The 110,691-nt window shown below is 70.7% G+C and carries 111 protein-coding genes, 1 tRNA gene and 1 pseudogene (1 of these 113 only partly in view); 70 read left to right on the top strand and 43 right to left on the bottom strand.

Annotated elements, in window-relative coordinates; all coding sequences use genetic code 11:
* Together BO64_RS12180 and glmM are read right to left on the bottom strand one after the other, a co-directional pair.
* A protein-coding gene (locus tag BO64_RS12180) for a c-type cytochrome (RefSeq protein ID WP_496403575.1) crosses the window boundary here: on the bottom strand, position 1 shows a 1-nt sliver of it. Its footprint begins 857 nt before the window's first position; just 1 of its 858 coding nucleotides falls inside the window; the start codon is cut by the window's left edge — 1 of its three bases falls inside, at position 1; the stop codon falls past the left edge of the window.
* Positions 2-132: 131 nt separating this feature from the next.
* Entirely contained in the window at positions 133-1,485 is a 1,353-nt protein-coding gene (gene glmM / locus BO64_RS12175; RefSeq protein WP_496403574.1) for a phosphoglucosamine mutase, read from the bottom strand.
* Between the two features lie 118 nt (positions 1,486-1,603).
* Between glmM and glmS the strand changes: the two genes are divergently transcribed.
* On the top strand, positions 1,604-3,424 hold the full coding sequence (gene glmS / locus BO64_RS12170; RefSeq protein ID WP_496403573.1) for a glutamine--fructose-6-phosphate transaminase (isomerizing): 1,821 nt from the start codon (positions 1,604-1,606) through the stop codon (positions 3,422-3,424).
* Positions 3,425-3,487: 63 nt separating this feature from the next.
* Here the strand turns inward: glmS and BO64_RS12165 are convergent, their stop codons facing one another.
* The gene (locus tag BO64_RS12165) at positions 3,488-3,730 is read right to left on the bottom strand and encodes a hypothetical protein (protein ID WP_496403572.1); all 243 of its coding nucleotides are present in this window, start codon (positions 3,728-3,730) and stop codon (positions 3,488-3,490) included.
* 205 nt (positions 3,731-3,935) lie between these two features.
* On the opposite strand from BO64_RS12165, the gene BO64_RS12160 reads away from it, so the two are divergent.
* The 3 genes from BO64_RS12160 (at position 3,936) to BO64_RS12150 (ending at position 6,940) form a co-directional block, all read left to right on the top strand.
* Entirely contained in the window at positions 3,936-4,805 is an 870-nt protein-coding gene (locus BO64_RS12160; RefSeq protein WP_496403571.1) for a UTP--glucose-1-phosphate uridylyltransferase, read from the top strand.
* Between the two features lie 68 nt (positions 4,806-4,873).
* Positions 4,874-6,082: an NAD-dependent epimerase/dehydratase family protein gene (locus BO64_RS12155; protein WP_496403570.1), complete on the top strand. Its 1,209-nt coding sequence runs from the start codon at positions 4,874-4,876 to the stop codon at positions 6,080-6,082.
* 3 nt (positions 6,083-6,085) lie between these two features.
* On the top strand, positions 6,086-6,940 hold the full coding sequence (locus BO64_RS12150) for an SDR family oxidoreductase (RefSeq protein ID WP_496403569.1): 855 nt from the start codon (positions 6,086-6,088) through the stop codon (positions 6,938-6,940).
* Here BO64_RS12150 and BO64_RS12145 read toward each other — a convergent pair.
* The gene (locus tag BO64_RS12145; protein WP_496403568.1) at positions 6,937-7,686 is read right to left on the bottom strand and encodes an alpha/beta fold hydrolase; all 750 of its coding nucleotides are present in this window, start codon (positions 7,684-7,686) and stop codon (positions 6,937-6,939) included. The genes BO64_RS12150 and BO64_RS12145 overlap by 4 nt on opposite strands.
* Positions 7,687-7,731: 45 nt before the next feature.
* Between BO64_RS12145 and BO64_RS12140 the strand changes: the two genes are divergently transcribed.
* From BO64_RS12140 to bla, 4 genes are all read left to right on the top strand, one after another.
* Positions 7,732-8,910 (top strand): glycosyltransferase family 4 protein, encoded by a 1,179-nt coding sequence (locus BO64_RS12140; protein ID WP_496403567.1) that lies wholly within the window; start codon positions 7,732-7,734, stop codon positions 8,908-8,910.
* Between the two features lies 1 nt (position 8,911).
* Entirely contained in the window at positions 8,912-9,898 is a 987-nt protein-coding gene (locus tag BO64_RS12135; RefSeq protein ID WP_496403566.1) for a glycosyltransferase family 9 protein, read from the top strand.
* Between the two features lie 108 nt (positions 9,899-10,006).
* Positions 10,007-10,528 carry a translation initiation factor IF-3 gene (gene infC, locus BO64_RS12130; RefSeq protein WP_496403565.1) on the top strand — a complete coding sequence of 174 codons (522 nt, stop codon included), beginning with the start codon at positions 10,007-10,009 and terminating at the stop codon, positions 10,526-10,528.
* 11 nt (positions 10,529-10,539) lie between these two features.
* A complete protein-coding gene (bla, locus tag BO64_RS12125; protein ID WP_496403564.1) occupies positions 10,540-11,454 on the top strand; it encodes a subclass B3 metallo-beta-lactamase in 915 nt (304 codons plus the stop codon).
* Between the two features lie 21 nt (positions 11,455-11,475).
* Here bla and BO64_RS12120 read toward each other — a convergent pair whose 3' ends face one another.
* Positions 11,476-11,670 carry a hypothetical protein gene (locus tag BO64_RS12120; RefSeq protein WP_496403563.1) on the bottom strand — a complete coding sequence of 65 codons (195 nt, stop codon included), beginning with the start codon at positions 11,668-11,670 and terminating at the stop codon, positions 11,476-11,478.
* A 236-nt stretch (positions 11,671-11,906) separates the two neighbouring features.
* Here BO64_RS12120 and rpmI point away from each other — a divergent pair, with 236 nt between their 5' ends.
* The 5 genes from rpmI to BO64_RS12095 all read left to right on the top strand — a co-directional run bounded on the left by rpmI (position 11,907) and on the right by BO64_RS12095 (position 16,742).
* Complete coding sequence (rpmI, locus tag BO64_RS12115; protein WP_496403562.1) at positions 11,907-12,107, top strand: 50S ribosomal protein L35; 201 nt, start codon at positions 11,907-11,909, stop codon at positions 12,105-12,107.
* Between the two features lie 13 nt (positions 12,108-12,120).
* On the top strand, positions 12,121-12,477 hold the full coding sequence (rplT, locus tag BO64_RS12110) for a 50S ribosomal protein L20 (protein ID WP_496403561.1): 357 nt from the start codon (positions 12,121-12,123) through the stop codon (positions 12,475-12,477).
* A 112-nt stretch (positions 12,478-12,589) separates the two neighbouring features.
* Positions 12,590-13,699 (top strand): phenylalanine--tRNA ligase subunit alpha, encoded by a 1,110-nt coding sequence (gene pheS, locus BO64_RS12105; RefSeq protein ID WP_496403560.1) that lies wholly within the window; start codon positions 12,590-12,592, stop codon positions 13,697-13,699.
* A 13-nt stretch (positions 13,700-13,712) separates the two neighbouring features.
* Complete coding sequence (pheT, locus tag BO64_RS12100; RefSeq protein WP_496403559.1) at positions 13,713-16,139, top strand: phenylalanine--tRNA ligase subunit beta; 2,427 nt, start codon at positions 13,713-13,715, stop codon at positions 16,137-16,139.
* Between the two features lie 57 nt (positions 16,140-16,196).
* Positions 16,197-16,742, top strand: coding sequence for a TIGR00645 family protein (locus BO64_RS12095; RefSeq protein ID WP_496403558.1), 546 nt, complete (start codon positions 16,197-16,199; stop codon positions 16,740-16,742).
* 45 nt (positions 16,743-16,787) lie between these two features.
* Here BO64_RS12095 and BO64_RS12090 read toward each other — a convergent pair whose 3' ends face one another.
* Positions 16,788-17,471 carry a DUF1134 domain-containing protein gene (locus BO64_RS12090; RefSeq protein ID WP_496403557.1) on the bottom strand — a complete coding sequence of 228 codons (684 nt, stop codon included), beginning with the start codon at positions 17,469-17,471 and terminating at the stop codon, positions 16,788-16,790.
* A gap of 146 nt (positions 17,472-17,617) precedes the next feature.
* Here BO64_RS12090 and lepA point away from each other — a divergent pair, with 146 nt between their 5' ends.
* Both lepA and BO64_RS12080 read left to right on the top strand, forming a co-directional pair.
* Positions 17,618-19,423, top strand: coding sequence for a translation elongation factor 4 (gene lepA / locus BO64_RS12085; RefSeq protein WP_496403556.1), 1,806 nt, complete (start codon positions 17,618-17,620; stop codon positions 19,421-19,423).
* A 100-nt stretch (positions 19,424-19,523) separates the two neighbouring features.
* Positions 19,524-19,736 carry an alkylphosphonate utilization protein gene (locus BO64_RS12080; RefSeq protein ID WP_496403678.1) on the top strand — a complete coding sequence of 71 codons (213 nt, stop codon included), beginning with the start codon at positions 19,524-19,526 and terminating at the stop codon, positions 19,734-19,736.
* Between the two features lies 1 nt (position 19,737).
* Here the strand turns inward: BO64_RS12080 and BO64_RS12075 are convergent, their stop codons facing one another.
* A complete protein-coding gene (locus BO64_RS12075; RefSeq protein WP_496403555.1) occupies positions 19,738-19,926 on the bottom strand; it encodes a hypothetical protein in 189 nt (62 codons plus the stop codon).
* 221 nt (positions 19,927-20,147) lie between these two features.
* Here BO64_RS12075 and BO64_RS12070 point away from each other — a divergent pair, with 221 nt between their 5' ends.
* From BO64_RS12070 to BO64_RS12050, 5 genes are all read left to right on the top strand, one after another.
* Complete coding sequence (locus BO64_RS12070; protein ID WP_496403554.1) at positions 20,148-20,285, top strand: entericidin A/B family lipoprotein; 138 nt, start codon at positions 20,148-20,150, stop codon at positions 20,283-20,285.
* Between the two features lie 117 nt (positions 20,286-20,402).
* On the top strand, positions 20,403-20,798 hold the full coding sequence (locus tag BO64_RS12065) for a DUF983 domain-containing protein (RefSeq protein WP_496403553.1): 396 nt from the start codon (positions 20,403-20,405) through the stop codon (positions 20,796-20,798).
* 78 nt (positions 20,799-20,876) lie between these two features.
* Positions 20,877-21,035 carry a DUF3309 family protein gene (locus BO64_RS12060; RefSeq protein WP_496403552.1) on the top strand — a complete coding sequence of 53 codons (159 nt, stop codon included), beginning with the start codon at positions 20,877-20,879 and terminating at the stop codon, positions 21,033-21,035.
* A gap of 72 nt (positions 21,036-21,107) precedes the next feature.
* On the top strand, positions 21,108-22,442 hold the full coding sequence (locus tag BO64_RS12055) for an MFS transporter (protein WP_496403551.1): 1,335 nt from the start codon (positions 21,108-21,110) through the stop codon (positions 22,440-22,442).
* Positions 22,443-22,447: 5 nt separating this feature from the next.
* The gene (locus tag BO64_RS12050; RefSeq protein WP_496403550.1) at positions 22,448-23,161 is read left to right on the top strand and encodes a DUF599 domain-containing protein; all 714 of its coding nucleotides are present in this window, start codon (positions 22,448-22,450) and stop codon (positions 23,159-23,161) included.
* On the opposite strand, the gene BO64_RS12045 is transcribed toward BO64_RS12050, so the two are convergent.
* Positions 23,158-23,493 carry an MmcQ/YjbR family DNA-binding protein gene (locus BO64_RS12045; protein WP_496403549.1) on the bottom strand — a complete coding sequence of 112 codons (336 nt, stop codon included), beginning with the start codon at positions 23,491-23,493 and terminating at the stop codon, positions 23,158-23,160. The genes BO64_RS12050 and BO64_RS12045 overlap by 4 nt on opposite strands.
* A gap of 19 nt (positions 23,494-23,512) precedes the next feature.
* Positions 23,513-24,166 (bottom strand): peptide-methionine (S)-S-oxide reductase MsrA, encoded by a 654-nt coding sequence (gene msrA, locus BO64_RS12040; RefSeq protein WP_496403548.1) that lies wholly within the window; start codon positions 24,164-24,166, stop codon positions 23,513-23,515.
* Between the two features lie 132 nt (positions 24,167-24,298).
* On the opposite strand from msrA, the gene BO64_RS12035 reads away from it, so the two are divergent.
* A tRNA-Ser gene (locus BO64_RS12035) sits at positions 24,299-24,388 on the top strand.
* Between the two features lie 286 nt (positions 24,389-24,674).
* Here BO64_RS12035 and BO64_RS12030 read toward each other — a convergent pair.
* Positions 24,675-24,830: a hypothetical protein gene (locus tag BO64_RS12030; RefSeq protein WP_496403547.1), complete on the bottom strand. Its 156-nt coding sequence runs from the start codon at positions 24,828-24,830 to the stop codon at positions 24,675-24,677.
* 221 nt (positions 24,831-25,051) lie between these two features.
* On the opposite strand from BO64_RS12030, the gene BO64_RS12025 reads away from it, so the two are divergent.
* Positions 25,052-25,198 carry a hypothetical protein gene (locus BO64_RS12025; protein ID WP_496403546.1) on the top strand — a complete coding sequence of 49 codons (147 nt, stop codon included), beginning with the start codon at positions 25,052-25,054 and terminating at the stop codon, positions 25,196-25,198.
* 58 nt (positions 25,199-25,256) lie between these two features.
* Here BO64_RS12025 and BO64_RS12020 read toward each other — a convergent pair whose 3' ends face one another.
* Positions 25,257-25,895 carry a hypothetical protein gene (locus BO64_RS12020; RefSeq protein WP_496403545.1) on the bottom strand — a complete coding sequence of 213 codons (639 nt, stop codon included), beginning with the start codon at positions 25,893-25,895 and terminating at the stop codon, positions 25,257-25,259.
* Between the two features lie 82 nt (positions 25,896-25,977).
* On the opposite strand from BO64_RS12020, the gene BO64_RS12015 reads away from it, so the two are divergent.
* Entirely contained in the window at positions 25,978-26,208 is a 231-nt protein-coding gene (locus BO64_RS12015) for a hypothetical protein (protein ID WP_496403544.1), read from the top strand.
* On the opposite strand, the gene BO64_RS12010 is transcribed toward BO64_RS12015, so the two are convergent.
* From BO64_RS12010 to BO64_RS11990, 5 genes are read right to left on the bottom strand one after another with little or no spacing between them, the layout of a single operon-like run.
* The gene (locus BO64_RS12010; protein WP_496403543.1) at positions 26,205-27,095 is read right to left on the bottom strand and encodes an IS1 family transposase; all 891 of its coding nucleotides are present in this window, start codon (positions 27,093-27,095) and stop codon (positions 26,205-26,207) included. The genes BO64_RS12015 and BO64_RS12010 overlap by 4 nt on opposite strands.
* Before the next feature lie 31 nt (positions 27,096-27,126).
* A complete protein-coding gene (locus BO64_RS12005) occupies positions 27,127-28,287 on the bottom strand; it encodes a helix-turn-helix domain-containing protein (protein WP_496403542.1) in 1,161 nt (386 codons plus the stop codon).
* 15 nt (positions 28,288-28,302) lie between these two features.
* Positions 28,303-28,983 (bottom strand): hypothetical protein, encoded by a 681-nt coding sequence (locus BO64_RS12000; protein ID WP_496403541.1) that lies wholly within the window; start codon positions 28,981-28,983, stop codon positions 28,303-28,305.
* Positions 28,984-29,040: 57 nt separating this feature from the next.
* On the bottom strand, positions 29,041-29,217 hold the full coding sequence (locus tag BO64_RS11995) for a hypothetical protein (protein WP_496403540.1): 177 nt from the start codon (positions 29,215-29,217) through the stop codon (positions 29,041-29,043).
* Positions 29,218-29,266: 49 nt separating this feature from the next.
* Positions 29,267-29,458 carry a hypothetical protein gene (locus BO64_RS11990; protein WP_496403539.1) on the bottom strand — a complete coding sequence of 64 codons (192 nt, stop codon included), beginning with the start codon at positions 29,456-29,458 and terminating at the stop codon, positions 29,267-29,269.
* A 1,525-nt stretch (positions 29,459-30,983) separates the two neighbouring features.
* On the opposite strand from BO64_RS11990, the pseudogene BO64_RS11985 reads away from it, so the two are divergent.
* From BO64_RS11985 to BO64_RS11970, 4 genes and pseudogenes are all read left to right on the top strand, one after another.
* Positions 30,984-32,135 (top strand): annotated as a pseudogene (locus tag BO64_RS11985) (autotransporter outer membrane beta-barrel domain-containing protein); the annotation flags it as partial.
* The gene (locus tag BO64_RS11980; RefSeq protein WP_496403677.1) at positions 32,134-33,012 is read left to right on the top strand and encodes an autotransporter family protein; all 879 of its coding nucleotides are present in this window, start codon (positions 32,134-32,136) and stop codon (positions 33,010-33,012) included. The pseudogene BO64_RS11985 and the gene BO64_RS11980, both read left to right, overlap by 2 nt.
* A 247-nt stretch (positions 33,013-33,259) precedes the next feature.
* Positions 33,260-34,537, top strand: coding sequence for a hypothetical protein (locus BO64_RS11975; protein ID WP_496403538.1), 1,278 nt, complete (start codon positions 33,260-33,262; stop codon positions 34,535-34,537).
* Between the two features lie 234 nt (positions 34,538-34,771).
* Entirely contained in the window at positions 34,772-35,902 is a 1,131-nt protein-coding gene (locus BO64_RS11970; protein WP_496403537.1) for an alpha/beta fold hydrolase, read from the top strand.
* Here the strand turns inward: BO64_RS11970 and BO64_RS11965 are convergent.
* Complete coding sequence (locus tag BO64_RS11965) at positions 35,899-36,270, bottom strand: helix-turn-helix domain-containing protein (protein WP_496403536.1); 372 nt, start codon at positions 36,268-36,270, stop codon at positions 35,899-35,901. The genes BO64_RS11970 and BO64_RS11965 overlap by 4 nt on opposite strands.
* Positions 36,271-36,406: 136 nt before the next feature.
* Here BO64_RS11965 and BO64_RS11960 point away from each other — a divergent pair, with 136 nt between their 5' ends.
* Positions 36,407-37,816: a helix-turn-helix domain-containing protein gene (locus BO64_RS11960; RefSeq protein ID WP_496403535.1), complete on the top strand. Its 1,410-nt coding sequence runs from the start codon at positions 36,407-36,409 to the stop codon at positions 37,814-37,816.
* 76 nt (positions 37,817-37,892) lie between these two features.
* On the top strand, positions 37,893-38,753 hold the full coding sequence (locus tag BO64_RS11955) for an enoyl-CoA hydratase-related protein (protein ID WP_496403534.1): 861 nt from the start codon (positions 37,893-37,895) through the stop codon (positions 38,751-38,753).
* Positions 38,754-38,764: 11 nt separating this feature from the next.
* On the opposite strand, the gene BO64_RS11950 is transcribed toward BO64_RS11955, so the two are convergent.
* Both BO64_RS11950 and dgcA read right to left on the bottom strand, forming a co-directional pair.
* Positions 38,765-40,513, bottom strand: a complete 1,749-nt coding sequence (locus tag BO64_RS11950) for a tetratricopeptide repeat-containing sulfotransferase family protein (RefSeq protein ID WP_496403533.1) — start codon at positions 40,511-40,513, stop codon at positions 38,765-38,767.
* A gap of 73 nt (positions 40,514-40,586) precedes the next feature.
* The gene (gene dgcA, locus BO64_RS11945) at positions 40,587-41,561 is read right to left on the bottom strand and encodes an N-acetyl-D-Glu racemase DgcA (RefSeq protein ID WP_496403532.1); all 975 of its coding nucleotides are present in this window, start codon (positions 41,559-41,561) and stop codon (positions 40,587-40,589) included.
* A 226-nt stretch (positions 41,562-41,787) separates the two neighbouring features.
* Between dgcA and BO64_RS11940 the strand changes: the two genes are divergently transcribed.
* From BO64_RS11940 to BO64_RS11925, 4 genes are all read left to right on the top strand, one after another.
* Complete coding sequence (locus BO64_RS11940; protein WP_496403531.1) at positions 41,788-42,522, top strand: hypothetical protein; 735 nt, start codon at positions 41,788-41,790, stop codon at positions 42,520-42,522.
* A gap of 40 nt (positions 42,523-42,562) precedes the next feature.
* On the top strand, positions 42,563-43,588 hold the full coding sequence (locus BO64_RS11935; protein WP_496403530.1) for an adenosine deaminase: 1,026 nt from the start codon (positions 42,563-42,565) through the stop codon (positions 43,586-43,588).
* A 79-nt stretch (positions 43,589-43,667) separates the two neighbouring features.
* Complete coding sequence (locus BO64_RS11930) at positions 43,668-44,879, top strand: parallel beta-helix domain-containing protein (RefSeq protein WP_496403529.1); 1,212 nt, start codon at positions 43,668-43,670, stop codon at positions 44,877-44,879.
* Positions 44,876-45,934, top strand: coding sequence for an SO2930 family diheme c-type cytochrome (locus BO64_RS11925; protein WP_496403528.1), 1,059 nt, complete (start codon positions 44,876-44,878; stop codon positions 45,932-45,934). The genes BO64_RS11930 and BO64_RS11925 overlap by 4 nt, the downstream gene beginning before the upstream one ends.
* Before the next feature lie 8 nt (positions 45,935-45,942).
* On the opposite strand, the gene BO64_RS11920 is transcribed toward BO64_RS11925, so the two are convergent.
* A complete protein-coding gene (locus BO64_RS11920) occupies positions 45,943-46,299 on the bottom strand; it encodes a DUF6152 family protein (protein WP_496403527.1) in 357 nt (118 codons plus the stop codon).
* 144 nt (positions 46,300-46,443) lie between these two features.
* Between BO64_RS11920 and BO64_RS11915 the strand changes: the two genes are divergently transcribed.
* The gene (locus BO64_RS11915) at positions 46,444-47,517 is read left to right on the top strand and encodes an NADH:flavin oxidoreductase (RefSeq protein ID WP_496403526.1); all 1,074 of its coding nucleotides are present in this window, start codon (positions 46,444-46,446) and stop codon (positions 47,515-47,517) included.
* Between the two features lie 32 nt (positions 47,518-47,549).
* Here BO64_RS11915 and glcF read toward each other — a convergent pair whose 3' ends face one another.
* Genes glcF through BO64_RS11900 form a run of 3 tightly spaced genes read right to left on the bottom strand, consistent with a single transcriptional unit; the run spans position 47,550 to position 51,468 of the window.
* Positions 47,550-48,833, bottom strand: a complete 1,284-nt coding sequence (gene glcF / locus BO64_RS11910) for a glycolate oxidase subunit GlcF (RefSeq protein WP_496403525.1) — start codon at positions 48,831-48,833, stop codon at positions 47,550-47,552.
* The gene (gene glcE / locus BO64_RS11905; RefSeq protein WP_496403524.1) at positions 48,830-49,981 is read right to left on the bottom strand and encodes a glycolate oxidase subunit GlcE; all 1,152 of its coding nucleotides are present in this window, start codon (positions 49,979-49,981) and stop codon (positions 48,830-48,832) included. The genes glcF and glcE overlap by 4 nt, the downstream gene beginning before the upstream one ends.
* Positions 49,981-51,468, bottom strand: coding sequence for an FAD-linked oxidase C-terminal domain-containing protein (locus tag BO64_RS11900; RefSeq protein ID WP_496403523.1), 1,488 nt, complete (start codon positions 51,466-51,468; stop codon positions 49,981-49,983). Before BO64_RS11900 ends, glcE begins: the two co-directional genes overlap by 1 nt.
* A 56-nt stretch (positions 51,469-51,524) precedes the next feature.
* On the opposite strand from BO64_RS11900, the gene BO64_RS11895 reads away from it, so the two are divergent.
* The gene (locus tag BO64_RS11895; RefSeq protein ID WP_496403522.1) at positions 51,525-51,917 is read left to right on the top strand and encodes a hypothetical protein; all 393 of its coding nucleotides are present in this window, start codon (positions 51,525-51,527) and stop codon (positions 51,915-51,917) included.
* On the opposite strand, the gene BO64_RS11890 is transcribed toward BO64_RS11895, so the two are convergent.
* Positions 51,914-52,696 (bottom strand): enoyl-CoA hydratase/isomerase family protein, encoded by a 783-nt coding sequence (locus BO64_RS11890; RefSeq protein WP_496403521.1) that lies wholly within the window; start codon positions 52,694-52,696, stop codon positions 51,914-51,916. The two genes, BO64_RS11895 and BO64_RS11890, sit on opposite strands and share 4 nt — an antisense overlap.
* The gene (locus BO64_RS11885) at positions 52,696-53,862 is read right to left on the bottom strand and encodes an acyl-CoA dehydrogenase family protein (RefSeq protein WP_496403520.1); all 1,167 of its coding nucleotides are present in this window, start codon (positions 53,860-53,862) and stop codon (positions 52,696-52,698) included. The genes BO64_RS11890 and BO64_RS11885 overlap by 1 nt, the downstream gene beginning before the upstream one ends.
* Before the next feature lie 222 nt (positions 53,863-54,084).
* Between BO64_RS11885 and BO64_RS11880 the strand changes: the two genes are divergently transcribed.
* Together BO64_RS11880 and BO64_RS11875 are read left to right on the top strand one after the other, a co-directional pair.
* A complete protein-coding gene (locus BO64_RS11880; RefSeq protein ID WP_496403519.1) occupies positions 54,085-55,677 on the top strand; it encodes a carboxyl transferase domain-containing protein in 1,593 nt (530 codons plus the stop codon).
* Positions 55,678-55,679: 2 nt separating this feature from the next.
* On the top strand, positions 55,680-57,572 hold the full coding sequence (locus BO64_RS11875; protein ID WP_496403518.1) for an acetyl/propionyl/methylcrotonyl-CoA carboxylase subunit alpha: 1,893 nt from the start codon (positions 55,680-55,682) through the stop codon (positions 57,570-57,572).
* A gap of 9 nt (positions 57,573-57,581) precedes the next feature.
* Here the strand turns inward: BO64_RS11875 and BO64_RS11870 are convergent, their stop codons facing one another.
* The 4 genes from BO64_RS11870 to BO64_RS11855 form a co-directional block, all read right to left on the bottom strand.
* Positions 57,582-58,841: an acetyl-CoA C-acyltransferase gene (locus BO64_RS11870; RefSeq protein ID WP_496403517.1), complete on the bottom strand. Its 1,260-nt coding sequence runs from the start codon at positions 58,839-58,841 to the stop codon at positions 57,582-57,584.
* Between the two features lie 96 nt (positions 58,842-58,937).
* The gene (locus BO64_RS11865) at positions 58,938-60,158 is read right to left on the bottom strand and encodes a CoA transferase (protein WP_496403516.1); all 1,221 of its coding nucleotides are present in this window, start codon (positions 60,156-60,158) and stop codon (positions 58,938-58,940) included.
* Between the two features lie 3 nt (positions 60,159-60,161).
* Positions 60,162-61,097, bottom strand: coding sequence for an aldo/keto reductase (locus tag BO64_RS11860; protein WP_496403515.1), 936 nt, complete (start codon positions 61,095-61,097; stop codon positions 60,162-60,164).
* Positions 61,098-61,205: 108 nt separating this feature from the next.
* Complete coding sequence (locus tag BO64_RS11855; RefSeq protein ID WP_496403514.1) at positions 61,206-61,487, bottom strand: hypothetical protein; 282 nt, start codon at positions 61,485-61,487, stop codon at positions 61,206-61,208.
* Between the two features lie 140 nt (positions 61,488-61,627).
* Here BO64_RS11855 and BO64_RS11850 point away from each other — a divergent pair, with 140 nt between their 5' ends.
* Positions 61,628-62,380 (top strand): DUF5343 domain-containing protein, encoded by a 753-nt coding sequence (locus tag BO64_RS11850; protein ID WP_496403513.1) that lies wholly within the window; start codon positions 61,628-61,630, stop codon positions 62,378-62,380.
* A gap of 395 nt (positions 62,381-62,775) precedes the next feature.
* Here BO64_RS11850 and BO64_RS11845 read toward each other — a convergent pair whose 3' ends face one another.
* Entirely contained in the window at positions 62,776-63,654 is an 879-nt protein-coding gene (locus BO64_RS11845; protein WP_496403512.1) for an IS1595 family transposase, read from the bottom strand.
* A 175-nt stretch (positions 63,655-63,829) separates the two neighbouring features.
* Here BO64_RS11845 and cpaB point away from each other — a divergent pair, with 175 nt between their 5' ends.
* Genes cpaB through BO64_RS11820 form a run of 5 tightly spaced genes read left to right on the top strand, consistent with a single transcriptional unit; the run spans position 63,830 to position 70,582 of the window.
* Positions 63,830-64,732 carry a Flp pilus assembly protein CpaB gene (gene cpaB, locus BO64_RS11840; RefSeq protein WP_496403511.1) on the top strand — a complete coding sequence of 301 codons (903 nt, stop codon included), beginning with the start codon at positions 63,830-63,832 and terminating at the stop codon, positions 64,730-64,732.
* 11 nt (positions 64,733-64,743) lie between these two features.
* Positions 64,744-66,063 (top strand): type II and III secretion system protein family protein, encoded by a 1,320-nt coding sequence (locus BO64_RS11835; RefSeq protein WP_496403510.1) that lies wholly within the window; start codon positions 64,744-64,746, stop codon positions 66,061-66,063.
* Positions 66,063-67,229 (top strand): CpaE/TadZ family protein, encoded by a 1,167-nt coding sequence (locus tag BO64_RS11830; RefSeq protein ID WP_496403509.1) that lies wholly within the window; start codon positions 66,063-66,065, stop codon positions 67,227-67,229. The genes BO64_RS11835 and BO64_RS11830 overlap by 1 nt, the downstream gene beginning before the upstream one ends.
* Positions 67,229-69,631, top strand: coding sequence for a TadA family conjugal transfer-associated ATPase (locus BO64_RS11825; protein ID WP_496403508.1), 2,403 nt, complete (start codon positions 67,229-67,231; stop codon positions 69,629-69,631). Before BO64_RS11830 ends, BO64_RS11825 begins: the two co-directional genes overlap by 1 nt.
* Positions 69,632-69,637: 6 nt before the next feature.
* Positions 69,638-70,582: a type II secretion system F family protein gene (locus BO64_RS11820; protein ID WP_496403507.1), complete on the top strand. Its 945-nt coding sequence runs from the start codon at positions 69,638-69,640 to the stop codon at positions 70,580-70,582.
* On the opposite strand, the gene BO64_RS11815 is transcribed toward BO64_RS11820, so the two are convergent.
* Entirely contained in the window at positions 70,579-71,655 is a 1,077-nt protein-coding gene (locus BO64_RS11815; protein ID WP_496403506.1) for an Rv3169 family protein, read from the bottom strand. The two genes, BO64_RS11820 and BO64_RS11815, sit on opposite strands and share 4 nt — an antisense overlap.
* 143 nt (positions 71,656-71,798) lie before the next feature.
* On the opposite strand from BO64_RS11815, the gene BO64_RS11810 reads away from it, so the two are divergent.
* The 3 genes from BO64_RS11810 to BO64_RS11800 are packed head-to-tail and all read left to right on the top strand — an operon-like array spanning position 71,799 to position 74,496.
* Complete coding sequence (locus BO64_RS11810) at positions 71,799-73,088, top strand: cytochrome P450 (RefSeq protein ID WP_496403505.1); 1,290 nt, start codon at positions 71,799-71,801, stop codon at positions 73,086-73,088.
* An 11-nt stretch (positions 73,089-73,099) separates the two neighbouring features.
* Positions 73,100-74,116: a phosphotransferase family protein gene (locus BO64_RS11805; RefSeq protein WP_496403504.1), complete on the top strand. Its 1,017-nt coding sequence runs from the start codon at positions 73,100-73,102 to the stop codon at positions 74,114-74,116.
* Entirely contained in the window at positions 74,113-74,496 is a 384-nt protein-coding gene (locus tag BO64_RS11800; RefSeq protein ID WP_496403503.1) for a hypothetical protein, read from the top strand. The genes BO64_RS11805 and BO64_RS11800 overlap by 4 nt, the downstream gene beginning before the upstream one ends.
* Here BO64_RS11800 and BO64_RS11795 read toward each other — a convergent pair.
* Complete coding sequence (locus tag BO64_RS11795; RefSeq protein ID WP_496403502.1) at positions 74,493-74,909, bottom strand: DUF1810 domain-containing protein; 417 nt, start codon at positions 74,907-74,909, stop codon at positions 74,493-74,495. The two genes, BO64_RS11800 and BO64_RS11795, sit on opposite strands and share 4 nt — an antisense overlap.
* Before the next feature lie 65 nt (positions 74,910-74,974).
* Here BO64_RS11795 and BO64_RS11790 point away from each other — a divergent pair, with 65 nt between their 5' ends.
* Complete coding sequence (locus tag BO64_RS11790; protein WP_496403501.1) at positions 74,975-75,883, top strand: NAD(P)/FAD-dependent oxidoreductase; 909 nt, start codon at positions 74,975-74,977, stop codon at positions 75,881-75,883.
* Here the strand turns inward: BO64_RS11790 and BO64_RS11785 are convergent.
* Complete coding sequence (locus BO64_RS11785) at positions 75,880-76,305, bottom strand: Lrp/AsnC family transcriptional regulator (RefSeq protein WP_496403500.1); 426 nt, start codon at positions 76,303-76,305, stop codon at positions 75,880-75,882. The genes BO64_RS11790 and BO64_RS11785 overlap by 4 nt on opposite strands.
* A gap of 116 nt (positions 76,306-76,421) precedes the next feature.
* Here BO64_RS11785 and BO64_RS11780 point away from each other — a divergent pair, with 116 nt between their 5' ends.
* The 4 genes from BO64_RS11780 to BO64_RS11765 all read left to right on the top strand — a co-directional run bounded on the left by BO64_RS11780 (position 76,422) and on the right by BO64_RS11765 (position 81,673).
* Entirely contained in the window at positions 76,422-77,537 is a 1,116-nt protein-coding gene (locus BO64_RS11780; protein WP_496403676.1) for a saccharopine dehydrogenase family protein, read from the top strand.
* Between the two features lie 28 nt (positions 77,538-77,565).
* A complete protein-coding gene (gene amaB, locus BO64_RS11775; protein ID WP_496403499.1) occupies positions 77,566-79,101 on the top strand; it encodes an L-piperidine-6-carboxylate dehydrogenase in 1,536 nt (511 codons plus the stop codon).
* A 141-nt stretch (positions 79,102-79,242) separates the two neighbouring features.
* Entirely contained in the window at positions 79,243-80,193 is a 951-nt protein-coding gene (locus BO64_RS11770; protein WP_496403498.1) for an AAA family ATPase, read from the top strand.
* A gap of 70 nt (positions 80,194-80,263) precedes the next feature.
* Entirely contained in the window at positions 80,264-81,673 is a 1,410-nt protein-coding gene (locus tag BO64_RS11765; protein WP_496403497.1) for a vWA domain-containing protein, read from the top strand.
* 32 nt (positions 81,674-81,705) lie between these two features.
* Here BO64_RS11765 and BO64_RS11760 read toward each other — a convergent pair whose 3' ends face one another.
* The 7 genes from BO64_RS11760 to BO64_RS11730 form a co-directional block, all read right to left on the bottom strand.
* The gene (locus tag BO64_RS11760) at positions 81,706-84,978 is read right to left on the bottom strand and encodes a carboxyl transferase domain-containing protein (RefSeq protein ID WP_496403496.1); all 3,273 of its coding nucleotides are present in this window, start codon (positions 84,976-84,978) and stop codon (positions 81,706-81,708) included.
* Positions 84,979-85,079: 101 nt separating this feature from the next.
* Entirely contained in the window at positions 85,080-87,293 is a 2,214-nt protein-coding gene (locus BO64_RS11755) for a xanthine dehydrogenase family protein molybdopterin-binding subunit (protein WP_496403495.1), read from the bottom strand.
* Positions 87,294-87,297: 4 nt separating this feature from the next.
* The gene (locus BO64_RS11750; RefSeq protein WP_496403494.1) at positions 87,298-87,777 is read right to left on the bottom strand and encodes a (2Fe-2S)-binding protein; all 480 of its coding nucleotides are present in this window, start codon (positions 87,775-87,777) and stop codon (positions 87,298-87,300) included.
* Positions 87,778-87,897: 120 nt separating this feature from the next.
* On the bottom strand, positions 87,898-89,265 hold the full coding sequence (locus tag BO64_RS11745; RefSeq protein ID WP_496403493.1) for a sensor histidine kinase: 1,368 nt from the start codon (positions 89,263-89,265) through the stop codon (positions 87,898-87,900).
* 154 nt (positions 89,266-89,419) lie between these two features.
* Positions 89,420-90,127, bottom strand: coding sequence for a TPM domain-containing protein (locus BO64_RS11740; protein ID WP_496403492.1), 708 nt, complete (start codon positions 90,125-90,127; stop codon positions 89,420-89,422).
* 1 nt (position 90,128) lies between these two features.
* On the bottom strand, positions 90,129-90,932 hold the full coding sequence (locus BO64_RS11735; protein WP_496403491.1) for a TPM domain-containing protein: 804 nt from the start codon (positions 90,930-90,932) through the stop codon (positions 90,129-90,131).
* Positions 90,929-91,576, bottom strand: a complete 648-nt coding sequence (locus BO64_RS11730) for a LemA family protein (RefSeq protein ID WP_496403490.1) — start codon at positions 91,574-91,576, stop codon at positions 90,929-90,931. The genes BO64_RS11735 and BO64_RS11730 overlap by 4 nt, the downstream gene beginning before the upstream one ends.
* Before the next feature lie 125 nt (positions 91,577-91,701).
* Between BO64_RS11730 and BO64_RS11725 the strand changes: the two genes are divergently transcribed.
* From BO64_RS11725 to BO64_RS11700, 6 genes are all read left to right on the top strand, one after another.
* Entirely contained in the window at positions 91,702-92,469 is a 768-nt protein-coding gene (locus BO64_RS11725; protein WP_496403489.1) for an SAM-dependent methyltransferase, read from the top strand.
* Between the two features lie 93 nt (positions 92,470-92,562).
* Entirely contained in the window at positions 92,563-93,837 is a 1,275-nt protein-coding gene (locus BO64_RS11720) for a metal-dependent hydrolase family protein (protein WP_496403675.1), read from the top strand.
* A 140-nt stretch (positions 93,838-93,977) separates the two neighbouring features.
* The gene (locus tag BO64_RS11715; protein ID WP_496403488.1) at positions 93,978-95,138 is read left to right on the top strand and encodes a DegT/DnrJ/EryC1/StrS family aminotransferase; all 1,161 of its coding nucleotides are present in this window, start codon (positions 93,978-93,980) and stop codon (positions 95,136-95,138) included.
* A 78-nt stretch (positions 95,139-95,216) separates the two neighbouring features.
* On the top strand, positions 95,217-96,284 hold the full coding sequence (locus BO64_RS11710; RefSeq protein WP_496403487.1) for a lipid A deacylase LpxR family protein: 1,068 nt from the start codon (positions 95,217-95,219) through the stop codon (positions 96,282-96,284).
* Between the two features lie 92 nt (positions 96,285-96,376).
* Complete coding sequence (locus BO64_RS11705; protein ID WP_496403486.1) at positions 96,377-97,162, top strand: SDR family NAD(P)-dependent oxidoreductase; 786 nt, start codon at positions 96,377-96,379, stop codon at positions 97,160-97,162.
* Between the two features lie 84 nt (positions 97,163-97,246).
* Positions 97,247-98,191 (top strand): hypothetical protein, encoded by a 945-nt coding sequence (locus BO64_RS11700; RefSeq protein WP_496403485.1) that lies wholly within the window; start codon positions 97,247-97,249, stop codon positions 98,189-98,191.
* Positions 98,192-98,217: 26 nt separating this feature from the next.
* On the opposite strand, the gene BO64_RS11695 is transcribed toward BO64_RS11700, so the two are convergent.
* Entirely contained in the window at positions 98,218-98,448 is a 231-nt protein-coding gene (locus BO64_RS11695; RefSeq protein ID WP_496403484.1) for a hypothetical protein, read from the bottom strand.
* Between the two features lie 117 nt (positions 98,449-98,565).
* Between BO64_RS11695 and BO64_RS11690 the strand changes: the two genes are divergently transcribed.
* The 10 genes from BO64_RS11690 to BO64_RS11645 all read left to right on the top strand — a co-directional run bounded on the left by BO64_RS11690 (position 98,566) and on the right by BO64_RS11645 (position 106,595).
* A complete protein-coding gene (locus tag BO64_RS11690) occupies positions 98,566-99,312 on the top strand; it encodes a YebC/PmpR family DNA-binding transcriptional regulator (RefSeq protein ID WP_496403483.1) in 747 nt (248 codons plus the stop codon).
* Positions 99,312-99,530 (top strand): hypothetical protein, encoded by a 219-nt coding sequence (locus tag BO64_RS11685; RefSeq protein WP_496403482.1) that lies wholly within the window; start codon positions 99,312-99,314, stop codon positions 99,528-99,530. Before BO64_RS11690 ends, BO64_RS11685 begins: the two co-directional genes overlap by 1 nt.
* A gap of 54 nt (positions 99,531-99,584) precedes the next feature.
* Positions 99,585-100,286, top strand: a complete 702-nt coding sequence (locus tag BO64_RS11680; RefSeq protein ID WP_496403481.1) for an MgtC/SapB family protein — start codon at positions 99,585-99,587, stop codon at positions 100,284-100,286.
* Between the two features lie 151 nt (positions 100,287-100,437).
* Positions 100,438-100,920 (top strand): SRPBCC family protein, encoded by a 483-nt coding sequence (locus tag BO64_RS11675; RefSeq protein WP_496403480.1) that lies wholly within the window; start codon positions 100,438-100,440, stop codon positions 100,918-100,920.
* Positions 100,921-101,433: 513 nt separating this feature from the next.
* Entirely contained in the window at positions 101,434-102,111 is a 678-nt protein-coding gene (locus tag BO64_RS11670; protein ID WP_496403479.1) for a peptidylprolyl isomerase, read from the top strand.
* 65 nt (positions 102,112-102,176) lie between these two features.
* Positions 102,177-103,703 (top strand): UbiD family decarboxylase, encoded by a 1,527-nt coding sequence (locus tag BO64_RS11665; RefSeq protein ID WP_496403478.1) that lies wholly within the window; start codon positions 102,177-102,179, stop codon positions 103,701-103,703.
* Between the two features lie 64 nt (positions 103,704-103,767).
* The gene (locus BO64_RS11660) at positions 103,768-104,169 is read left to right on the top strand and encodes an MAPEG family protein (RefSeq protein ID WP_496403477.1); all 402 of its coding nucleotides are present in this window, start codon (positions 103,768-103,770) and stop codon (positions 104,167-104,169) included.
* Positions 104,170-104,206: 37 nt separating this feature from the next.
* Complete coding sequence (locus tag BO64_RS11655; protein WP_496403476.1) at positions 104,207-105,538, top strand: TldD/PmbA family protein; 1,332 nt, start codon at positions 104,207-104,209, stop codon at positions 105,536-105,538.
* Between the two features lie 2 nt (positions 105,539-105,540).
* Positions 105,541-106,323, top strand: a complete 783-nt coding sequence (locus tag BO64_RS11650) for a 3'(2'),5'-bisphosphate nucleotidase CysQ (protein ID WP_496403674.1) — start codon at positions 105,541-105,543, stop codon at positions 106,321-106,323.
* A gap of 35 nt (positions 106,324-106,358) precedes the next feature.
* On the top strand, positions 106,359-106,595 hold the full coding sequence (locus tag BO64_RS11645) for a DUF4170 domain-containing protein (RefSeq protein ID WP_496403475.1): 237 nt from the start codon (positions 106,359-106,361) through the stop codon (positions 106,593-106,595).
* A 5-nt stretch (positions 106,596-106,600) separates the two neighbouring features.
* Here the strand turns inward: BO64_RS11645 and BO64_RS11640 are convergent, their stop codons facing one another.
* Positions 106,601-106,816 carry a hypothetical protein gene (locus tag BO64_RS11640; RefSeq protein ID WP_496403474.1) on the bottom strand — a complete coding sequence of 72 codons (216 nt, stop codon included), beginning with the start codon at positions 106,814-106,816 and terminating at the stop codon, positions 106,601-106,603.
* A gap of 62 nt (positions 106,817-106,878) precedes the next feature.
* Positions 106,879-107,562 carry a fused DSP-PTPase phosphatase/NAD kinase-like protein gene (locus BO64_RS11635; protein WP_496403473.1) on the bottom strand — a complete coding sequence of 228 codons (684 nt, stop codon included), beginning with the start codon at positions 107,560-107,562 and terminating at the stop codon, positions 106,879-106,881.
* Positions 107,563-107,649: 87 nt separating this feature from the next.
* On the opposite strand from BO64_RS11635, the gene BO64_RS11630 reads away from it, so the two are divergent.
* The 3 genes from BO64_RS11630 to BO64_RS11620 all read left to right on the top strand — a co-directional run.
* The gene (locus tag BO64_RS11630; RefSeq protein WP_496403472.1) at positions 107,650-109,422 is read left to right on the top strand and encodes an ABC transporter ATP-binding protein; all 1,773 of its coding nucleotides are present in this window, start codon (positions 107,650-107,652) and stop codon (positions 109,420-109,422) included.
* The gene (locus BO64_RS11625) at positions 109,419-110,120 is read left to right on the top strand and encodes a lysophospholipid acyltransferase family protein (RefSeq protein ID WP_496403471.1); all 702 of its coding nucleotides are present in this window, start codon (positions 109,419-109,421) and stop codon (positions 110,118-110,120) included. The genes BO64_RS11630 and BO64_RS11625 overlap by 4 nt, the downstream gene beginning before the upstream one ends.
* A 161-nt stretch (positions 110,121-110,281) precedes the next feature.
* A partial coding sequence (locus BO64_RS11620; protein ID WP_496403470.1) for a hypothetical protein occupies positions 110,282-110,691 on the top strand: 410 nt, incomplete at its 3' end.

Raw genomic sequence — 110,691 nt, 5'->3', positions numbered from 1 at the left:
TCAAGGCTCCCCAGGATCTGCCCGCCGCCGGTCTCGACGACCGCCGTTCGCGGAGCGGGGGCCTTTAAAGGGACTTGATGGCCGGTGCTATCCGAGCAGACGCAGACCAGTTCTGCAGGAGCGCAGAGCCCCTCAGGCGGCCGCCTTGCGCACGGCGCCGGCGATCTCCTTGACCACCTGGCTCACCAGCTTCTCGTCGTCGCCCTCGGCCATAATGCGGATCAGGGGCTCGGTGCCCGAGGGGCGGATGACCAGGCGGCCCGAGCCGCTCAGGCGCGCCTCGGCGTCGGCGATCGCCTGCTTCACCAGGGCGTCCTCCAGCGGCTTGCCGCCCGAAAAGCGGACGTTCTCCAGCTTCTGCGGCGCCGGCTCGAACTGCCGGGCGAGCGCGCTCATGGGCTTGTCGCTCTCCTTCAGCACCGCCAGCACCTGCAGCGCCGCCATCAGGCCGTCGCCCGTGGTCGACAGGTCGGAGAGGATCACGTGGCCCGACTGCTCGCCGCCCACGTTGAAACCGCCCTCGCGCATCCGGGCCATGACATAGCGGTCGCCGACCTTGGTCCGCTCCAGCTTCAGGTTCCGGGCGTTCAGGAACCGCTCGAGGCCCAGATTGGACATCACCGTGGCCACCACGCCGCCGCCCTGCAGGCGCCCCGCCCGGGCCCAGCTGTCGGCGATGATCGCCATGATCTGGTCGCCGTCGACCACCTGGCCCTTCTCGTCGCAGATCACCAGCCGGTCGGCGTCGCCGTCGAGGGCGATGCCGATGTCGGCCCGGTATTCCTTGACCATCTTGGCCATGGTCTGCGGATGGGTCGAGCCGCAGTCCTCGTTCACGTTGAAGCCGTTGGGCTCGACGCCCACGCGGATCACCTCGGCGCCCAGTTCGTACAGGGTCACCGGCGCGACCTTGTAGGCGGCGCCGTTGGCGCAATCGATCACGATGCGCATGCCGGACAGGCTCAGGCCCTTGGGGAAGGTGGCCTTGGCGATCTCCACGTAGCGCGCCTGGCAGTCGTCGATGCGCTGCACCCGGCCGAGCTTCTCGGGCGGCGCCAGGCCCTCCTGGAGGCCCTGGTCCATCAGCGCCTCGATCTCCAGTTCCTGCTCGTCGGAAAGCTTGTAGCCGTCCGGGCCGAACAGCTTGATGCCATTGTCGGCGAAGTGGTTGTGCGAGGCCGAGATCATCACCCCGAGGTCGGCCCGCAGGCTGCGCGTCATCATGGCCACGCCCGGCGTCGGCAGCGGGCCGAACAGGCGAACGTCCATGCCCACGCTGGTGAAGCCGGCCACGAGGGCGGGCTCGATCATGTAGCCCGAGAGGCGGGTGTCCTTGCCGATCACCACGAGGTGGCGGCGCTCGTCCTTGGAGCGGAACAGCTTGCCCGCCGCCATGCCCACGCGCAGCGCCACCTCGGCGGTCATGGGATGACGGTTGGCCTGACCGCGGATCCCGTCCGTCCCGAAATAGGCGCGCTTGCTCATTCGTCAGCCTCGAAACGTTTGGAAACTGAGATTTAGTGGCCCCGACCTTAGCCGATGCTAAAGCCGCGACATCACAGGTTGAATCGTCCGCCTCTAGCACAAGGATCGTTCTGGCCACATGTGCGGCATCATCGGCATCGTGGGGACGAAGCCCGTCCAGGATCGACTGATCGACAGTCTCAAGCGCCTGGAGTACCGCGGCTATGACTCCGCCGGCGTGGCGGGGATCGTGGACGGCAGGGTCGAACGCCGCCGGGCGGCCGGCAAGATCAAGGCCCTTGAGGAGGTGCTGGCGGACGATCCGCTCCTCGCCACCGTCGGCATCGGCCACACCCGCTGGGCCACGCACGGCGCCCCCACCACCAGCAACGCGCACCCGCACAAGGCCGGGCGGGTCACCCTGGTCCACAACGGCATCATCGAGAACTTCGCCGAACTGCGCGAGGCGCTGAAGGCCAAGGGCCGCACCTTCGAAAGCGAGACCGACACCGAGGTCATCGCCCAGCTCCTCGACAGCGAACTGGAGAGCGGCAAGGCTCCCATCGAGGCCTTCAAGGCCGCCCTCGACCAGCTGCACGGCGCCTACGCCCTGGGCGTGCTGATCGAGGGCGAGGACGCCCTGGTGATGGGCGCCCGGCGGGGCAGCCCGCTGGTGGTCGGCTACGGCGACGGCGAGATGTTCATCGGCTCCGACGCCTTGGCGGTCGGTCCCTTCACCAACCGGATCAGCTATCTGGACGAGGGCGATTTCGTCGCCATCGACCACACCAGCGCCCGCATCTTCGATGAGCGCGGCGATCCGGTCGAGCGGCCCATGCGCACCGTGCCGGCCTCCGCCGCCCTGGTGGAGAAGGGCAACTACCGGCACTTCATGGAGAAGGAGATCCACGACCAGCCCGAGGGGTGCCAGCGCACCATCTCGGCCTATGTGGACACCATCGCCGCCCGCGCCGCCGTGCCCGGCGGCATCGACTGGGCCAATCTCGAACGCGTCCAGATCGTCGCCTGCGGCACCTCCTACATCGCCGGCCTGCTCGGCAAATATCTGATCGAGCAGATGGCCGACCTGCCGGTGGACGTGGAGATCGCCTCCGAGTTCCGCTACCGCCAGCCGGCGCTGCGTTCCGGGGCCCTGGCCGTGGCCATGTCGCAGTCGGGCGAGACCGCCGACACCCTGGCCGCCCTGCGCTACTGCCAGGCCCGGGGCATGACCACCGCCGCCGTGGTCAACGCCACCGAGAGCACCATGGCTCGGGAAGTGGACGTGGTCTGGCCGATCCACTGCGGCCCGGAGATCGGGGTCGCCTCCACCAAGGCCTTCACCGCTCAGGTGAGCGTGCTGACCGCCGTGGCCATCGCCGCCGCCCGGGCCCGCGGCCGCATCGACGACGCCGAGGAGCAGCGCCTGGTGAAGGTGCTCCTGGAGGCGCCGCGGCTGATCTCCGAGTCCATCAAGCTGGAGGACGCGGTCCGCGCCATCGCCCAGGAGGTCGCCAAGGCCCGGGACGTGCTCTACCTCGGCCGCGGCCCAATGTACCCGCTGGCCCTGGAAGGGGCGCTGAAGCTGAAGGAGATCAGCTACATCCACGCCGAGGGCTACGCCGCCGGCGAGCTTAAGCACGGCCCCATCGCCCTGGTGGACGAGCAGACGCCGATCGTCATTCTCGCCCCCTTCGACAGCTATTTCGAGAAGTCCGCCTCGAACATGCAGGAGGTCATGGCCCGGGGCGGCCAGGTGATCTTCGTCACCGATCCCGAGGGCGAGAAGCACGCCCCCAAGGGCGCCCGAGTGGTGGTGACGGCGCCGAAGTGCGATCCGCTAATCGCCCCCCTGGTGCTGTCGGCGCCGGTGCAGCTGCTGGCCTATCACGTGGCCGTCCAGAAGGGCGCCGACGTGGATCAGCCGCGCAACCTCGCCAAGTCGGTCACCGTCGAATAGGCCCAAAGCAAGACGGCCGCCCCGAGGGGCGGCCGTCCGCAGATCCTGTCTTGCTATACGCCCTTACTGCGGAGGCGGCGTGGTCGTCGTGGTGGCGTCCGCCGGCGGCGGAGCCGCGGGATCGGTCGTGGTCGCCGACGCATCCGCGGCCGGCGGCGTGGCGGCCATCATGGAGTCGGTGGCCGGGGCGGTGAGGTCGGCCTCGGCGGCGGGCGCGGCCGGAGCTTCTTCGGTCTTCTGCTGGCAAGCGGCCAGGCCCAGGGCCATGACGCCGGCGGCGGCGAGGGTCAGAGTGCGAAGCTTCATTGTTGTGGCTCCCTAGGGGTCAATCCCCCCGTTCGGAGCCTTGCACAACTTCCCGTGATCGCAAAATCGTGATCACACCAGGGCAGTGTGATTTGATCGCGGCCACATCACGGCGCTCGCCAGGGGATCGCAGGCGGGCGCAGCGCGTTTGGCAGCCGCGGAATGGTTGAGCTTCGGGCCCGGCCCGGAGCCTTGGAGGGGATGAATGACGAAGCGCGTGCGCAAGGCCGTCCTGCCGGTGGCGGGGCTGGGAACCCGGGTGCTTCCCGGCGCCAAGACCACCCCCAAGAACCTGCTGAACGTCGTCGACCGGCCGATCCTGTCCTACATCGTGGAGGAGGCCCGGGCCGCCGGCATCGAGCATTTTGTCTTCATCGTCGGGCGCGGCCAGGGGGCCATCGAGGACTATTTCGACGCCAATCCCGAGATCGAGCAGGCCCTGCAGGCCAAGGGCAAGGCCGACATCCTGGCCGACGTGCGCCGCGACGTGCTCCAGCCGGGCCAGATGAGCTTCGTGCGCCAGATGGCCCCCCTGGGCCTCGGCCACGCCGTCTGGTGCGCCCGGGACGTGATCGGCGACGAGCCCTTTGCGGTGATGCTGCCCGACATGCTGATGGCCGCCACGCCCCCGGCTCTGGCCCAGGCCGTGGAGGCGTATGAGAAGACAGGCGGCAACATCGTGGTGGTGGAGCCGGCGCCCGAGGGCGAGGCCCACAAGTATGGCATCGTCGCCCTCGAAGGCCGCGAGGGCCGGCTGAACCGCATGACTGGCATGGTGGAGAAGCCCGCCCCCGGGACCGAGCCTTCCAACCTCTTCATCTCGGGCCGCTATATCCTGCAGCCGGAGATCTTCGAGATCCTCGAAACCCAGGAGCGCGGCGCGGGCGGCGAGATCCAGCTCACCGATGGCATGGTCAACCTGATGAAGACCCAGGACTTCCACGCCCTGGAATACGAGGGGACCACCTACGACTGCGGCGACAAGATCGGCCTGCTGCGCGCCAATGTCGCCTTCGCCCTCATGCGCCCCGAGCTTCGCGACGCCGCGCGGCAGGCGATCCTGGACCTGCTCTGACCTTTCCCCGCCCGGCGGGGTGGGTTAGCCCTTACCCACGGGTGGGGCTCTCAGCATTGGGAGCAGGAATGCGGGTACTGATCCTCGGCGGCGACGGGTTCTGCGGCTGGCCGACGGCCCTGCACCTGTCCGCGCGCGGCCACGAGGTGGCCATCGTCGACAACGGCTCGCGGCGACGGATCGACGAGGAACTGGGCGCCGGCTCGCTCACGCCCATCGTCACCCTGGCCGAGCGGGTCGCCGCCTGGCGTGAAGTCTCGGGGCGCGAGATCCCGATCCACGACTTCACCGTGGGCAAGGACTTCGAAGCCCTCCTCGGCCTGCTCCGCGCCTTCCGGCCGGACGGCGTCGTCCACTTCGCCGAACAGCGGGCCGCCCCCTATTCGATGAAGTCGGCGGCCCACAAGCGCTACACCATCGACAACAATCTCAACGCCACCCACGACGTGCTGGCCGCCATCGTCGAAAGCGGCCAGGACATCCACCTCGCCCACCTCGGCACCATGGGCGTCTATGGCTACGGCACGGCCGGCGCCCCGATCCCCGAGGGCTACCTGACGGTGCAAGTGGAGACCGCCGACGGCTGGCGCCCGCAGGAAATCCTCTATCCGGCCAATCCCGGCTCGATCTACCACCTGACCAAGACCCAGGACGCCCTGCTCTTCCAGTTCTATGCCCGCAACGACGGCCTGCGGATCACCGACCTGCACCAGGGCATCGTCTGGGGCGCCCAGACCGCCGAGACGCGGGCGGACCCGCGGCTGGTCAACCGTTTCGACTATGACGGCGACTACGGGACGGTGCTGAACCGCTTCCTGATCCAGGCGGCCCTCGGCCATCCGCTCACGGTCCACGGCAGCGGCGGCCAGACCCGGGCCTTCATCAACATCCAGGACACGGTGCGCTGCGTGGAGCTGGCCCTGCTCCACCCGCCGGCCCGGGGCGAGCGGGTCAAGGTCATGAACCAGATGACCGAGTGCTGGCGCGTGCGGGACCTCGCCCAGATGGTGGCCCGGCTGGCCGGCGCCGAGGTGGCGCATCTGCCCAATCCCCGCGCCGAGGCCGACGAGAACGAGCTCTGCGTCGAAAACCGCCGGCTGCTGGGCTACGGGCTGGAGCCGATCACCCTGGAGGACGGCCTGCTGCTGGAGATCACCGAGACCGCCCGGGCCTTCGCTCACCGCGCCGACCTCTCGAAGATCCCCTGCGTCTCGGCCTGGAACGTCGAGCGTGCCCAGGCCCTGGCCGCCCATGCGGCTAGGCTGGCGGCGGAGTAGCCCTTGCGGCTGTTCATCTTCGGCTACGGCTTCACGGGCCGCGCCCTGGCCCGGCGCCTGCGCGCCGAGGGCTGGAGCGTGACCGCCAGCCATCGCGGTCCGGCCGACGCTTTGATCGCCGACGGCGTCACGCCGGTGCATGTGGACGATCGCGCCGCGCTGGTTCGCGTCCTGGCCGAGACCCGCGCCCTACTGGTGACGGCGCCCCCCGGCCCCGAGGGCTGCCCGGGCCTCAACACCCTTGTTCCGGCCCTCGCCCAGGCCAACGCCTTCCCGGACTGGACCGGCTACCTCTCCACCACCGGCGTCTATGGCGACCGCCGCGGCGGCTGGGTGACCGAGCGCAGCGCCCTGGCCGCGCAATCCGTCGAAGGGGCCCGGCGCGTGGGGGCCGAGCGCGACTGGCTGGAGGTGGGGCGGGGCATGGGCCTGACCGTCACGGTCTTCCGGCTGCCGGGCATCTACGGCCCCGGCCGTTCGGCCTTCGACCGCCTGCGCGAGGGCAAGGCTCGCCGCATCGTCGCCCCCGGCCAGGTGTTCTCCCGCATCCATGTGGACGACCTGGCGGCAGGCCTTGCCGCCTCCATCGCCCGGCCGCGGGCGGGGGGCGTCTACAATCTCTGCGACGACGAGCCCGCGCCCAATCCTGACGTCATCGCCCATGCGGCGGGGCTGCTCGGCATGCCTGCGCCCCCAGCGATTCCCCTGGCCGAGGCCGGGCTGTCGCCCCAGGCCCAGCGCTTCTACGCCGAGAGCAAGCGGGTCTCGAACGCCCTGGCCAAGGCCGAGCTCGGCTGGCGGCCCGCCTATCCCACCTATCGCGAAGGGCTGGCGGCGATCCTGCGCGCCGGGGGCTAGCCCGCGAGCTCCTCCACCGCCTGCAGCAGACGGGCGAGGTCCTGGGGCCGGGACAGGCGATGGTCGCCGTCCTTGATCAGGGTGAAGACCACGTCCGAGCCCTTAAGGGCGTTGGCCAGCTGCAGCGCGTGGGTCCAGGGCACGTCGGGGTCCTCCCCGCCCTGCAGGATGCGGACCGGGACCTCGATGGGAACCTCCTGGGCCTCCAGGATCGACCAGCGGGCGCCGTCCTCCAGCAGCTCGCGGGTAATCGGATAGGGCTCCCCGTACTCGCTGGGCCGGAGCCAGACGCCGTCCCGGGCGAGGTCCTCCAGCCCCTCGGGCGGGATCTCGGGCTTCATCAGCTTCTCGGTGAAGTCCGGCGCCGGGGCCACGAGCGCCATGGCCTTCACCCGCTCGGGCGCCGCCGCCGCCGCGAGGCAAGCGATCCAGCCGCCCATGGACGAGCCCACCAGCACCGTCTCGCCCTCGGTGAGCTGCTCCAGCACCGCGAGGGCGTCCTCGCGCCAGCGGCTGATCGTGCCAGCCCGGAAGTCGCCCGAGGATTCCCCGTGGCCGAAATAGTCGAACCGGACGAAGGCCCGGCCGTTCGCCAGCGCCCAGTCGGCCAGGGCCTGGGCCTTGGTCCCGGCCATGTCCGACTTGAAGCCGCCCAGCCAGACCACCGTGGGGCCGCGCCCCTCCACCTTGCGCCAGGCGATCCGCTCGCCGTCGGGCTGCGTCAGAAATCCGCTCGTCTCGCTCATGCTCCGCCTCTTACGGCGCAAGCCCGTTCCGCGCTATCAGGAGCCGTGGCCCTCCCCTCCGATTTCACCCTGCTGCAGGTCATCCCCGAACTTGAGACCGGGGGCGCAGAGCAGAGCACCCTCGACATCGCCCAGGCGGTCGTGCGCGCGGGCGGCCGGGCCCTGGTCGCCACCCGCGGCGGGCGCATGACCCGGCGGCTGGTCTCCGATGGCGGCCAGCTGATCGAAATGCCGGCGCAGTCCAAGAACCCCGTGGCCATGCTGGGCAACGCCCGGCGGCTGGCAGCCCTGATCCGGCGGGAGAAGGTCTCGATCATCCACGCCCGCAGCCGGGCCCCGGCCTTCTCGGCGCTCTGGGCGGCGCGGGCGACGGGCGCCCCGTTCGTGGCCACCTACCACGGCGTCTACAAGGCCCGGAGCGGGCTGAAGCGCTGGTACAACGCCGTCATGACCCGCGGCGATCTGGTCATCGCCAATTCCGACTACACCCGCGCCCATGTGCTGGCCGAACACGACGTCGATCCGGCCAAGGTGGTCACCATTCCCCGCGGGGTGGACCTTGGCCGCTTCGATCCCGCCGAGGTCGCGCCCGAGCGCGTGGCGGCGCTGGGCGCGGCCTGGGGTCTCGAGGCCGGCGACCCGCGCACCAAGGTGCTGCTGGCTGGGCGCCTCACCCGCATCAAGGGCCACCTCACCATCATCGAGGCCGCGCGGCGGCTCGCGTCGGAGGGCCGGCGCGACTTCGTCGTCCTCTTCGCGGGCGACGACCAGGGCCGCAGCGGCTATGCCGAGGAACTCGCCCGGGCCATCGCCGAGGCCGGGCTTCAGGAGGCCGTAAGGATCGTCGGCCATTGTGACGACATGCCCGCGGCCTATCTGCTCGCCGACATCGCCATCCTGCCGACCACCGTGCCCGAGAGCTTCGGCCGGGCCGCCGTGGAGCCCCAGGCCATGGGCCGGCCGGTGATCGCCTCCGCCCATGGCGGGGTGACTGAAACCGTGGTGGATGGGACGACGGGCTGGCTGGTCCCGCCGGGCGACGCCGAAGCCTGGGCCGCCGCCCTCGCCCGCGCCATCGACGCCGGCCCCGGACAGCGCCTGGAGATGGGCCGCGCCGGCCAGGAGCGCGCCCGGCGGCTCTATTCGGTAGAAGCCATGTGCGCCGCCACCCTCGCCGCCTATGAACGCGTGCTGGCGGCCCGCAGCAGCAAGGCGAACCGCTGACATGCCGCGCCCCGTCGACCGCATCCTGGTGATCAAGCTGTCGGCCCTGGGGGATTTCGTCCTGGCCCTGGCGGCGATGAAGAAGATCCGCGAGGCCCACCCCAAGGCCCACATCACGCTCCTGACCACGCCGCCGTTCGAGGCCCTGGCCAAGAGCTGCCCCTACTTCAACGCCGTGGACACCGGCGGCCGCCCCGAGGGCTTCACCCAGTGGATGGCGCTGCGGAAGCGGCTGAAGGCCATGAACCTGACCCGGGTCTACGACCTGCAGACCTCGGCCCAGTCCAACCGCATCTTCCAGTTGCTGCGCCCGAACCCGCCGGCCTGGTCCGGGATCGCCTTCGGCTGCTCGCTGCCGCACCGCAATCCGCTGCGGAATCAGATGCACACCCTGGAACGCCAGGCGGACCAGCTGATGTACGCCGGCATCTGGCCCGATGCGCCCACCGAGCCAGGCACGGCGCCGCCGCCAGACCTGTCCTGGGTGCTGAAACAGGCGCCGGCCGAGCGGCCCGTGCCCGGGGCTGTGAAGCCCCGGCCCTATGTGATGTTCGTGCCCGGCGGCTCCGCCCACCGGCTCGACAAGCGCTGGCCCCTCGAGCGCTACTCCGAGCTGGCCCGCATCCTCTATGCGCGGGGCTTCGACATCGTGATCATCGGCGGGCCGCAAGAGACCGCCCTGGCCCACGCGATCCAGCGACAGACGCCCAGGGCGCGGGACCTCACCGGCCGCACCGACTTCGCCCGCATCGCCATGCTGGGCGCCAAGGCCGCCCTGGCGGTGGGCAACGACACCGGGCCGCTGCACCTGGCGGCGGCCGCCGGCGCCCCCACCATCGTCATCTTCGGCAAGGCCTCGGACCCCGCCCTGTCGGCGCCGCGGGGCAAGGTGGCCATCCTCCGGGCGGACAATCTGGCCGACATCACTGTGGCCCAGGTGGCGCAGGCGGCCAATTCTCTCGCCCCTGCACCGTCTGCGCGACCTTGATACGGAAGTATCCCTTCGTCATATACTGACAGCACGCCCGGAGCGCTCGATGCGCACCGGCGTTTTTGCGTTTCAACAGCACCAGGAGCTCTGCCTATTCGCCGCCCCATGAACACGCCGCCCGTCAAGGAAGGGCCGCGTATGAATCAAGAGATCCGCGTCCCTCGCGTCCTGCTCATCGACCAGCACGGTGAGAAGCAAGGCGTGATGCCCACCTCTGCCGCCATCGAGGCCGCCGAAGAGGCTGGGCTGGACCTGGTGGAGATCGTCCCCAACGCGGATCCGCCCGTCTGCAAGATCCTGGATTACGGCAAGTTCAAGTTCCAGGAGCAGAAGAAGAAGAACGAGGCGCGCAAGAAGCAGAAGATCGTCGAGCTCAAGGAGATCAAGCTCCGGCCGAACATCGACCAGCACGACTACGAGGTTAAGGCCCGGTCGATGACCCGCTTCTTCGAGGAAGGCGACAAGGTGAAGATCACCCTTCGCTTCCGCGGCCGCGAACTGGCCCACCCGGAACTCGGCATGAAGCTGCTGCAGAAGGTCAAGGCCGACTTCGAGCCGGTGGCCAAGGTCGAGTACGAGCCTCGCATGGAGGGCCGTCAGATGATCATGATCCTGGCGCCGCGCTGAGCCGGACACCGGTGAACGCCAAGGCTATGGGATATCTGGGAGCGGCCGTCCTCTGGGCGGCCGCTCTCGTCGTTCCGGGGGCCGCCCAGGCCCAGATTCAGGCTCAGACTCAGGCTCAGGCTCAGGGACAGGCCGCGGACTCCCGGCCCGACAACCAGCCGGTGAAGCCCTTCGCCATCGCCGACGGCTTCTGGTGGGTGGGCGCCTCGGACGTGGCGGCCTATCTGCTCCAGACCAACAAGGGCCTGATCCTCATCGACGGCGGCTACGAGACCACCGCGCCGCAGATTCTCGACAACATCCGCCGCCTGGGCTTCGACCCGAAGAGCCAGGTGAAGATCATCCTCAACACCCACGCCCACCTGGACCACGCCGGCGGCCTCGCCGCGCTCAAGGCGGCCACGGGCGCCAAGGTTCTGGCCAGCGGCGAGGACGGCAAGCTGATGGCCCGGGGCGGCAAGGGCGACTTCTTCCTCGGCGACCGGGCGGCCTATCCGCCGGTGAAGCCCGACGGGACGGTCCGCGACGGCCAGAAGGTGAAGCTCGGCGAGCGCACCCTGACCGCGCATATCACGCCCGGCCACACCCGGGGCTGCACCACCTGGACCTTCCCGGTGACGGTGGACGGCCAGCCCCGCCAGGCGATGATCCTCTGCTCCAACACCATCCTGCCGGGCTACCGGCTGACGGGCGAGGAGAGCTATCCCGGCATCGCGGCCGACTACGAGAAGAGCTACCGGGCCTGGCGCGCCATGCCCTGCGACATCTTCCTCGGCAGCCATGGCCGCTTCTTCGGCATGGCCGAGAAGGCCAAGTCGGGAAGGCCCGACGCCTTTGTCGATCCCGAGGGCTGCCGGGCTTACTTCGAGAAGGGCTATGCGGCCTTCCAGGCCGAGCTCGCCCGGCAGAAGACCGCCGGCCAGTAGGGCTCGACCGCGGCGACGGGCTCAGACGCGGATGTCGAGCACCGCGCCCTTCCTGGAATCCTTCACGGCCTCGGCCGCCACCGCCGTGGCGGTCAGCTCCGAGACCTTCTCGCGAGCCTTTTCGGCCGCCGCTTCGGCCTTGGCCGCCTGCTGGGCCGGAGCCGCGTGGGGATTGTAGCCGGGCGTGAACGGCGCGGCGGAGGAGATGCTGGACATTCTGTCGGCTCCATCGCCGCATCTGCGCGGCTGGGACGCCCAGCGTGGCGCCTCGCGGGTAACCGGCCTTTAAGGAACGGGGTAAAGGCGCGGAAAGCATGGCTGAGCGCCCTCAGCCTTGCCTTCCCAGGCCATTTCCCGTATTAGCCCGCCCCTTCGGAACCGCCTGGCCCCAAGGCATGCCAGGGCGGTTCATCAACACGACCAGAGGACGGGGCGTCCGCGCTCCGAGTGAAATGCCGAAACTGAAGACCAAGTCGGGCGTGAAAAAGCGCTTCAAGATGACGGCGACCGGCAAGCTGAAGGCCGGCGTGGCCGGCAAGCGCCACCGCCTCATCAGCCACAACGGCAAGTACATCCGTCAGAACCGCGGGACCAAGGTGATGTCCGAACAGGACGCCAAGATCATCAAGTCCTGGCTGCCCTACGGCCTGTAAGGAGATCTGACAGATGGCTCGCGTGAAACGGGGCGTTGTCGCCCACGCCAAGCACAAGAAGGTTCTCGAGCAGGCCAAGGGCTTCTACGGGCGCCGCAAGAACACCATCCGCGCCGCCAAGGCGGCCGTGGACAAGGCCGGCCAGTACGCTTACCGCGACCGCAAGGTCCGCAAGCGCAACTTCCGTTCGCTGTGGATCCAGCGCATCAACGCTGCGGCCCGCCTGGAAGGCTTCACCTACTCGCAATTTATCTTCGGCCTGAACAAGGCCGGGATCGAAATCGACCGCAAGGTCCTCGCGGACATCGCGGGCAACGATCCGACCGGGTTCAAGGCCATCGCCGACAAGGTTCGCGCCGCGCTGGCTTAAGCCCTTGGGGACCTCCCGGTCCTTGAAGCGTCCAAGAGCCCTCCGGCCGAACCGCCGGAGGGCTTTTTGCTGCCTTCCGCTCCAGGCCAACCTCCTCTAGAGCACCCCCGTCATGACAGACCTTACCGAACTGCAGGCCGGGCTCCTCGCCCGCATCGAGGCCGCGCAGGACGTCGCCGCCCTGGAAGCCGTCCGCGTGGAGGCCCTGGGCAAGTCCGGCGCCATCTCCGAGATGCTCAAGGGCCTGGGCAAGATGAGCCCGGACGAGCGGCGCGTGGAGGGGCCCAAGATTAACGGCCTGCGCGACGCCGTCGCCTCCGCCATCGCGGCCAGGAAGGCGGCCCTCGAGGCGGCCGAGCTCGACCGCAAGCTGGCCGCCGAGCGCGTGGACCTCACCCTACCTGCGCCCTACGAGCGTCGCGGGCGGGTGCATCCCACCATGCAGGCCCTGGACGAGATGATCGCCGTCTTCGCCGACATGGGCTTCGCCCTGGCCGAAGGCCCGGACATCGAGGACGACTTCCACAACTTCACCGCCCTGAACTTCCCGCCCAAGCACCCGGCGCGGGAGATGCACGACACCTTCTGGCTGCCGCAGGGCGAGAACGGCGAGCGCAAGCTGCTGCGCACCCACACCAGCCCCGTCCAGATCCGGACGATGCGCACCTCGAACGAGAAGCTGCCGTCGTGGATCGCCAACGGCCAGGCGCCGCCGATCCGGGTGATTGTCCCGGGCCGCGTCTACCGCTCGGATTCGGACGCCACCCACACCCCGATGTTCCACCAGCTGGAAGGCCTGGTGATCGACCGGAACATCCACATGGGCCACCTGAAGTGGACCCTGGACGCCTTCACGCGCCGGTTCTTCGAGACCGACGCCGTGGTCACCCGCTTCCGGCCGCACCACTTCCCGTTCACCGAGCCGTCCTGCGAGATGGACGTGCAATGCGACCGCTCGGGCGGTTCCGTGAAGATCGGCCAGGGCGCCGACTGGCTGGAGATCCTGGGCGGCGGCATGGTGCATCCCAATGTGCTGAAGAACTGCGGCCTCGATCCCGACGAGTGGCAGGGCTTCGCCTTCGGCCTCGGCGTCGATCGCCTGGGGATGCTGAAGTACGGCATGCCCGACCTGCGCGACATGTTCGCGGCCGACGTGCGCTGGCTGCAGCACTACGGCTTCTCGGCCTTCCAGGCCCCGAACTCGGCCGCCGGCCTCAGCTAAGGGAGAGACGCGCATGAAGTTCACCCTCTCCTGGCTGAAGGAGCACCTGGAGACCGACGCCACCGTCGATCAGGTGGTCGAGGCCATGACCATGGCCGGCCTTGAGGTCGAGTCCGTCGAGGACCCGGCCTCCAAGCTCGCCAAGTTCAGCGTGGCCAAGATCGTCGAGGCCGTGCAGCACCCCAACGCCGACAAGCTGCGTGTCTGCCAGGTCGAGACCAAGGATGGCCGCCTGGAGATCGTCTGCGGCGCGCCCAACGCCCGGGCCGGCCTGACCACCATCTACGCCCCCATCGGCGCCTATGTGCCCGGCAGCGGCATCACCCTGGAGGCCCGTCCCGTCCGCGGCGTGGTCTCCAATGGCATGCTGTGCTCGGCCAAGGAGCTTGAGGTGGCCGAGGAGTCCGACGGCATCGTCGAACTGCCCGACGACCTGCCGGTGGGCGCGCCCGCGGCCGAGGCCTTCGGCCTGGAGGCCGTGATCGACTTCGAGGTGACGCCCAACCGGCCCGACTGGCTGGGCGTGCGCGGCATCGCCCGCGACCTGGCCGCCGCCGGCCTCGGCAAGCTCAAGCCCGAGACCATTCCGCAGGTGAAGGGCGGCTTCCCCTGCCCGGTGCAGATCCGCGTCGACGGCGAGGTCTGCCCGGTGTTCGCCGGCCGCCTGATCCGCGGCGTCAGGAACGGCCCCTCGCCGGCCTGGCTGCAGCAGCGCCTGACCAGCATCGGCCTGCGCCCGATCAACGCCCTGGTCGATATCACCAATTACATCGCCTACGACCGCGCCCGGCCGCTGCACGTCTACGATCGCGCCCTGATGGTGGGCGACGTGATCGAGGCCCGCCTGGGCAAGGCCCCGGCCGAGCCGTCGGCGGGCGAAACCGCCAGCGCCGAGAAGCACGCCGACGAGCAGCTGATCGCGCTCGACGGCAAGACCTACGACATCACCCCCGAGATGTGCGTCATCGCCGACGCCGACGGCCAGCGCCCGATCGGCCTGGGCGGGGTCATGGGCGGGGAGTCCACGGGCTGCTCGGACGGCACCACCGATGTCTTCCTGGAATCGGCCTGGTTCGATCCGATCCGCATCGCCCAGACCGGCCGCGACACCGGCATCAACTCCGACGCCCAGTACCGCTTCGCCCGGACGGTCGATCCGCAATCGGTCATCCCCGGCATCGAGCTGGCCACGGCGATGATCCTCGAGCTGTGCGGCGGCGAGGCCTCGGAACTGGCGATGGCCGGCGAGGCGCCCGCCCCGCCCGCGCCCTTCGCCTTCGACCGGACCTATGTGAAGAAGCTTTCGGGCCTCGACCTTCCGGCCGCCGAGATCGACCGCATCCTCACCGACCTCGGCTTCGAGGTGGCGGGCGATCAGGTGACCCCGCCCAGCTGGCGCCGGGACGTGGAAGGCAAGGCCGACCTCGTCGAGGAGGTCGCCCGCATCGTCGGCTACGACAAGCTGCCGGCCGATCCCCTGCCCGAGGTTCCGGCGGCCGCCGGGGGCGTCCTCACCGTGCGCCAGCGCCGCATGCGCGACGCCCGCCGGGCGCTCGCCGCCCGCGGCTATGCCGAGGCCATCACCTGGAGCTTCATGCGCCGCGCCTTCGCCGAGCTGTTCGGCGGCGGCCAGCCGCAGCTGGTGCTGGCCAATCCGATCGCCTCGGACCTGGATTGCATGCGCCCCACGGCCCTGGGCAACCTCGTGGAGGCGGCCGCCCGCAACGCCCGCCGGGGCTTCCCCGACGCAGCGCTGTTCGAGATCGGCCCGAACTTCCGGGGCGATACGCCCGCCGACCAGTGGAGCGCCATCACCGCCCTCGTGGCGCCGCACGCGCCCAAGTCCTGGATCAAGGCCGCCGTCGATCCCCTGTTCGCCCTCAAGGCCGACCTCCTGGCCGTGCTGGACGAGCTGGGCGCCCCGAGCCTGCAGATCGTCCAGGGCCAGGCCTCGCCCTGGTGGCACCCCGGCCGCTCGGCCCGGCTGCAGCTGGGGCCCAAGGTGGTGGTCGCCGAGTTCGGCGAGCTGCACCCGCAGGTGCTCAAGGCCCTCGACGCCGAAGGCCCCATGCTGGCCTTCGAGATCAACCTCGACGCCATCCCCGAGCCCAAGAAGAAGGGCGGCGTGAAGACCAGGGCGGCCCTGGAGCTTTCGCCCCTGATGCCGCTGAAGCGCGACTTCGCCTTCGTGGTCGATGCGGCCACCCCGGCCGGCGATCTCGTCCGCCCGATCCTGGGCGCCGACAAGCAGCTGATCGCCGATGCGCGGGTGTTCGACGTCTATCAGGGACCTGGCGTGCCCGAGGGCCAGAAGTCGGTCGCCCTCGAGGTGGTCGTGCAACCCCGTGAGAAGACCCTCACCGACGCCGAGATCGAAGCCCTGTCGGCCAAGGTGGTGGCGGCGGCCGAGAAGGCCGTGGGGGCCAGGCTGCGGGGCTAGTCAGACAAGCATGCGGCCCGGTTTGCCTCGCTGGCGCCGGGCCGCTAACTAGCGCCCATGTCCGACCCCAAGAGCCCCGTCCGCAAGCCGGTCGCCGAACGCTGGCTGGAAACCGGCCTTTTCCGTGCGCGCTGGCTGATGGCCCCGTTCTATGTGGGCCTGGTGCTGGCCCTCGTGGCGCTGCTCTTCATCTTCGGCAAGGAAGCCTGGCACGAGTTCTCGCACCTGCCGACCATGTCGCCTGAAGAGGCGATCCTCATGGTGCTGGCCCTGATCGACCTGTCGCTGGCCGGCAACCTGCTCCTGATCGTGATCTTCTCGGGCTACGAGAACTTCGTCTCGAAGATCGACACCGGCGACGACGAGGACCGCCCCGGCTGGATGGGCACCGTCGACTTCTCCGGCCTGAAGATGAAGCTGATCGCCTCGATCGTGGCGATCAGCGCCATCGCCCTGCTGCGCGCCTTCATGCAGCTGGCCGAGGGCAAGGAAATCCCCGACCGCCACCTCGCCTGGCTGGTGGGCATCCACATCACCTTCGTGGTGTCGGGGGTGCTGCTGGCGCTGATGGACCTGCTGGCCTCCAAGGCCGACAAGCACTAGCGGGCTGCGGGGCCCCGCGCCGTCGCGGGGCCGCCGGCGATCGCCTTAGAACGGCATGATGTTGCGCTTGCGGCTGTAGGCCAGGTAGCCGACGTTCGCGCCCAGACGCACGCCCACGCCCGCGCGGATCGGCGCGAGAGTGATGCCGTTGGCCTTCTGGTAGTTCACGCCCAGGCCGCCCACGAAATAGGCCGAACCCTCGACGCCGGGGAACCGCTGGAAGATCAGCGCCGGCTCATAGAGGTCGTACACCAGCGTGAAGACCCGGCTGGCGTTGCCGCCGAAGTCCCAGCCGACGGACGGGCCCTGCCAGTAGACCTCCATCGGCTCGCGGTCCTTCATGTACAGCAGGCCCCGACCGTAGCGGCCGCCGACTACGAACGAGCCCGAGCCCTCCTCGCCGGCGATATAGGCGGTGGGGCGGCCGTTGTTGGCGAACAGGCGCTCCACCACCCCGCCCGCCGCCTCGGCGGTGACGCCCATGAAGTCGGAGACGCCGCGGATGATCTCGTCCTGGCTGTAGGTCTTGTCCTCGCTGCGCGCGGAATAGGCCGGCGTATGGCCGGGCGGGGGCGGCGGAGCATAGGACGGATCGTAGGAATCGCTGGGGCCGCCGGCAGGCGGCAGCGGCTGGCTGGACACCGTCTGGGCGCGCGCCAGGGCGGGCGCTCCCACAAGGGAGCCGCCGAGGGTCACAAGGCCCGTGGCGATGAGCGTGCGGCGATCCATTGCGGCGTGCCTCCTTCGTAGCTGCCAGATCCCGGCCCCGAGGCTCTGAATTGCCGTTGTCAGCTTAATGGCGGATTAACCACATGCGCCGTGACGCGACGCCGCGTCCTCGCGATAGTCGCGGAATGTGCTAGAGGGCGCGCGCAATGACGACTCCCCTCGACAAGATCCGCAACTTCTCGATCGTGGCCCACATCGACCACGGCAAGTCGACGCTGTCGGACCGGCTCATCCAGGAGACCGGCGCCCTCACTGCGCGCGAGATGAGCGAGCAGGTGCTCGACAACATGGACATCGAGCGGGAGCGGGGCATCACCATCAAGGCCCAGACGGTGCGCCTGCACTACAAGGCCGACGACGGCGAGACCTACATCCTCAACCTGATGGACACGCCCGGGCACGTGGACTTCGCCTATGAGGTCAGCCGCTCCCTGGCCGCCTGCGAGGGCTCCATCCTGGTGGTCGACGCCTCCCAGGGGGTCGAGGCCCAGACCCTGGCCAACGTCTATCAGGCCATCGACAACAATCACGAGATCGTGCCGGTCCTGAACAAGATCGACCTGCCGGCCGCCGAGCCCGACCGGGTGCGCCAACAGATCGAGGACGTCATCGGCCTCGACGCCTCGGACGCCGTGGAATGCTCGGCCAAGTCCGGCGTCGGCATCCATGAGGTGCTGGAGGCCATCGTCCAGCGCCTGCCGCCGCCCAAGGGCGATCGTGACGCGCCGCTGAAGGCCCTGCTGGTGGACGCCTGGTACGACCAGTACCTGGGCGTGGTGGTGCTGGTCCGCGTCTTCGACGGCACGCTGCGCGTGGGCCAGAAGGTTAAGATGATGCAGACCGGCGCCCAGTATCAGATCGACCGTCTGGGGGTGTTCCGGCCCAAGCAGACCGAGGTGGACGAGCTCGGCCCCGGCGAGGTTGGCTTCATCACCGCCTCGATCAAGGAGGTGGCCCACGCCGCCGTGGGCGACACCATCACCGACGAGAAGCGCCCCACCGACAAGCCCCTGCCGGGCTTCCGCGAGGTGCAGCCGGTCGTGTTCTGCGGCCTCTTCCCGGTGGACGCCGCCGACTTCGAGGACCTGCGCGCCGCCATCGGCCGCCTGCGCCTGAACGACGCCAGCTTCACCTACGAGATGGAGACCAGCGCGGCCCTGGGCTTCGGCTTCCGCTGCGGCTTCCTGGGCCTCCTGCACCTGGAGATCATTCAGGAGCGGCTGAGCCGCGAGTTCGACCTCGACCTGATCGCCACCGCCCCGTCGGTGGTCTATCGCGTCAAGCTCACCAACGGCGACGAGATCGAGCTGCACAACCCGGCCGACCTGCCCGATCCGGTTAAGATCGAGAGCATCGCCGAGCCCTGGATCAAGGCCACCATCTTCACCCCGGACGAGTACCTCGGCTCGATCATCAAGCTGTGCCAGGACCGCCGCGGCGTGCAGCGCGAGCTGTCCTACGTCGGCACGCGGGCCATGGTGGTCTACGACCTGCCTCTGAACGAGGTGGTGTTCGACTTCTACGACCGGCTGAAGTCGATCTCGAAGGGCTACGCCTCCTTCGACTACCAGATCGAGGAGTACCGGATCGGCGACCTGGTGAAGATGTCCATCCTGGTCAACGGCGAGCCGGTGGACGCCCTCTCCATGCTCGTGCACCGCGACCGGGCCGAGGCCCGCGGCCGGGGCATGGTCGAGAAGATGAAGGACCTGATCCCGCCGCACATGTTCCAGATTCCGATCCAGGCGGCGATCGGCGGGCGGATCATCGCCCGGGAGACGGTGCGCGCCCTGCGCAAGGACGTGACCGCCAAGTGCTACGGCGGCGACATCACCCGCAAGCGCAAGCTCCTCGAGAAGCAGAAGGAGGGCAAGAAGCGCATGCGCCAGTTCGGCAAGGTCGAGATTCCCCAGGAGGCGTTCATCGCCGCCCTGAAGATGGACGCGGATTGAGGACAGCAGGATGAGCGACGACGAGTTCGTCTACGACGAGGCCACCGGCGAGTGGATCAGCGCGGCCGAGGCCGCCGAGAAGGCCGCTGCGGCCAGCCGCGTGGAAGTGCGCGACGCCGTCGGCAACCTGCTGGCCGACGGCGACAAGGTCACGCTGATCAAGGATCTGGTGGTGAAGGGCGCTGGCCAGACGCTGAAGCGCGGCACGGTCATCCGCTCGATCCGCCTCACGGGCGATCCGCAGGAGATCGACTGCCGGCACGAGACCATCAAGGGCCTCGTGCTGCGGGCCGAGTTCGTGAAGAAGATCTAGCTCAGAGCTGGTTGAATTCGCCGCAGCGGCACTTGACCACCACGTCGCGGAGCTTGGCCGGGTCGTTCTCGGCCAGGATCACCGCATCGCAGGCGCCGCATCGGTAGTGGGTGCCCTCGGCGCCTTCGGTGACCTCCTGGGCCATCATGACGGTGCGGCGGCCCACGAAGAGGCCGGGGAAGGTACGCATCGGGACTTCAAGCACGCGAGTACTCCATCAACGCGGCGCGTCATGTCGCACTGCACAATCGCCGTGGCAAGTTTTCCTTGCGATGCGATGACGATGTTCGGCGAATCCGCGCCGGGCTGCCGATTTCGTGGGCGGCGCCGCAATCCCGCCGCGACCTTGACTACAAGCCCGTCGTCTTCGAGTTGAAGGGGGAGCCCCCGAGGGCCTCACAGGAGAACACCATGCGCAAACTCATCGTGCTCGCCGCCGCGGCCTCGGCCCTGCTGGTCGGCGCCTGCAACACCATCTCGGGCATCGGCCGCGACGCCCAGGCCGCCGGCCGCGCCGTCACCGGCGCCGCGGAAAGCGCCAAGCGCTGATCTGATGCGCGCCCGCCCCGGCGGGCGCCCTTTCGGCAGGCGGCCGGCTGCGGCCTATGGCTGTCGAAGGCCATTCCACCCTTTCCGTAGCGGCCTTGAGCGGGCATATGGCGCGCCATGGCCGAAATCGTCCATCCGCTGTTGCGCTCGGTCGCCCGTGGCGTGCGGCACCGTTGCCCCGCCTGCGGCGAAAGCCGCCTGTTCTGGCGCTACCTCAAGGTGGTCGACCGTTGCGAACGGTGCGACCACAGCCTGGCGCAGTATCCGTCCGACGACGGCCCGGCCTATCTCACCATCGTGCTGGTGGGCCACCTGATCGTGGCGCCGCTGCTGCTGTTCCCCATCGTCTGGGAAAGCGACCCGCGCTGGTCCCTGCCGATCATGCTCTGCTCCATGGCGGCCATCACCCTGTGGCTCCTGTCCCGGGTGAAGGGCGGCTGGATCGGCCTGATGTACGCCCTGGGCGTCAACGCCCGTGATTCGCGGCTGCACACGGCCGACACGGCGGACTGATCCTCGTTTGGAACCTGCGCCTTGGGGCGCACGTTTGGCTCACCACGGCGCAGGTCGGGGCGCACGCAGGAGAGCCGAATGTCCCTGGGCACTATTCTGATCATCATCCTGATCCTGCTCCTGATCGGCGCATTGCCGAGCTGGGGCTACTCCCGCAGCTGGGGTTACTTCCCGAGCGGCGGCCTGGGCCTGGTCCTGGTGATCATCATCATCCTGGTCCTGCTCGGACGCCTCTAGCGAGGCGCCCCTTGGCGTAGGCCCCGCCGAAACCTAGCATCCCCCCGAAGAGTATGAGTTCGGGGGGATTGCATGACGGCCACTGAGACCGGCGCAGAGAGCGAAGCGCCGGCGGCGCTGACCACGGCGGGGTTGACGCCGATACAGAGGGCCAAGGCGATCGTCGGCGGGTGCGCCGGCAATCTGGTCGAATGGTACGACTGGTTCGCCTACTCGTCCTTCGCCCTCTATTTCGCCCCGCACTTCTTCCCCAAGGGCGACACCACAGCCCAGCTGCTGCAGACCGCGGCGATCTTCGCCGTGGGCTTCTTCGCCCGCCCGCTCGGCGCCTGGCTCATGGGCCTCTACGCCGACTGGAAGGGCCGCCGGGCCGCCCTGGCCATGAGCGTCAGCATGATGTGCGCCGGCGCCTTCGCCATCGCCGCCCTGCCCGACGCCCGCCACATCGGCGCCTGGGCGCCCCTCGGCCTGTTGCTGGCGCGGATTCTCCAGGGTCTGTCGGTGGGCGGCGAATACGGCGCCAGCGCCACCTACATGTCCGAGATGGCCGGCCGCGCTCGCCGCGGCTTCTGGGCCTCGTTCCAGTACGTCACCCTCATCGCCGGGCAGCTTCTCGCCCTGGCCGTGCTGGTGCTGCTGCAGAACGTCATGGACCGCGGGGCCCTCGAGGACTGGGGCTGGCGCATCCCCTTCGTCATCGGCGCGCTGCTGGCGATCGTGGTGTTCTGGATCCGCTCCGGCATGGACGAGAGCCCGTCCTACGAAGCCGCCAAGGCCGCGGGCGCCGAGCGGGCGCGGACCATGATGCTGTTCGTGAAGTTCCCCCGCGAGAGCGCCATCATCTTCGCCCTCACGGCCGCAGGCTCCTTGGCCTTCTACGCCTACACCACCTACATGCAGAAGTTCCTGGTCAACACGGCCGGGTTCAGCAAGGGCGCGGCCACGTCGATCACCGCCGTGGCCCTGATCATCTACATGTTCGCCCAGCCGCTGTTCGGCTGGCTGTCGGACCGCCTGGGCCGCAAGACCACCATCGCCTTCGCCTTCCTCAGCGGCGCGGTCGCCACCTATCCGGTGATGTCGACGCTGGCCGGCGGGCCCTCCCAGGCCACGGCCCTCGGCCTCATCGTCCTCCTGCTGGTGACGCTGTCCGGCTACACGGCGGTAAGCGGCCTGGTGAAGGCCGAGCTCTTCCCGGCCCATGTCCGGGCCCTTGGGGTCGCCCTGCCCTATGCGGTGGCCAACGCCCTGTTCGGCGGCACCGCCGAATACGTGGCCCTTTGGTTCAAGGACGTGGGAAGCGAAAGCGGCTTCTACATCTATGTCTCCGTGATCATGGCCCTGGGCTTTGTGGTCGCCGTGCGCCTGCGCGACACCAACACCCACTCGCTGATCAAGGAGGACTGAGGGCCGTGGGGCCGATCACCCTGCCAATCCCGACCCTGGACCTCGTGGCCCTGGCGGTGTTCGCCGTCGCCTGGCTGTTCTACGAGCCGATGCTGACCCTGGTGGCCCGGCGACGCGGCGGGGTGATCAACACCGACATGACGGTCATCCGCGCCGCCTGGATGACCAACATGACCGGCCGCAGCCCGCGGCTGATGGATGGCCAGCTTCTCGGCCACGCCCTGAACTCGGCCTCGTTCTTCGCCTCGTCCAACCTGCTGCTGATCGCCGCCGCGGCCGGCGCCCTGTTCGGCGGCGAAGCCACCTTCCGCTCGGTCTCGGCCCTGGAGGTGGTGCGCACGTCCTCGCGGGTGCTGTTCGAGCTCCAGCTCGCCCTGGTGCTCATCAGCCTGGCCCGGGGCCTGCTCGACTTCATCTGGTCGATCCGCCAGCTCAACTACTGCATCGCCGGCATGGGCTCGGTGCCCGATCCACTCCCCGACGAGGCCCTGCGGCGCGAGTACGGGTCGGTGATCGCCCGCATCCTCAACCCGGCCCTGTCGTCCTTCAACGCCGGGGTCCGCGGCTACTATTTCGCTCTGGCGGCGGCGGCCTGGCTGTTCGGCCCCTACGCCTTCATGCTGGCGACGATCAGCGCCGTGGTGCTGTTGTTCTGGCGCCAGCGCTCCTCGCGGGCGGCGGGCGCCATCGCCGACCTGCGCCAGTTGCTGGAGCGCTAGGCGAGGCCGAGCTCGGCCCGGGCCTTCTTCGTCAGCTTGGCCGCGATCAGGCTGTGCGAGGTGGCGATCCAGTGCGCGATGTCCTCCTCGGCCGCGTCGGCAAGATTGACGCTGACCCACTGGCCCTTGGCCAGATAGGGCGCCTGGCGGCCGGGCCCGCCCTCGGTCAGGGCCATGAAGCCGATCTCCGTCACCTTGAACGACACCGCCTCGTCGCCGCAGATGGCGAACACCTTGCCGCCCACCTTGTAGACGTCATGGCCGCCCCACTGGACAACGTGGGTGGTCGCCGGCAGGCCCAAGGCCGCCCGGGCCACCGTCTCGTGCGTCACGCCCCCCACGGCCGGCGGCTCAGGCCTCGACGCCCACGCCGATGGGGCAGGTCACGCCGGTGCCGCCGATGCCGCAGTAGCCGTTGGGATTCTTCGCCAGGTACTGCTGGTGATAGTCCTCGGCGAAATAGAACGGCCCGGCTGGGGCGATCTCGGTGGTGATGCGGCCGAGGCCCGAGGCCGACAGGGCCTGCTGATAGGCCTCCCGCGAGGCCTCGGCCTCGGCGGCCTGGGCGTCGTTGGTCACATAGAGGCCCGAGCGGTACTGGGTGCCGATGTCGTTGCCCTGGCGCATGCCCTGGGTCGGGTCGTGGTTCTCCCAGAACACCTTCAGCAGGTCGCCGTAGCTGACGACCTTGGGATCGAAGACCACCATCACCGACTCGGCGTGGCCCGTGCGCCCCGAGCAGACCTCCTCATAGGTGGCGTTGGGAGTGATCCCCTGCTGGTAGCCCACGGCGGTCACATGGACGCCCGGGATCTGCCAGAACACCCGCTCCACGCCCCAGAAGCAGCCCATGGCGAAATAGGCGATCTCCAGCCCTTCCGGATACGGCCCCTTGAGCGCCCGGCCGTTCACGAAATGGGTCTCGGCCGTGGGGATGGCGGTCGGCCGCCCAGGCAGCGCCTCCGCGGCGGTGGGCAGGTCGAGGGGCTTGTTGGCGAACAGCATGGTGATGCGCTCCGGAAACCGTCGCCCCGCAAGATAGGGGCTCCGCCGCCCCCGCGCATCCCCGACGACGCGACGGCGCTTGCCCTGACAGGCGACCTGACTATATTCGCGCCCTCTCCGCGGGAGCCGTGGGGTGAGGTGGCCGAGTGGTTGAAGGCGCACGCCTGGAACGCGTGTATACGGGAAACCGTATCGAGGGTTCGAATCCCTCTCTCACCGCCACAGAAGGCAATAATTTCAACCAGTTAGGTGCGCCAGGGTGTGCCAAGGCTGGCAGTAATCCCCGTTAATCCCACAATCCGGGTTGTCCCACATGGAGGGGTTTGAAGAAGGACCCGAACGACTCAGGGGCCTTGCTTCAGGAGTGCAGCGCCTCGATGTCGACGTCGAGGGTGGCCAAGTGCTCGTCCGGCGAGGAGCGCCTTCTGGACGGCCTCCAGGCGCGAGAAGGTGATCTTCTCGACGGGCAGCGATCCCAGGCGGGTCATCTTCCCGGCGACCTCGATCTTCAGGCCGAGAGCACGTTCACGTTGGAATTGGCGGTCGCCACGCTCTTGCAGTTGTAGACCGACCACACGGTCTTGGGGCAGCGGTCGAAGGCGGCGTCCACCGTGAATGCGCCCGGCTGGTCAGGCTCGGCCTTGCCGGTGTTGGCGGGCTTCACGTTCAGGCCGAGGATTAGTCTCGGGCGCGGATGCGGGCCTCGCCCTTGTCGCGGGCCTCGGTGGAGACGCGCCGCCGTGCCCCAGACTGTGGGTCAATGTAGTCAGCAACCCAAATGCCGCTAGGCTTCTGCTTCAGGTTCATCGCGGCCTTCTAGTGGGTAGAAATCTCACCCTTCTAGTGGGTAGAAATCTCACCGTGGGAGAGTTGGTCCACGATGGTTTGGGCGACCTCACGGCCGCGGTCGGTGAGCGTCAGGTACTTGAGGCGGCGGTCGCGGACGTCAACCACCTGCTCCAGCCAGTAGAGGGCGTCGGGGTACTCATCGACGGCTCGAAGAACAGTTGGATCGTCTTCTGGATCGACTGACCCACCTCCAAGATGATGGCACGCAACCTTATCAATGGGTGGTGTCTCAGTTTGAAATCTACACGGTCGGCCAGATCGCCGCGATCATCCGGCAGGCGGTCTCGATCTGCTGGACCCGCCGCGTCGTGTTGGCTGAGCCGTACACTACCCGACCGCGCGGTACGTCGATGACCATCGATGCTTGAGAGTGCGGCGCCCCGATGTGGGCGAGGTGTTGCGCGGCATGCATGTGGGCAATGGTGGCCAGGTGGCCGTTCGCCTCCGAGCGACGGTTCTCGGCATTCTCTCCGGTCGTCCCGATGGTACAGCGCACGAACACCTCTCCGAGTCGTTCGCCAGCGCGGGTGTTGAACCGCACGAGGGCATCCGGATAGACGGAGATTTCGACCCCCGCGACCATCAGCGATGGCGACGGGTTCGGCGCCGCCTCATATCTACCGGCGGACAGATCGAGAGCGTTAACTGAACGTTGGAAAGTCTGGACGACTTCTAGTGAACGTTGAGCATCGTCGCGCACGAGCGGGCCGTTGGCTTCGTCATCGCGACGCTGTTCAAGATTAGCGACGGTGGCCGCAACGATGTGGTTCGTGTTCTCCGGCGATCTAAGACAAGACGAAATCGCCTGACGGGCAAATTTGTACTGAATTATCTTGGGTTTGTTGTCGCTTGGAGCCTTCGCCTGGCGTAGAATCGCCATCTGACCCATCGGGGTCGGAGCCACGAGATAGTCTGCTAGCTGAGACGCCGAGAGTTTTGCATGAGTACGCGGAGACAACGCCATGGATGAGTTCCTGATTGTTGCAACGACTCCGATGGATACAGAGGTATATCTGTCGGAACTGTCCGCGAAAACCCTGGCCGACAATGGCCTGCTCCAGCCTAGTGGCGGGCTCTACCTCTATGAGGCCTGCGATGAGCCGGGGCGGCAGGGCATCCGCGTGCTCGCATCGGTGCCCGACACGGATTCCGGCTACCGGCTCCTTGAACTTCTCGGAAAGGCGGCGGCTTAGGCCGCCTTCGCCCGCGGCTTGTACGGCCCGCGCTTCTTACCCTTCGCCTGCGGCCGCCGCGCTTCGATCCGTTCCGCGAGGTCTTCCAGCGACCACAGCGTATCCGTGACGCCGGCAGCCATGGCCGGTGACAGCTTGTTCAGCGCCTTGTGCTGGCGGACGAAATTGTAGTGGAAAAAGTACAGCGCCAGCGCGTGAAGGTGGTTGTCGATCTTCTTGGAGAAGGCGTTCGTCAGGCGGGTGAAGCGGCGGTTGCCCATCCGGATCGAGAGGTTCGACCGCTCGACGTAGGACGTGGAAACGTGCGCCTCGTCCGGGTTGCCGGTGACGGTGTGCTTCTTGGCGCCAATGCACTCCGGCGGGCTGTAGCGCCCGGCCGGGCTGGTGCTGCCCTTGTAGATCTTCACCAGTTGGGCGAAGTCCACATCATCGCCGAACGCGCCCTCTACGGCCTCCACGTAGGCGCGGTGACCGTCTGAGGTGAGCTGGACCCGGTTGGACAGCCGGTCCTTCAGGTCTTCGATGAACAGCTTGGCGCACGACAGCGTGCGGTCGCCCACGGCGTAGGTGACAATCAGCTTCGTGTCAGCGTCCAGGGCCGTCCAGGTCCACACGTCGCCCGCGTCGAGCGGCGCGGCCTTCGCCTTACCGACGTTGCGCTGCTTGCAGTAGTTGAACGACCAAATCTCGTCGCACTGGACGCGGCTGGCCTTCACGTCGCGGACCATCTCGTCATGCATGGCGATGCAGGTTTCGCCGGCATCCACCAGCAGCTTCGACACCGTGTTGATCGATACATCCGCCACCCGCGAGATCGACCGCATCGAGGAGCCTTCGACCAGCATGGCGAGGATTTGGACGCGCTTCGCGAGGGGCAGCTTGTTCATGCCCCTCTTATCTGAACTTTTTGCTTGAGTGTCAAGCAATATGTTCAGGACCCAAATCTCGCTTGAGTTGGAGTCGAACTACGCGGGTGTCGAGGTATCCCCTCGGCACGCCGCACAGGCTCTCCACGTCGGCCAAGTTCAACGACAAAGCGCCCTCAATCTGTTCGCGCGTATAGACGCCATGTTCGACGAGCATCTTCACGGCGTCAGCAAGCACCGACGGCGTATTTACCGGAAAAGCCTCATCAAGCGGCTCCACCTTCCTGATCTTTTTCCAATTCATCTGTTTGAAAAGGTAAGAGAATTGATTGTCAGTGAAGATGTCGAGGTCTTTGCAGCGGTAAGCCATCGCCGCTATGGAAACACCCCAACGCTGCTTCAGCGTAGTGAAGTAACCGATGGAGGTTCCGAGAACCTCGCTGCTAAAGCTTTCGCGCGGCAACAGAAAGGCGCTGGCAAAACGGTTTGCCTGCTTCTCGATGCGATCAAGATTGTCGGAGCTTAGCTCAACGCTCGCGTGAAGAATTACATGGCCTAGCTCGTGAGCTAAGTTGTAAATGTCTCGCGGACCGCTGGTCACCTCTTCCGACAGAAGGATGAAGGGCCGAGCGCAAATCCAGCAAGACACCGCATCCATGTCATCACACGCCACGGCCTCGCGGACTATGATCGCTCCCTTGCGCTCAAGAAGCGCCGCGAGGTTGCGGATGGGGCCGCGCCCGAGACCCCAATGATCCCTGGTCGCCTCCGCCGCACGCTCAATGTCTTCCTCGTCCGCCGTCTCCGGATCGAAGGCAATGGCCGGGAAATCGACGTTCGGCAGTTCCACGAAGCGTTCGACTAGGGCGCAGATGTCTGCCGCCCACTGAAGGCGCCTAGTCACTCTCCTCCGATGATGCTGCTCCATCCGCTTCAGGCTGCGCCAGAACGGCGTTCTCAGTTCACCCGCCCGGGCCGGTACCGAAGTGAAAAATGAAAGCGGCTGAGCAGTAGATGAGATGATCTTGCCAAGAACTTCTCCGCTCGGGGAAATTTGGCCGTTTTCATACTGAGCAACCGCCTGCTTGCTGACACCCAAGGTCTCAGCGAATGCCTCCAGGGTGAGACCTCGCGCCTCCCTGGCCTCCTTGATCCTTTCGGGAATCAGCTTCGCTCGGGGGCGCGTGGCGGCACCCCCGTTCTCGGTACGCATGGTCACTCCCTTCCCCTACTTCTCGCCGTCTTCCGCAGCGTCTTCGTCTTTGCCCTTGAGGGCTTCCTCGATCTGCTCCTTGAACTTGATCTTGGCGCGCTCGGCCGGCGGCTCCGGTTCCACATGGATCTGAGCGGCCGCCAGCCGGTACAGCACGTTCGTGTGCGCCAGCCACTCCTTGCCGTCGGCGGAGGGCATCGCCCAACACAAGTGGCCCAACTGGCCGCCGGGCACGCCGAAGGTGAGCCACGCGAATAGGTCCGCCGCAGACTCGGCGGCCTCCCTCAGAGGAACGACGTTCTCGAACAGGCTCCCGTAGTTCGTCAGCCGCTCGTCTTGGCGGGTGGGCGTGTCCTCGGGAAACGCGCTCGGGCTCTCGCTGCGGCAGATGTGCGCCTTGAAGCCGCCCGACCTCATCTCGACCCAGTGGAACGGGCCGCGCGGCATCGCGGAGATGACGGACTCGAAGGGCAGATCGCCAGCCTCGCACGCCGCGTGGACCCGCGACAGGATGGCCGCGCGGCGCACGTAGCCGCGAAGGTCCTTCGCGAGGAAGGCCGCAGCCCCCTGAAGCCAGCTTTGATTTTCGATGGTGTCGTCCGCCAGGAGAATGCCCTGCTGCACCGCGCGGACGAGCTGTGCGTCGGCGCTCGCCGGAAATGCTTGATCTAGCCGCTCTTGGAGATAGTCGCCCACGCCCGAATCCTCGCCAGATGTCGATGCAAGTGGTTTTCCCTCAAACCTCTTTTCAGGTCAAGTGGTTTTCGACCACCGTTTCGCTGCCGCCTTCTTAGCGATCTCCGACCGCTCCTCCGGCGTCAGCTTCGCCGCGCGGGCAGCGCCGCCCTTCTTCCCGCCACGGCTGTGGTGGGCCTTGTCTTCGGGCGTTGGGTTATCCTCGACCTCGCCGGTCGCGATCTTGCCGACCATGACCGCAAGGCCGATGGCGTCAGCGGGGCGCTTCTCTCCGCGCGGGCCTTTAGGCATCGGAATGGTCCCTCAGGAAGCGCTCGATTTCGAGCCTAACACCGCTCGTCGCGTCCCGGAGCGTGATCCGCTGAAAACCCTCGGCGCGCATCGTCGCGACCTTCGCCAGGGCCTCCCGCGTGGGAAGCGGGTTCAGCTCTATCTCAACAGCGCTGTTCGGGCTGATGGCCTCGATGATGAACATGCCGCCATCATAGCGGGTCGCTCGCCGAGGCGCGATGCTTGTCAACGGCGGGCAAATTCAAACTGAGACACCACCTATCAATGTCTAGAACAAAATAAGAACAACAGGCCCCCTTGGGCGGAGCCAGGTGACGTCTCGACTGCCGCCACCGCCACTCTTTCCGCCGACCGTCTCCTTTCCGGATCTCCGCGCGACTGACGGGAACCCCGCCGACGTCGCGCGCAGAGGCCGGGCCGTGGCGCGGCATTGGTCGTGAAAGGGCCACGGGCGAGCAGCGGCAGAACTGGGATCCGTCGAAAGCTTCAACGGCCGGCTGCGCGGACGCCTGAGCTCTCACACAGTGATCGCAGAGGGCGGAAGGTCACGGGGAGCGACGACATGTCGCACCTCCTGGTAGTGGACCTGCAACTCTACCGCTTATGGCTTAGCCGTAAATCTTGCGCGCCTCCTGGCCAAGGATCGTGGCCCCTGGGGACGACCGAGAAAGCGAATGAAGACCTGCGCATACCGCGTGGGCGAGGCGGTTATCGCGACGCTCCGGCCTTGCCGCGTCTGAGCGCTTTCGAGGCTGGCTCCAGACGGGCGAGGAGGGCATGAGGAAGGGTTCCAGAGAACCGTGCGTCACCCGCAGAACATTCCGGTCGGAGCGGTTTCGGCTCGCCCCGCCCCGGCCACGGCCGGACTGCCGCTGACCCCTCTGGCCGCGCTCCTCCTGTGGGCGCCGGATACGGCCTTCGCCCAGTGCATCCCGGCCCCGCCAGGCCCTGTCAGCCTCGCCGCCGGCTCCTGCGAGGATGACGGCGTCACCCGCACGAGCAATGCGGCCGCCGTGCCGGCTGTCGACGTCACAGGCGGCACATACACCGGCAATTCCGTCATCCTCGAGACCACCGCGTCCGCGGCGACCGGCGCCAAGGCCTCGCAGACCGGACAGATCATCCTGAACGGCGGCTCGGTCACGACCCAAGGCGACAACGCCGCCGGCGTCCTTGTCGTGGACAATGGCTCCGTCTTCAACGGAACCGGCCTCGATATCGGGACATCCGGCGATAGCGCCTACGGCGTCACGTCGCGCGACGTGACGCAGGTCACGCTCTCCGACAGTACGATCCAGACCTCTGGAGCGTCCTCTGCATTCGGCTTGTACGCCACCACCGGAAGCCAGGTCACGCTCCGCAATGTGGCCATCTCCACCACAGGCTTCTTCAGCGAAGGCCTGTTTGCTCTCGACGCCGGCACCGAGATCGACGCCGCCGATCTCACGATCAACACCCAGGGGGATGATTCCTACGCGCTCACCATTGGGACCGGCGCAACCTTTGCCGGTCGAAGCCTGTCGATCACGACCAGCGGCGCCTTGTCAGCCGGCGCCTATGCGGCGGTTGGGGGCGTGGCGAACCTCGAGAATTCGACGGTCACCACGACAGGGGACGGCTCCCACGGCCTGAAGCTCAATGACGGCGGCTTGCTCACCGCCACCAACGTCAATGTCTCGGTGACTGGCGCTTCCTCCGCCGCCCTTTACATGGATGAGGGCACGCTGGTCGCCCCGAACCAGTTGACCGTCAACGGCGGCAGGCTGTCCGCAAGCCAGGGAGCCGTCATTCACGTCTTCGGCGGCGCCGGATCGGTCACCCTGAACGGCCCCATCGTCATCAAGTCTGGCGTCGTCGGCGGCAAGCGCCAGTTCGCATTGGTCGAGGACGACGCCGGCGTCGCCAGCAATCTCTCGCTCGACGTCAACAGCGTGAACGGCATTGAAGGCGCCTTCTCGGTGCAGGGTGTTGGTGCGGGCCATGTCGTGAACGCCGCCTTCACCGGGTCGCGCTGGCGCGGCGATCTCACGGTCGATACGGGCAACACCGCCAATCTCAGCCTGGCGAACTCCACCTGGACCGGCCTGTCCGCCGGCGCGACGGACATAACCCTCGACGCCATCAGCCTCTGGAACGTCACCGGATCCTCGAGCGCGGGCGTCGTCACCAATGCCGGGCGCATCATCTTCGAGCCTGCCGGCGCATTCTCCACCCTGACCGTGAACAGCTTCGCCGGTCAGGGCGGAACACTGCGCCTCAACACCCGGCTCGGGGACGACGCCTCTCCCAGCGATGTCCTGGTGATCGACGGCGGCGCGGCCAGCGGCACGACGCGCATCGCTATTGTCAACGCCGGCGGCGCCGGCGCACAGACCACCAGCGACGGCATCCGCGTCGTTCAGACGATAAACGGCGCCACCACCGACCCCGACGCCTTCCGTCTCGCCGGCCGCGTCGCCGCCGGCGCCTACGAATATCGCCTCTTCCGCGGCGGCGTCATGAGCACCGAGGACTGGTTCCTCCGCTCGTTCCGAAGCGCCGACCCGACGCCCCCGCCGGTCAGCCCCGGGGACGGAACCTCGCCGGTCGACCCGGGGGACGAACCCCCGCCGGTCGATCCCGGGGATGGAACCCAGCCGGTCGACCCGGCGGACGACCCCCTGCCGGCCGACCCCCTGCCGGCCGACCCCGGGGACCAGCCCCCGCCGGTCACCCCGGGGGACCTGACGCCGTTGTACCGCCCCGAGGCGGCCCTGTATGCGCCGGTTCCCGCCCTGACGCGCGCCATGGACCTGGCGCTGATCGGCACGCTGCACGCGCGCGCGGGCGAACAGACCCCCGAGGCCTGCCACAGGTTCGATGAGACCTGGGCTCACGCTGCACGCGCGCGCGGGCGAACAGACCCGGGGCGCCAATACTCAAAACGTCTGGGCCCGCGTCATCGGCGAGTACGGCGACGGCCGCTGGTCGGGCCCGGTCGACGCCCGCATGTCGCGTTCGCGCATCACCGGGGTGCAGCTGGGAACGGATCTCTACCGCTCCCACGACGACGGCCAGGATCCCCTGGGCGTTTACGTCAGCCGCATCCAGCATCGCGCGGACATCCGCGGCTTTGCGTTGGGAAGCCGCAATCTCCCCGTCGGGAAGCTCACCCTGGACGGCACGGCGGCCGGCGCCTACTGGACCCACTACACCTCATCGGGGCGCTACCTGGATGCGGTGATCCAGGGTCACTGGTTCGACGTCGAGGCCAGATCCGACTACGGCGGCGGCCTGGATGCCAGCGGGGCGAGCTATGCCGCCTCCCTCGAAACCGGCCGCGCCTTCTCTCTCGGCGGCGGCTGGAAGATCGAGCCGCAGGCCCAGATCATCGGCCAGACCCTGTCGATCGATGACAGTGCGGATGGTTTCTCCACGGTCCGCTGGCAGGAGGACGTCAGCTGGACCGGGCGTATCGGCGTGCGCCTGCATCACACCCGCTGGACCGAGAGCGGCCTCTGGCAGCCCTACGTCAAGGCCAACATCTGGCATGGCTTCAACGGCGCCGACCGCGTGGATCTGGGATCGGACGCCATCGAGAACCGCTTCGGCCAACGCGCGGTCGAGATCGGCATCGGCGTCACCGGGCGGGTCTCCTCATCGGGCAGCCTCTACGGCCATGTCGACCATCGCTGGTCCAGCGGCCGCGAGCGGCGGTCCGCGACCGAAGCTGTAATCGGCGTGCGCTTCAAACTGTGATGCTCCACAGCGGCGCCGTCCGGCCGGGAGACGCCGGACGGCGCCGCTTCGTCTGATGCGCCGAGCCGGCACGGGGGCCTGATGCGCGCAGCCGCCGCCCTGCGCGGTTGACGGCCGCTACGGCTCAGCCATCCTGTTGATGGACGTCAAGGCTCAGCCGCCCTCGGGACGGTAGCGGCACCGGGAAACGGCCGCCGCGGCCTTCGCCTCGGCCGCCGGGGTGGCGTGAAGATTGGACGGGCGGGGCGTGACAGTGCGTTTGACCATGCGGATCGTGACGCTCGTCGTCGTTGCGATGCTTGCGGTGCTCGGCGACCTCGGCTTCACCCGCAAGCGCCTCCAGATGACCGCGGGGCCGCCCGCGAGCGTCACCGTGGCCGGCGCCTGGAACGGCGTCGCCCCCTGCCTGGCCGACACCACCGCCGACTACGTGACCGCCCGGAGCGGGCCGCGGGAGAAGGCCAGCATCGCCGGCTTCAATCTCGAGGGCGCGGCCCTGGAGCTCGCCGCCTTCGAGGCCCTCACCGCCGCCGCCGAGCTGAAGGTGGTCCGCGGCGCCGAGCGGTGCCGGGACGTGAACTGCGCCGCACGCCTGCTGTTCGGCCGGGAGCACGGCCCGCGGATGCTCCGACTGGCCCTGGAATACCACTACCTCCCCTTCGGCCCCGACGGCCGGGTCACCCGGCACTGGTCGGTGGAGGAGCTGGACGAGGTGATCGCCGCCTTCGCCGACCTGCCTCCCAGCCTGTTCCCCCTGTCAGAGGACTACCGCCGCATCTGGCACGACCACGACCGGCTGCACCGCCTGGCCGCGGGCCTTGGCGCCGGGGTCGAGGTGGTCGCCCGGGCCGGCGCCGGCGTCGAGGGGATCATCATCGGCGGGGGCTGGCACAGCGCCGACGCCGCCGAGCGGCGCGCCAGCCTCGTCCACGAAATCGCCCATGAGTTCACCCGCGCCCGGGGCCGCACCTTCAACTGGCGCGACGCCTGGAAGGACCAGATGGCCGCCGACGACGCCCGCACGGGCGGCGCCTCCTCCGCCAATGTCTCGCCCTATGCGGCGGCGAGCGTCGACGAGGACTTCGCCGAGAGCGTCTCCGCCTACCGCTACCGCGCTCCGTTGTTGAAGCGCATCGCGCCCCATCGGTACGAGTTCCTGAAGGTCTGGGTCTTCGACGGCCTCGAATATGGCTCCGCCGCCGCCTGCGCCGCGCCGTCCCTCAGCCATCAGGTGGACGAGGCCGCCCGCAGCGCCCTGGGGAACGGCCTGACCCTGATCCGCGACGAGCCGGCGCTTCGCCAGTGCGCCGCCAAGCAGGGCCAGGACGCCTGCCGGGTCCAGGCCGGTTACGCCCAGGCCTTCCGCAGCCACTGGCGGGCCCTTGGGCTACAGCCGGAAGTCGCGGCGGAGTCGGCCCTCAGCGCCCTGCTCGCCAATCGACGCTTCGTCGCCGACGCCGCCGAGCGCCTCGCCGAGGAAGACTTCCACATCCCGGCCTCCGGCCGCCGCCTGACCGCTCGCTGACGCCCTGCGCAGGCTGCGAGACCTCGTGGGCGTCTCCGGCCGTTTCAGCGTGCTTTCAGCGAAGGCCGGCGCTCAACCGGCCAGCTCCTCGTCGTCCCGCCAATCGTCCGGGTTGGCGTCGATCGAGGCGCAGGCCCGCGCCATCGGTGAGCGGAGACGGCTTGCGGCGGCTGCGCGCGGCGCCTAGCTCAACCGCAAATGGTGCGGATACGCAGAGCCGAGGGGGAGTGGTTGATGCGGGCGCTGATCGGTTTTCTGGCCACCACGGCCCTGCTTGCGGGCCCTGCCTTCGCCCAGCCGGCGTCCGAGCCCTCGCCGGAGGCCGCCTACGCCCAGGCGCGACCCATGATCGCCGACCGCCAGAAGATCGTGACGCCCAACGGCGTGCAGTCGGTGGAGCAGATCCGCCTGGGCGGCATGGACCAGTGGGTCTCCATCCGCGGCGCCGACAAGTCGAACCCGATCCTCATCTATGTGCATGGCGGCCCGGGGGCGGCGGAGATGGGCCGGGCCTGGCCCTACCAGGAGGCCTGGGAGGAGTTCTTCACCGTCGTCCAGTGGGACCAGCGCGGAACTGGCAAGACCCTGCGCTCGAACGGCGCCGAGGCCACCCGCCCCACCCTCAGCCGGGCCCGCATGGCCGAGGACCTCGTCGAGCTGATCGCCCACCTGCGGCAGCGCTTCGGCCAGGAGCGCGTGGTCCTGCTCGGGCACTCCTGGGGCAACGCCATCGCCATGGACGCGGCGGTCAAGCGCCCGGAGTGGATCAGCGCCTATGTGGGCGTCGGCCCCCTGATCGCCATGCGCGCCAACGAGGCCTCCCAGTATCGCCAGCTGCTGGCCCTGGCCGAACAGCGCGGCGACGCCGAGGCCCTGGCCGAGCTGCGCGCCATCGCCCCCTATCCGGGCGAAGGGCCGCTGCCGTTCGAGAAGGTGAACGTCGTCCGCGAGTGGGTCATGAAGTACGGGGGCCTCGCGGCCTATCGCGACAACGCCGACTTCTACTTCCGCGCCGCCCGGCTCTCGCCCGACTATGACCTCGCCGACCGGCAGGCCATCGACGAGGGCGGCCAGCTTTCGGTGGGCACGCTGCTGCCCGAGATGACCCGCATCGACCTGATGACCGTCAAGCGCGTGGACTTCCCGGTGCTGATGTTCCTGGGCCGGCACGACCTGACCACGCCGTCCGACGTGGCCGAGGCCTGGATGAACGGCCTGACGGCGCCGCTGAAGAAGATCGTCTGGTTCGAGCATTCCGCCCACCTCGCGCCGCATGAGGAACCGGGCCGGTTCCTTATGGCCCTGGTGGACGAGGTCCGGCCCCTGGCGACCGGAGAGCCGAAGGCCGGAAAGCGCCGCCCCTAGGCCGCCTCTTCCTGCAGGCTCGGGATCAGGGCGTCGACGGCGGCCAGCTCCCGCGCCAGCTCCTCGCGCCGGGACAGCAGCTTGCGCAGGGCCACCTGCGTGCCCGTTCCGGCCCGCTGCTCGGCCTCGAGCACCTGCCGGATGTCGCGCAGGGGCAGGCTCACCGAACGCAGGCGCGAGATCCACGACAGCTTCTGCCGCGTCGCCCCGTCGTAGTAGCGATGGTTCAGCCGGTCGCGCCGGGCCTCGATCAGGCCCTTCTCCTCATAGAAGCGCAGGGCCCGCGGCGTCATGCCGAACAGCCGGCAGGCGTCGGCGAAGCCCAGGCGGGGCAGGTGGTGCAGATTGTCGGGGCGCCGTCCGAGCATTTCCATCTTCCCTATTTTGTTTTGCGAACTTGAGGATCACGTTCGGTAGGGGAGCAAGCGCGCTTTCGGTCTGGATTTCAAACGAGAACGTGCGAAGACTTTGCGCCTCCTGAAGCGTGTTTTGTGAAATTGTGAAATGTCGGAGAAGCTGTTCGTCGGGCCCGAGGTGCGCCGCCTGCGCCAGGAGCAGGGGCTGAAGCTTCAGGCCTGCGCCGAACGGCTCGGCATCTCGGTCAGCTACCTCTCCCAGATCGAGGCCAACCAGCGGCCGGTGACCTCCCGGGTGCTGCTGTCCATCGCCGAGGTTTTCGGGGTGCCGCCCGAGGTGTTCGAGGCGCGCGAGGACGAGCGGCTGATCGCCGACCTGCGGGAAGCGGTGGCCGAAAGCGCCCATCCCGGCGCGCCCGTGGCCCTCTCCGAAATCCGCCGGGTGGCGCTCCAGGCGCCGGCTTTCGCCCGCCGGTTCCTCGACCTGCACCGGGCCAACCAGCGCCTCGCCGAGCGGCTGAACCTCACGGAAGAGGCCGTGGCCCTGGACGAGACCACCGCCGCCAGCTCGCTGCTCCCCTACGAGGAAGTGCGCGAGTTCTTCCACGACAAGGACAACTACCTCGACCAGCTCGACCGCGCCGCCGAGGCGCTGTCGGACGCCGTTGGCCTGGCCGACGGCGAGCCGCCCGACGCGCGCCTGATCGCCTGGCTGAAGGCCCGCCAGGACGTGACCGTGGTGCGGGGCGCCTCGGGCGAGCTGATGCGGCGCTACGATCCGGCCACCCGCACCCTCTGGGTCAATCCGCGCCAGCCGGCGGAGACCCAGACGTTCCAGCTCGCCTACCACCTGGCCGCCGCCGAACTGACCGAGGTGATCGAGGCCGAGCTCGCCCGGGCCCGGTTCCGCACCGCCGAGGCGGTGGATGTCTGCCGGGTGGGCCTCAGCAACTACGCCGCCGGCGCCCTGCTCATGCCCTACCGGCGTTTCCAGGCCGCCGCCCGGGCCCTGCGCCACGACATCGAGGCCCTGGCCCTCACCTTCCACACCAGCCTCGAACAGGTCTGCCACCGGCTCTCGAACCTGCAGCGGCCGGGCCTGCGCGGGGCGCCGATCTTCTTCGTGCGCATGGACTACGCGGGCAACATCACCAAGCGCCACTCGGCCACCCGCCTGCGCTTCGCCCGGTTCGGCGGCGCCTGCCCGCTCTGGAACGTCCACCAGGCCGTGGGCGCCCCGGACCGCTTCCTGGTGCAGGTGGCCGAGATGCCAGACGGCACGCGCTACCTGTCGGTGGCCCGCAGCGTCGCCAAGCCCTCCGGCAGCTACCTGACGCCCGACCGCCACTTCGTCCTGGGCTTCGGCTGCGAGATCGGCCACGCCGACCAGTTCGTCTATTCCGAGGGGATCGACCTTTCCGGCCCGGCCGCCCGCATCGGGGTCAGTTGCCGGATCTGCGAACGCAACGACTGCCCGCAGCGGGCCTTCCCGCCCGTGGACCGCCCCCTGCGCGTGCCGCCCCACGAGCGCCGGATGGTGCCCTTCCGCCTGGACTGAGGGTCGCCCGCGCCCGGTTGCCTGCCGCCTCGTCAAGGCGCGCTCAATCTTGGGCAAACGCATAGGGAGGCGCCCCATGGGCTACGAGACCCTGCTCTACGAGGTGGAGGGGCCGGTCGCCACGATCACCCTCAACCGTCCCGACAAGCTGAACGCCTACACCAGCCGGATGGGCGTCGAACTGGCCGACGCCTTCCGACGGGCCGACGGCGACGATGCGGTGCGCGCCGTCATCGTCACCGGCGCCGGGCGGGGGTTCTGCGCCGGGGCCGACATCAGCGCCGGCGCCGGGGCCTTCGACGCCGAGGCCGAGGGTTCGGTGGCCTTCGCCGCCCCGGGACAGGCGCGGGCCGAGGACGGCGGCTTCGTCGGGGCCATCTTCAACTGCCGCAAGCCCTCGATCGCGGCCATCAACGGCGCGGCCGTCGGCGTGGGCGCGACGCTCACCCTGCCCATGGACATCCGCATCGCCGCCGAGGGCGCCCGCCTGGGCTTCGTCTTCGCCCGCCGCGGCCTGGTGCCCGAAGCCGGCAGCGCGTGGTTCCTGCCGCGGCTCGTGGGCCTGCCCCAGGCCCTGCGCTGGTGCCTCTCGGGCCGGCTGATCCCGGCCGAGGAGGCGCAGGCGGGGGGCCTCGTCAGCGAGGTGCTCCCGCCCGACGTCCTCCTCGCCCGGGCCCGGGAGATGGCCCTGGAGATCGCCGAGCACACCGCCCCGGTCGCCGTGGCCCTCACCCGCCGGATGCTGTGGCGCTACGGCGCCGCCCCCGATCCGTGGGACCTGCTGAAGCTGGACGGCCCCCTGTCCATGGAGCTGGGCGCAGGGGCGGACGTGCGCGAGGGCGTGGCGGCCTTCCTCGAGAAGCGCCCGCCGCGCTTCCCGGGCAAGGTCAGCACCCACATGCCCCGCAAGGCGGGCGACCTCGGCCGCGCGGCCTGACGCGATCCTGCCTAGGCGGCCGGCGCCGCCGGATAGGCGTCCAGCACCGGCCCGAGCGCCGCCTTTAGCGGGCCGAGCCACGGATGGTAGCTGCGCCACAGCCCCTCGTCCGCGGTCTCGTCCTCGCAGGGCCGCAGGCAGCCCACCTCGAAGGCCAGGCCGCAGTGATCCAGCAGGCGGCGGATTTCCACCTCCGGCTCCGCCGCCAGCCGCTCGTGGATCACCCGATGGACCCGCCCCGGCGCCACGGCGTCGAGATGGGCCATCAGCGCCACATAGTCGGCGTGGGCGCGGCCCAGGTGCTCGAGGTCGCAGGTGAAGCCCGCCCCCTCGGCGACGGGCTGCCGGAAGGCCGCAACCGCGCAGGCCAGCGGATGGCGCCGGACATCGATGATCCGGGCGTGCTGCAAGGCCGGCAGGATCAGGCCAAGGCGCGTCCAGTTCTCCGGCGCCGCGTCGACGAAGAACGGCCGCCCGAGCCCTGCGCGCCGCCGGGCCTCCGAGAGATAGGCCTCGCCCAGGGCCCTGAGGTCGTCCGGCGACAGCCCGGCCGCGATGTCCGGGTAATCCGGGCCTCCGCCGAGCCCCCGCACGAGCCCCATCAGGTCCGGCGGCTGCACAACCGCTTCCACCTGGCTGTGGCCGGAGAGGATCTGCGCCACCAGGGCGGCTCCCGCCCCCGGCATCCCGACGATGAAGATCGCATCCGGCGCGGGCGCGCCCTGCCCGGGCCGGGCCGCCAGGACGTCCGCCGTCAGCAGCGCCTTGCACCGGCGCACCTTGGCGCTCGTCTCCTCGGGATCGTAGGCCAGCTCGTATTTCCGCTGGGCGTTCCCTTCCGCGTAGGACCGGAACGCCTCTTCGTAGCGGCCGCCCGCCTCATGGGCTCGGCCCAGGGCGAAATGCAGGTGGACGCGGTCCTCCTCCGAAAGGTCTAGCCGGGCGAGCTGGACCTCCATGGCGGCGACGTCGTCGGGCGTGACGCCCGCTCCCAGGTTGGTCAGGCCCCACCAGGCCTCGCCCAGGCCGGGGGCGAGGGCCAGGCTGCGGCGATAGGCGTCCACCGCCTCGGCCCGGCGACCGGCGGCCCTCAGCGCGTGACCATAGCCCATCCAGGTCCTGGGACGGCGCGGGTGGGCCGCCAGCACCTGGGCGAAAAGCCGGATCGCCGTCTCGTGCTCGCCGGTCCCCGCGAGCGCGGCGGCCTTCAGGCTGAGATAGGCCGGATGCTCGGGATCGCCCGCCAGCAGCGCGTCCAGCTGGGCCAGGGTCTCGGCCGCCTTGCCGCGCCGGTGGAGCAGGGCTGCATAGTTGTGCCGCACCGGCGTGAAGCCGGGCGCCAGCTCGATGCAACGGGCCAGCAGCGCCTCGGCCTCGTCCTGAAGACCCAGGCGCATCTTGGTCTCGGCCAGCATCCGGATCGCCGCCGCATCCCCGGGCCGCGCCTCCAGCCGCGCGCACAGCATCTGCTCGGCATAGGCCAGGCGGTTGTCGACGAGGGCGTTGGCGGCGGCGATCATCTCGGCGTCCTGCACCGAGCCCTTCACCGAGCGCAGATAGGCCTCCTCGGCGGCCGCGGTCTCGCCCTGCCTGCGCAGGGCCGCGCCCAGCAGGCGCAGGGCGTAGGGATGTTCGGGGAAGGCCCGAAGAATCTCCCGGATCTGGGCCTCGGCCTGGGCGGGATCGCGAATGAGGATATTGGCGGCCCGGGCCAGGGCCGCCTCGACCGTGCCAATGGGCGCCTTGGCCTCGCTGCTCACCGTCCCCCCGGAAAGCTCCCCGGAGGATGAAGCGGCGGATGCGGCGCGGCTGTCAACTCGCCGCCGCGATCAGTCAGGCGGCTTGCACGGGATCGCCCCAGAACCCCGGCTCGGGCGGATGCAGCACGCCCCGCTCGAAGCGGCAGCCGCCCGGGCGGTCCTTCGCCAGCCACCAGGGGCCGTCCAGGTCCAGGAAGTCCGCCTCGCCCGCGAGGACGAAGGCCGGGGCGATGGCCAGGGAGCTGGCCACCATGCAGCCCACCATCAGCGACAGGCCCTCGGCCCGGGCGGCCTGGGCCAGGGCCACGGCCTCGGTCAGCCCCCCGGCCTTGTCGAGCTTGACGTTCACCGCCTGGTAGCGGCGCACGATGGTCGGCAGGTCGGCCCGGGTGTGGACGCTCTCGTCGGCGCAGATCGGCGCGGGATAGGTCAGCCCCTCCAGGACCGCATCGTCCCCGGCCGGCAGCGGCTGCTCCACCAGCACCACATTGCAGCGGGCGATCGGGTCTTCCATCGCCTTGAGGATGTCGAGGGTCCAGCCCTCGTTGGGATCGACGATCAGGCGGGCGGCGGGCGCCGCCTCGGCCACGGCCAGCAGGCGCTCGGCCGGGCGGTCAGCCGAGAGCTTCACCTTCAGCAGCGGCGCATCCGCCGCCGCGGCCGCCGCCTCGGCCATGCCGCCGGGCACGTCCAGGCTGATGGTCACCGCCGAGGGCGTCGGCTCGGGCGGCATCCGCCCCAGCATGTCGTACACCGCCTGGCCGTCGCGCTTGGCCAGCAGGTCCCAGAAGGCGCAGTCCAGGGCGTTGCGCGCCGCCCCGGGCGGCAGGCGGTCCAGCAGCACCTCGGGATCGCCGCGCAGCGCGGCCATCACCTTGCCGACGGTCTCGTCATAACGTGCGTAGGGCACGCACTCGCCACGGCCGGTCAGGCCGTCCTGGGTCAGCTCCACCACCACCACCTCGGCGTGGGTCTTCACCCCACGGGAGATGCGGAACGGGGCGCGGAGCGGGTGGCGCTCGAAGCGGACGTTCAGGGTCGGGGTCATGCGCCCCTTCTCCCCGATCAGAGGCCGTCCGTCGACCTCAACCGAACGCGAAGATGGCGAACACCAGGAGCCCGCCCGCGATCATGGCCAGAATCACCGCCGCCTGGCGAACGCGCGCACCCATGCCCCGGCAACGCCGGGATCAGGATCGATGTTCCCGTCCCGTTCGACAGCTTGGCCATACCGTGCTTTCCTCCCCGCACGAGAAACAGGGAGACGCCCCCCAATGACCGCAACCGCCGCCGTGCAGCCGGGCAAGATCGATATCGTCCGGATCATCGGCGACACCTTCCAGGTGCTCGGCCGCAACGCTCAAAACTTCTTCATCCTCTCAGCCCTACTGGCGGGCCTGCCCGGCCTGATCGTTCTGGCGACCACGCCCGACCTCGGCCCCGGCGCGGCGGGCTTCGGGGCGGGCATGCCGCTCGCTTGGCTTCTGAGCGTGGTCGCCGGAGCCGTCCTGCAGGGGGCCCTCATCTATGCGGTCATCCAGGACCTCAACGGCCAACGCCCGCCCATCACCGACCTCGTGTCCTTCGGCCTGCGCAACATCCTGCCGCTGGTCGGCGTCTCTTTCCTGCTCGGCATCGCCGTCATGCTGGGGCTGATCCTGCTGGTCGTCCCGGGGGTGATGATGGCCTGCGCCTGGTGCACGGCCACGCCCGCCCTGATCGCCGAGCGCACGGGCGTCATCGGAGCGTTCCGCCGCAGCGCCGAGCTCACCCGCGGCAACCGCTGGCGGATCCTCGGCCTGTTCGCGATCTGGGTCGTGGCCGTCCTGCTGACGAGCGGCGTCATGGGCGCGTTCGCCTTCCTTGGCCCCGCCGTCGCCGTGATCTTCAACGCCGTCCTCTCCACCGTCGCGGGCGCCGTCGGCGCCACGGCCATCACCGTGCTCTACGTGGAGCTGCGCCGCCTGCGCGAGGGCGACTCGGCCTGGCTCGCGCAGGTCTTCACCTAGGTCGCTTGACCGTGCCGCGGATGGGAGGATGCTGCGGTCCATGAGCCCGCTCGCCGACTTCATCCGCGGCCTGCCCAAGGCCGAACTCCATCTGCACATCGAGGGCAGCCTCGAGCCCGAGCAGATGTTCGAGTTCGCGCGGCGCAACCGCGTCGCCCTGCCCTTCCGCAGCGTGGAGGAGGTGCGCGCCGCCTACGCCTTCTCCAACCTCCAGGACTTCCTCGACATCTACTACCAGGGCGCCAGCGTCCTGCGCACCGGGGAGGACTTCCAGGACCTCGCCCTCGCCTATTTCCGACGGGCGGCCGCCGACGGCGCCCGGCACGTGGAGCTGTTTTTCGACCCGCAGACCCACACCGACCGCGGCTTGCCCTTCAGCATCGCCATCGACGGGCTGCTGGCCGGGATGCGGCAGGCCGAGGCCGAACTGGGCGTCAGCTCCAGCCTGATCCTCTGTTTCCTGCGCCACCTGGACGAGGACGCCGCCTTTTCCACCCTGAAGGCCGCCGAGCCCTACCTCGACCGCCTGCTCGGCGTGGGGCTCGACAGCTCCGAGGTCGGCCACCCGCCCTCCAAGTTCGCCCGGGTGTTCAAGGCCGCCCGCGAGCGCGGCCTCAAGCTGGTGGCCCACGCCGGCGAGGAGGGCCCGCCCGAATATGTCTGGGAGGCCCTCGACGTCCTCGGGGTCGACCGCATCGACCACGGCAACCGCGCCCTGGAGGACGAGGCCCTGGTGCGCCGGCTCGTGGCCGAGGGCATGACGCTCACCGTCTGCCCGCTCTCGAACCTCAAACTGTGCGTGGTGAACGACCTCGCCGCCCATCCCCTCAAGCGGATGCTGGCCCTGGGCCTCAAGGCCACCGTCAATTCCGACGATCCGGCCTACTTCGGCGGCTATCTGGCGCAGAACTGGACTGAAACCGCCGAGGCCGTCGGCCTCACCCGGGACGAGCTCGTCACCCTGGCCCGGAACAGCTTCACGGGCGCCTTCCTCGGGCCCGAGGCGGTGGCCCGCCACCTGGCCGAGATCGACGCCTATGTGGCCGGAGCGTCCGCCTCCGCCTGAGGGGCTTGCATCCCTGGCCGAACGGCGTCACCTCAAAACTGAACGGCGCGTCACGACGCCGACGACGAGGGAGGATTCCATGACCCGGCTCATGGCCGCCGCGGCGGCGTTCGCGCTCCTGGCCGGCGCGGCCCAGGCCAAGACCATCGCCGTGGCGCCCGGCCCCGATGCCCAGGAGCGGCTGCAGACCGCCCTCCTCGACGCCAAGCCGGGCGATGTGGTGGAGCTGGCCGCGGGGCGCTTCGAACTCACCGACGGCCTCTCCCTCGACGTCGACGACGTGGTCGTGAAGGGCGCCGGCCCCGACGCCACTGTCCTTTCCTTCAAGGGCCAGAAGGGCGCAGGCGAAGGTCTGCTGATCACTTCCGACAAGGTCGTCGTCCGCGATCTCGGCGTCGAGGACACCCGCGGCGACGGCATCAAGGCCAAGGGCTCGGACCAGATCAGCTTCGTCAATGTCCGGGTCGAATGGACCGGCGGCCCCAGCGAGAAGAACGGCGCCTACGGCGTCTATCCGGTCAGCTCCACCAATGTGCTGATCGACCGCGTGGTGGTGCGCGGCGCCTCCGACGCCGGCATCTACGTCGGCCAGTCCAGGAACATCGTGGTCAAGCGCAGCCTGGCCGAGTTCAACGTCGCCGGCATCGAGATCGAGAACTCCTACAACGCTGACGTCTTCGACAACGTCACCACCCGCAACACCGGGGGCATCCTGGTCTTCGACCTGCCGAACCTGCCGCAGATGGGCGGCCACTCCACCCGGGTGTTCCGCAACCGCGTGGTCCAGAACGACACCCGCAACTTCGCCCCCAAGGGCAACATCGTGGCCAGCGTGCCCACCGGCGCCGGCGTCATGGTGATGGCCAACCGCAACGTCCACGTCTTCGACAACGAGATCGACGGCAACCAGTCGGCGGCGGTGATGCTGGTCAGCTACACCGAGACGTTCGACGACGCGTCCTACAATCCCCTGCCCCGCGACGTGGTGGTCCGCGACAACCGCATCGGCCGCAACGGCTGGGACCCGACCTTCGACGGCGGCAAGCTCCTGGCCATGGTCAGCGGCGGGACGATCCCCCCGGTCCTGTGGGACGGCGTGGTCAGCTGGAACGGCGGCGAAACGGCCCGGGTGCGGCTCACGGATGGCCCGGTGCTGAACCTCAACCTTCCTGCCCCCGGCGAACTGGCCAAGGCCCGCCCCAAGGTGGCCGCCGACGTCGGCGCGGATCTTGAGCTGGCCGAGCCCCCCGCCGTGGTTCTGCCCAAGTCCCAGGCCGACCTCGGGACGTGACCGTGCGGCGTCTGGCGGCGATCGCGGCCGCCCTCCTCTGCCTGGGCGCGGCCCCGGCGACGCCGGGCCCCGACTTCGCCCGCCTGCTGGACGAGACGCCGGCTCCCAGGCTGTCCGACTATCGCCTGCCGCTGAAGAACGCGGGCCGAGCGGCGGGGCCGGGCCTGACGCCCTACGCCCTGAACGCCCCCCTGTTCAGCGACTATGCCGAGAAATACCGCTTCGTGGCCCTGCCCCCGGGCCAGTCCGCCGCCTACCGCGCCGAGGGGGCGTTCGACTTCCCGGTGGGGACGGTGCTGGTGAAGACCTTCGCCTATCCCGCCGACCTGCGCCGGCCGGACGACCAGGTGCGCTCCATCGAGACCCGCCTCTTGATCCGCAAGGCCGATGGCTGGGCCGCCCAGGCCTATGTCTGGAATGCCGACCAGACCGACGCGGCGCTCAAGCGGGCCGGAGCGCGGATGCCGGTGGAGGTCGTCGACCTGGCCGGCCGGGCGCGGACCATCGACTATGCCGTGCCCAACCAGAACCAGTGCAAGGAATGCCACCAGCTGGACAAGGCCGTGGCGCCCCTGGGCCCCAAGGCGCGCAACCTCAACGGCGACTTCGCCTATGCGGGCGGCCGCGAGAACCAGCTCGCCCACTGGGCCCGGACCGGCCTCCTGGCCGGCGCCCCGTCCGATCCTCGCCAGGCGCCCCGCACCGCCCGCTGGGACGATCCGGCCGAGCCGCTGGCGGCCCGGGCCCGGGCCTATCTCGACGCCAATTGCGCCCACTGCCACCACCCGCGGGCCATCGCCTCCAACAGCGGCCTGTTCCTGGAGTGGGAGCAGCCCGAGGGCCCGGCCCTCGGGATCGGCAAGCGGCCCGTCGCCGCCGGCCGCGGCTCAGGCGGGCTGGAGACGGCCATCGCCCCGGGACGCCCCGAGGCCTCGATCCTGGCCCACCGCATGGCCTCGGACGAGCCCGGCGTGATGATGCCCGAACTGGGCCGCTCGGTGACGCACGAGGAGGGCCTCGCCCTCGTCCGCGCCTGGATCGCCGAGATGCGCTGAGACGGGGCCTACCGGCGCGCCGGATAGAGGTCGTAGGTGCGTCCGCCCACCACCAGCCGCTCGGTCTTGATCTCCGGGGTCCCGTCGATCCGCTTGTGACCGCGGGCGGTGACCCGCGTCCCGGCCGGGATGGCCTCCAGGGTCAGGCCCGCGCGCTGGATCGCCGCTGGCGGCGCCAGCATCACGTCCCACACGCCCTGGTCGGTGCGCACCTTGATGACGCCGTGGGGCTGGCCCAGGCTGGCCGAGACCACCACCCCCGCCACCGAGGCTTCCTCGTCCGAATAGGCGGCCCAGCCATGGTGGGCGGCGGCAGGAGGGGCCATCAGGGCGAGGGCCACGGCCAGGCTCGGAAGGGCTTTCATCACAGACCTCCGTTCTGCGAGGCCAGCCTACGCCCGGCGCCGGCCGCCTGAAAGCCCCGCCAGATTCCCTGGGCTTGTCCACGGCCGCGGACGGCCCCAGGGTCCCCACCGACAAGTGAACACGATTCAGGGAGACTACGCCCCGTGGCCGAGAAGAGCCTGTTCGACCCGCTGCCCCTCACCCGCGGCAAGCCCCTCAAGAACCGCTTCATGCTGGCGCCGCTGACCAACTGCCAGAGCCACCCGGACGGCCGGCTGTCAGAGGACGAGTTCCGCTGGCTCACCCTCCGCGCCCAGGGCGGCTTTGGCCTGACCATGACCTGCGCGGCCCACGTCCAGGCCCAGGGTCAGGGCTTCCCCGGCCAGCTCGGGGTCTTCGGCGACCAGCACCTGGAGGGGCTGAGCCGCCTGGCCGCCGCCATCAACGCCACAGGCAGCCGCTCGTCGGTCCAGCTGCACCACGCCGGCAACCGCTCGCCCAAAGAGCTCGTGGGCCAGCCGGTCAGCGCCTCGGACGATCCCGAGACCGGCGCCCGGGGCCTCTCCCTCGGCGAGGTCGAGCAGCTGGTGGAAGACTTCGTGGAGGCTGCGGTCCGCTCCGAGAAGGCCGGCTTCGACGGCGTCGAGCTGCACGGCGCCCACGGTTACATCCTCGCCCAGTTCCTCTCGCCCGAGATCAACCGCCGGGACGACCGCTACGGCGGCTCCCTCGAGAACCGGGCGCGCATCCTGTTCGAGATCATCGACGGCGTGCGCCGCCGCACCGGCCCGGACTTCCAGCTCGGCCTGCGCCTGTCGCCCGAGCGCTTCGGCCTGCGCCTTTCCGAGATCGTCGAGGTGGCCCAGGAGGTGCTCCGCGACGGCCGCATCGACTACCTCGACATGTCCCTGTGGGACGTCTTCAAGGAGCCGGCCGAGGAAGCCCACAAGGGCCGCCCGCTGATGAGCTATTTCACCGAGCTGGACCGGGGCGACGTCAAGCTGGGCGTGGCCGGCAAGATCACCAGCGCCGCCATCGCCGCCGAGATGCTGGACCGGGGCGCCGACTATGTCCTGATCGGCCGGGCCGCCATCGTCCACCACGACTTCCCCGAGAAGGCCCGCGATCCGGCCTTCACCCAGACGCCGATCCCCGTGAGCGCGGAGCACCTGGCGAACGAAGGCGTCGGCCCGACCTTCATCGAGTACCTCCGCAACACCTTCCGGATGGTCGCCTGACCTGGCGGGCGGGCCGCGCGGCCGGCCCGCTGCTACACGCTCTGGGTCGCCCCCGCCCGCGGCCGGAACGGCGCCTCGGGCGTGAGGGCGGCCGGGCGCGGCCCGCCCGTCGCCCAGTCCAGCAGCTCCACGGGATGGACCACGGGCATGCCCACCGCCGGCGCGAGCTGGGCCATGCACCCCACATTGCCCGCGGCCAGCACCTGCGCCCCCGTGCGGGCGATGTTGGCGGCCTTCCGGTCCCGCAGGCGCGTGGCGATCTCGGGCTGGAGGATGTTGTAGCTCCCCGCCGAGCCGCAGCAGAGATGGCCCTCGGCGATGGGCCGCACGTCGAACCCCGCCTCGGCCAGCAGGGCCGGCGGCGCGGTCTTGATCTGCTGGCCGTGCTGCAGCGAGCAGGCGGCGTGATAGGCCACCTCCAGCCCCTGGACCTTGGTGGTCACGGGCGGCAGGCCCACCTCGGCGATGAACTCCAGGATGTCCCGCGCCCGGACGGCCGCGGGCGCCCCCGCCGGCCCCAGGGTCTCGCCATAGCCCTTCAGCATGGTCCCGCAGCCGGCGGCGGTGGCGACGATGGCCGTCAGCTCCCCCGCCCGGGACCAGGCCGCCACATTCGCCTGGGCGAAGGCCCGCGCCTCCTTGGCCCGCCCCAGATGCTCGGACAGCGCCCCGCAACAGCCCTCGCCCTCGGCGAACACCACCTCGAACCCGGCCCGGGTCAGCAGCCGCACGGCGGCCTCCCGCACCTGGGGCGACAGGGCCGGCTCCACACAGCCTTGCAGCAGGGCCACCCGTCCCCGCCGCGCCCCTTGCGCGGGGACCACGCCGGGGCGAGCCCGTCGGCCGGGCCTGGCGGGGGCGAGGCGCCGCATGGCCTTCAACTGCGCGGGCAGGAACCGCTCCAGCGGCGCGGCCAGCCGTCCGAGCCGCAGCGCCAGGGCGAGGCGCCACGGCCTTGTCAGCACCGCCGGGATCGCCGCGCGCAGCACCCGCTCGGGCCAGGGCCGCCGGTAGGTCGCCTCCACATGCGCCCGGGCATGGTCGATCAGCCGGCCGTAGTTCACCCCCGACGGGCAGGTGGAGACGCACGACAGGCACGACAGGCAGCGGTCGATGTGCGTCACCGTCGCCTTGCTGGGCGGGGCCTTGCTGGCCAGCATGGCCTTGATGAGTTCGATGCGGCCGCGCGGGCTGTCGCGCTCGTCGCCCAGCAGCACATAGGTCGGGCAGGTGGCCGTGCAGAAGCCGCAGTGGACGCAGCGGCGGATCTCGGCCCGGGCCGCGCCGTCGCCGGCGGGCGGTGCGACCGCGTTCATGACGACATCCTCCCGGGGTTGAGCACCTCCAGCGGGTCGAAGGCGGCCTTCACCCGGGCCAGGAGCGCCGCCTGGGGCCCGCCCAGGGGCGGGAAGGCCGGGCCCGCGCCGCGCAGGCGCAGGGCATGGCCCCCCGCCCTGGCGGCCGCGGCCTGGACGACGGGCGCCTCGGCCTCGGTGAGCAGCCACACCAGCCCGCCGCCCCAGTCATAGAGGGCCTCGCCCTCCACCTCGGCGGCCACGCGCCAGCCGGACGCCGGCGGAACCGACAGCCGCCACAGGGGCCGCGGATCGCCGGCGAAGGCCTCCACCTCGCGCACCCCGGCCCAGAAGTCGCGGGAATGCTGGGGATCGAGCCGCTGGGCGTGGCCGAAGGGCCGCAAGACCTCGGCCAGGCGCTCGGCCCGGGCCGCCACCGAGGCCTCGAACCCCTCCAGCCGCAAGGCCGTCACCGCCATCTCCGCCGCCGCCGCGAAGGGCGGCAGATGGGCCGCGGCCGAGACCTCGAAGGGCCCGTTCAGCGCCGCGATCATGGCCTGGCTGGCCCGCGCGTCGCTCAAGCCGAACAGCAACAGGGTGGTCTCGTCCCGCGGCGCCGGCAGCACCTTGAGGGTCACCTCGGTGAGCACCGCCAGGGTGCCCCACGACCCGGCCATCAGCTTCATGAGGTCGTAGCCGGTGACGTTCTTCACCACCTTGCCGCCGGCCTTGAACAGCTCGCCCCGGCCCGACACCGCCGAGAAGCCCAGGAAATGGTCCCGGGCGGCGCCGGCGCGGAGGCGGCGCGGGCCCGACAGATTGGCCGCCAGCGCCCCGCCGATGGTCGGCTCGCCGCCGCCGCCCAGCAGGCCCGTCCAGCGCGGCGGCTCGAAGGCCAGCATCTGGCCCTCGGACGCCACCAGCCGCTCCAGCTCCGCCAGCCGCGCCCCGGCCTGGACCGTGAGCACCAGCTCGTCCGGCGCATAGTCGATCACCCGGTCCAGCCCCGCCAGCGACAGGACGACGTCGGCGGCGACCGCGCCCACCGACCGCTTGGTGCCGCCGCCGACCACCTCGATCCGGCGGCCATGCGCCCCCGTCTCGGCGATCAGGGCCTGGACCTCGTCGGCGCTCGTCGGCAGGTGCGCAGGGATGGCGGCGGCCTGCATCAGAACCTCGGCAGGTCGGGGAAGGCGAGCTTGCCCCGGTGCACATGCATCCGGCCGAGCTCGGCGCAGCGGTGCAGGGTGGGGAACACCTTGCCGGGATTGAGCAGCAGGCCGGGGTCGAAGGCGCACTTCACCCGCTGCTGGCAGGCCAGGTCCGTGGGATCGAACATCTCCCCCATCAGGTCGCGCTTCTCGACGCCCACCCCGTGCTCGCCGGTGAGAACCCCGCCCACGGCGACGCACAGCTTGAGGATCTCGGCCCCGAAGGCCTCGGCCTTGGCCAGTTGCCCCGGCTGGTCGGCGTCATAGAGGATCAGGGGGTGCAGGTTGCCGTCGCCGGCGTGGAAGACATTGGCCACCCCCAGGCCGAACGCCTGGCCCATCTGGTGGATGGCCGCCAGCACCCTGGGCAGCTCCCGGCGCGGGATGGTCCCGTCCATGCAGAGGTAGTCCGGGGCGATCCGGCCCACCGCCGGGAAGGCCGCCTTGCGCCCGGCCCAGAACGCCAGCCGCTCGGCCTCGGAGCGCGAGACCCGGATGAAGTCGGCCCCCCGCGCCGTCGCCAGGGCCCGCACCTGATCGGCCAGGTCCGCGCATTCCGCCTCGGGCCCGTCCAGCTCGCAGATCAGCAGGGCCGCCGCCTCGGTGGGATAGCCGGCGTGGACGAAGGCCTCGGCCGCCCGGATGGCCGGGTTGTCCATCATCTCCAGCCCTGCCGGGATCACGCCGGCGGCGATGATGTCGCCCACCGTGGCCGCCGCCGCCTCCACCGTGGGAAAGCCCAGCAGCAGGGCCGCCGCCGTCTCTGGCCTGGGCAGGATGCGGACCGTCACCTCGGTGACCACGCCCAGCAGCCCCTCGGAACCGGTGACCACGCCCAGGAGGTCGTAGCCCGGGGCGTCGAAGCCCTTGCCGCCCAGGCGCAGCACTTCGCCGTTCATCAGCACCAGCTCGCAGCCGAGCAGGTTGTTGGTGGTCAGGCCGTACTTCAGGCAGTGAACGCCGCCCGAGTTCTCGGCCACATTGCCCCCGATGGTGCAGGCGATCTGGCTCGACGGGTCGGGCGCGTAATAGAACCCCTCGGCCTCCACGGCCTGGGAGACGGCGAGGTTCGTGACCCCCGGCTGCACCACCGCGCAGCGGTTGTCGTAGTCCACCTCCAGGATGCGGTTGAATTTGGAGAGGCCGACGACCACGCCGTCGGCCAGCGGCAGGGCGCCGCCCGACAGCGACGTGCCCGCCCCCCGCGGCACCACCTTCACGCCCCCGGCCGAGCACCACTTCAGGATTTCCGACACCTGGGCCGTGGTCTCGGGCAGCACCACCGCGATCGGGGTCTGCCGATAGGCCGAGAGCCCGTCGGATTCGAACGGGACCAGCCCCTCCGGCTCGGCCACCACGCCCTCGCCCGGGACGATGCGGCGCAAGGCGCGGACGATCTCGGCCTTGCGGGCGAGAAGCGCAGGGTCCGGCGCGGGCATCCTCATGCGGGCGACGGTAAGCGCAGTCGCCGGACCGCGCCACGGCCTTCTTTTGGACCCTGGTGGAACAGCGTGATCTCCGCCTGGGAGAGCTTGACCATTGGCGACCGCCGGAGGCGTCGGTTCCCGCGCCGACCCTTTTCGCAGCCCGGGTTGAACCCGGAGGCCTGGCGCTGCGCGGACTGCTCGACTGCCGCCCCTCCAACCTCCATCGGCTGGGCGCCGAGGCCCGGGCCCGCTGCGACCAGCGCCTGGCGGACGATCCCGGCCTCAGGAAGATCGGCGCGGCTGGGTCTCGGCTGAACCTCGACCCGTCCGGCCGCTTCGCCCAGGACGACGCGGCCTATCTGGCCCGGCGGCCGAAGAAGGGTTGCAAGGTCCGCGCGGGCGGCGACGCCGACGCCATGGGCCACCAGGGCCCCGCCGGCGGCATCACCTGCGCCGTCCCGTTCTAGCGGCCCTCGAAGCTGGGGGCCCGCTTCTCGTTGAAGGCGGCCACGCCCTCGCGGCGGTCATGGGTGGTGAACAGCCGGTTGTAGATTTCCAGCTCGAAGTTCATCGCGTGCGGCAGGTCGAGGTCCTGGCTGCGGTGGACGATCTTCTTGGCGCCGCGCACCGACAGGGGCGCCCGCCCGGCGATGGTCTTGGCCACCTCAAGCACCCGCGGCAGCAGCTCGGAACCGGGGGTGATCCCGTTGACCAGACCCCACTCCAGCGCCTGTTCGGCGGTGAACGGCTGGGCCGTGGTGATCAGCTCCAGCGCCCGGCGCGGCCCCACCGCCCGCACCAGCAGCGGCCCGCCGCCCAGGCCCGGCAGGATGCCCAGGTTGGCCTCAGGCAGGCCGAACCTGGCCCCCTCGGCGGCATAGGCGAAGTCGCAGGCCAGGGTCATTTCGCAGCCGCCGCCCATGGCCGCGCCGTGCACCGCGGCGATCACCGGAACCGGGCAGGCGAGCTGGGCGCGGATCATGGCCTCGAACAGCCGGTGCTGGTCGGCCCACTGCTCGTCGGTCATGCCGTTGCGTTCCTTCAGGTCCGCCCCGGCCTGGAAGTGCTTGCCCTCCCCGCGCAGGATCACGCACCGAAGGTCGTGGTCGTTGGCGAGGGAGCTCCACACCTCCAGCAACTCCCGGCCCATCTTGGTGGACAGGGCGTTGGCCACCTCGGGCCGGTTGAAGGCGATCACCTTCACCCCCGGCGCGGCCTCTTCCACCTTGATCGTCTCGTAAGCCATCAGAAACTCTTCGGTTGGCCCAGCACGTGCGTCGCCACGTGGCTGAGGATGAGGTTCGTGGAGATCGGGGCCACCTGATAGAGGCGCGTCTCCCGGAACTTGCGTTCGATGTCGTACTCCTCGGCGAAGCCGAAGCCGCCGTGGGTCTGCAGGCACATGTCGGCGGCGAACCACGAGGCCTCCGAGGCCACCAGCTTGGCCATGTTGGCCTCGGTGCCGCAGGGCCGCCCCGCCTCGAACAGGCCGGCGGCGTGGTCCACCATCAGCGCCGCCTGGGTCGCCTGGACATAGGCCCGGGCCAGCGGGAACTGCACGCCCTGGTTCTCGCCGATCGGCCGGCCGAACACGACCCGCTCCTTGGCGTAGCGGCTGGCCCGGTCGATGAAGAAGCGCGCATCGCCCAGGCACTCCGAGGCGATCAGGATGCGCTCGGCGTTCATGCCGTCGAGGATGTAGCGGAAGCCCTTGCCCTCCTCGCCGATCAGGTTGTCGGCGGGCACCTCCAGGTCCTCGAAGAAAAGCTCGGTGGTGGCGTGGTTGAGCATGGTCCGCACCGGCCGGATGGTGAGGCCCGCGCCCACCGCCTGGCGCAGGTCCACCAGCAGCACGCTCATGCCGTCCGACGGCTTCCTGACCTCGTCCCGGGGCGTGGTGCGGCACAGGAGGACCATCAGGTCCGAGTGCTCGGCCCGGCTGATCCAGATCTTCCGGCCGTTCACCACATACTTGTCCCCCACCCGCTTGGCGAAGGTGGAGATGCGGGTGGTGTCGGTCCCGGCGTCGGGCTCGGTGACCCCAAAGGCCTGCAGCCGCAGCTCGCCCGAGGCGATGGCCGGCAGATAGGCCTGCTTCTGCGCCTCGCTGCCGTGCTTCAGCACCGTGCCCATGGTGTACATCTGGGCGTGGCAGGCGCCGCCGTTGCAGCCGGAGCGGTGGATCTCCTCGAGGATCGCCGTGGCCGCCTTCAGGCCGAGGCCCGAGCCGCCGTACGCTTCGGGGATCAGCACCGACAGGAAGCCGGCTTCCGTCAGGGCGCGGACGAACGCGGTGGGATAGGCTCGCTCGCGGTCCAGGTCGCGCCAGTAGGCGCCGGGGAAGCGGGCGCACAGCTTGCGAACCGCCTCGCGGATTTCAGGGAAGGTTTCTTGGGACGGGTCCTGGGTCACGCCCGACTCTCTGCCACACGATCCCAGCGTCAGCCTAGCGGCGGCTGAAGCGACAAGCTCATTGCGTCAAATCCCCATTTCCTGGGAATACACATGCCGGATCGCGGCGATCCGCCGAAGAAATCATCCGCGAGCCAAGCCATGCTTGCAGAACTTCGCCCGGCGCCCGACAACACCGGTCCAACAGGCCAAGCCAAGAACAGGGACGGAAGCCCGCGCCGCATGAGGAAACTGCCCACCGCCGTCGATCCGGCGTCCGAGGCCTTCGCCGCCAACGCCCGGGTCAACCGGAGCCTGGTCGAGGACCTGCGCGCCCGCACCGCCCGGGCCGCCCTGGGCGGATCCGAGGACAGCCGGCGCCGGCACGTCAGCCGGGGCAAGCTCCTGCCCCGCGACCGGGTGATGCGACTGCTCGATCCCGGCTCGCCGTTCCTTGAGGTGGGCGCCCTGGCCGCGGGCGGCATGTACGGGGACGAGGCTCCCGCTGCGGGGATCATCACCGGCGTCGGCCGCGTCTCCGGCCGCGAGGTCATGATCGTGGCCAACGACGCCACGGTGAAGGGCGGCGCCTACTATCCCATCACGGTGAAGAAGCATCTCCGCGCCCAGGAGATCGCCATGCAGAACCGTCTGCCCTGCGTCTATCTGGTGGACTCGGGCGGCGCGAACCTGCCCCACCAGGCCGAGGTTTTCCCCGACCGCGATCACTTCGGGCGCATCTTCTACAACCAGGCCCGGATGAGCGCCGAGGGCATCGCTCAGATCGCCTGCGTCATGGGCTCGTGCACCGCCGGCGGCGCCTATGTCCCGGCCATGAGCGACGAGACGGTCATCGTCCGCGGTCAGGGCACCATCTTCCTCGGCGGCCCGCCCCTGGTGAAGGCCGCCACCGGCGAGGTCATCAGCGCCGAGGAGCTGGGCGGCGCCGACACCCACGGCCGTCGCTCGGGCGTGGTCGACCATGTGGCCCAGGACGACGAACACGCCCTGGCCATCGTCCGCAACATCGTCGCCAACCTGAACACCGCCAAGCGTCCTGAGGTGACGATCGAGCGACCCGAGCCGCCGGCATACGATCCCGAGGAGCTGTACGGCGTCATCCCGCCCGACGTGCGCGCGCCCTACGAGGTGCGCGAGGTCATCGCCCGCATCGTCGACGGCTCCCGGTTCGACGAGTTCAAGGCGCTCTACGGCACGACCCTGGTCTGCGGCTTCGCCCGCATCTGGGGCTTCCCGGTGGCGATCCTCGCCAACAACGGCGTCCTCTTCTCGGAAAGCGCCCTCAAGGGCGCCCACTTCATCGAGCTGGCCGCCCGGCGGAAGATCCCGCTGGTCTTCCTGCAGAACATCTCCGGCTTCATGGTCGGCGGCCGCTACGAGGCCGGCGGCATCGCCAAGGACGGCGCCAAGCTGGTGACCGCCGTAGCCAGCGTCGAGGTCCCCAAGTTCACCGTCCTCATCGGCGGCTCGTTCGGGGCGGGCAACTACGGCATGTGCGGCCGGGCCTATTCCCCGCGCTTCCTGTGGACCTGGCCCAACAGCCGCATCAGCGTCATGGGCGGCGAACAGGCGGCCAGCGTGCTCGCCACCGTCCACCGGGACGCCGAGCGCTGGACGCCCGAGGAGGCCGAGGCCTTCAAGGCCCCGATCCGCCAGAAGTACGAGGACGAGGGCAATCCCTACTACGCCACCGCCCGCCTGTGGGACGACGGCGTCATCGACCCGGCCCAGACCCGCGACGTTCTCGGCCTCTCCATCTCGGCGGCCCTGAACGCCCCGATCCCCGAAACCCGCTTCGGCGTCTTCCGGATGTAGTCATGGCCACGCGGAAAGAGATCACCTCCATCCTCGTGGCGAACCGGGGCGAGATCGCCCGCCGGGTCTTCGCCACCGCCCGGCAGATGGGCATCGGCACGGTCGCCGTCTTCTCCGACGCCGACGCGGACGCCGCCCATGTCCACGACGCCGACGTGGCCGTCCACATCGGCCCGGCGGCCGCCCGCGACAGTTACCTCGTCCCTGAGAAGATCATCGCCGCCGCCAGAGAGGCCGGCGCGGACGCCATCCACCCCGGCTACGGCTTCCTCTCCGAGAACGCCGACTTCGCCGAGGCGGTGGAGAAGGCTGGCCTCGTCTGGATCGGGCCGCCGCCGGCGGCTATCCGCGCCATGGGCCTGAAGGACGCCGCCAAGGCGCTGATGGCCAAGGCCGGGGTGCCCGTGACCCCCGGCTACCTGGGCGAGGACCAGTCCGACGCGACCTTGCAGGCCGAGGCCGACCGCATCGGCTATCCCGTGCTGATCAAGGCCGTGGCCGGCGGCGGCGGCAAGGGCATGCGCCGGGTGGACCGGGCCGAAGATTTCGCCGCCGCCCTGGCCGCCGCCAGGCGCGAGGCCGCCGCCGCCTTCGGCGACGACCGGGTGCTGCTGGAGACCTATGTCACCCGCCCGCGGCACATCGAGGTCCAGGTGTTCGGCGACGCCCATGGCAATGTCGTCCACCTCTATGAGCGCGACTGCTCGCTCCAGCGCCGCCACCAGAAGGTCATCGAGGAGGCCCCGGCGCCCGGCATGTCCGAGGCCGCCCGGCAGGCCGTCACCGCCGCCGCCGTCCGCGCCGCCAGGGCCGTAGGCTACGTCGGCGCCGGCACGGTGGAGTTCATCGCCGACGCCTCCGAGGGCCTGAAGCCGGACCGCATCTGGTTCATGGAGATGAACACCCGCCTGCAGGTGGAGCATCCGGTCACCGAGATGGTCACCGGCCTCGACCTCGTGGAGTGGCAGATCCGCATCGCCCAGGGCGAACCCCTGCCGCTGTCCCAGGACCAGATCCAGCTCAACGGCCACGCCGTGGAGGCCCGCCTCTACGCCGAGAACCCGGCCTCGGGCTTCCTGCCCTCCACCGGCCGGCTGGACCACTTCCGCCTGCCCGAGGCCGTGCGCGTCGACGCCGGCGTCGCCGAGGGCGGCGAGGTGACGCCCTTCTACGACCCCATGGTGGCCAAGCTCATCGCCCATGCCGACACCCGCGAACAGGCCATCGCCGAACTGGCCGACGCCTGCGACGGGGTCGAGGTCTGGCCGGTGAAGACCAACGCCGGCTTCCTGGTGCGCTGCCTGGAGGAGCCGGGCTTCATCGCCGGCGACGTGGACACGGGCTTCATCGAGCGCCGGCTCGAGGCCCTGACCACCCCGCTCCAGCCTTCGCCCGCCGCCTGCTCGGCCGCCGCCGATGCGGCCACCCTGACTCTGGAGGAAGGCGAGGCCGACGATCCCTGGAAGGGCCTGTTCGGCTTCCGGCTCAACCGCGAGCCCGAGGCCGGGGTGCGGCTGTTCGTGGGCGGCAAGGCGGTGGTCTGCGAAAGCCGTCCCGACGCGCCCGACCGCTCGGTCCTGGTCACCGACGAGGGCGACATCGTCGTCTTCGAGGGCGGGGAGGCCCTGGTCTTCAAGGATCATCCGCCCGCCGCCGAGGCCGACGCAGACGCCGGCGACGGCGCCCTCCGCGCGCCCATGCCCGGCAAGGTCACCCAGCTCACGATCAAGCCTGGCGAGAGGGTCGCCAAGGGACAGGCCCTGGTGGTGCTCGAGGCCATGAAGATGGAGCACGCCCTCCAGGCCCCCTTCGACGGCGTGGTCGAGGAGGTCTCGGCCAGCCTCGGCGGCCAGGTCACCGAGGGCGCCGTCCTGGTGAAGCTCTCCCCGGCCTGAGCTGGCCGCCTAGTTCCGCAGCAGGGCCATGGTCCCCTGGCCGCCGTCGGCGCAGATCGACACCACGGCCCAGGTTCCGGGCGGCATGGCCGCCAGCTCCTTCACCGCCTGGGACAGGATCCGCGCCCCCGTGGCCGCGAAGGGATGGCCGAGGGCCGTGGAGCCGCCGTTGGGGTTCATCCGCTCCACGGGGAAGCGGCCGAGGTCCGCCGTCACCCCGGCCTTGTCGCGCAGGAACTCCGGGTCCTGCAGGGCCTTGATGTGGGTCGCCACCTGCGCCGCGAAAGCCTCGTGGATCTCCCACAGGCCGATGTCCTCATAGGTCAGGCCGTGCCGGGCCAGGAGGCGCGGAACGCCATAGGCCGGGGCCATCAGCAGATATTCGCTGCGCAGGTCGATGGCGTTGACCTCGTAGTCCACCAGCCGCACCCGCGGGATGTCCGTAGGCAGCCGCGCCAGCCCCGCCTCGGTGGCCACCCACAGCGCCGCCGCGCCGTCCGTGAGCGGGCTGGAATTGCCCGCCGTCAGCGTCCCCTGGCCGCTGGTGCGGTCGAAGGCCGGCGCCAGCTTGGCCAGCTTCTCCAGGCTGGTGTCGCCCCGGACCGTGGTGTCCCGCCCGGCCTCGGGCAGGCGCAGCACCAGGTCGTCGAAGAAGCCGCGCTTCCAGGCCGCGTCCGCCCGCTGGTGGCTGGCCAGCGCCAGTTCGTCCTGCTCGGCCCGGGAGATCGACCAGCCCTTGGCCATCTCCTCGGTGTGCTCGCCCATGCTCTTGCCGGTGACGCGGTTGGCCACCCGGGGGATGTGCAGGCGCACGTCCTTCGGCCGCGTGGCGGCGAGCGTCGCCAGCCGGTCCTTCCAGCTCCTGGCGCCCATGAGCGCCCGCAGCTCGTCCGACAGGCCGGGGGTCAGGCCCACCTGCACCCGGCTCATGCTCTCGGCGCCGCCCACCAGGGCCAGGCTCCGGCCCCGGTCGTCCAGCATGCCCGCCGCCTGGAAGGCGCCCATCATGCTGGTTGAGCACGCCATCACCGTCGAGACGGCCGGGATCGACGGGTCGGCGCCCGCGTCCAGCAGCACCTCCCGGGCGATGTTCGACCACATCAGGCTCGGGATCACCGCGCCCCAGACGGCCAGGTCCGGCCTGGCCTGCTCGATCATCGCCCGGACCACCGGGACCGAAAGCTCCAGGGCGTCGTAGCGGGCCAGGGGCCCGCCGACCCGGGCGAAGGGCGTCCGCTTGCCCGCCGCCAGCCAGACGCCCGATGTCATCGCCTGTGTTTCCGCCCGCGCCATCTCGCCGCCTCGTTCGCCGTCATGACGAAGACATGGGAGCGAGGCGCCGGCCTGGCTAGCCAGACGAAGGTATCAGGCCACCACGCCCGCATCGTGCAGCCGGGCGATCTCGGCGGAGGGCAGCCCCAGCACCTCCGCCAGCACCTCGTCGGTGTGCTGGCCGAGCCGCGGCGCCGGCGCCACGGGCCGGCGTTCGTCCTGCGGAATGGTCGCCGGCGCGCCCGGGACCGGATAGGTCAGGCCGCTGGGCTGGGCGATCTCCTGGAACAGCGGATTGCCCTTGAACAGCCGCGGGTCCTCCAGGGCCGCCTCCAGCGGCTGGTAGGTCCCCCAGGTGACGCCCCCCGCGTCGAAGGCGGGCGCCAGCTCCGCCAGGGTCCGGGCGGCGAAGGCCTGTTCGAACAGCGGATAAAGCCGGTCGCGGTGGGTGAAGCGCACGCCCTCGTCCGTGGCGAACGAGACGCCCAGCTCGGCCTCCAGGGCGCTCACCGCCGCCTTCAGGCCCAGCACCTCCAGGGCCTTGGACCACTGCTTGGGGGTGATGGCGAGCAGCATCAGGGTCTGGCCGTCGGCGGTGCGGAAGTCCCGTCCGAAGGCGCCGAAGATGTCGTTGCCCATGCGCGGCCGCTGCCGGCCCCGCAGCTGCGTCTCGGCGGTGAAGCCGAGGTTGGCCATGGTCGCCGCGGCGATGTCCGACAGGGGCGCGCGGATCTCCCGGCCCTGGCCGGTCCGGTGGCGCGCCAGCAGGGCCGAGACGAGGGTGAAGGCGCAGTAGGCCCCGGTGAGCAGGTCCCAGGCGGCCAGCACATGGTTCACGGGCCGCGGATCGTCCACCGGCCCCGTCATCTGCGGCAGGCCGAGGGCGGCGTTGATCGTGTAGTCCATGCCCTGCGAGCCGTCGGCCCAGCCCATCACCCGCACGCAGATCAGGTCGGGCCGCAGCTTCGAGAGCGCCTCGTAGGAGAGGAAGCCGTCCACCGGGAAGTTGGTGACGAACAGGCCCCCGTCCGACGTCCCCGCCCGATCCGGCGCCGTGGCCAGCCGCTGGGCCAGCTCGCGTCCCTCGGGCCGCGACAGGTCGATGGCGACCGACTTCTTCCCCTTGTTCAGCCCCTCCCAGTAGAGGCTGGCCCCGTTGTCGGCGAGCGGCCAGCGCCGGAAGTCCGGCCCGCCGCCGATGTTGTCGAAGCGGATCACCTCGGCCCCCATCTGGGCGAGGTAGAGGGCGCAGGTCGGGGCGGCGACGAAGGCGGCCCCTTCCACCACGCGCAGGCCCTTGAGCAGATCGTACATGGGTCAGGACACCAGGCTAACGACTTCGGCGACGTCTTCGGGGGCGAGGGTCCAGTCGGCGGAGGCCACATTGGCGGCCACCTGGTCCGGCCGGGTCGCGCCGGCGATCACCGACGACACCGCCGGCTGGGCCAGCAGCCAGGCGAAGGCCAGCTCCAGGATCGTCCGGCCCCGGGCCTTCGCCCAGGCTTCCAGGGCCTCCACCTTGTCGAAGTTCTCGTCCGTCAGGGCCCGCTGCCCCCGCCCGGCCCAGGCCGCCAGCCGGGTGTCCGGCGGCGGCGGCTCGCCCCGCCGGTACTTGCCCGAGAGCAGGCCCGAGGCCAGGGGGAAATAGGGCAGGAAGCCGAGGCCGAAGCGCTCGCAGGCGGGCAGCACCTCGTCCAGCGACTGGCGGTTCAGCAGCGACAGCTCGTTCTGCGCCGAGACGAAGCGGTTCAGGTGTCCGGTGCGGGCGATCCAGTCGGCGTCGGCGATCTGCCAGCCCGAGAAGTTGGAATTGCCCAGGTAACGGACCTTGCCCTGGCGCACGAGGTCGTCCAGCGCCCGCAGGGTCTCCTCCACCGGCGTCTCCGGGTCGGGCGTGTGGAACTGGTAGAGGTCGATCCAGTCGGTCCCCAGCCGCCGCAGGCTGTCCTCCACCGCCTGCATGATCCAGCGCCGGGAGCCGCCCTTGCGCGCCTCGTCGCCCTGGACGGCCATGCCGAACTTGGTGGCCAGCACCACGTCCTTGCGCCGCTTGCCCAGCGCCTTGCCCAGGAACTCTTCGGACAGGGTCCCGCCGTAGATGTCGGCGGTGTCGAAGAAGGTGATCCCGGCGTCCAGGGCCGCGTCCACCACCGCCTGGGTCTGGGCCTGGTCGATCCGCATCCCGAAGTTGTTGCAGCCCAGGCCCACGGCGCTGACCTTCAGGCCCGAGTTCCCCAACCGCCGCAGCTGCATCGATCGTCCTCCGAAAGTAGCGCCGGACCCTAGCCGCCTGCCCCGGCGTCGGCCTAGCCGGATTGTCGAAGGTGATTATCCCCTTGACGCATGTATCGGCATTTCCAGCTAAACAACCCGCACTTCGCCTTGGTATGGGGTGAGCGCCGACCATGCCTCGGCCGGGATCACTTGCTGTTCCGCCCACCGCGCCGCCAGAGCCGCAAACGCTCGTTCGTCGAAGGCGAACACGTCGCCCCGCTCGAAGCCGACGGGCGGGAGTTCCCCTGATTCGGCGCGTTCGATGGCACGCTCCGAACTGACGTAGACTCGTCCAGCGCCCTCGCAAATCACTACCCGGCGCAGCGGAGCGCCGTCGAACTGGCGGACGATGACGAACGAGTGAGCCACGGGAAATCTCCTTGTTTTTCAAAGGATGATCGGCCCGGTTCGGGACTGCAAACGCTGTCTTGGCTGCGCCAATACCAAAAAGTTGCATTTGGCATTGGTATCTGCGAGGATATGCCACGTTCCAGACGGGGCTTGGGCAAATGGCTGATGCCAAACAGGACGAGGGCAAGGGGTCGGTTCCGCCGTACGTGGCGTTTTCGACCACCAAGACGTTCCTCGGGACGCTGAAGGAGCACGGGGTTCCGGGCCGCATCGACCGGAGCGTGCTCGGCAACTTCTCCGGCCAGGTGGGCAGCCAACTGATGACCGGGCTGAAGTTCCTGCGCCTGATCGACAGCGACAACCACCCGACGCAGCAAATGGTGGATCTGGTTGCCGCCTACGGGACGGACGAATGGCCCCGGGCGCTCGATAAGGCGGTGCGGGGCGCGTACGGCCCCCTGGTCGACTCCAACCTGTCGGCGGCGACGCCCGCCCAGTTCAACGACCGCTTCCGGGCGCTGTACCCCGCCGAGGGCGACACGCTGCGCAAGTGCATGACCTTTTTCCTGAGCGCGGCGAACGAGGCTGGCATCCCGATCAGCCCCTACATCATGAAGAACAAGAAGCCGCGCACCGTGACCGTCAGGCGGAAGCCGCCCAAGCCCAAGCCCAAGGATACGAAGCCGAAGGACAATGGCGATGACTTCAACGCCGACGACGGGGCGCTCGAAGCGACCAGAGCCGAGGAAGAGCGGCGGCGCCAGCAACAGCGCCAAGAGGCCCAGCAGACCCCCGAGCAGATGCTGGTGGCGATGCTGGACCCCGCGGCCATGGACGCCGCGGAACAGCAGGCGGTGTTCACGCTGCTTCTGTACCTGAAGAAGAACCAGAAGAGCGGCGGCGCCCCGTGAGGCAGCCGCCGCCCAACCGTTTTGGCCGGGGTTGGCATCCCCTGCCGGTTGCCGCCTCTCGGCGGCGCTTCCTGCGGCCCGCAGGCCCACCCGGGAGGGTAGTTCCCGAGAAGGAGGTTACGAGGATGCTTGCGTATCCTCTGCGCATGGGGCGGTGGCTCGCCCTCAAGCGCATCCTCTTGTTGCAGGCGTAACCCGAGGGGGCGGCTAGGCCGCCCCCTCTTCGTTTGTTATCATGCGCGCCGTTTTAGGTCCAACAATCAGTGGTCTAGCCGTGCTGACGCTGAAAAAAGCCATAGAAGAGAATCGCTTGGACGAGTTCATCGCCCAAGCCGAAGCCAGTGGCGTGGGGCCAGCCAACTTGTCCGACTTCAATGAAGCGGTGCGCCGGATGGCTACACCGCCCCAACCAGAAGGTCGAACATCGCGTTCTCCATCTGACGATGGTTCGACCTGAACGTGAACTCGTTCAGGTAGCGGTTCATGTACTTCGCTGAGACGTGGATATGCGTCGAGCGAACCGACCGCTTGAACAGGCTCCAGAAGGCTTCAAGATTGTTCGTATGGTGCGCGCGGCCCTGCGCATCCCAGCGCGCCCATTCCTCCTTGGAGTGGTTCACGCGCTCATGCTCGTAGCCGTACTTGGTGAGTAAGACATAGCCGCCGTGCTCGTCGGTCGAGACGAGCGTCCCGGGCTCCACGTTTTCCAGAATGAACGGCTTGAGCGACTTCGTGGAGGCGTTCGGCACGACCTGAGCGACCTTCCGGCCGCCGCGTTGCGCGAGGCCAGCGACAACGGTCTTGTTGCCGTCGTGGGCGCGCCCACGCTTGCCGCCCACCGCCTTGCCGCCCACGTACGTTTCATCGGCCTCGACATGGCCGCGAAGGGCCTCAAAGCCATCGGCCTTCGCCATGAGCTGGCGGATTTGCTGGCCCATCCGCCAAGCGGTTTTGTAGGTCACGCCGAGCTGGCGTTGCAGTTCCTTGCCGCTCACACCGTGGCGCGTCGTGACGAACAGGTAGATCGCGTAGAACCACAGCGTCAGCGGCGTGCGGGTGTCCTGAAAGACCGTCCCGGCGCACGGATAGACGTGATCACCACAGTGAGCGCAGGCGTAGGCCGGGCGGTTCGCCAGCCGGTGGAACGTGGCATCGACCACGCCGCACTTCCGGCAGGTGTGACGCAGGCCGTAGCGAACCTCCATCACATGCTGGAGGCACGCGGCGTCATCCGGGAAGCGCTTGAAGAACTCTCTGACGGTGAACTTCGGCATCGGTCGGCCCCTTCAATAAGGACATGATGCCAAAACGTTCTACTTGCGTCAAGGGGATAGTCACCTTGTCGAAACATGCTGAACGGCGCGTTCACCGCGTTTGTTGGCGATATCGCAAGCGCCCGGCCGCTAACCTCGCGATCTGAAAGAGAAATTCTCCCAAGAGCGTGAGCGGATGCGCCTCGTCACCATCGTCAGCCTCGCAGCCTCCGCCGCGCTCGGCCTGGGAGCCCTGGTGGTCGCCAAGACCGTGCTCCCGGGGGCTGCGGCGGCCCGCAGCGTGGCGGCCCCGGCCGAGGACGGCGCGCCGATCGTCGTCGCCGCCCGCCAGATCAGGTACGGCGACCGCCTCGCCCCCGGCATGCTGACCATCGTCCGGGCTCCCGCCGGCCTCGCCCCGCAAGGCGCCTTCGCCAGCGTCGAGCAGGTGCTGGCCGCCGACAAGGGCGCCCCGCCGGTGGCCCTGGTCGCCATGGCCCCCCGCGAGCCGATCCTGCCCGCCAAGATCTCCGGCCCCGGCGCCCGGCCCACCGTCGCCGCCGAGATCGGCGCGGGGATGCGCGCCTATACGCTGAAGGTCAGCGACGCCACCGGCGTCGGCGGCCACGCCCTGCCCGGCGACCGGGTGGACGTGGTGCTGCTCCGCGACCTGACGCCCAACGGCCCCGACCGCAACTTCATCTCCTATGTGGTGGTGCAGAACGTCCGGGTCCTGGGCATCGACCTCAACGCCGACCCCACCAGCGACAAGCCGGCCGTGCCCAGCACCGCCACCGTGGAAGTCTCGGTGGAGGAGGCCCAGAAGCTCTCCATCGCCTCCACCCTGGGGACCCTGTCCCTGGCCCTGCGCCGCACCGGCGAGGCCGAGGTCGCCGACGCCGGGCCCCTGCGCACGGGTGACTTCCTTGCGGGCGGCGGCGGACGCTCGGCCTCGGCTCCAGCCTTCCGCGCCGCCGCGGGACCGCCGGCGTCCCAGGCCATGTCCCGGGGCATCCTGGTGGTGGAGGGCGAGGCGGTGAAGCGCGAGCGCAAGTCCCGCCCGGCCCAGGCCGCCGCCGCCACGCCGGCCACCACCTGAGGGCGCCGCCGATGCTGATGACCCGCACCCTGCTCGGCGCCGTCGCCTGCGCCTTCGCCCTGGCCGCCGCCGCCAGCCCCTCGCCCGCCCCGGCCCAGGAGCTGCGCAGCGAGTCCGCTCCCCGGCGCTCGATCCATGTGCCGCGCGACAAGTCCCTGTCGTTCCGCCTCGACCAGCCGGCCGCCCGGATCGTCGTCGCCCAGCCTGAGATCGCCAAGGTCACCGCCACCTCGGACCGCAGCTTCTACGTCCAGGGCCTGGAGTTCGGCTCCACCAACATGCTGGTCTACGGCCCCGGCGGGCGGCTCCTGGAGGTGCTGGACATCCGCATCGGCTACGACGCCGAGGGCCTGCAGCAGGACCTCGCCGCCGCCTTCCCCGACGAGCCGCTCAAGGTGCGCAACCTGGGCGAGGCCCTCATGCTCACCGGTGAGGTCTCGGACACCGGCGTCCAGTACAAGGCCGAGGCCATCGCCCAGCGCTACGCCCCCGACGGCCTGATCTCCCGGGTCTCGGTGCGCGCCTCCCAGCAGGTGATCCTGGAGGTGCGGGTGCTGGAGGCCACCCGCTCGGTCCTGCGGGACATCGGCGTCCAGGCCCTGGTGGGGACCGGCTCCTGGGCGGTCGGCGTCGGCAACGGCCTGATCGGCGCCAGCCCGCCCGCCGGCGTCGCCACGGTGGGCGGGAGCATCGGCAACGTCGAGTTCGAGGCCACCCTGAACGCCCTGGAGGAGAAGGGCGTCATCCGCACCCTGGCCCGCCCAAACCTGGTGGCCATCCCCGGCCAGACCGCCACCTTCCACGCCGGGGGCGAATATCCCTATCCGGTGCCCCAGAGGGACGACCTCATCAGCCTTGAGTTCCGCAAGTACGGCGTCGAACTCACCTTCAAGCCCATCGTCCAGGACAACGGCCTCATCCGGCTGGAGGTGGAGCCCGAGGTCAGCCAGCTCGACTTCACCAACTCCCTGCGGGTCCAGGGCTTCACCGTCCCCGGCCTCATCGTCCGCCGCACCCAGACCGTGGTGGAGCTGAAGGAAGGCCAGTCCCTGGCCATCGGCGGCCTCTTCCAGCGCGAATACACCAACGCCCTGCGCCAGGTGCCGGGCGCGGCCGACGTACCGGTCCTGGGCGCCCTCTTCCGCTCCGCCCGCTGGAAGCGCGCCGAAACCGAACTGGTGGTGATCGTGACCCCGCGGTTCGCCAGCCCGGCCGACCACGCCCTCGCCGCCGCCACCCACGTCCCGCCCGGCCGCGAGCCCGCGGACGCCGCTCTGTTCTTCCGGGGCAAGGCCCTGGACAAGGCCATCAGCCACGAGGGGACGCCGTGATGGGCCGCGCCAAGCTCCACGGCCGGCGCATCCTCGCCCTCGGCCAGTCCCTCGCCCCCCACGCCCGGGGCGCCCTCGCCAGCGCCGACCTCGAACTGGGGGGCGTCGCCCAGCTCGGCGAGCTCGCCCTCGCCCCCCGCGACCTGGTGCTGATCGACGCCGACGCCTGGGCCGCCCCCGACCTCGCGGCGGCGGTAAAGACGCTCTCGGGGCTCACGGCCTGCCCGCCGGTCCTGCTGCTGGGCGAGAGCCTGCCCGCGGGCCTCGTCCGCAACCTCCTGCGCCTGCCCCATTCCGATGTCCTGGAGGCGCCCTTCACGGGCGAGCAGCTCGCCGCCGCGGTCCAGGGCCTCCTGACCGCCGCCGCGCCCTCGCCCGCCACGCCGTCGGCCTCGGGCGAAAGCCGCTGCTGGGCCGTCACCGGCGCCGTCGGCGGCGCCGGGGCCACCACCCTGGCCATCGAGATCGCCACCGCCCTTGCCGCCCGGGCCCGGAGGGAGCGCAGCGTCTGCTTGGTGGACCTCAACCTCGCCGACGGCGCCGCCGCCGCCTATCTGGGCGCCCAGGCCGCCATGCGCCTCGCCGACTTCGGCCAGGCCGCCGAACGCCTCGACGCGGCCATGCTCCAGGCCTTCATCACCCCCGTCTCCAGGCAGCTCGACCTCCTTGCCGAGGTGCGCGACCCGGGGGCCTTCGACGCCGTCTCCCGCGAGGCCGTCCTGCGGATGCTGGAGGTGGCCTGCGAGTGCTACGACTGGGTGATCCTGGACGTGCCGCGCCACCGCCGCCCCTGGACCCTGGAGGCCCTGGCCGGCTGCGACGAGGTGCTGGTCATCTCCGAGCTCACCGTTCCGGCCCTCCTGGCCGCCCGCGCCTATTCCGACGAGATCGAGCACGCCCTGGGCGCGAGCCTGAAGCCGCGCATCATGCTGAACAGGCTGGCCAACCGCATGTTCGGCCCCGCTCCCTCCATGGCCGAGGCCGAGCGGGCCCTCCAGCGCAAGGCCGACGCCGGGGTCGCCTCCGACTGGGAGGCCGCCGCCGCCTCCGCCAACCTCGGCGGCCCCATCGCCCAGCACCGCCCCAAGTCCAGGATCGTCAAGGACGTACGGCTCCTGGTCGACCGTCTCGCCGGGGCGCCGTCGCGCAACGCCAGGGCCGCCTGATGAGCCGCTTCCGCCTCGCCCGCGCCGCCGCCCCGACGCCCGAGCCGACGCCCGAGCCGGCGCCCGACCCCGCGCCCGCCGCCGCGCCTGCGGCTCCCGCGGCCGGCCCCCCTGCGCCCCCCGCGGAGGTTCCCGCCCGGCCTGCGCCGCCCGCCGCCGAGGCCAGACGCCTCGACCTTCGCCTGCGTCTCCACGCCCGGCTGATCGACGAGCTGGACCTCTCCAAGCTCGACAAGCTGGACGAGGCCGAGCTGCGCCGCCAGGTGATGGGCCAGGTGGTGGAGTTCGCCAGGGCCGAGCGCATGGCCCTCAACACCGCCGAACTCGAGGAGCTGGGTGCCTCGATCTACGACGAGATGGTGGGCCTCGGCCCCATCGAGCCGCTGCTGAAGGACGAGTCGATCAACGACATCCTCATCAACGGCCCCTACCAGGTCTATGTGGAGCGCCGGGGCGAGCTGGAGCTCACCCCCGTCCACTTCCGCGACAACGACCACCTGCTGCGGATCGTCCAGCGCATCGTCGCCGGGGTGGGCCGGCGCATCGACGAAAGCCAGCCGATGGTGGACGCCCGCCTGCCTGACGGCAGCCGCGTCAACGCCGCCATCCCGCCCATCGCCATCGACGGCGCCTCGGTCTCGATCCGCAAGTTCTCCAAGAAGCCGCTCACCCTGGAGAAGCTGGTGGAGTTCGGCGCCATGCCCCAGGCGGTGGCCGACTTCCTCTACGGGGCCGTGCGGGCCCGGGTCTCGACGGTGATCTCGGGCGGCACCGGCTCCGGCAAGACCACCCTGCTCAACGCCCTTTCGGCAGCCATCAGCCACGGCGAGCGGCTGATCACCATCGAGGACGCCGCCGAGCTGCAGCTGCAGCAGCCGCACGTGGTGCGCATGGAGACCCGCCCGCCGAACATCGAGGGCAAGGGCGAGATCCGCCAGCGCGAGCTGGTGAAGAACGCCCTGCGGATGCGACCCGACCGGGTGATCCTGGGCGAGGTCCGCTCGGAAGAGGCCTTCGACATGCTCCAGGCCATGAACACGGGCCACGAGGGCTCCATGGCCACCATCCACGCCAACAACCCCCGCGAGGCCATCAGCCGCCTGGAGCAGATGGTGGCCATGGGCGGGCTGAACATCAGCCCCGAGGCCATGCGCGGCCAGATCGCCTCGGCCGTCGGGCTCATCGTCCAGGTGATGCGCCTGCCCGACGGCAAGCGGAAGGTGACCTATGTCACCGAGATCGTCGGCATGGAGGGCAATGTCGTTCAGATGCAGGACATCTTCACCTTCGTGCGCACCCACACCGCCGCCGACGGCGCGGTCCACGGCGAATTCCGCGCCAGCGGCCTGCGGCCCCGCTGCCTCGACGAGATGCTGCGCCGGGGCATCCCCTACGACGTGGCCAATTTCGATCCCTCCAAGCCCCTCACCTGCCCCATGCCGATCGACGCCAATGTGGTCTTCCTGGTGCTGGTCTTCGCCGCGGTGTTCGCCGCCGCCCAGGGGCTGATCGGCCTCTTCACCAGCGCCGCCCAGAAGCGTGTGGTGAACCGCCGCCTCAAGGTCGCCGAGAAGGTGGACGGCGGCATCCAGGCCCTGGTGGTGGAGCTTCGCAAGCAGCGCGGCCTCACCGCCGCCGGCCATCGCCACGGCGGCGTGCTGCGCAAGCTGTCCGACCTGATCGTCGCCTCGGGCCTGGCCTATGACCAGCGCCGCTGGCTGACCTACGCCGGCCTCGCCGCCCTGCTCGGCGGGGCGAGCCTCGCCGTCGTCTCCCGCAACCTCTGGCTCGCCCCCGTGGGCGCCCTGGCCGCCGGCGTCGGCCTGCCGGTCCTGATCCTCAAGGTCATGGCCCGCCGCCGGGCCGCCGCCCTCGGCTTCCAGCTGCCCCAGGCCCTGGAGATCATCGTCCGCAGCCTGGAGGCGGGCCACCCGGTGCCCACCGCCATCGGCCTCGTGGGCCGCGAGATGCCGGACCCCGTCGGCACGGAGTTCGGCATGGCCGCCGACGAGATCGCCTATGGCGCCACCCTGGAGCAGGCCGTGGAGCGGATGGCCGAGCGCTGCCAGCACCCCGACGTCGATCTGTTCGCCGCCACCGTCCGGCTGCAGGAGCGCACCGGCGGCAACCTCACGGGCCTGCTGAAGCTCAACGCCTCCACCATCCGCGAGCGGCACAAGATGCGGCTGAAGATCAAGGCCGCCTCGGCCGAGGGCCGCGCCTCCGCCGCCATCCTCACCGCCGCCCCGTTCATCGCCGTGGGCCTGATCATGCTGATCTCGCCCAAGTTCTACGGCGACGTCATCCACGAGCCCGCGGTCAAGTACACCATGATCGGCCTCGTCGCCTGGATCGGCCTCGGCAACCTGGTCATGCGCCGCATGATCGACATGCGGCTCTAGCGCGCCATGACCCTCGACGCCCTCATCTATGGCCTCGGCCTCCTGCTCCTCGGCGGGGCGGCGGCGGGCCTCGTGGTCTTCGGCGTCGCCGAGCTGCGCGTCCGGGCCCTGCGCCGCAGCCGCCTGGCGGGGGCGACCGCCGGCGGCGCGCCGGGGCCGTCCCAGGCCAGGCCCGCGGGCCTCCTGCCCGAACAGGTGCTCTCCACCGTCCGCCGCCTGGGCCAGCAGAGCGCCGTGCGCGATCCGGCCAAGGTCTCGATGTTGCGCTCGCGGCTGATGCAGGCCGGCTTCTACAGCCGCGAGGCGCCGGTGATCTTCCTGGGGATCAAAGCCGCCCTCATCGCCGCCGCCACGGCCGGCGTGCTGGCCACCCTGCCGATGATGATCGGCGCCCAGAACGGCAATGTCCTGGCCCTGGGCCTGGCGGCGGGCCTGTCGCTGCTCGCCCTCTACGGCCCCGACCAGGTTCTCAAGAGCCGCCGGACCGAGCGCGAGCGGGAATACGCCGACGGCTTCCCCGACCTCCTCGACCTGCTGGTCGCCTCGGTGGAGGCGGGCCTGTCCCTGGACGCCGCGGTCAGCCGGGTCACCGAGGAGCTCGAGCGGCGCTACCCGAACCTCACCGTCCACCTGCGCTTCCTGGTGCTGGAGCTGCGGGCCGGGCGGGCGCGCAAGGACGCCTGGGCCGCCTTCGCCGACCGCCTCGGCATCGAGGACGCCCGGGCCCTGGCCACCATGCTCCGTCAGGCCGAGGAGATGGGCACCAGCCTCGGCGAGACGCTCAACGTCTTCTCCCAGGACATGCGCCAGAAGCGGATGCTGCGGGCCGAGGAGAAGGCCCTGGGGCTCTCGGCCAAGCTGACCGTTCCCCTGATCCTCTTCATCTTCCCCGCCCTGCTGGTGGCGCTGATGCTCCCGGCCGCGGTGCGGATGATCAAGGTGCTGGGCTAACCCAGGCCATAGGGCCGGTAGGGCCCGAGGATCAGCTGCTCGAACACGCCCACGCCCCGCCGCTCGGGCTCGCCGGGCGCCCGCAGCACGGCGGTGGAGATCGCCTGGATGTGCAGGTTCTCGGGCGCGGCCATGTCGGCCCGGGTCACGTCGATGTCCTCCCGGGCCACGCGTAGCTCGCCGTGCAGCCCCCCGTGGCGCCACTCCCCGCCATAGCCGATGCCGCGCATCAGGAAGGTGGAGATCGGCTCCAGGGTCAGGGTCGCCTCGCCGCCCTCCAGCGGCAGGGTCAGGGTCCCCCGCTCGGCGTGCCGCAGGCCCTGGCGCAGGGTCACGTCCATGGCCGGCGCCTCCACATGCGCGCCGCCTTCCGGCCCGGCTCCGTCCGGCAGGATCACCGCCCGGGTGTTCCAGGGCTTGCCGTCCGGGTCAGCGTTGACGTGGAAGAAGACCGACCGATCCTCGAAGTTCAGGGGCGTCCACTGCCAGAAGAAGCCGGCCACCTGGCCGCCCGGGGTCGGCTGCGGGTCGGGCGCCCCCACCGGCCGGATGCCCCAGGAGCGGTCGCGGGTGCCGAGCCAGCCCGAGGCGTCCCAGCGCTCTCCGTCGGCCTCCACCCAGCCCGAGACGAAGCAGTTCTGGGTCAGGCGCGTGTAGTCCATGAACAGCCGTGGGCCGTTGCGCTTGACGAAGCGCGGCTCCTCGATGGGGAAGGCCCGGCCCTCGAAGGTGAGTTCGGCGGCGATCCCCTCGGCCCCGTCGACGACCACCTTCAGCCGCTGCAGGGGCTCGATCACCTCGATGCGGATCGGCCCCACCGTCAGGTCCATGCGCTCCAGGTTCAGGATGCGCGAGGCGTGCAGGCAGCGCTGCGCCCCGTCCGACAGGATCGAGATGTGGGCGTCGGCCACGTTCAGCGCCGGATAGACCCCGAAGGCCACGGCCACGAAGCGCCGCCCGTCGGGCGAATAGGCGTTGAAGAAGTACCGGTCGTAGAAATTCCGGTCCGAGCCCGCATAGGCGATGGGCTCAGGGGTCTGGTGGATCGGATAGTCGTCGCCGCGCGTCAGCATGCCATTCCTCCCGCGTCCCGCGGTTGACGCGCCGTCAGTCTTGCCGGGCCGCCCCCGCGGGTATCAACTGTCGGGCAAACATAGAAAGAAACGGGAGGCGTCGTCTGCGCTGACCTCGCGTCAGCCGGAGACGGAAGATCGCGATGAGCGTGATGACCAGGCAGGACCACCGCATTCCGGACCAGCATGCGGCCCCGCTGGTGGACCCCACGGCCTATGCCGACGGCCGGATCCACGAGACCTACCGCTGGCTGCGCCAGAACGAGCCCTTCGGCCAGGCGGTGATCGACGGCTTCGATCCCTTCTGGGTGGCCACCAAGCACGCCGACATCCTGGAGATCAGCCGCCAGAACGACCTCTTCCACAACGGCGACCGCAATCCGGTCCTGACGCCCAAGGCCCTGGACGAGAAGGTCCGGGCGATGATGGGCGGCAGCCCGCACCTGCTGCGCACCCTGATCCACATGGATGCGCCCGACCACCTCAAGTACCGCAGCCTCACCCAGGCCTGGTTCATGCCGGCCAACCTGCGGAACATGGAGGACCGCATCCGGGTGATCGCCCGGGCCGCCGTCGAGCGCATGAAGGCCAAGGGCGGCGAATGCGACTTCGTCCGCGAGATCGCCCTGCACTATCCGCTGCACGTGGTCATGAGCATCCTCGGCGTGCCCGAGGAGGACGAGCCGCGGATGCTGAAGCTCACCCAGGAGCTGTTCGGCGCCGCCGACCCCGAGCTCAGCCGCACCGGCGGCGCCCCCGCCCGCCTCGAGGGCGAGCTCGACATCAGCGTCATCACCGACTTCTTCGAATACTTCCGCGCCCTCAGCGAGCGGAAGCGGGCCGAGCCCACCGACGACCTGGCCACCGTCATCGCCAACAGCGTCATCGACGGCCAGCCGATCTCGGACTTTGAGGCGATGAGCTACTACATCATCGTCGCCACCGCCGGGCACGACACCACCTCCTCGTCCACGGGCGGGGCGCTGTGGGCCCTGGCCGAGAACCCGGGCGAGCTCGCCAAGCTGCACGCCGACCCATCGCTGATCCCGGGGCTGGTGGACGAGTCCATCCGCTGGACCACCCCGGTGAAGACCTTCATGCGCACGGTCACCGAGGACGTGGAATTCGCCGGCCGCCAGCTCAGGAAGGATGACTGGCTGATGCTCTGCTACGCCTCCGGCAACCGCGACGAGGAGGTGTTCGAGGATCCCTACGCCTTCCGGGTCGACCGCAAGCCCAACCGGCACCTGGCTTTCGGCTACGGCGCCCACCTGTGCCTCGGCCAGCACCTCGCCAAGATGGAGATGCGGATCCTCTGGGAAGAGCTGATCCCGCGCCTGAAGCGGCTGGAGCTCGCGGGCGAGCCGGCCCTGAGCGAGGCGGTCTTCGTCAACGGGCCCAAGCGCCTGCCGATCCGGTTCGAGATGGTCTGAGTTCAGTCAGCGTGACGCATTCCCTGGAAGAGCGCCTCGCCGCCTACATCGCGCGCAAGATGCCGGAGGCCCGCGGGATCTCCGTCTCCGGCCTTGAGCGCATCTCCGGCGGGGCCAGCCGTGAAACCTACCGCTTCCGCCTCGCCTGGGACGGCGGCGAGCGCCCCCTGATCCTCCGCCGCGACCCCCCGGCCAGCCTCATCGAGACCGAGCGCCGGGTGGAGTTCGCCGCCTACCGCGCCTTCCACGGCTCGGCCGTCCCGGTGCCCGAGATGCTGTGGCTGGAGGAGGAGGACGACGCCCTCGACCACCCCTTCTTCATCGCCGAGGAGCTGACCGGCCACCAGGCCTCGCCCCAGGTGCTGCTGTCGGGCCTCTATGACGCCGTGCTGCCCAGGGTGGCCGAGCGCAAGTGGACCATCCTCGGAGAGATCGCCAAGGCCGATCCCGTGGCCCTGGGCCTCACCGAGGTCATGCCGCCCCCGCCCCTCGACGCCTGCTGGCGCCGCGAACTCGATCACTGGGAGGCGCTGATCGACCGCGACGCGGTCGAGCCCATGCCCGTCACCCGGGCCGCCATCCGCTGGCTGCGGGCCAATCCGCCGCCCCCGGCCCAGAAGCTCGCCGTGGTCCACGGCGACTACCGCACCGGCAACTTCCTGTTCGACGAGGCCGGCGACATCCACGGCGTCCTGGACTGGGAGATGGCCCACCTGGGCGATCCGCTGGAGGACCTGGGCTGGAGCCTGCAGCCGGTCTGGTGCTTCGGCCGCGAGGGCATGGCCGGCGGCCTCGTTCCGCCCGAGCAGGCCATCGCCGCCTGGGAGCGGGCCAGCGGCCTGAAGGCCGATCCCGCCGCCCTCCACTGGTGGACCCTGTTCAACTGCGTGAAGGGCCAGGGCATCTGGGTGGGCAGCGCCAAGGCCTTCATCTCCGGCGGCAACCGCTCGCCGATCATGGTCTATCCGGCCTGGTGGCTGATCAACGCCCAGGACCGGGCGATGCTCAAGCTGATGGGGCGCCTATGATCCCGGAAGTCCCTGCGGTCCTCGCCGAACTCGCCGGCCTGGCGGCCAAGAACGCCGACCCCGCCGTCCCGCCCGCCGAGCGGGCCAGCGACCTGATGCTCAGCGCCCTCCTCCTGGCCCTGGCCGCCGAGACCTGGGACCGGCAGGCCCATGTCCTGGTGGAGGAGAACCGCGCCGTCCGCGCCCTCCTGGGCGAGAGCGGCGAGGACGCCGACCTGCGCCTTTCGGCCCTCACCGCCGAGAACCGCCGCCTGCGAGCCCGCCTGATCGAGCGCCACGCCGAGGCCGAGGCCGCCGGCGACACGGCCGCCTGCGAGGCCATCTGGGCCGAACTCGCCGCCTCCACCGAGCGGCGGAAAATCTCGTCCGGGCCGGTCTAGAGCCGGGCCACGGTCAGCGGGTCCTCGGCCCCGTCGAAGTAGCGGTCCAGCGCCGCCCGGAACACGGGCGCGTCCGAAGCGTGGGCGAAGAGGGTCATCGACGAGCGGAACTTCAGGTCGTCGGGCGTCCCGAACACCTCCCGGGCGCTGCGTCCCGGCACGGCCAGGGCCGCCGCCGCGCACTCCAGAAGCCGCGGCCCCAGCACCGGATGGGCGAGGTAGGCCCGGGCCTCGTCCAGGCCCGAGATCGCGTAGGCCTGGGCCATGGGGCTGAAGCCCAGCCCGGCGATCTGCGGGAACACGAACCACATCCAGTGGGTCCGCTTGGCGCCCGCCCGGATCTCGGCGAGCGCGCGCGGATACGCCCCCGCCTGGGCGTCCACGAACCTTTGCAGGTTGAAGGGATCGGCCATGGGCCATCCTAGCGCCGCCGGGCCGTGCGGTGGAGCCTGTAGGCCCGCCCGCGCGTTGGCTGGCCATGGCTGACGATGCTCTCCTCGACTGCGTGGTCGTCGGCGCGGGGCCGGCGGGCCTGACCGCCGCCATCTACCTCGCCCGCTTCCGCCGCCGCTTCCTCGTGCTGGAGTCGGGAAAGGCCCGGGCCGCCTGGATTCCCCGCACCCGCAACCATCCGGGCTTCCCGGACGGGGTGGTCGGCCGCACCCTGCTCTCCCGTATGCGCCGCCAAGCCGAGACCTACGGCGCCGACATCCGCCGCGCCCGGGTGGAACAGCTGGAGCCCGCAGCCGAGGGGTTCCGCATCGGCGCCGAAGCCGGCGAGGTCCGCGCCCGCACGGTGATCCTCGCCACCGGGGTGGTGGACAACGCCCCCGACATCCCCGGCCTGGAGCGCGGGGTCGAGAAGGGCCTCGTCCGCATCTGCCCCATCTGCGACGGCTACGAGGTGACGGGCCAGAGCGTCGGCGTCATCGGCCGCGACGACCACTGCGCCCGCGAGGCGATCTTCCTGCGCACCTGGTCGGACGACGTCACCTTCATCCATGTGGGCGCCGAGCCCCTGCCGCCCGGCCTGCTCGCCGAGCTTGAGGCGGCCGGGGTCGCGGTCATGGACAGCGCCATCCAGGCCGTCGAGATCGAGAAGCGCCGCATCACCGCCTTCGACTTCGGCAAGGGCCGCCGTTGTAGCTTCGACGTCATCTATTCCGCCCTCGGCGTCACGCCCCGCACGCGCCTGGCGGTGCAGGCCGGCGCCCGGCTCGACGACAGCGGCCGGCTGGTGGTCGGCGCCCACCAGGAGACCTCGGTTCCCGGGCTCTATGCCGCCGGCGACGTGGTGCGCGGCCTCAACCAGATTTCCACCGCCAAGGGGGAGGGGGCCATCGCCGCCACCCACGTCCACAACAGCCTGGCGCGCAACCTCGCCTAGCGGTCGAACTTGGTGGACAGCACCAGAGAGGTGTTGGTCCGCTCCACCCCCTTCACCGCGCCGATCTCATCGATGATGGCGTCCATCTCGGCCACCCCCGCCGCCTCGGCCGTGGCGATCATGTCGAACGGCCCGCTCACCGACTGCAGGCGGGTGACCCCCGGCATCCGCTTCAGGGCCGCCGTCACCGCCGCCGCCTGCTTGGGCTCCACCGTCAGCATGATGAAGGCCTGCACCCGCCCCGCCGCATAGGCGGGCGCCAGCTTGACCGAATAGCCGGCGATGACCCCGCTGCGCTCCAGGCGCGCCAGCCGGCTCTGCACCGTGGTCCGCGACAGGCCCAGCGCCCGGGCCAGCTCCGCCACCGGCGCCCGGGCGTTCTCCCGCAGGCGGGCCAGGAGGTGTTCGTCCAGGTCGTCCATTCGTCGGTTCGTCCAGTCATATCGGCGATACGCCCAGGATAGCGCCGCGATTCGCCGGGCCGCCAGTTGAAAACGGCGCTCTCGCCACCGACCCTTGATCTGCAAAACAGGGAGACATCGCCATGCGCAAGGTCGCCGTCATCGGGGCAGGCAAGATCGGATCCACCGTCGTCGACCTGCTGGTCGGCTCAGGCGACTACGAGGTGCTGGTCCTCGACCAGTCGGCCGCGGCCCTGAAGGCCCTCGCCGGCCGCCATCGGGTGAGCACCGCCGTCCAGGCCATCGACGACGCCTCCGCCGTGGCCGAGCGCATCGAGGGCTGCTTCGCCGTGGTCAACTGCGCTCCCTACCACCTGACCACCGCCGTCGCCCGGGCCGCCAAGGCCGCCGAGGCCCACTACCTCGACCTGACCGAAGACGTGGCCTCCAGCCGCGTGGTGCGCGACCTCGCCCGCGACGCCGGCTCGGCCTTCATCCCGCAATGCGGCCTCGCCCCCGGCTTCATCACCATCGCCGCCTGGGACCTCGCCAAGCACTTCGACGAACTGCATGACGTGCGCCTGCGGGTGGGCGCCCTGCCGCGCTATCCGTCCAACGCCCTGAACTACAACCTCACCTGGTCCACCGACGGGGTCATCAACGAGTACTGCGAGCCGTGCGAGGCCATCGTGAACGGCAAGCTGCGCGAGACCCCGGCCCTGGAGGAGCGCGAGGAGTTCGCCCTCGACGGCGTCACCTACGAGGCCTTCAACACCTCGGGCGGCCTCGGCACCCTCTGCCACACCCTCGACGGCAAGGTGCGGAACCTCAACTACAAGACCATCCGCTACCCGGGCCACGCGGCGATCATGAAGGCCCTGCTCAACGACCTGAACCTGCGCAACCGCCGCGACGTCCTGAAGGACATCCTCGAGAACGCGGTCCCGGCCACCATGCAGGACGTGGTCATCATCTTCGTCACCGTCTCGGGCCTGAAGGCCGGCCGGCTGATGCAGGAGACCTACGTCAACAAGGTCTATGCCCAGGAGGTGAACGGCGAGGTGAAGAGCGCCATCCAGATCACCACCGCCGGCGCCATCTGCGCGGTCCTCGACATGCTGGCCGACGGCCAGCTGCCACAGATGGGCTTCATCCGTCAGGAAGACATCGCCCTGCCGACCTTCCTCGCCAACCGCTTCGGCCGCTATTACGCGCCGGAGACGATCGCGCCCCTGCGCGCCGCCGCCGAATAGTCCTCCAGAGTCCCGCAAGAGCCCCTGCATGAACGCTCCCGCCAAGATCGCCTCCGCCCGCGCCGAGGCCGCCGAGGTCCTCAAGCGCCTGGGGGTCGCCGAGCGCCTCTGGACCGGCGGCGCCCGCCCGGTCCGCTCGCCCGTCACCGGCGAGGTGATCGCCGAGGTCCATGACACCCCCGCCGCCGAGGTGGCCGCCGTGGTCGAGCGCGCCCACGAGGCCTTCCTCGCCTGGCGCACCGTGCCCGCCCCCCGCCGCGGCGAGCTGGTCCGCCTCTTCGGCGAGGAGCTGCGCGCCGCCAAGGCCGACCTCGCCCGGGTCGTCACCCTGGAGGCCGGCAAGATCGTCTCCGAGGCCCTCGGCGAGGTGCAGGAGATGATCGACATCTGCGACTACGCCGTCGGCCTGTCGCGCCAGCTGTTCGGCCTCACCATCGCCACCGAGCGACCCGACCACCGGATGATGGAGACGTGGCATCCGCTCGGCGTGGTGGGCGTCATCTCGGCCTTCAACTTCCCCGTGGCGGTCTGGTCCTGGAACTCGGCCCTGGCCCTGGTCTGCGGCGACCCGTGCGTCTGGAAGCCGTCCGAGAAGACCCCGCTCACCGCCCTCGCCGTCCAGGCCCTGTTCGAGCGCGCCCTGGCCCGGTTCGGCGACGCGCCCGAGGGCCTCTCCAGCGTCGTCATCGGCGGCCGCGACGTGGGCGAGGCCCTGGTCGACCATCCCAGGGTGCCCCTGGTCTCGGCCACCGGCTCCACCGCCATGGGCCGCGCCGTCGGCCCGCGCCTGGCCCGGCGCTTCGCCCGCGCCCTCCTGGAGCTGGGCGGCAACAACGCCGCCATCATCGCCGCCACCGCTGACCTCGACCTCGCCCTGCGCGGCGTCGCCTTCGCGGCCATGGGCACCGCCGGCCAGCGCTGCACCACCCTGCGCCGCCTGTTCGTCCACGAAAGCCTCTATGACGGCTTTGTCGCCAGCCTGAAGGCGGCCTACGCCTCGGTGCCAGTGGGCGATCCCCGCGAGGCCGGAACCCTCGTCGGGCCTCTCATCGACGAGGCCAGCTTCAACGCCATGCAGACCGCCCTGGCCGAGGCCCGGGCCGCCGGCGGCAAGGTCCATGGCGGCGAGCGCGTGGGCGACGGCGAGGCCTTCTATGTCCGCCCGGCCCTGGTGGAGATGGACGCCCAGACCGAGGTGGTGAAGCGCGAGACCTTCGCCCCGATCCTCTACGTCATGAAGTACCGCGACCTGGAGGCCGCCATCGCCCTCCAGAACGACGTGCCCCAGGGCCTGTCCTCGTCGATCTTCACCAACGACATGCGCGAGGCCGAGCTGTTCATCTCCGCCCGCGGCTCGGACTGCGGCATCGCCAACGTCAACATCGGCCCGTCGGGCGCCGAGATCGGCGGGGCCTTCGGCGGCGAGAAGGACACCGGCGGCGGCCGCGAGGCCGGCTCGGATTCCTGGAAGGCCTACATGCGCCGGGCCACCAACACCCTGAACTACGGCCGCACCCTGCCGCTGGCCCAGGGCGTGACCTTCGACATCAAGCCCGCGCCCTGACGCGCCCGCCGCCGCACGCGGCGGGGGCCTCCATGACAAACCCGGAAGGCGACGCCCGTTCGAACGGGCGTTTGCCTCCCGGGCGGGCGCTTGGCACTATCGCGCGGTTCTTTTTCCCGTGCGATTTCGAAAGCCTCCCCTTTGACCGTTTCCACGCCCGCGGCCGCCAATTCCGGCGCCGATCCGTTCGCCTCCGTCGACGCCCTGATCGAGGGTCTTGCGGGGGTCGGCTACATCGCCTCCCGCCGCATCGCCACGGCCCTCTACATGGCCGTGAACCTGCAGAAGCCGATCCTGGTGGAGGGCTCGGCCGGCGTCGGCAAGACCGAGCTCGCCCTCTCCACCGCCGCCATGCTGGGCCAGCCCCTGATCCGGATGCAGTGCTACGAGGGCCTCGACGAGTCCAAGGCGCTGTACGAGTGGAAGTACGGCAAGCAGCTGCTTTACACCCAGATCCTCAAGGACCGGATGGGCGAGGCCCTGGCCGACGCCCCCACCATGGACGCCGCCATGGACCGCCTGCACGGCATGGGCGACCTGTTCTTCTCCGAGCCCTTCCTTGAGCCCCGGCCGCTCATGCGCGCCCTGCAGCAGGACGACGGCTGCGTGCTGCTCATCGACGAGATCGACAAGTCGGATGAGGCCTTCGAGGCCTTCCTCTTGGAGGTGTTGTCCGCCTACCAGGTCTCGGTCCCTGAGCTCGGGGTGCTGAAGGCCAAGGTCCCGCCCCTGGTGTTCCTCACCTCCAACAATGTCCGCGACCTGGGCGACGCCCTGAAGCGCCGCTGCCTCCACCTGCACATCCCGCTGCCCGAGGCCGCGCTCGAGGAGAAGATCGTCGCCTCCCGGGTGCCCGGCATCGAGGCCAAGCTCACCCGCGAGCTGGTGGCTTTCGTCCAGACCCTGCGGTCCCTCGACCTGCGCAAGGCGCCGTCGATCTCCGAGACCGTGGACTGGGCCCGGGCCCTCGTCCTCCTCAACGCCGACAGCCTCGATCCCGAGGTGGTCCGCGACACCCTCAACGTGATCCTCAAGTTCGAGCAGGACATCGCCGCCATCGAACCCCAGGTCGTGGAGCTGATCCGCCGGTGACGGCCGCCACGGCCCCGCTCCTGGCCTCCCCCGCGCAGCGGCGGGAGGGCGACTATCGCCTGAAGGGCCGATGGCCGAGGGGGCAGGCCGCTTCCGCCACGCCCTGGCGCGCCCGCCAGGGAAGCTCGTGATGCAGCACACCCTGGAGCAGTTCTTCCGCGCCCTCAGGGCCGCCGACGTCCGGGTCTCCCCGGCCGAGGCTATCGACGCCACCCGGGCCGTGGCGGTCACCGGCTTCACCGACCGGGCCCTGTTCAAGGACGCCCTCTGCGCCACCCTCGCCAAGTCTGCCGAGGAGGTGGAGCGCTTCGACGCCGCCTTCGAGGCCTTCTTCGACCGGGACCGTCTCGAAGCGCCGCCGCCCCAGGCGCCCCTGAATGAGGCCGAGGCCGAACAGGTGGCGGAAAGTCCCCTCGCCCAGGCCCTGCTCGAGGGCGACTCCGCCGCGCTCCAGCAGAGCATGGAGGCCGCCGCCCAGGCCGCCGGCGTCGCCGACATCCGCCTGACCACCCAGCGCAGCCGCCTCACCCGCCGACTGCTGGAAGAGATGGGGCTGGAGGAGATCGAGGCGATCATCGCCCGCGCCCGCCGCCTGCCTGACGGCCAGGGCGAGGCTCTCGCCGATCGCCTGGAGGCCGGCCGCGCCCGCCTGTTCGACCAGGCCCGCAGCTACGTCCAGCGCCAGCACGACCTCTACGCCGCCGCTTCGGCCCAGGAACTCCGGGAAGAGCGCCTGGCGGTGAAGCAGCTCAACGCCGACGGCGGGGTCGCCCCCGCCGACTACGCCCTCATGCAGCAGCTGGTGCGGCGGATGGCCCGGCGCCTGGCCACCAAATACGCCCGCCGCCGCCGCGCCGCCCAGAAGGGTCATCTGGACGTGCGCAAGACCCTGCGCCGCTCCAACGCCTACGGCGGCGTGCCCTTCGAGATCGCGTGGAAGGTCAAGAAGGTCGAAAAGCCCGCCATCGTGGTGATCTGCGACGTCTCCAAGTCCGTCGCCGCCTTCGCCCAGTTCCTGCTCACCTTCCTCTATTCCCTGAACGAGGTGGTGGAGCGCCTGGACGCCTTCGCCTTCTCGGGCCGCCTGATCCCGGTGTCCGACATCCTCGACGCCAACGAGGTGGAGGGGGCGATCCTCAAGGTGCTGCAGGAGATCGGCTTCCAGTCCACCGACTACGGCCAGGCCCTGGCCGACTTCGCCGAGAACCACTTCGACCGCCTCGACCGTCGGACCACGGTGATCATCCTGGGCGACGGCCGCTCCAACCACGCCGAGCCGCGCCTCGACCTGATGAAGCAGATCCACGACCGCAGCCGGGCGGTGATCTGGCTGAACCCCGAGCCCGAGAGCTACTGGGGCCAGGGCGACAGCGTCATGGACCGCTACGCCCGCTTCTGCCACGTGGCCCAGCAGTGCAGCTCCCTCGCCCAGCTCGAACGCATCATCGACGACGTGCTGCGCAGCTACGTCCCCCACTGAGGGGCGCCCCCGGCCTTCCGATCAGGCCCGCCTCACCACGTATCCACCATCCGCTTCTTGCCGGGCCGCTTGGGCGGGACCGGACAGGCCTTCAGGCCGCGCACCAGCCAGGCCCGGGTCTCCATGGGGTCGATGACGGCGTCGATCTCCACCACCGAGGCCACCGAGAGCGCCTTGCCGTTCTCGTACATCTTGCCGACCAGCTTCTCGAACAGCGCCTGCCGCGCCGCCGGGTCGGTCTCGGCCGCCAGCTCCTTGCGGTAGCCCAGGCGCACGGCGCCCTCCAGGCCCATGGGCCCGAACTCGGCGGTGGGCCAGGCCAGCATCATCGCCGGGGCCGAGAAGTCGCCGCCGGCCATGGCCTGGGCGCCGAGGCCGTAGCCCTTGCGCAGCACAACGGTGAACATCGGCACGCTTACGCTGGTGGCCGCCACCATCATCCGCGAGCCGCGCCGCACCGCCGCCGTCAGCTCGCTCTGCGGCCCCACCATGAAGCCCGGGGTGTCGCACAGGGACAGGATCGGCACGTCGAAGGCGTCGCACAGCATCAGGAACCGGCCCGCCTTTTCCGCGCCCTCGCTGTCGATGGCTCCGCCCAGGCGCCGCGGGTCGTTGGCGATCAGCCCCAGGGGCCGCCCCTCGATCCGCAGGAAGCCGGTGATCATGCCCCGGCCATAGCCGCCGCGCAGCTCGATCCACGAGCCCTCGTCGGCCAGGGTGTGGATCACCTCGCGTACGTCATAGGCCCGCACCCGGTTCTCGGGGATCAGGTGCCTGAGGCGCCGCTGGTCGGCGCAGCGCCAGTCGGCCACCGGCCCCTGGAAAACGCTGAGGAGCTGCTTGGCCGCCGCCGTGGCCGCCGCCTCGTCCTCCACCAGAAGGTCGATGGCTCCGTTGGCGTAGAGCGCGTCAGAGGGGCCGATCTCGTCCGGGGTGAAGACGCCCAGGCCCCCGCCCTCGATCATCGCCGGCCCGCCCAGGCCGATGTTCGAATAGCGGGTGGCGATGGTGATGTCCGCGCAGCCGAAGAAGATGGCGTTGCCCGCGAAGCAGCGCCCCGAATTGATGGCGATCCGCGGCGCCAGGCCCGACAGCCGGGCGAAGGTGGTGAAGCTGGTGGTGTCCAGGGACGAGGCCGCGAGCTGGCCCCCATCCACGTCCCCGGGCCGCCCGCCGCCGCCCTCGGTGAACCAGACGATCGGCGCCTTCCAGTGCTCGGCGAATTCCAGGATCCGATCGGTCTTCTTGTGGTTGAAGTGGCCTTGCGTCCCCGCCAGCACCGTGAAGTCGTAGGCCAGCCCCACGCAGCGGGCCCGCTCCGCGTCGAACAGATGGCCGTTCACCGAGCCTACCCCGGTGACGATGCCGTCGGCGGGGGTGTTGATCCGAAGATCCTCCAGGCTCCGGCGCCGCCGCTGGGCGGCCACCGCCATGGCCCCGTACTCGCTGAAGCTGCCCGGGTCGAACAGGTCGGCCAGGTTTTCCCGCGCCGTCCGCTGGCCGGTCTTGCGGCGCTTGGCGACGGCCTCGGGCCGCGCCTCGTCCAGGGTCAGGCGGTGGCGCTCGATCACCTCGGCCAGGTCCGGGCGGATGGCGTCCAGGTCGATGTCCGCCTCGGCCTCGGCGGCGGCATCCTCCACCTCCCCGGGCTCGATGAAGGCCACCACGTCGCCCTCGAAGACGGTCTCCCCCGTCGCCACGGCCAGGGCGCGGACGGTCCCCCCCGTCTCGGCGGCGACCACATGCTCCATCTTCATGGCCTCCAGGATCAGCAGCGGCTGGCCCCGACGCACCGTCGCGCCCACCGCCGCCTCGATGCCGATCACCGTGCCCTGCAGGGGCGCGTGCAGCGGGCTGGTCCCGGGCGGCCCCTCCACGGCCTGGCGCGCGCCCACGCCGCCCTCCGCCGCCGAGGCGTCGAAATAGAGCTTGGGATGGGCCTCGGGCGGCCCGGCCAGCTCGCCCATGTGCGCGTCGATGAAGCGGGTGTGGACGTCCCCCGCCGCCACCTGCGGCAGGGCCAGCAGGTTCTGCAGGAAGCCCAGGTTGGAGGCCGAGCCCTCGATGCGGAACTCGGCCAGGGCCCGGTAGGCCTTCGCCACCGCCCGCTCCAGCCCGCCTTCGCCGGCGTGCACGATCACCTTGGCCAGCAGGCTGTCGAACCGCGCGCTGGTGGCGTAGCCGGCGTAGCCGAAGCCGTCGACCCGCACCCCCGGCCCCGACGGCGGCTCGAAGGCGGTCAGCACGCCCCCCGCCGGCCGGGCCTCCCCGTCCGGCGTCATGGTCTCCAGGTTCACCCGGGCCTGCACCGCATGGCCCCGGGGCGCCGGCACCGCCCCCTGGGTCAGGCCCGCCTCCGCCAGGGTGCGGCCGGCGGCGAGCTGCAGCTGCAGGCGCACAAGGTCGAGGCCCAGGACCTCCTCGGTCACCGTATGCTCCACCTGCAGCCGGGCGTTGGCCTCGATGAACACCGCCTCGTCGCCGCACACCAGGAACTCCACGGTGCCCAGGCCCCGGTAGCGGGCCGCCGCCGCCAGGGCCACCGCATGGTCGAACAGGCGCTGCCGCAGCTCGAAGGGCAGCATGTCGGCCGGGGCGATCTCCACCACCTTCTGCCGGCGCCGCTGGAGCGAGCATTCCCGGTCCCACAGGTGGATCGCCTCCGCCCCGTCCCCGGCCACCTGCACCTCCACGTGTCGGGCGTGCGGCAGGAACCGCTCCACATAGAGCCGCTCGTCGCCGAAGGCGGCCTTGGCCTCGGAGGCGCAGCGGGCGAAGGCCTCGGCCAGCTCGTCGGCGGTCATGGCCGGGCGCATCCCGCGCCCGCCGCCGCCGGCCACCGCCTTGACCATCACCGGCCCGTGGGCGGCGAGGAAGGCCCGGGCCTCGTCCAGCGTCACCGGCCCCTCGGTTCCAGCCAGGACGGGGACGCCGCAGCCCTGCGCCAGGGCCCGGGCGCGGGCCTTGTCGCCGAACAGGTCCAGGGTCTCGGGATCGGGCCCCACGAAGGTCAGCCCCGCCGCCGCGCAGGCCCGGGCGAAGGCGGGGTTCTCGGCCAGGAAGCCGTAGCCGGGATGGACGCCGTCGCAGCCCGCCTCCTGCGCCGCCGCGATCACCCCCTCGATGTCCAGATAGGCCGCCGGCCCCGCGCCCTTCAGGGCCACGGCCGCGTCCGCCCGCTTCACGTGCAGCGAGGCCGCGTCGTCCTCGGAGAAGACCGCCGCCGTGGCGATCCCCATCTCGGCGGCCGTGCGGGCGATCCGGACGGCGATCTCGCCCCGGTTGGCGATCAGCAGCTTCCTCACGAGCGTCCCCTCAAACACTTGTTTGGGGACACATCATGCAGCCGCCGCGACGCCCGCCAAGGCCAATTCGCCGCCCCGTCCGCCCGAGGCGGCCAGAACCCCTAGGCCTTCAGCATCTCCGCCGTGATCGGCAGGCTGCGGATGCGCTTGCCGGTGGCCGCGAAGATGGCGTTGGTCAGGGCCGGGATGGCCGGCGGCAGGGCCGGCTCGCCGAGGCCCGTGGGCGGGAAGTCGGTCTTCAGGAACTTCACCTCCACCGGCGGGGCGTCGGTGATGCGCATCAGCGGATAGTCGTGGAAGTTCGACTGCTGGGCCTGGCCCCCGGCGATGGTGATCTGCTGAAACAGGGCCTCGGACAGGCCGTCCAGCACCGAGCCCTCCACCTGGTTCAGGGCCCCCATGGGGTTGATGATCTGGCGGCCCACGTCGGCGGCCACCCAGACCTTCTTCACCTTCACCTCGCCCGCCGGGGAGACGGCCACATGGGCCACCTCGGCGAAATAGCCCATGTGGCTGAAGTAGCAGGCCACGCCCATGCCCTCGCCCTTGGGCAGCTTGCCCCGGTTGGCCCAGCCCGACATCTCGCCCACGGCGCGCAGCACGCCCGCCATCCGGCCGGCCGCATAGGCCGCCGGCGGCTCGCCCACCACCGGCTTGTCGCCCAGCAGCTTCAGCTGGAACGCCAGGGGGTCGGCCTGGGCCGCGTGGGCCAGTTCGTCGATGAACGACTGCATGACGAAGGCCAGGGCGTTGGAGCCCGGCGCCCGCAGCGGGCCGGTGGGCACGCCGAGCGGCATGACGCTCACGTCCAGCCGGCAGTTGGGGGTGAACCTGGCCGGGAACTCGTTGGGGCCCATGCCCGCGCTCGGGGCGAAGTTGGTCCCCTCGCCGAACGAGACGAAGTGGTCGTGGAAGGCCACGAGGTTGCCCGCCGCGTCCACGCCGCCCCGCAGGAAGTGGAAGCCCGCCGGCCGGTAGATGTCGTGGCGCATGTCGTCTTCACGCGTCCACAGGAGCTTCACCGGCGCCCCGGTCTCCCGGGCGATCCAGGCGGCCTCCACCATGTAGTCGTTGGCCAGCCGCCGGCCGAAGCCGCCGCCGCCGCGGATCATGTGGACGGTGATGTCCTCAGGCTTGATGCCCAGGGTCTTGGCGCAGAGCTGGCGGCCGGGCTCGGGGTTCTGGGTCGGCGCCCAGATCTCCAGCTTGCCGTCCTTCCACTCGGCCGTGCAGTTCTGCGGCTCCAGCGGCGCGTGGGCGAGGAATGGATAGGCGTAGGCCGCCTCCAAGGTCTTGGCCGCGCCCTTCAGCGCCGCGTCTACGTCGCCGTCGTTGCGCACCGTCCGCTGCGGCTGGCCCGCCGCCAGCTCCCTGGCCTTGGCGGCGTAGCCCTCGCTGGACTGCTCGGCGGTCGGGTGGGCGGCCCACTTCACGTTCAGCCGCTCGCGGCCCTTGCGGGCGGCCCACCAGGTGTCGGCCACCACCGCCACGCCCGGCAGCAGGCCCGCGCCGATCTGGCCGGGGGCGGGCTGCAGGGCGTTGGAGTCCCCCTTCACGATGAAGGCCTTGCGCACGCCCTTCACCGCCTGGGCGGCGGCGAGGTCGGCGCTTTCCACCCCGGCGGCGAACACCGGGGCCTTCTCGAAGGTGGCGTACAGCATCCCCGGCCGGCGCACGTCGATGCCGAACAGGGGCTGGCCGGTGACGATCTTGGCGGTGTCGTACTGCGGGATCGGACGGCCGATGATCCGGTAGTCCTTGGGGTCCTTGAGCGGCAGGCTCTTGGGGTCCGGCACCGGCACATTGGCGCACTGGGCCGCCAGGGAGCCGTAGCTCGCCTTGCGCCCGGTGCTGGCGTGGATCACCTCGCCGTCCCTTGTGGTGCATTCGCCCGCCGGGCAGTTCCAGGCCGTGGCGGCGGCCTGCACGAGCATGGAGCGGGCCACCGCGCCCACCCGGCGCAGGTCGTCCCAGTGCAGGGGCGTGGCCATGGAGCCGCCGGCGAACTGGCGGCCGTACACCTGCGGATCGTTGTCGGCCTGCTCGATGCGGACCTTCTCCCAGGGAACGTCCAGCTCCTCGGCGATGAGCATGGGCAGCATGGTCTTCACGCCCTGGCCCACGTCGGGGTTCTTGCTGACGATGGTGACGATCCCGTCCGGGGCCACCCGCACATAGGCGTTGATCGGCTGGGTCAGCCCCGCGCCGCCCTGCGCCTGGCCCTTGCCGGCGATGGAGAACGACAGGACGAGGCCGCTGGCGGTGGCGGTCTTGAGGATGTCGCGCCGGGAGGCGCCGGTCAGTTCCACGGTCATGACCTCAGACCTCCATCTTGTAGCCGCTGGGCTGGCCCGAGGCCTGCTTGATGGCGGCGCGGATGCGGAGATAGGTGGCGCAGCGGCAGATGTTCCCCGCCATGGCCGCGTCGATGTCCGCATCGGTGGGCTTGGGGTTCTTGGCCAGCAGGGCCGCCGCCGACATGATCTGGCCGGCTTGGCAGTAGCCGCACTGGGCCACGTCCAGCTGGGTCCAGGCCTCCTGCACCTTCTTGCCGACGGGGGTGTCGCCGATCCCCTCGATGGTGGTGACCTTGGCCGCCCCCAGGCTCTCGATGGGGATCATGCACGAGCGCATCGGCTCGCCGTCCACATGGACGGTGCAGGCGCCGCATGCGCCCACCCCGCAGCCGTACTTGGGGCCGACGATGCCCAGGCTGTCGCGCAGCACCCACAGGAGCGGGGTGTCCGGGTCTACATCGGCCGTCAGGGTCTTGCCGTTGACGTTGAGGGTGAAAGCCATCGACGCGTCCTCCGCTGGGCGGCCGGATGCTAAGGCTTGGCCGCCGGTTCCCGCAAGGTTGCGGACCGAAGTTACGAAAAGATCCTGCGCTCGTGAGGGGCGCTGCGCCTCCTGGGCGGCCTAGAGCCCCGTCCCCTGCGCGGCGACGGGGAAGCGCATCCGCACCCGCACGCCCTCGCGATCGAAGGCCGGCTCCACCATCCCGCCCTGGGCGCGCAGCCCCACCTCGATCAGCCGGCTGCCGAATCCCTTGCGCTCGCTGGACGCCACCGGCGGCCCGCCCGCCTCGGTCCACTCCAGCACCGTCTGTCCCGCTTCCGGGGCCGACCAGCTGAGCCGCACCCGCCCCGCCGGCGCCGACAGAGCCCCGTACTTCACCGCATTGGTCGAGAACTCGTGCAACAGGAGGGCCAGGGCCACCGCCACGTCGCCGCCGATGGTCACCACTTCCGGCCCCGCCAGTTCGAAGCGCGCCTCGTCGAACGGGGTCAGGGTGGTCTGCAGCACGTCCCGCAGCCGCACCGGCAGGCCGCCCGAGGCGGTCACCAGGTCCTGGCTGTCGGCCATCGCCTGCAGCCGCGACAGCAGCACCTCCTCGAACTCGGCGACGCTGGCGACGCCCCGGGCCGTCTGGTTGACGATGCCCATCATCACCTGGATGCCGTTCTTGCCCCGGTGGGCCAGCTCGCCCAGCAGCAGGGCGCGGCGCTCCTCGGTGGCCTTGCGCTCGCTGATGTCCAGGGTCGTGCCCACCACCAGGGCCACGCCGCCCTCGTCCTTGGCCACCCGCCCCCGGGCCTGGACCCAGCGGGCGGCGCCGCCCGGCTGATGGGCGGTGCGATGGTCCACCACGAAGTCGCGCCCGGCTCCGTCCCGGGCCCGCTCATAAGCCTCGCGCACCCGGGCCCGGTCCTCGGGGTGGACGAGGGCGCCGTAGCGCTCGATGGGCATGGTCACCCGCTCGGGCGGCAGGCCGAACAGCTCGGCGTTGCGTTCGGACCAGGTGACCTGGCCGCCGCGCACGTCCCATTCCCAGAAGCCCAGGCCCGTAGCCTCCACTGCCGCCTCCAGCCGGTGGCGCTGGGCCTCCAGGGTCTCGGCCGCCCGGCGCAGGGGGGTGATGTCCATCATCAGCCCGTCCCAGACGATGGTCCCGTCCGGCCGGGCCGTGGGCGTGGAGGTGACGCGCCGCCAGGCGACGCCCCCGGCCGCGTCCAGCATCCGCACCTCGATCCCGAAGCGCGACAGGGCGGCGGCGGCCTGGGCCTCGGCCCGCTCCAGGGCCTCCCGATGCTCGGGGAGGATGCGCGCATAGAGCCGGGCGGCGTCGTCGATCACCTCTTCCGGGGCGAGCCCCGTTAGGTCCCGGCACAGGCGGCCCACGGCGACGAAGCGGCGTTCGGAAGCGTCCTTGGCCGTGACCAGCTTGTAGGCCATGCCCAGTTGCAGAAGGTCGGCCGTCTCAATGAAAGACGGCGTGGCCGACACCCATCCCGTCCCGCCTTCATCCAATCGCGCCCCCAACGGCTGGCCTGGGCCTAGCGCAGACGTGGGTCTGCGTGGGCCGCGGACAGGGCATCGTTGACCCTGCCGGGGGCGCCCGCAAGCCCCACAAAGTTAAGAAAGCCGTCTTTTCTCGCGACTACAGGTTGGGCAGAACCGTAACCGCATCCGGAAGTTCATTGGGATTGTCGCCAGGCCGGGCGGGGAATCGTTCGGCCAGCACCTCGGCGCAAAGGCCGATGGCCGCTCGGAAGCCCTCCGCCGGTTCGCCGCGCTTCAGCCCCGCCGTGAGCGCGGCCATGGCCCGCTCCCACACCTGGGGGTCCACCTGGCCGGCGATGCCCTCGTCGGCGATCAGCTCCGCCATGTGCTCGGCGAACGAGACATAGATCAGCACGCCGGTCCGCTCCCGGGTGGCGTGCAGGTTCTTGGCCACGAACTGCTCCTGGGCCCGGCGCAGCACCCGGTCGCGCTTCAGGGCCCGGGGCGTCAGCGCCCGCCGGACCGGCCCGATCGAGACCAGGGCCAGGGTCGCCACGAACAGCACCCCCTGCAGCAGCACCGCCCCGATCAGAGCCCGCCGGGCCGCCGCCTCGGCCGCCCCCGCCGCCTGGGCCGCGGTCCAGCCGCCCAGCAGGTCGGGCGCCTGCACATGCACTCCCGCCAGCAGCAGGAGCGCCGGCCCCAGCAGGGCCACCCCCGCCGCCCAGGCGATGGGCGTCTCGCGATAGTCCGAGCTCTCCTCGGCGGCCACGCAGTAGATCTCGCCCGTGGTCCGGGCCTCGGCCTCCACCACAGCGGCCTCGATGGCCTCGAGGTCTGAAGGGCTCAGCAGCGGCTTGCTCATCTCACCAGCTCCCCGAGGATCCGCCGCCCCCGAACGACCCGCCGCCGCCAGAGAAGCCGCCGCCGCCCCAGCCGCCGCCACCGCCGCCGCCGTGATGGCGGCCTCCGCTCGACAGCAGGATCGGCAGCAGCCACCACAGGTCGCCGCGGCGCCGGCCGCGGCCGCGCCGTCCGAAGGCCCCCATCAGCCCGCCCAGCACCCAGAAGATGATGAGGATGACGAAGATCACCGGGATCGCCGAGCCGCCGTCGCTCGCGCCCCGGGCGGCCTGGGCCTGCGCCGCCTCGGCGACCTTGGCCCGCGCCTCCTCGTCAGGCAGCGACAGCTGGCGCACCAGCTCATCGGTTCCCGCCAGGATGCCCTGCTCGTAGTTCCCGCTCCGGAACGCCGGCAGGATGGCGGTCTGGATGATGATGCTCGACAGGGCGTCGGTGAGCACGCCCTCCAGGCCATAGCCCACCTCGATCCGCACCTTGCGTTCGTTCGGGGCGACGATCAGCAGGGCGCCGTCGTTGCGCTCCCGCGAGCCCACGCCCCAGGCGCGGCCGAGCTGGTAGCCGTAGTCCTCGATCTCGTAGCCCTGCAGGTCCGGCAGGGTGGCCACCACCAGCTGCCGCCCCGTGGAGGCCTCCAGCTGGGCCAGCTCCTGGTCCAGCTTCCGCTCGGCCTCGGGCGAGAGGAGGCCGGCGTTGTCCACCACCCGGCCGGTGAGCGGCGGGAACCTCGGCTGGGCGATCGCCGCCGCCGGGACCAGGACAAGGAGGAGCGCGAGGACGAGTCCCCGCGCCCCCGAAAGCAGGCTCATTGCGGCGGGGCCGATCCGGGCGTCGTCGCCGGCGCGGGCGGGGCCGAGAAGTCCACCGTGGGCGCCGACTGGGCCGCGGCCGTGGCCTCGAACAGCTGCATGGGCTTGGAGCCCGAATGGATGGTCTTGGCCCACAGCACCGTCGGGAAGGTCCGCAGGCTGGTGTTGTAGTCGCGGACGGCCTCGTTGTAGTCGCGCCGCGCCACGGCGATGCGATTCTCGGTGCCTTCCAGCTGGCTCTGCAGGGCCATGAAATTGGCGTTCGACTTCAGGTCCGGATACTGCTCCTGCAGCACCCGGAAGGGCACCAGGGCCATCGACAGCTGGTTCTGGGCCGCGGCATAGCGCTGGAAGGCCGCCGGGTCCTGGGTGATCTCGGGGCCGGACGGGGTGTTGACGATGCCGGCGCGGGCCTGGGTCACGGCCACCAGCACGCTGCTCTCCTGGGCCGCATAGCCCTTCACGGTCGCCACCAGGTTCGGGATCAGGTCGGCCCGCCGCTGATACTGGCTCTGGACGTCGGCCCAGCGCGCCTTGGCGGTCTCTTCCTTGGTCGGGATGGTGTTGATCCCGCAGGCGGCGAGCGCCAGCGGCGCGGCCACGATCAGGACCGCACGGGCGATGCGGCGGAAAAGGCTGGTCATTGGGCTCCCCATCAAGGCCAGGTCACGAACCTGGCCGATGAGTATGTGATCCCGTCCTTGATCTTGCGCAACGTGTGGCGTCCATTCCCCCTGCGCAACTGCAGTGCTTCGGGAGGCGCCAGGACGTGGCCAGGGTGCGGCCGTACTACGCCGACGGCGCCCTCAGCGCCGCCTTCTACGACGAGATCACCGCCGCCGACGCCTCCCTGGCGGGCGACGTGGACTTCTACGCCGGCCTCGTCCCGCCGGGCGGGACGGTCCTGGAGCTAGGCGCCGGCACTGGCCGGGTCAGCCAGGCCTTGGCCGAGCGCGGCGTCTTGGTGACGGGGATCGACCTGTCCCCCGCCATGCTCGCCCGGGCCGAGGCCCGGCGCTCGGCCCTGCCCGAGGACGTCGCCGCCCGCATCACCCTGCGCCGCGGCGACATGGCGGCCCTCGACCTGAAGCGCCTCTTCGACGCCGTCATCTGCCCCTTCTTCACCCTCGCCCACGTTCCGGCGGGCGCGGCGTGGCGCAACACCTTCGCCGTGGCGGCCCGGCACCTGCCGCCCGGGGGCCTGGCCGCCTTCCACCTGCCCCGGCTCGAGATCATGCGCAGCCTGCCCCCGGCCGATCCCAACGCGCCGGTGTTCAGCCGGCCGCTGCCCGACGGCCGCCGCCTGGTCCTGCGCGTTCAGTCGCGCAGCTTCCGCGAGGCGCCCGCCCGGCTGGAGCAGGTGATCGAATATCTGGTGCTCGATCCCGCCGGCCGCCCCGTCCACAGCTCGGCCGAGAAACTGACCTACTGGATGGCCGATCCCCGCCCCCTGGCCGAGGCGGCCGGCCTTGCCCTCGACCGCCCGCCCCAGGACCTCGGCGGGACCGGCGACCTCTGGGTGTTCCGCAAGGCCTGACTCCCGCCCGTTTCCGGGCTTGGCCTTGGCGGACGCCGGTCGTTAAATCCGCCCCCTCGTAGCGTTGGGGGTTCAACCTTGAAGAAATTCGTCCTGGGCGCGCTCGCCGCCGCCCTGCTCGTCTCCGCCGCCCCGGCCCAGACGTCCCAGCTCACCTTCGTCCAGGCCGGACGCGTCCTGCTCGACCCGGCCAGCGGCAAGGTCGAGACCGAGAAGACCCTGGTGGTCCAGAACGGCCGCATCGTGCGCGTGGTCGACGGCTATGCGGCCGAGCCGGGCGGCAAGGTGGTCGACCTGAAGGACAGCTTCGTCCTGCCGGGCCTGATCGACAGCCACGTCCACATCACTGGCCAGCAGGGCCCGACCTCGCGCCTCGACGAGGTGACCCAGTCCTCCGCCGACCAGGCCATGGCTGGCGCCCGCTACGCCCGCCGCACCCTGATGGCCGGCTTCACCACCGTCGCCGACCTCGGCGGCGAGAACCAGGCGGTCTTCGCCCTGCGCCGGGCCATCGCCGCCGGCGACGTCCCCGGCCCGCGGATCATCGCCGCCGGCTCGGCCATCTCGGTCCACGGGGGCCACGGCGACGTGAACGGCTACAGCGAGGACGTCATGCACGTCCTGCGCCCCGGCTCGGTGTGCTCGGGCGCCGACGACTGCCGCCGGGCCGTGCGCGAGCAGGTCTGGAAGGGCGCCGACATCATCAAGATCACCGCCACCGGCGGGGTGCTCTCCAACACCGCCGCGGGCCTCGGCCAGCAGTTCTCCGAGGCCGAGCTCGAGGCCATCGTCGACGCCGCCCACCGCATGGGCCGCAAGGTCACCGCCCACGCCCACGGCGGCGACGGCATCAAGAGCTTCCTGAAGGCCGGCGGCGATTCCATCGAGCACGGCACCTGGCTCGACGCCGAGGGCATCGCCCTGATGAAGAAGAACGGCGCCTATCTGATCCCGACCCTGATGGCCGGCGACTTCGTGGTGGGCATCGCCAAGAGCCCGAACAACTTCTTCACCCCGGCCCAGACCGCCAAGGCCCTGCAGGCCGGCCCGCTGATGCTCGACATGACCCGCCGCGCCCACAAGGCCGGGGTCAAGATCGCCTTCGGCACCGACACCGGCGTCTCCGCCCACGGCGACAACGCCGGCGAGTTCGCCCTGCTGGTCCAGGCGGGCCTCACCCCGCTGGAGGCCATCCAGGCCGCCACGGTCAACGCCGCCGCCCACTTCGACCTCTCCGACGAGATCGGCTCCCTCGCCCCCGGCAAGGCCGCCGACATCATCGCCGTGAAGGGCGACCCGCTGGCCGACGTGAACGTCCTGCGCCAGGTGTCCTTCGTCATGAAGGGCGGCGAGGTCGCCAAGCCGTAGTCATCCTGCGCGCCTTCCCCGCCCGGCGGGGGAGGCGCGTTTCCCCACGCGCCCCCCACGCGCCCCCACGCGCCGGGGGGGAAACACACCGTCACCATCCGTGTTTTGTTGGCGCAGCGCCGCAGTGGCATTCACGCGCCATGATTCCGTTCATCGACCTTCAGGCCCAGCGCGCCCGCCTCGGTCAGCCGCTGGAGGACGCCATCCTCAAGGTGGTCCATTCGGGCGCCTACATCATGGGCCCGGAGATCGCCCAGCTGGAGGCCGAGCTCGCCGCCTTCGGCCAGGCTCCCCACGCCCTCGCCTGCGCCTCGGGCACCGACGCCCTGGTGCTGCCGCTGATGGCCTTCGGGATCGGCCCCGGCGACGCCGTCTTCTGCCCGGCCTTCACCTTCGCCGCCACCGCCGAGGCCGTGCCGCTGGTGGGCGCCTCGCCGGTGTTCGTGGACATCCTGCCCGACACCTACAACCTCGACCCCGCCCGCCTCGAGGCCGCCATCCAGGCGGTGAAGGCCGAGGGCAGGCTCACCCCCAGGGCGATCATCGCCGTCGACCTCTTCGGCCAGCCCGCCGAGTACCCGGCCATCGCCGCCATCGCCGAGGCCCACGGCCTGAAGCTCATCGCCGACAGCGCCCAGGGCTTCGGCTGCACCCTCCACGGCCGGCATCCGATCCACTGGGCCGACGTCACCACCACCAGCTTCTTCCCGGCCAAGCCCCTCGGCTGCTACGGCGACGGCGGGGCGGTGCTCAGCAAGGACGCCCGCCTGCACGACCTGCTGGTCTCCCTGCGGGTCCACGGCCAGGCGGTGAAGTCCGACCTCGAGGGCCGGGTCTTCGACCACGACCCCAAGTACATGAACATGCGGATCGGCCTGAACAGCCGCATGGACACCATCCAGGCCGCCGTCCTGCTGCAGAAGCTCACCATCTTCGCCGACGAGATCGAGGCCCGGAACCGCGTCGCCGCCCGCTACGCCGAGGGCCTTTCCGACGTGGTGACCACGCCCCGGGTCATCGACGGCGGGGTCAGCGTCTGGGCCCAGTACACCATCGAGACCGACAACCGCGACGGCCTCGCCGCGGCCCTGCGCGAACAGGGCGTCCCCACGGCCGTCTATTATCCCCTGCCGCTGCACCGCCAGCCGCCCTACCGCGACTATCCCCAGCCCGGCGGCCTGCCGGTCACCGAGGCCAAGGCCGGCCGGGTGATCAGCCTGCCCATGCACGCCTATCTCGAGCCGGACGTGCAGGACCGGATCATCGCCGCCATCCGCGCCTTCGTGACCAGGGAAGCCTGAAAGCGCCGTCTGGCGCAGGGCGCGGAGCTTGGCCTAAATCCTCGCCTGGGTCCTTTCGGAGTTCGTTGCGGGGGAAGCATGGGTCCGGCCTTGCGGTTCTGCGCGCTCGCGGCCCTCGCCACGGGGCTGGCGGCGGCCGCGCCGGCCCGCGCCCAGGACGCCAACAAGGCCGACGACTGGGTCGCCACCCTGCAGATGGAGAACGAGTTCTTCATCCCCGGCCCCAACGACGATCGCTACTACACCCAGGGTCTGCAGCTGAACGTGCTCACGCCCTCGCGCAGTTCGCCCATCGCCGGCCGCGCCCGCCGCCTGCCGTTCATGGATCCCGAGGCCCGCTTCCGGGGCGGCTTCGTGCTCGGCCAGAGCATCTACACCCCGGAGGACCTCACCCGCGTCGACCCCGATCCCAATGACCGCCCCTACGCCGGCTGGCTCTATGTGGGGGGCGAGGTCATGACCTATTCCGAGAAGCAGCTCGACAGCCTGCAGCTGCAGGTGGGCATGGTCGGCCCCTCGGCCCTCGGCCACTTCGCGCAGAACACCTGGCACAAGCGGGTGAACCACATCCCCGAGGCCAAGGGCTGGGACTATCAGCTCAAGGACGAGCTGGCCTTCGTGGTCTATGGCGAGCGGCGCTGGCGGCCTATCGAGCTGTGGCCCGTGTTCCGCGCCGGCCAGGACGGCCGCCCCGAGCGCACCGAGGGGATCAGCGTCGACGTCACCCCGGCGGTCAATGTCGCCGCCGGCACCGTCCAGGTCTCGGCCGGCCTCGGCGCCACCGTGCGGGTCGGCACGCACCTGGCCGAAGACTACGGACCGCCGCGCATCCGCCCCGCCCCCAGCGGCTCGTCCTTCTTCGGCCCCGCCCGCGACTTCGCCTGGTACGCCTACGCCGGCGCCGAGACCAAGGGCGTCGCCCGGGACATCTTCCTCGACGGCAACACCTTCCGCGACTCCCGCCGGGTGGAGCGCCGCCCCTGGGTGCAGGAGGTCCAGGCCGGGGTGGTGGCCCGCATCTGGCGCCTGCGCCTCACCTATTCCAACGTCTGGCGGACCGAGGAATTCCACGGCCAGAACGGCAGGTCCCGTTTCGCCGCCGTCACCGTCGGCTACGCCTCGGGCCTGCTCGCCCGCCCGCGCTGAACCGCCCGGCCCCGCGGCCTGGCCGGGCGCGCTTGCCCGCGCCGCCGCGCCGTGCCATCCCTGCCTCAAACAGTCGTTTGAAAGGGAACTTCATGGCTCGCCTGCAAGGCCGCACGGCCGTCATCACCGGCGCCGCCAGCGGCATCGGCCGCGCCGCCGCCAACCTGTTCGCCGCCGAGGGCGCCAGCCTGGTCATCGCCGACCGCGCCGACGCCCTGTCCGAAACCGCCGACGAGGTGGCCAAGGCCGGCGGCAAGGTGGTGGCCCTGAAGGGCGATGCGGGCGACGAGGCCTTCGTCCAGAGCCTGGTGGCCAAGGCCCAGTCCGAGTTCGGCGGCCTCGACGTCTTCTGGGCCAACGCCGGCATCTCGGGCGGCTTCCTGCCCCTGCACGAGGCGACCCCCGACTACTGGGCCGAGATCCTGCGGGTGAACCTCATCGGCGCGTTCCTGGGGGTGAAGCACGCCTCGGCGGCCATGATCCCCAACGGCCGCGGCTCGATCATCTGCACCGCCTCGGTGGCCGGCATCCGCTCGGGCGCGGGCGGCGCCGCCTACTCGGCCTCTAAGGCCGGGGTCATCAGCCTCGTCCAGACCGCCTGCAACGAGCTCTACGGCACCGGCGTGCGGGTCAACGCCATCGCCCCCGGCCTCATCGAGACCGGCATGACCAAGCCCATCTTCGACGGCGCCCGGGCCCGCGGCACCGAGGACAAGATCGGCCAGCTCAATCCGCTCACCCGTTACGGCGTCCCCATGGAGATCGCCAACGCCGGCCTGTTCCTGGCCTCGGACGAGTCCTCCTACGTCAACGGCCAGACGATCGCCGTGGACGGGGGCCTGTCCACCTCTCACCCGGTGGTCCGCAAGAAGCGCTGAGCCGCCCGGAGCAGGGAGAGAAGCGGGAGCAAGGAGCGCCGGCCATGACGCATTTCCGCCGCGACGCAGGCTAAGGTGCGCCCCATGCGTCGCCTCGTTCCCGCCCTCGCCCTCCTCGCCGCCGCCTGCGCCTCGACCCCCGAGGTCGCGCCGCCGGCCGCGCCGCCCGATCCATACCTGTCGGTGATCCTGCCGGCGGCCAAGGACGCCCCGCCCGAGCAGGCCGCGGGCCTCGCCAGCGAGCGGATGCGGGTCTGGGTCTGGACCCTCGCCGCCCCGCCGTCCGCCCCCGAGCCCCAGTCCGGCTGGATCGCCCAGGGGCTCGGCGACTTCCTGGCCATCCGCGCCCGGCTGCGGGCGGGCCTGGCCACGCCGGAGGACGCCGCCCACGAATTCGACGCCGCCCTCAAGGCCCATGACGCGGCTCCGGCCGCGCCCGGCGCGGCCCGGGCCCTGCTGCTGGCCCTGCGCTGGGACGAGGCCCTGCGCGAGCGCGGCGCCGGTCAGGATCTCGACGACGTCCTCAAGGCCGCCTTCGACCGCAAGGCCCAGTTCCCGGACGAGACCACCGGCTTCCAGGACCGCCTCCTGAACGCCGCCTGGGGCGCGGCCCAGCTCAATCTGCGCGAGGACTTGGCCCGCCACGTGGCCGGCCGCGACCGGGTCGATCCGCCCGAGTCCATGTTCGGCGGCTGCCTCCAGGCCGTCACCACCATCACCCACGGTTTCGACGCCGGCTTCGACCATCAGGGCTCCCTGGCCGCCCGCACCGTCCGTGGCGTGGTCCGCAACGGCCCGGCCTGGATGGGCGGCCTGCGCAACGGCATGAAGCTGGAAAGCCTGCAGCTCACCCCCGGCGATCCCAGCCGCCAGGTCACGGCGGTCGTCGCCGACACGCGCGGCCGCAAGCGGACGATCCGCTACTGGCCCTACGCCGACGAGGACCTTGAGATCCGCCGCATCCAGCTCCGCCAGGGCCTGTCGCCCGAGGAGACCGCCGCCTGCGGCAAGGCCATCGCCGGCCTCTAGTCCGCCCCCTCCAGGGCAGGCGGCCGCTAGTGCAGGGGGCCCCGCCCCCAGCGCCAGGGCGGCAGGCCCTCCTTCCGGGGGGCGAGGTAGCGCCACAGCATCAGGCCGCCGATCGTGGCCGCCACGCCCAGCAGGAAGGCCGTGGTCGCCGCCGCCGCCGCGGCCGCCGGCACGGCCCGCTGCGGCCCGGCCTGCATCCAGTGGACGATCTCGCCGGTCGGCTCCTCGTAAAGCCTCTCGTCGGTGGGCACGGTCATGGCGAACTCCCGGCTGCGCTGCCACGCCTAACCCTTGCATCCGGCGGGGGTTCCGCGAGGCGGGGCCTTCGGGGTAGAAGCCAGCCGACTTTCCATTCCGAAGCTGATCCACGGACCATGGCCGGACATTCCAAATTCAAGAACATCATGCACCGGAAGGGCCGCGCCGACGCCGCCCGTTCCAAGCTGTTCTCCAAGCTCTCCCGCGAAATCACCGTGGCGGCCAAGTCCGGCCTGCCCGACCCCGACATGAACCCGCGCCTGCGCCTGGCCGTGGCCAACGCCAAGGCCGAGTCCATGCCCAAGGAAAACATCGAGCGGGCCATCAAGAAGGCGTCCGGCGCCGACGCCGAGACCTATGAGGCCATCCGCTACGAGGGCTTCGGCCCCGGCGGCGTCGGCGTCATCGTCGAGGCCCTCACCGACAACCGCAACCGCGCCGCCGCCAATGTGCGGGCGATCTTCTCCAAGCACGGCGGCAACCTCGGCGAAACCAACTCGGTGGCCTTCATGTGGGACCGCCTGGGCCAGATCGTCTATCCGCCCGAGGCCGGCTCCGAGGACAAGGTGATGGAAGCGGCCATCGAGGCCGGCGCCGACGACGTGGAGTCCGACGAGGACGGCCACACCGTCTGGACCGCCTTCGACGCCCTCAGCGAGGTCGCCCAGGCTCTGGAGGCCGTGCTCGGGCCGGCCAAGTCCACCAGCCTCGCCTGGCGGCCCAAGACCCTCACCCCGGTGACCGGCGATGCGGTGGCCAGCCTCATGAAGCTGGTCGACGCCCTGGAAGACGAAGACGACGTGCAGAACGTCTACTTCAACGCCGACATCGCCGCCGAAGAGCTCGAGAAGCTGGCGGGCTGATGGCCAGGCGCCCCGAGGACGATCCGCGGGTCACCGACCTTCGCCGCTACCGCAAGGCGCGCGAACAGGCCCGCCGCCAGCCGCCGCCCCGCCCGCCCCGGGTGGCCGGCCGGGGCGACCCGCAGGGCGTCCTCGGCTCCAACCCCCGCGCCGGGCTGATCCTGGCCGGGGTGGTGATCCTGCTGCTCGTCCTCTGGGTCCTGCCCGCCCTCCTCTGATCCGGAAACGGACGGCGGCGCTCTGCGCTATCCTCCCGGCCAGGGAGCCTGCGCATGGACTTCAGCCAGCTCGATATCGTCCGCTACGTCCTGCCGGTGGCGGGAGCGGCCCTGGCCGGGACGCTGATCGGCATCGAGCGCGAGTCCCGGGGTCATCCGGCGGGCCTGCGCACCCACACCCTCGTCGCCCTCACCTCGGCCCTGCTGATGCTGGCCGCGGTCCACCAGACCGACTGGGTGCCCACCATCTCCCATGAGATCATCCGCATCGACCCGGTGCGGATGGCCCACGGCATCCTCACCGGCATCGGCTTCCTCTGCGGCGGGGTGATCTTCCGCCAGGGGCTCTCGGTCCACGGCCTCACCACCGCCGCCTCCCTCTGGACCACCTCGGCACTCGGCACGCTCTACGGCGTCTCGTCCTTCGGCCTGGCCGTCAGCGGTACGGCGGCCACCATCGTCGTCCTCGTGGCTTTCCGCTGGATCGACGAGCGCCTGCCCGCCAGCAGCATCATCGACGTCACCGTCCGCTACCGGCGCGAGGCGGCGTTCCCCGAGGACGACTTCCACCGGCTGATGGGCGAGCTGAAGCTCAAGCCCCGGGCCGTCCGGCACAAGCTGGTGGGCGCCGGCGGCGCCATCGAGCTCGGCGCCACCCTCCGGGGCCCCAGCAGCGTCCAGACCCGCGCCCTCGCCGAACGCCTCTGCGAAGACCCCCGCATCCTCCGCTTCGAAATCGTCCCGCGGAACGATTGAGGCGGGCGGCCTTTGGGCCCAGCTCCGCGGGCGGGACTTGGCTCGGTTCGCACCCTTTGACCGCTTCCCCCACGCTACGGCTTGGCTACGGTCGCGGCATGGCCCACAGTGTTCCCCGAACCGCATATTCGAAAAACCGAGGGGGAAACTGATGAAGCGCCTGATGCTCGCCGCGGCCCTGGCCGCCGCGCCCGCCGCCCTGCCGGCCGCCGCCGTGGCCGGGGACTATGTCTCCATCGTCCAGGAGGCGGCGGTGAACGCCCCGGCCGAGACGGTCTGGCAGAAGGTCGGCGGCTATTGCGACATCGGGGCTTGGCTGAACACCACCTGCGAGATCACCCAGGGCGCCGACCGCGAGCTGGGCGCCGTGCGCCGCATCGCCGGCCGGGTGGAGGAGGTGATCGTGGCCCGCACCCCGCTCTCCTACACCTACGCCGACGTCGATCCGAAGATCCTCTACCACGGCACGGTGGAGGTCCGGCCGGTGGACGCCCGCAGCTCCAGGATCGTCTACACCCTGTTCTTCGACCAGGCCTCGATCCCTGCCGACCAGCGCGAGGCCAACAGCGCCCGGCGCAAGGCCATGGCCGGCGGCTGGCTGAAAACCATGGTCGGGATCGCCGAGGCCCCCTAGCGTCCGTTCGCCGCGGTTTTCCTCAGCGCTCGGGCCGGGTAGAGACATCCCGTCGGAGGGCAGATGCAAAGACGCAGGCTCGATCGCGCGCAAAGGATGCGCGCCCGTCGGATCTGGTGGGAACGCCACGGCGCCTTCGTGCGCGGGGCCCTGACGGGCAGCCTCCTCACCGCCCTCGTCGCCTGGCTGCTGCAGAGCCTGATCTGAGCCGCCGCGGCCGCCCGCGGCGGCTAGGCCAGCAGGCGGCGCACGCCGAGGATCACCAGCGCCCAGACTCCGGCGCAGAACGCCGCCGCCAGGATCAGGGCGACGAGCCTTGGAATGTGGACGCGAACACGGGGCGGCATGGGCGGCGCTCCCATACAACAAGCTGCACCGTGAACGAGGGCCTAATCCGCCTTCGCCCGTTGCGTCATTTTGGCCCCCCGCCTGTCGATTTGGCCGGATTTCCGCGCCCGCGGCCGCGCCGGGACCCTCTGGCCCGCCGCCGCGGCCCCGCCTAAGGTCGGCGCCATGCTGATCCGCCGCTCCGTCCTCGGCCTCGCCGCCGCCCTCGGCCTCGCCGCCGTCGCCCGCGCCCAGGCGCCCGCCCCCGCGCCCGCGCCCGCGCCCGCCTCGGGCGAGACGGCGGCTGAACCGCCCGCCGCGGCGCCGGCCAATCCCAGGGTCCGCATCGAGACCGCCGAGGGCGCCATCGTCCTCGAGCTTTACGCCGACAAGGCGCCGAAGACCGTGGCCAACTATCTGAAGTACGTGGACCGGGGCCTGTTCGACGGCGCCAGCTTCTACCGGGCCTCCAAGCCGCCGGGCTACGCCCCCAACGACTACGGGGTGATCCAGGGCGGGCTGCAGAACGATCCCAGGAAGGTGCTGCCGCCGGTGGCCCACGAGCCCACCACCCAGACCGGCCTCAAGCATGTGAACGGGACCATCTCCATGGGCCGCCACGCCCCCGGCACCGCCCAGGCCGACTGGTTCATCGTCATCGGCGACCAGGACTATCTCGACGCCGATCCCAAGGACCCGAAGAAGACCCCGGGCTTCGCCGCCTTCGGCCGGGTGATCGAGGGCCTCGACGTCGCCCAGAAGATCCTCGGCAAGCCCGTCGATCCCAACGCCGGGACCGGCGCCATGAAGGGCGAGATGCTGGTCCGCCCGGTCCGCATCACCCGCATCCGCCGGGTGGAGTAGCCGCGGCCGCCGTTCTGGACCCCGCCCGGCCCGGCGGGTAAATCCCCGGCCCGGATGGAGGACTGATGGCTTACCGATCGCTGCGCGAGTTCCTTGAGACCCTGGAGGCCGCGGGCGAGCTGGTCCGCGTCACCGAGCCCGTCTCCTCCGTCCTGGAGATGACCGAGATCCAGCGCCGGCTGCTGGCGGTGGGCGGCCCGGCGGTGCTGTTCGAGAATGTCATCCGCGCCGACGGCGAGCGTTCGTCCATGCCGGCCCTCGTCAACCTGTTCGGCACGGTCAGGCGGGTGGCCATGGGAGTCACCCTCGAGGGCAAGTCGCGCACCACCGCCGCCGAGCTGCGCGAGGTGGGCGAGCTCCTGGCCTTCCTGCGCCAGCCCGAGCCGCCCCGGAGTCTGAAAGACGCCTGGGACATGCTGCCCCTGGCCAAGACCGTGCTGGGGATGCGCCCGGCCACGGTGAAGAAGGCCCCCGTGCAGGAGGTGGTGCTCACCGGCGACGACATCGACCTCGCCAGGCTGCCGATCCAGACCTGCTGGCCCGGCGAGCCCGCGCCGCTGATCACCTGGCCGCTGGTGGTCACCAAGGGCCCGTCCGAGGCCCGGGAGGACGACTACAACCTCGGCATCTACCGGATGCAGGTGCTGGGCAAGAACCGCACCATCATGCGCTGGCTGGCCCACCGGGGCGGCGCCCAGCACCACCGCCGCTGGAAGGCCGAGGGCCGGCGCGAGCCGCTGCCCGCCTGCGCGGTGATCGGGGCCGATCCCGGGACCATCCTCGCCGCCGTCACCCCGGTGCCCGACACCCTCAGCGAGTACCAGTTCGCCGGCCTGCTGCGCGGCGCCAAGCTCGACCTCGTCCCCGCCAGGACGGTGCCGCTCATGGTCCCGGCCCAGGCCGAGATCGTGCTGGAGGGCCACGTCCACCTGGACGACTACGCCGACGAGGGCCCCTACGGCGACCACACCGGCTACTACAATTCCGTCGAGCGCTTCCCGGTGTTCGAGGTCACCGCCATCACCATGCGGAAGGACCCGATCTACCTGACCACCTTCACCGGCCGCCCGCCGGACGAGCCCAGCGTCCTGGGCGAGGCGCTCAACGAGGTGTTCATCCCGCTGATCCGCCAGCAGTTCCCCGAGATCGTGGACTTCTGGCTGCCCCCCGAGGGCTGCAGCTACCGGATCGCGGTGGTGTCCATGAAGAAGGCCTACCCCGGCCACGCCAAGCGCGTGCTCATGGGCGTCTGGAGCTACCTGCGCCAGTTCATGTACACCAAGTGGGTGATCGTCGTGGACGACGACATCGACGCCCGCGACTGGAAGGACGTGATGTGGGCCATCTCCACCCGCATGGACCCGGCCCGGGACATCACGGTGATCGAGAACACCCCCATCGACTATCTGGACTTCGCCTCGCCCGAGAGCGGCCTCGGCTCCAAGATCGGCCTCGACGCCACCAACAAGTGGCCCCCGGAGACCCGGCGCGAATGGGGCGAGAAGCTGTTCATGGACCCGCAGGTGGTCGAGACCGTCACCGAGAAGTGGGCTAAGCTCGGCCTGCCCGGCGACGGCAAGCCGGTGGACTAGCCGAGGCGCGCGCAAACGGGACCGGGCCAGCTGGACTGGGGAACGGGGGGAACTGGACAAGGCCATGGACGTCACCGCATCCGCGCACGCGGTCGCCCTCTGGGCCGGCCTGCACATCTTCCTGCTGCTGGTGCTGGCGGTGCTGGTCACCCGCCAGCGGCGCAAGCATCACGTCTCCCTGGGCGACGGCGGCGTGCCGGCGCTCGGCCAGGCCATCCGCGCCTTCGGCAACGCCACGGAGTATGTGCCGCCCGCCCTCGCCGGCCTCGCCGTCCTGGCCCTGGCCGGCGCCCCGCCGCTGCTGATCCACCCCATTGGCCTGGTGCTGTTCACCGGCCGGGTGCTGCACGCCGTGGGCATCTCTCGCAGCAGCGGCGCCACCCCGCCCCGGGCCCTCGGAACCCTGGCCACCTGGATCGCCTATGTGGCCGTGGGCGCGGCCCTGCTGTTCTACGCCATCCCCTGAGCTTGTTCCGCGGCCCCCGGTCGGCCATATGGCCGGGATGGACGAGAACCTGCTGAACGACGTCGTGACCGCCGCGCTCAAGGCCGGGGCCGACGCGGCCGAAGCCGTGGGCGCCGAACGGCGCAGCCTCTCCGTCAGCGTCCGCGAGGGCGACCTCGAGGAGGTGGAGCGCGAGGAATCCCGGGACCTGGGCCTGCGGGTCTTCGTCGGCCGGCGGCAGGCCGCCGTCTCCGGCTCCGACATCTCCCCCGAGGCCCGCGCCCGGCTGGTGGAGCGGGCCGTGGCCATGGCCAGGCTCGCCCCCGAGGACCCCTACGCCGGCCTCGCCGACCCCGAGATGCTGGCCCGGGGCGAACTGCCCGACCTCGACCTCTATGATCCCACCGAGCCCAGCCCCGAGACCCTGGAGGCCCGGGCCCGCGCCGCCGAGGCCGCCGCCCGCGCCCAGCCCAAGGTCACCAATTCCGACGGCGGCAGCAGTTCCTGGTCCTCGTCCCGCTGGGTGATCGTCACCAGCGGCGGCTTCACCGGCGTCCACCGCGCGTCGGGCTTCTCCATCGGCGCCTCGGCCATCGCCGGCGACGAAAGCGGCATGGAGGTCGGATACGACGGCCGCTCCACCCGCTGGGAGGCCGACCTGCCCTCGCCCGAATCCCTCGGCGCCGAGGCCGGCCGGCGGGCCGCCGCGCGCCTGGGGGCCCGCAAGATCGCCTCCACCACCGCCCCGGTGATCTTCGAGAACCGCCTGGCCGCCTCGCTGCTCGGCCCGCTGGTCGGCGCCATCTCGGGTCCGGCCATCGCCCGCGGCACCTCGTTCCTGAAGGACAGGCTGGGCCGGCCGGTGTTCGGCCCGCACGTGACCGTCACCGACGATCCGCACCGGCCCCGCGGCCTCGGCTCCACGCCGTTCGACGACGAGGGCGTGCGCAACGCCCGCCGCAACCTGATCGACGCCGGGGTGCTGACCACCTGGCTGCTCAACTCGGCCTCGGCCCGGCAGCTCGGCCTGACCACCACCGGTCACGCCTCCCGCGGCCTCGCCGGCCCGCCGGGCGTCTCTCCGTCCAACCTCACCCTCCAGCCGGGGGAAAAGGACCTCCAGGGCCTGATGAAGGACGCCGGCAAGGGCCTCCTCATCACCTCGATGTTCGGCCCCTCGCTCAACGGCAACACCGGCGACTGGTCGGTGGGCTGCGCGGGCTTCTGGTTCGAGGACGGCGAGATCGCCTATCCGGTGAGCGAGATCACCGTCGCCGGCAACCTCATCGACATCTACGGCCGTCTGATCCCGGGCTCCGACCTGGAGTTCCGCGGCGCCACCAACGCCCCGTCGCTGCTGGTCGACGGCCTGGCCATCGCGGGGCGCTGATCCTGGACGACCTCGCCCTTCTTCTGGACGCGGCCCGCGAGGCGGGCGAACTGGCCGAGCGCCTGCGCCGCCGGGGGCTGGAGATCGATTACAAGGCCGGCGGCTCGCCGGTGACCAACGCCGACCTGGCCGCCGACCGGCTGCTGAAGGAGCGCCTGCTCACCGCCCGCCCCAACTACGGCTGGCTGTCCGAAGAGACCGCCGACGATCCCGTGCGCCTGGACCAGCGGCGGATCTTCGTGGTCGATCCCATCGACGGCACCCGCGCCTTCCTCAACGACCGGCCCTGGTGGTCCGTGGCCCTGGCGGTGGTGGACGGCGACCGGCCGGTGGCCGGGGTCGTCTACGCCCCCGAAGTGGGCGAGACCTACGCCGCGGTCCTGGGCGGCGGGGCGACCCTCGACGGCGCCCCCATCCATGTGGGCTCGGCCAAGGCCCTGGAGAACGCCCGCATGGCCGGCGACCCGCGGGTCTTCACCCGGGACGGCTGGCCGGTGCCCTGGCCGCAGATGCATGTGGAGCAGCGCAATTCCACCGCCTACCGCATGTGTCTTGTCGCCGCAGGGGACTTCGACTGCGCCGTGGCCCCCGTGGCCAAGCACGACTGGGACCTGGCCGCCGCCGACCTCATCGCCACCGAGGCGGGCGCCTTCGTGGGCGACCACCTTGGCCATGCTTTCCGCTACAATCGCCCCCGGCCCGTGCAGGCGAGCCTCGTATGCGCCGCGCCGGCCCTCGCCCCATTGATCCTGGACCGGGTCCGGCATATCGGCAGCGCAAACTGACCCTTGGGGTCGCTCAAGAAGCGTAACCGAACATCATGTCCGACGACCAACAGCTCCTTCACCTCGTCATCGGCGGCGAGCTCAAATCCCTGGAAGGCCCGCCCCAGTTCCGCGACCTCTCCAAGATCGACCTCGTGGGCGCCTTCCCGTCCTACGAGGAAGCCGTCCGCGCCTGGCGCGCCAAGGCCCAGGAGACCGTGGACAACGCCCTGATGCGCTATTTCGTGATCCACGCCCACAAGCTGCTCTCGCCGTCGGCCAGCGACGGCTAAGGCGCTCAGTCCCGCACGATGCGGTCGAGGAGCGTCCCGCCACGCCACACCTCGACCGCGTCGCAGCTCTGGTGCTCCCGGAGCAGGCGCTTCGCCCGCTCCCTCAGATCGGCCAGCTCCGTCCAGACCTCCAGGTCCACGAACGGTACGACTCCATCCGCCCTGACGCAGAGCAGGGCGCAGTACTCCTCGGCCGTGTCGACGGTCGACGCCTCCTCCATGCGGCCATTCTGACACGGCCAAGCCGCCGCGTCTGTCGCCCAGATGACACTTAATCGGGCGCTTACTCTCGTCGCAGCAGCCGTTCGGTGAGCAGCGCGCCGAGCATCTGGCTGCGGAACTTCGCCTTCATGCCCGCCGGGTCGTACATCGGGCTCTGCACCCATTCGAGGAAGCTCATGCCGGCCGGCTCGCCCTCCTCCAGGTAGCGCTCGAAGGTGTAGTCCAGCACCCCGGTCTTGCCCTGCTTGATGTGCAGGTAGCGCAGGTGGAGCTGGTCCATGGCCTCGCGGATGGTCTTGCCCTTCCGGAAGTGCATGTAGAGCACGCTCATGATGCCCGCCCGGTCCGCGCCGGACTTGCAGTGCATCAGGGCCGGATATTCGATGGTCTCGAACAGGCGCTTGGCCCCCAGCACCCGCTGCACGCTGGGCACCTCCCGCGAGGTGATGGTGAAGTCCACCATGGTCAGGCCCAGGCGCTGGCAGGCGTCCTTTTCCAGGGCGTGGAAGCTGGCGTCGAACCCGCCCCGCAGGTTGATCACCGTCTTGATCCCCCGCGCCTTCCAGGCCGCCAGCTGGTGCGGCCAGGGCTGGTTGGTGCGGACCAGCTCCTCCGAGATCCAGTGGGCGTTGGAAAAGCCCAGCCGCAGATAGGCGTGGTCCTTCCACAGATAGTCCAGATAGGCCTTCAGGCGCCCGCCCGGCGTCGTCAGGTCGAAGGGGTTCTGGACCGTCTGTTCGTTCATGGCCGCTAAGTAGGGCCTCGCGCCCGGGAGAGGAAGCCGCACCGCACGGCGCTTGACTCCCGCCGCACAACGTCCGACCCCACGCCAATGAGCGAAAGCCCCCCGCCCGAGCTGTCCGGCCGCGCCGTGGCCGCGCGGGTCGCCCGGGCCTATCTGGCCCCGCGCTGGCCGGCCTGGACCGGCGCCCTGATCGCCGGGATCGTCGCGGCCTGGTTCACCACCCGCCTCGTCCAGATCCTGGAGCCGGCGGTGAACGACCTGATGGTCAACCACAAGCCCGGCGCCCTGCTGGTCCTGCCGCTGACCATCGCCGTCTACGCCGTGGCCCGGGCCCTGGCCCAGGTGGCCCAGGCGACCCTCGTCAACCGCATCGGCAACGCCGTGGTCGGCGACATCCAGGTGCAGCTGTTCGGCAAGCTGGTGCGGGCCGACCTCGCCCATCTGCGCAGCCGCCACTCCGGCGCCTACGTCTCCTCAGTGCTGTACGACGCGGGCCTGATCCGCGAGGCGGCCACCTCGGGAGTCATCAACTACACCCAGCACCTGCTGATCGTGATCGGGGCGATCACGGTCATGGTCTCCAATGACCGCAACCTGTCGATCCTGCTGATCGTCGCCCTGCCCGCCGCCGGCTGGATCATGCGCCGGTTCGCCAAGCGCACCACCAAGGCCGCCAAGGGAGCCATGGCCGAGACCTCCGCCCTCTCCACCGCCATCATGGAGAGCCTGGACGGGGTGCGCGTGGTCAAGCTGGAGAACCGCGAGGCCTATGAGGAGGCCCGGGTCAGCGAGGTGGTCCGCCGCCGCCAGAAGCATCTCACCAAGGGGGCCAACGCCCGGGCCCGGGCCGCCCCCGCCACCGAGCTGCTGATGACCCTGATCACCGCCGCGGTGATCGCCTACGCCGGCTGGCGTTCGCAGCAGGGCGGCATGACCGTGGGGGCCTTCGTGGCCTTCATCGCCGCCTTGGGGGTCGCCTCCCAGTCCCTGCGCCAGCTCGCCAATCTGCAGACCGTCTTCGCCGAGGGCCTGTCGGCCGCTCGTCGCCTGTTCGCCGCCCTCGACGTGGAGCCCGAGGTCCGCGAGAAGCCCGGCGCCGCCGCCCTGCCGCCGGGCGAGGCCACGGTGCGCTTCGAGAACGTCGGCTTCAGCTACGGCGCCGACGGGGCGCCCACCCTCTCCGACGTCACCCTGGAGGCCCGCCGCGGCGAAACCGTCGCCCTGGTCGGCCCCTCGGGCGGCGGCAAGAGCACCATCCTCAACCTGATCCCGCGCTTCTACGACGCCACCTCCGGCCGGGTGACGGTGGACGGCCATGACGTGCGCGACGTCACCCTCGCCTCCCTGCGCGACCAGATCGCCCTCGTCACCCAGGAGCCGTTCCTGTTCGACGACACCATCCGGGCCAACATCTGCTACGCCCGGCCCGGCGCCACCCAGGCCCAGGTGGAGGCCGCCGCCAGGGCCGCCGCCGCCCACGACTTCATCATGGCCCTGCCCGACGGCTACGACACCCCCGTGGGCGAGGCCGGGGCGCGTCTCTCGGGCGGCCAGCGCCAGCGCATCGCCATCGCCCGCGCCTTCCTCAAGGACGCCCCCATCCTGCTGCTGGACGAGGCCACCAGCGCCCTCGACACCGAGAGCGAGGCCCAGGTGCAGGCGGCGCTGTCGCGCCTGATGGCCGGCCGCACCACCATGCTCATCGCCCACCGCCTCTCCACCGTGCGTGGGGCCGACCGCATCTATGTCATCGACAAGGGCCGCATCGTCGAGACCGGCGATCACGCCAGCCTGGTCCGCAAGCGCGGGCTCTACGCCCGCCTCGCCAGGAGCCAGCATCTCGAGGCCGAACCGGCTTGAAGAAGATCCTGCGGAGCGATGGGGTCCAGGCCATCCTGGGCTGGCTGCTGGGCGGCTATCTGCGCCTTGTGCTGCGCACGGTGCGCTGGCGGCACGAGAACGTCGAGGCGGTGGAGCCCGTCCTGGCCGACGATTCCCGGGGGGCCATCGCCCTCTTCTGGCATGGCCGCATCCCCCTGTGCCTGGCCACCGCGCCGCAATGGTGGCGCAAGCGCACCCGCTGCATGGTCTCGCCCTCCGCCGACGGCGAGTTCATCGCCCGGGCCCTGCAGATGTCGGGCTTCCCGGCCATCCGCGTCTCCTCGGCCAAGAAGGGCGATGCGGCCAAGGCCCGGGCCGCCGTGGCCGCCATCCGCGAGGCCACCGCCTGGGTGGGCGGCGGCGGCGCCCTGGTGGTCACCCCTGACGGTCCCCGCGGCCCCAATGAGGTCATCCAGCCGGGCGCCCTGCAGATCGCCCGCCGCTCGGGCCAGCCGGTGTTCCTCATGGGCATCGCCGCCCGCCCCGCCTGGCGGCTCGAGGACACCTGGGACAAGGTGATGTTCGCCGCTCCCTTCGGCCGCGGGGCGGTGGTCTGGGAAGGCCCCCTCCATGTCCCCGCCGACGCCGGCGAGGCCGAGATCGCCGCCCTCATCACCGACTGGTCCGCCCGCCTCTCCGCCGCCACCCGCCGCGCCGAGGCCCTGGTCGGCTACTGACCCGCCCGTTGGGCGCCAAGCCGCAGACCACCCGCAAGACACAGGCCGCGCTGGCGCTGTTCCGTGGCCATGCGGGCCTTCCGGGTCCGCTGCGAAGCGGAAATCATTTGCTTTCCCGTCGTTTCTATGTTCTCGTTTTGTTCATGTTCGATCCTGCGGACATGGCCGAGCGCCACGCGCGCATCCTGGCCGAGCTCGCCGAGCTCGGCATGGGCCTCGCCCGCCAGGCCGCCCAGGACGCCGAGGCGGCCGAGAGCCCCGAAGAGCGGGCGAGGGCGGCCCTGGTGTTCCAGCGCATGTCCCGCTCCATCCGCCAAAGCCTCGCCCTGGAGGCCAGGCTGGCCCGCGACCTTGCCCGCGACGCCCGCGAGGAGGAGGCCCGCCGGGCCGAGGCCCGGCGGGAGCGCGTGAACGCCCGCCGCCGGGACATCCGCGAGGGCGTCGAGGCGCTGGTCTGGCGCGAGATGGAGGAACTGGACGAGGACGAGGCCGAGGCCTTCGAGGACCGCATCGACGACGCCGTCCATGAGGAGGTGGTCGCCGAGGGCTTCTTCACCGACCCGCTCGCCGA

Source organism: Phenylobacterium composti DSM 19425, from assembly GCF_059568645.1.
The sequence above is the reverse complement of the archived record's forward strand: the minus strand, read 5'-3'. Positions and strand labels throughout refer to the sequence as shown.

Bases quoted from the DNA above. Each gene is read 5' to 3' on its own strand.
- glmM (WP_496403574.1), bottom strand. From the start codon at position 1,485: ATGAGCAAGCGCGCCTATTTCGGGACGGACGGGATCCGCGGTCAGGCC.
- glmS (WP_496403573.1), top strand. From the start codon at position 1,604: ATGTGCGGCATCATCGGCATCGTGGGGACGAAGCCCGTCCAGGATCGA.
- BO64_RS12165 (WP_496403572.1), bottom strand. From the start codon at position 3,730: ATGAAGCTTCGCACTCTGACCCTCGCCGCCGCCGGCGTCATGGCCCTG.
- BO64_RS12160 (WP_496403571.1), top strand. From the start codon at position 3,936: ATGACGAAGCGCGTGCGCAAGGCCGTCCTGCCGGTGGCGGGGCTGGGA.
- BO64_RS12155 (WP_496403570.1), top strand. From the start codon at position 4,874: ATGCGGGTACTGATCCTCGGCGGCGACGGGTTCTGCGGCTGGCCGACG.
- BO64_RS12145 (WP_496403568.1), bottom strand. From the start codon at position 7,686: ATGAGCGAGACGAGCGGATTTCTGACGCAGCCCGACGGCGAGCGGATC.
- BO64_RS12135 (WP_496403566.1), top strand. From the start codon at position 8,912: ATGCCGCGCCCCGTCGACCGCATCCTGGTGATCAAGCTGTCGGCCCTG.
- infC (WP_496403565.1), top strand. From the start codon at position 10,007: ATGAACACGCCGCCCGTCAAGGAAGGGCCGCGTATGAATCAAGAGATC.
- BO64_RS12120 (WP_496403563.1), bottom strand. From the start codon at position 11,670: ATGTCCAGCATCTCCTCCGCCGCGCCGTTCACGCCCGGCTACAATCCC.
- rpmI (WP_496403562.1), top strand. From the start codon at position 11,907: ATGCCGAAACTGAAGACCAAGTCGGGCGTGAAAAAGCGCTTCAAGATG.
- rplT (WP_496403561.1), top strand. From the start codon at position 12,121: ATGGCTCGCGTGAAACGGGGCGTTGTCGCCCACGCCAAGCACAAGAAG.
- pheS (WP_496403560.1), top strand. From the start codon at position 12,590: ATGACAGACCTTACCGAACTGCAGGCCGGGCTCCTCGCCCGCATCGAG.
- pheT (WP_496403559.1), top strand. From the start codon at position 13,713: ATGAAGTTCACCCTCTCCTGGCTGAAGGAGCACCTGGAGACCGACGCC.
- BO64_RS12095 (WP_496403558.1), top strand. From the start codon at position 16,197: ATGTCCGACCCCAAGAGCCCCGTCCGCAAGCCGGTCGCCGAACGCTGG.
- BO64_RS12090 (WP_496403557.1), bottom strand. From the start codon at position 17,471: ATGGATCGCCGCACGCTCATCGCCACGGGCCTTGTGACCCTCGGCGGC.
- lepA (WP_496403556.1), top strand. From the start codon at position 17,618: ATGACGACTCCCCTCGACAAGATCCGCAACTTCTCGATCGTGGCCCAC.
- BO64_RS12075 (WP_496403555.1), bottom strand. From the start codon at position 19,926: ATGCGTACCTTCCCCGGCCTCTTCGTGGGCCGCCGCACCGTCATGATG.
- BO64_RS12070 (WP_496403554.1), top strand. From the start codon at position 20,148: ATGCGCAAACTCATCGTGCTCGCCGCCGCGGCCTCGGCCCTGCTGGTC.
- BO64_RS12065 (WP_496403553.1), top strand. From the start codon at position 20,403: ATGGCCGAAATCGTCCATCCGCTGTTGCGCTCGGTCGCCCGTGGCGTG.
- BO64_RS12060 (WP_496403552.1), top strand. From the start codon at position 20,877: ATGTCCCTGGGCACTATTCTGATCATCATCCTGATCCTGCTCCTGATC.
- BO64_RS12055 (WP_496403551.1), top strand. From the start codon at position 21,108: ATGACGGCCACTGAGACCGGCGCAGAGAGCGAAGCGCCGGCGGCGCTG.
- msrA (WP_496403548.1), bottom strand. From the start codon at position 24,166: ATGCTGTTCGCCAACAAGCCCCTCGACCTGCCCACCGCCGCGGAGGCG.
- BO64_RS12020 (WP_496403545.1), bottom strand. From the start codon at position 25,895: ATGGCGATTCTACGCCAGGCGAAGGCTCCAAGCGACAACAAACCCAAG.
- BO64_RS12015 (WP_496403544.1), top strand. From the start codon at position 25,978: ATGGATGAGTTCCTGATTGTTGCAACGACTCCGATGGATACAGAGGTA.
- BO64_RS12010 (WP_496403543.1), bottom strand. From the start codon at position 27,095: ATGAACAAGCTGCCCCTCGCGAAGCGCGTCCAAATCCTCGCCATGCTG.
- BO64_RS12005 (WP_496403542.1), bottom strand. From the start codon at position 28,287: ATGCGTACCGAGAACGGGGGTGCCGCCACGCGCCCCCGAGCGAAGCTG.
- BO64_RS11995 (WP_496403540.1), bottom strand. From the start codon at position 29,217: ATGGTCGGCAAGATCGCGACCGGCGAGGTCGAGGATAACCCAACGCCC.
- BO64_RS11990 (WP_496403539.1), bottom strand. From the start codon at position 29,458: ATGTTCATCATCGAGGCCATCAGCCCGAACAGCGCTGTTGAGATAGAG.
- BO64_RS11980 (WP_496403677.1), top strand. From the start codon at position 32,134: ATGAGACCTGGGCTCACGCTGCACGCGCGCGCGGGCGAACAGACCCGG.
- BO64_RS11970 (WP_496403537.1), top strand. From the start codon at position 34,772: ATGCGGGCGCTGATCGGTTTTCTGGCCACCACGGCCCTGCTTGCGGGC.
- BO64_RS11965 (WP_496403536.1), bottom strand. From the start codon at position 36,270: ATGCTCGGACGGCGCCCCGACAATCTGCACCACCTGCCCCGCCTGGGC.
- BO64_RS11960 (WP_496403535.1), top strand. From the start codon at position 36,407: ATGTCGGAGAAGCTGTTCGTCGGGCCCGAGGTGCGCCGCCTGCGCCAG.
- BO64_RS11955 (WP_496403534.1), top strand. From the start codon at position 37,893: ATGGGCTACGAGACCCTGCTCTACGAGGTGGAGGGGCCGGTCGCCACG.
- dgcA (WP_496403532.1), bottom strand. From the start codon at position 41,561: ATGACCCCGACCCTGAACGTCCGCTTCGAGCGCCACCCGCTCCGCGCC.
- BO64_RS11940 (WP_496403531.1), top strand. From the start codon at position 41,788: ATGACCGCAACCGCCGCCGTGCAGCCGGGCAAGATCGATATCGTCCGG.
- BO64_RS11935 (WP_496403530.1), top strand. From the start codon at position 42,563: ATGAGCCCGCTCGCCGACTTCATCCGCGGCCTGCCCAAGGCCGAACTC.
- BO64_RS11930 (WP_496403529.1), top strand. From the start codon at position 43,668: ATGACCCGGCTCATGGCCGCCGCGGCGGCGTTCGCGCTCCTGGCCGGC.
- BO64_RS11920 (WP_496403527.1), bottom strand. From the start codon at position 46,299: ATGAAAGCCCTTCCGAGCCTGGCCGTGGCCCTCGCCCTGATGGCCCCT.
- glcF (WP_496403525.1), bottom strand. From the start codon at position 48,833: ATGAACGCGGTCGCACCGCCCGCCGGCGACGGCGCGGCCCGGGCCGAG.
- glcE (WP_496403524.1), bottom strand. From the start codon at position 49,981: ATGCAGGCCGCCGCCATCCCTGCGCACCTGCCGACGAGCGCCGACGAG.
- BO64_RS11900 (WP_496403523.1), bottom strand. From the start codon at position 51,468: ATGAGGATGCCCGCGCCGGACCCTGCGCTTCTCGCCCGCAAGGCCGAG.
- BO64_RS11890 (WP_496403521.1), bottom strand. From the start codon at position 52,696: ATGGCTTACGAGACGATCAAGGTGGAAGAGGCCGCGCCGGGGGTGAAG.
- BO64_RS11880 (WP_496403519.1), top strand. From the start codon at position 54,085: ATGAGGAAACTGCCCACCGCCGTCGATCCGGCGTCCGAGGCCTTCGCC.
- BO64_RS11875 (WP_496403518.1), top strand. From the start codon at position 55,680: ATGGCCACGCGGAAAGAGATCACCTCCATCCTCGTGGCGAACCGGGGC.
- BO64_RS11870 (WP_496403517.1), bottom strand. From the start codon at position 58,841: ATGACATCGGGCGTCTGGCTGGCGGCGGGCAAGCGGACGCCCTTCGCC.
- BO64_RS11865 (WP_496403516.1), bottom strand. From the start codon at position 60,158: ATGTACGATCTGCTCAAGGGCCTGCGCGTGGTGGAAGGGGCCGCCTTC.
- BO64_RS11860 (WP_496403515.1), bottom strand. From the start codon at position 61,097: ATGCAGCTGCGGCGGTTGGGGAACTCGGGCCTGAAGGTCAGCGCCGTG.
- BO64_RS11850 (WP_496403513.1), top strand. From the start codon at position 61,628: ATGGCTGATGCCAAACAGGACGAGGGCAAGGGGTCGGTTCCGCCGTAC.
- BO64_RS11845 (WP_496403512.1), bottom strand. From the start codon at position 63,654: ATGCCGAAGTTCACCGTCAGAGAGTTCTTCAAGCGCTTCCCGGATGAC.
- cpaB (WP_496403511.1), top strand. From the start codon at position 63,830: ATGCGCCTCGTCACCATCGTCAGCCTCGCAGCCTCCGCCGCGCTCGGC.
- BO64_RS11835 (WP_496403510.1), top strand. From the start codon at position 64,744: ATGCTGATGACCCGCACCCTGCTCGGCGCCGTCGCCTGCGCCTTCGCC.
- BO64_RS11830 (WP_496403509.1), top strand. From the start codon at position 66,063: ATGGGCCGCGCCAAGCTCCACGGCCGGCGCATCCTCGCCCTCGGCCAG.
- BO64_RS11825 (WP_496403508.1), top strand. From the start codon at position 67,229: ATGAGCCGCTTCCGCCTCGCCCGCGCCGCCGCCCCGACGCCCGAGCCG.
- BO64_RS11820 (WP_496403507.1), top strand. From the start codon at position 69,638: ATGACCCTCGACGCCCTCATCTATGGCCTCGGCCTCCTGCTCCTCGGC.
- BO64_RS11815 (WP_496403506.1), bottom strand. From the start codon at position 71,655: ATGCTGACGCGCGGCGACGACTATCCGATCCACCAGACCCCTGAGCCC.
- BO64_RS11810 (WP_496403505.1), top strand. From the start codon at position 71,799: ATGAGCGTGATGACCAGGCAGGACCACCGCATTCCGGACCAGCATGCG.
- BO64_RS11800 (WP_496403503.1), top strand. From the start codon at position 74,113: ATGATCCCGGAAGTCCCTGCGGTCCTCGCCGAACTCGCCGGCCTGGCG.
- BO64_RS11795 (WP_496403502.1), bottom strand. From the start codon at position 74,909: ATGGCCGATCCCTTCAACCTGCAAAGGTTCGTGGACGCCCAGGCGGGG.
- BO64_RS11790 (WP_496403501.1), top strand. From the start codon at position 74,975: ATGGCTGACGATGCTCTCCTCGACTGCGTGGTCGTCGGCGCGGGGCCG.
- BO64_RS11785 (WP_496403500.1), bottom strand. From the start codon at position 76,305: ATGGACGACCTGGACGAACACCTCCTGGCCCGCCTGCGGGAGAACGCC.
- amaB (WP_496403499.1), top strand. From the start codon at position 77,566: ATGAACGCTCCCGCCAAGATCGCCTCCGCCCGCGCCGAGGCCGCCGAG.
- BO64_RS11765 (WP_496403497.1), top strand. From the start codon at position 80,264: ATGGCCGAGGGGGCAGGCCGCTTCCGCCACGCCCTGGCGCGCCCGCCA.
- BO64_RS11755 (WP_496403495.1), bottom strand. From the start codon at position 87,293: ATGACCGTGGAACTGACCGGCGCCTCCCGGCGCGACATCCTCAAGACC.
- BO64_RS11750 (WP_496403494.1), bottom strand. From the start codon at position 87,777: ATGGCTTTCACCCTCAACGTCAACGGCAAGACCCTGACGGCCGATGTA.
- BO64_RS11740 (WP_496403492.1), bottom strand. From the start codon at position 90,127: ATGAGCAAGCCGCTGCTGAGCCCTTCAGACCTCGAGGCCATCGAGGCC.
- BO64_RS11735 (WP_496403491.1), bottom strand. From the start codon at position 90,932: ATGAGCCTGCTTTCGGGGGCGCGGGGACTCGTCCTCGCGCTCCTCCTT.
- BO64_RS11730 (WP_496403490.1), bottom strand. From the start codon at position 91,576: ATGACCAGCCTTTTCCGCCGCATCGCCCGTGCGGTCCTGATCGTGGCC.
- BO64_RS11715 (WP_496403488.1), top strand. From the start codon at position 93,978: ATGATTCCGTTCATCGACCTTCAGGCCCAGCGCGCCCGCCTCGGTCAG.
- BO64_RS11710 (WP_496403487.1), top strand. From the start codon at position 95,217: ATGGGTCCGGCCTTGCGGTTCTGCGCGCTCGCGGCCCTCGCCACGGGG.
- BO64_RS11705 (WP_496403486.1), top strand. From the start codon at position 96,377: ATGGCTCGCCTGCAAGGCCGCACGGCCGTCATCACCGGCGCCGCCAGC.
- BO64_RS11700 (WP_496403485.1), top strand. From the start codon at position 97,247: ATGCGTCGCCTCGTTCCCGCCCTCGCCCTCCTCGCCGCCGCCTGCGCC.
- BO64_RS11695 (WP_496403484.1), bottom strand. From the start codon at position 98,448: ATGACCGTGCCCACCGACGAGAGGCTTTACGAGGAGCCGACCGGCGAG.
- BO64_RS11690 (WP_496403483.1), top strand. From the start codon at position 98,566: ATGGCCGGACATTCCAAATTCAAGAACATCATGCACCGGAAGGGCCGC.
- BO64_RS11685 (WP_496403482.1), top strand. From the start codon at position 99,312: ATGGCCAGGCGCCCCGAGGACGATCCGCGGGTCACCGACCTTCGCCGC.
- BO64_RS11680 (WP_496403481.1), top strand. From the start codon at position 99,585: ATGGACTTCAGCCAGCTCGATATCGTCCGCTACGTCCTGCCGGTGGCG.
- BO64_RS11675 (WP_496403480.1), top strand. From the start codon at position 100,438: ATGAAGCGCCTGATGCTCGCCGCGGCCCTGGCCGCCGCGCCCGCCGCC.
- BO64_RS11670 (WP_496403479.1), top strand. From the start codon at position 101,434: ATGCTGATCCGCCGCTCCGTCCTCGGCCTCGCCGCCGCCCTCGGCCTC.
- BO64_RS11665 (WP_496403478.1), top strand. From the start codon at position 102,177: ATGGCTTACCGATCGCTGCGCGAGTTCCTTGAGACCCTGGAGGCCGCG.
- BO64_RS11660 (WP_496403477.1), top strand. From the start codon at position 103,768: ATGGACGTCACCGCATCCGCGCACGCGGTCGCCCTCTGGGCCGGCCTG.
- BO64_RS11655 (WP_496403476.1), top strand. From the start codon at position 104,207: ATGGACGAGAACCTGCTGAACGACGTCGTGACCGCCGCGCTCAAGGCC.
- BO64_RS11645 (WP_496403475.1), top strand. From the start codon at position 106,359: ATGTCCGACGACCAACAGCTCCTTCACCTCGTCATCGGCGGCGAGCTC.
- BO64_RS11640 (WP_496403474.1), bottom strand. From the start codon at position 106,816: ATGGAGGAGGCGTCGACCGTCGACACGGCCGAGGAGTACTGCGCCCTG.
- BO64_RS11635 (WP_496403473.1), bottom strand. From the start codon at position 107,562: ATGAACGAACAGACGGTCCAGAACCCCTTCGACCTGACGACGCCGGGC.
- BO64_RS11630 (WP_496403472.1), top strand. From the start codon at position 107,650: ATGAGCGAAAGCCCCCCGCCCGAGCTGTCCGGCCGCGCCGTGGCCGCG.